The organism is Corynebacterium yonathiae (assembly GCF_027570195.1).
GTDB classification, from domain to species: domain Bacteria; phylum Actinomycetota; class Actinomycetes; order Mycobacteriales; family Mycobacteriaceae; genus Corynebacterium; species Corynebacterium yonathiae.
Genome location: NZ_JAKMUZ010000003.1, coordinates 56,435 through 143,010, shown reverse-complemented (window position 1 = coordinate 143,010; position 86,576 = coordinate 56,435). Strand labels below are relative to the sequence as shown.

The window sequence follows — 86,576 nt, the reverse complement described above, 5'->3', positions numbered from 1 at the left end:
CAATGATGATGTGACGGAGCCTGTTGAGGCTGCGGTTGCCTTCGAAGAGCTCACCTCCACCGAGGTCAATGACAAGGGCGAGGAGACTCCGGGTACTACTCCGGAGAATCCGAACCACATTGCGGAGCACAAGGACATCAATGATGACAACCAGACCGTGACCTCCCACGAGGTGCACGATCAGGACGCTCCTAAGGGCGGCAACTCTGACAATGGAAACGGCCGCGGCGTCGAAGGCCAGGGTCAGAAACCTGAAGAGATTGGTAACGCATTGCCATCCAACGCCGAGCGCGTTGAGATTAAGTCCGTACCTTCCGGCGCAACTAAGCTTGAGCCGGGTATGCAGGATTACATCAAGTAGTCCGGTAAGCATCGGTGAGGTGGCCTACAGGCCGCCCCGCCGGGGTTGAGACTTAAACACCAAAAATCCCCTCCAGGGTGTGACTGCACACGCTGGGGGGGATTTGCATATACCCTGCACAGCGTAGGCAAATTGAGGAAGTAAAGGAAGCTAGCTATGGGAATACACAAGGAAACAGAGCAGCCGGAAGACAATAGAGCTTCGCAGTATCCGGCGAGTGGGGAAGAAGGAGGCGTCGGCAAGCAAGGCATGGGTCGTGGCAAGCTGATCGCTATTGTCGCGGCGTTGGTCGTCGTCGCACTGGTCTTGTTGCAGGTAGTGCTGTACCTGGCACGCGATGATGAAGATGAGGCCGGCTCCGCGCCGGAGACGGTAGCTAGCGAGAGCGCGCAGGATTCTGCCCCGAAGTCCGATGCCTTCGTGGATGATTCGGGCGAGCAGGAGCACGAGTACGAGGCCGCGCCTGGTGAGTTCAAGGGCTTTGAGGGTATGTCCGTGGGGATCGATGGCGAGTATGCTGCTGTGGACCCCGTACAGGTCACTGACCAGGGCGTGCTGCTGCCGCCACACGACGTCACCCGCGTGGGCTGGTACTCCGCTTCTGCTGTGCCGGGCGAGCCGGGCAATGTGGGCTCGAGTGTGATTACCGGCCACATTAACTACCAGGGTCAGGGCACCGGCTATGCGGAGAAGTTCACCAAGCTAAAGAAGGACCAGGAATTTACCGTGGTCATCGACGGCCAGGAGCGTACTTTCCGCGTGACCGAGGCACCGTACCGCCTGCCTAAGGGCTCCGGATTCCCGGATGTGGTCAACGATAAGGAAGGCGAAAACCGCCTGGTTCTTATTACCTGCGGCGGCCAGTTCGTTGGCGGCGCGCTGGGTTATGAGGACAACATCATTACCGTAGCGGAGCCGGTAGGCGAGCCAGAGCAGCCCGCCGAGCAGCCGGCAGAGGAAGCTCCGGCTGAGGCGCCCGCGGCCTAGCTGAGTCTTTAGGCGCTCTGTGGAATTATCCCGCAGGGCGCCTTTTCTTATCCCTGGCACCTGGCATGTAGGTAGTGGGGTTGGGGCCCAAATATGAGATAATTTGGGGCAGTATCTGCCGCGGCCTGCGGCTTAGAAGGAGCATTTATCATGGATAATCCAGGCGAGATCGCCGGTCATATTGGCACGCCGCTGACCAGCAATGCCACCAAGGTATTGCTGCTGGGCTCGGGCGAGCTGGGCAAGCAGCTGGCCATGTCCTTCCAGAACCTGGGCCTTGAGGTCCACGCGGTGGACTCGTATGCGGGCGCGCCGGCGCACCAGGTGGCGCAGTATAGCTACGTTGCCGATATCAAGGATGCTGGGCGCATCCTGCAGCTAGCACAAGAGATTCAGCCGCATTTTGTGGTTCCAGAGGTAGAAACCGTTGCGGTAGAAGCGCTGGAGGAGATGGAAGCGCATAGCGACGCCATCGTCGTGCCTTCCGCGCGTGCCTGCGCCATGACGCAAGACCGCCAGTGCGTGCGCGAGGTGGCGGAGAATATTGGATTGCCGGTTTCCGCGTACCGCTTTGCTAGCTCCGTGGAGGAGCTGGAAGAAGCAGTCTCGGAGCTGGGCTTTCCGTGCATCATTAAGCCGGATGTCTCCACCTCCGGGAAGGGCCACATGATTGCCCGAGATGAGGACGATGTGCGCGTGGCGTGGGAGACCGTGCGGCGGGTGTCCTCGGACTCGCAGCGCGTGGTGGCCGAGCGTTTCGTGGACTTTGACCTCGAGGTCACCCTGCTGGCTATCCGTTCCATCGATCCGGCCACGGGCAAGTTGGCCACGTGGTTTAGCGAGCCCATCGGTCACCGCCATGAGCGCGGTGACCTCGTGGAGGAGTGGCAGCCTACCGGCATGAGCGAGATCGCGCTGGAAAACGCACGCTCGGTGGCCGCACGCATCTCTAATGAGTTGGGCGGGCGCGGTGTGTATTGCGTGGAGCTCTTCGTTGCGGGCGATGACGTGTACTTTTCCTCCGTATCCCCGCGACCCTCGGATACGGCGATGCTTACCTCTTATACGCAGCGTTTTTCCGCCTTTGACCTGCATGCGCGCGCGATTTTGGGCTACCCCATCGACGCCACCCTGGTCACCCCGGGCGCTAGCGTCGTAATCCACGCGGACGAGGAGTTGGGGGAGGTTGCCTATACCGGAATCGCCTCCGCCCTCAGCTACGCGGAGACGGACGTCAAGCTCTTTGGCAAGCCCGGGACTTACAAGGGCCGTCGCATGGGCTTGGTGTCTGCCACCGCGGAAAGCGCGGAGGAGGCGCGCGACCGCGCAGCACTAGCGGCGCACAAGATCGAGGTGACCTCCACGCCGGGCTTGCTGGCGCAAGGCGGCGCCCGCGGCATCGATCCAGAAACCGAGAATGTTCCCGATATTGAGGTCGTGGAATACGAGGGCGGCGTGGAGCTCGACCCTAAGCTCGCCTCCGGCGTGGACGACGCCGACTAGTAGCCGGCTGGCTGGCTATGCGGCTAGCTGGCGGGGCGCGACATCGGCTGGTGGGGGACTCCCTCGTCATCGAATGTCTCTCCAGTCGGCGTGAAACCGAAGGAGGCGTAGTAGTCCACTAGGCCGGCCTGCGCCTCCAGATAGAGTGGCTGGCCTGGGCGCATGCGCTCGCCGAGGTCTATGGCCGCCTGGAGTAGCTCGCGGCCGAGCCCCGTGCCGCGTGCGGCCGGCGCGAGCGCGAAGCGGCCGATTTGTGCGCCGGTGGTCGGGGCGTTGGTAGGCGTGGCGTCGGAAAGCGCGGTGTCGTCGGCAGGCGCAGCCGGAAAGACGCGGGCCGTGCCGAGCAGCTCGTGGGAGTCCGTATCCCAGGCCAGCAGGTGCACGGTCCGGGGGTCGGCGTCGGTGGCGTCAATCTCGGCGTACGGGCTGCGCTGCTCGTGCACAAAGACGTCCACCCGCAGTTTGTAGAGCTGGTGGACGTCCAAGGCCGCCAGTTGGCCCAAGGGCGCGGCGGAAATGAAATGCGGCATGGGCTAGGCCTGCGGACCGGCGTGCTTGACCATCTCGTCCCACTCGACGATCTTGATGCGCTCGCGGCCGTGCGGCTCGCCGGCGGCGCGCTCGGCAGCATCCAGGCGGTGCCAGCCTTCCCAGGTGGTCACGGCAATATCGCGGGAAGCCAGGAAGTCCAGGATGTCCTGCGGGTCCCGCTTGGTGGCAGGCTCCAAGTCACCAGCCTTGTAATCGGCGATGAGCATGGTGGTGGTGTCCTTGGCATCCGACTTGGTATTGCCAATCAGGCCCACCGGGCCGCGCTTAATCCAGCCAGTGGTGTAAAGGCCGGGGATCTTCTCGCCGTCGACATTGGCCAGCACATGGCCGCCGTCGTTCGGCATGGTGGCCTTGGTCTCGTCGAAAGGCACGCCGTCGACGGATTGTGGGTGGTAGCCCACCGCGCGGTAGACGGCCTGGACCGGCCACTCGGTGTACTTGCCGGTACCGGTTACGGTGCCATCGCCGTTGAGCTCAGTGCGCTCGGTCTTGATGGCGGTGACGTGGCCGTCCTCGCCCAGCACCTCCACCGGGGATTCAAAGAAGTGGATGTAGAGCTTGTGCGGGGCATCGCCTGGCTCGCGCATGGCATAGGACTCCAAGGTCTGGCACACCAGGTCGGTCGACTTGGCGGCACGGCGGGCCTCCACAGAAGCCTCGTCATACTCGATGTCCTCTGGGTCGACGATGACCTCGATGGTCGGGGATTCGTCCAGCTCCTTGAGCTCCTTTGGGGTGTACTTGGCCTGCGCTGGGCCGCGGCGACCGAAGACGTGGACCTCCTTGGCGCGATTCTTCTTCAGCGCGGCGTAGACGTTATCCGGGATCTCAGTAACGAGCAGCTCGTCCGCGGTCTTTGCCAGGATGCGGGAGACGTCGAGGGAGACATTGCCCACGCCCACCACGGCGACGGATTCTGCGGAAAGATCCCAATCGCGCTCGAAGTTGGGGTTGCCGTCATAAAAGCCTACGAATTCGCCTGCGCCGTGGTTGCCCTTAAGATCCTCTCCTGGAATGCCCATGCGCTTATCGGCGGTGGCGCCGGTGGCGAAGATGATGGCGTCGTAATACTCGCGCAGCTCCTCGACGGTAATATCCTTGCCCACCTCGATATTGCCCAGGAAGCGGATCTCTTCCTTTTCCATAACGTTATGCAGGGACTGCACAATGCCCTTAATGCGCGGATGATCCGGAGCCACGCCGTAGCGGATCAAACCGAACGGCGTCGGCATCTTTTCAAAAAGATCGATCTGCACATCAAGGTCGGATTTCACTAGGAGGTCAGAGGCGTAAATGCCTGCCGGGCCGGAGCCGACCACGGCAACGCGCACTGGGTTAGTCATGTGCTTAGGGTGTCCTTTCTTTCGTTGTGCTGCATATTCTACGCGGTCACTATGCGATAAAAACCACAGCATTACTAACCCCAGTTTAGGGAGGTCACGATAGGGCATAAGAGGGGGTAAATCGCGTACAGTGGAATAGTCACCGCGTGTTAATAACTGTGACGTATGACATGAAGTTATGACACGCGTTAATTGTGTTCAAGTGACCGTGAATGAAAGGTAATTTGCATGTCTGCATCCCATTCCGCAGTTATTAGCGCTATTGGCCGCGGCTTTGATGGCCTCGATATGTCCGCTCTAGCTCAAGACCTAGGCGCGGAGTTCATCCGCCTCGAAGACTTCGATGCCACCGTCGCCGCCGTCCTCGCTGAGGCTCCTGCTGCCGAGAACATCGTGGCGCAGGGTACCGGCGATATCGCCTTTGATGCTGAGGTAGCCGCCGCCCTCGGCCTGCCGCTTGCCATCATTTCCGGCGCCCCGCAGCGCACCGGCGAGCTGGCACAGCACAATGCGGAATCTTTGGGCGCCACCGTGGCTGGCATCTTCACCGATTTGGAAGCGGTTCCGGGGGCACTTGCCTCGCTTGGCGACGTCACCCCGGTCATGTCCGCAGACCTCTTCCAAAAGCAGCTCATTGACCAGGCCCGTGCCGCCGGCGCACACATCGTCCTGCCAGAAGGCGACGATGACCGCATCCTCGAAGCCGCTCACGTGCTGTTGCGCGATAAGGTTGCCAAGCTGACCATCTTGGGCAACGAGGCTGAAATCAAGGCCCGTGCCGAAGAGCTCAAGCTCGACTTGGCTGATGCCGAAATCATCAATCACCTCGAGTCCCCGCTGGCAGAGGAATTTGCCGCCGACTTTGCCGAGCTGCGCAAGAAGAAGGGCGTTACCCTCGAGCAGGCGCGCGAAACGATGCAGGATATCTCCTACTTCGCCACCATGATGGTCCACAAGGGCTTGGCCGATGGCATGGTCTCCGGCGCTGCTCACACCACCGCCCACACCATTAAGCCTTCCTTCCAGATCATTAAAACCAAGCCGAATGCTTCCGTGGTTTCTTCCATCTTCTTGATGGTCATGCGCGGCCGCCTGTGGGCGTTCGGTGACTGCGCCGTCAACCCGAACCCCACCGCCGAGCAGCTGGGCGAAATCGCCGTAGTCTCCGCGCAGACCGCTTCCCAGTTCGGTATCGACCCACGCGTGGCTATGCTGTCCTACTCCTCCGGTACGTCCGGTTCCGGCCCGGATGTTGAGCGCGCCGTAGCCGCCGTTGAGGCTGCCAAGAAGCTGGATTCTTCCGTCAAGGTGGATGGCCCGCTGCAGTTCGATGCCGCCTGCGACCCAGGCGTTGCTGCGAAGAAGATGCCGAATTCTGAGGTTGCCGGCCAGGCTAACGTCTTCGTCTTCCCGGATCTAGAGGCCGGCAATATCGGCTATAAGACGGCACAGCGCACCGGCGGTGCGCTCGCCGTGGGCCCGATCCTGCAGGGTCTGAACAAGCCGGTTAACGACTTGTCGCGTGGTGCGACCGTTCCGGACATCATCAACACCGTTGCAATCACCGCTATTCAGGCTGGAGAGAAATAAATGTCATACGTTCTGGTCCTTAACTCAGGTTCTTCCTCCGTTAAATTCCAGCTGGTCGATCCCGAGTCCAGCGCCACGGATACCCCGCTCGTCTCTGGCCTGGTCGAGCAGGTTGGCGAACCCCTCGGTGCAGTTACGGTAAAGACCGGTGGCGAGAAGTATAAGGAAGAGTTGGAGATCCCTACTCACTCCTTCGGCCTTGAGCGCGCCTTTGCCATCATGAGCGAGCACAACGTTGGCCCGACCGACGTGGATGTTATCGCAGTTGGACACCGTGTTGTCCACGGCGGCCGTCTCTTCTCCGAGCCGCAGCTCATCGTGGATCAGATCGAGTCCATGATTGAAGACCTCATCCCGCTGGCTCCGCTGCACAACCCGGCCAACCTGGACGGCATCCGCGTGGCCCGCAAGATGCTGCCGGATATTCCGCACGTTGCCGTCTTCGATACCGCGTTCTTCAACACCCTGCCGCCGGCAGCTGCGCTGTATGCCATCAACAATGAAGTGGCATCCAAGTACGATATCCGCCGCTACGGCTTCCACGGCACCTCTCACGAGTTCGTCTCCCAGCAGGTGCCGGCCCTCTTGGGCCGAGACCCGATGCACACCCACCAGATCACCCTCCACTTGGGCAACGGTGCCTCCGCCGCGGCTATCCGCAACGGCCGCGCCATCGATACCTCGATGGGCCTGACCCCGCTGGCCGGTCTGGCCATGGGTACCCGTTCCGGTGACATTGACCCGGGCATCATTTTCCACCTTGTCCGCCAAGCGGGCATGAGCGTGGATGAGATTGACAACCTGCTTAACAAGCAGTCTGGTGTCAAGGGTATTTCTGGTGTTAATGACTTCCGTACGCTGCGCGAGCGCATCGATAACGAGGACCAGGACGCTTGGCTGGCCTATAACATCTACATCCACCAGCTGCGCCGCTTCATCGGTTCTTACATGATTTCTCTCGGCCGTGTAGACGCCATCACCTTTACCGCTGGTGTGGGCGAGAACGATACCGAGGTTCGCCAGGACTCCCTGTACAACCTGGATATGTACGGCATCCACTTTGATAAGGAGCGCAACCTGGTCCGTTCCGACCAGCCGCGCATGATTTCCACCGAGGATTCTCCGGTCAAGGTCTTTGTCGTGCCGACTAATGAGGAGTTGGCTATCGCCCAGAAGTCCGCCGAGATCGCTGCTATGGCGCGTGAGGCTGGCCTGTACAAGTAGGCTTTCGCGACCAGCTACTAGCTGGAATGTGAACGAAGGGCGCGCGGTCCACAAGGGCTGCGCGTCCTTTTGTTTCGGCACCTCTGGGCTAGGTAGCAGGAAGGCGATTAGAAGGTGGTGACGGGGCGGACCTGGTTGGCCAGGTCCACGAGCGCATAGCGGTGGCGGTTAAACGGTGCTTGGCGCGCGAGGGCGCGGAGGGTCTCTGAGAGGCCGGTGCGCAGGCCGCGCTGGGTAAAGGCGTATTCGAAGAGATCGTTGGGGGAGGCGGCGCGGGAAAGGTCGGCGTTGCGCAGGAAATTTAGGCCGGCGGAGATGACAGCGATCTTGATCTGTAGGAAGCGCGGCTCGTTGGTGGGAACCTCTTCGAGGCGTCGGGCAGCGCGGCGAATGCGGGACTCGGAGAGGTCGTGGACGATGAGCTGAAGGATCGTCGTCAAGCGGGCCATGCGGTAGTGTCGCGAAGCATTGGGAACCTTGTCTAGGACCACGACGGCTACCTCCACCTGGCCCTCGGCGCGCAGCTGGCGGGCGAGGCCAAAAGAAGAGGAGACGGTGGTGGGGTTGGTGGACCACACAATGCCGTAGAGGCGCATGGAGTTAAAGCGTAAAGCGGCCGGGTCCTGGGTGACGTGGTTCCAGATTTCCGGCTGCCCTTCGAAGGCGGAGTTGGGGAGATCGGCCAGGGTGGAATGCATATTGGAGCAGGCGCGGGCCACGGTGGGGGCAATGAGCGAGGTATCGCTATAGTCCAGCTGCTGCAAGATGAGCTCGTTGATGGCAGCGATGGCAAGTTTGGGGGCGGCCTCACCCGGCAGGAGGTCGAGGACAGCGGAGAAGTATTTTTGGGCGTCGCGGTAGTCATCGTGGAGCAATTCAGTGATGCCGGCGTACCACTGGAAACGCCAGTCCCGGCCGAGGCGGTCTTCGATGGAGCTAAGCCACTGGCGGGCCTGGCCGGTATAGCCAAGGTCAATCATGGAGCGCACCACGCCTAGCGGGATTTCGGCCGAGTGCTCGTACTCGGGGGTCTGCATGGCTTGGCGGAGGGTTTCCAAGGCTTCTTGTGGTTCCGCATAGGATGCACCCTGCAGCAGGCCGGCGCCCACGTCATCGCGGTCCACCAGCGGCGTTGGGAGGGCGGAGACAACCTCGGGGGCGGTGATTTGGACGGTGCGATCGATGCCGTCAATAAGCTGGTCGGTGCGAAAGACCAGGTGCTTGGTGCCAAAGGTGGTACGTTGCGGCGAGAAGAGCGAATGCTGCGACGGGTATTGCAGGCCGTCGCGGATGGCGATGACCTCGCGCAGCACGCCGTAGAGCTGGGCGCGCAGCTCCTTGATAGAGGTAAAGCGGCGCTCCGGATCCGGGTCGGTGGCGCGCTGCAGGAGGCGGTATAGGGACAGGAAGCGGCGCAGTTCCGGCTCCTCGGTGGGGGTGGGGATACCCGGCAGGTAGACGCCGTCCTCGGTAGGAAGCTTGAGGCACAGCGAGGCTAAGGTGCGGCCGATGGTGTAGATATCGCTGGCGATGGAAGGCCCCTCGGTGGCAACTTCGGGGGCCTGGTAGCCTTTGGTGCCGTAGATATAGCCAAACGCGCCGATACCGGAAACTGCGCCCAGGTCAATGAGCTTGACCTGGTCCTCGGTGACGATGATGTTATCGGGCTTTAGGTCGTTATAGACCACCCCGCGGGAATGCAGGTATTCCAATGCGGGCAGGACTTCCAAGATATAGGCGATGGCAATATCGACGGGCAGGAGCTTATCCGGTTGCTTTTTGCGCCTGTTTTTAAGCGACGGCCCGCCTACGTACTCCATGACAATAAAGCCGCCGGGTACCCGGTCATCATCGATGAAGTTGAAGATTTTGACGATTCCAGGGTGGGTAATATCCGCAAGGAATTCGCGTTCTGCCACCGCAGCGGCAGTTTCATCGACTGATTTTTGGGCCTGCATACCTTTGAGAACCACCACTCTTCCGGAGACAAAGTGATCATTGGCCAGGTAAATCCAGCCCATTCCGCCGTGGGCAATAACGCCTAAGATTTCGTACTGGCCGGCCACCATGTCACCAGGCTGTAACTGCGGTGGCGGGATCTTTTTACCGGAGGATGCCTCGTGTGGGTCGATCAGGGCGTCGGTCGGTTCGGCTGGGGTGATAAACGGCAGGCGCACCATGCCATCGGCCACGCGGCGCTCGGTGCGGTGGGTGCCGCGGCGCTCGCGAAAGGTATCGAGTGCGCGCCGGCGGGAGCGCTGCGAGGAATCTTCCTGGGCCTTTTGGGCGCGCTGCTGTTCGCGCTGGGCACGGATATTGTCCAGGTCTGCCAGGAGCGTGGAGATATGGTCTGGGTCGATGGAGCCATCGCCGTCTTCGTCATCGTCTGCGAAAGGATCGAAGGCGACCGCGGAGGTGCCGGTGGGTTCGCCTGTCCCATCCTCGTCGGCAAAGGGGTCAAAGGCTACTGCGGCGGTGCCTTCCTCGTCTTCGTCCGCAAACGGGTCGAAGGCCACAGCGGCGGTGGCAGGGCCGTCATCAGAAGGGGCTTCGCCCAGCGCCTCCGGCTCCTGTGCCGAGTTGGCGGCATTGGTGGGCTGCCGGAAGGCACGCTGGGTATCGAGGTTCTCCGGCTCGATGTATTCGAGCTCGTCATCGCTAAAGTTCGGGTTATGGCTCATGGCTTAGCCTCCTCGATGTACTTGCCGGCCGGCAGCGTGGGCTCCTCCAGGTAGGCGCCCAGCCACTCATCGAAGATTTTGGACCAGGTGCCGTCGCGGCGGATGCGCTCGAGCGTGGAATTTACTTGGCGCAGCAGCGGGCGGGTGTCATGTTGCTTGCTGGGGCGGCGCACGGCCACGCCATAATGTTCGGTCTCCAGTGGCTCGCCCACGATGGAGGTATAGGAATCCTGGGCGGCCATCCCGGAGAGTAGGGCGTCATCGACGACGATGCCATCGGCTTGGTTGAGCTGCAGAGCCATAAGGCAATCGCCCCAGGAACGGGTGACCAAGATATCGGATTTGGGGGCGTGCTCGCGGATGGTTTCGAGCGCGGTGGATGCGCCCACACCACACAGCGTCTTACCGGCGGCGTCCTTGACGGACTTCATGCCGGAATTGCTAAGGACCAGCATGCGGGTTTGGGTGCGCATATAAGGAATGGAAAAGGCCACTTCCCGCTCGCGCTCCGGGCTAATGGTCATGGTGCGCACAATCATGTCTACCGCGCCCGAATTAAGGGCATCGACGCGGTTGGAGGATTCGACGAAGCGAAAGTCCACCTTATTGGGATCACCAAAAATATCGCGGGCAATCTCATGGGCGATATCAACCTCGAAGCCGCGCACGTCACCGGAAGCGGCGTCGCGGTAGCTCATCAAATTATTGGAACGGTCCACGCCCACGATGAGGCGGCCCCGCTTGACGATATCCGGTACTCGCTCCTTCGCCTTCTTATCATCTGGGCGGTAGCTGCCTTTGATGTCCTCCTCAGAGGCGCGGCGCGCTGCGGTAGATCCGGCCTTTTCAATTTCTGCTTCTTCCGGCAGCGGTGGGCCAGGCCTGGAGTCGAGGGCGTGCTCGGCGGGTGCCTCTAGCGGCGGGGTGGAGCGAACATCGCAGGAGACCAGCTGCAAAGCTAGGCAGACGCAGGCGAGATAGGCAACGGTGGCGTGTGAGCGGCGCATTAGAGGTACTCCTGCAGTCGGGGACGGATGCCTAGCCACACGGCGATAATGGCGCACAAGGTTAGCAGGAACACGGCTGAGGACACCGCGGTCATGGCGGTTAGGCCGCGCTCTAAGTAGCTGCGCATGGCGATGCGCGCTTGGCCGATGAGATCTGAAAGTTCGGCGTCGAGCTCGTCGAAGGAACGCGCCGCGGTCATTTCGCCATCTTTGGGCTCGGTGGCCGTGGCTTGGTAGATAGCCTCGTCATAGTCGCCATCCTTGAGCGCGCCCATGAGCTTGTCGTGGCTGTCGCGCCACTGCTCGGCGGCCGCCCGAGCGCTGTGGATGAGTTCCGGATCGGTGACCTCCACGTTTTCATCATTGAGCGCATCCTCATAGTCCTCTAAAGCCATTTCGATGGAGTTGATGGAGCTGGAAAAACGCACCATCGTATCCTTTTCGGAAGAGCGCAACACCAGTGCCAAGGTCTCTGAGGTGCGGGCCTGTTGGGCCTCGATCCGGGAGGCCGTCAATGAATCCCAGGGGCGCGAGGCCGTTTCAAAGCCCTGGTGGCCGGTGGACCAGGTGGCGAGGTTGGACAGCGCCACCCAGGAGATAGCCAAGAAAAGCAAAACGCTGGCCGTTAAGAAGCCGCGATTAAAACGGCGACGGGTCTGGCGCCACAGCCACCACTGGGCCACGGCGAGGAAGAAGAGCGCCGCCAAGAGTCCGGAGAGCGGCACCCACTGTGGGGAGGTGAGCTTTTGTTGTTGCTGGTTTACCTTGGCGGTGGTCAGCTGGAATAGCTCGGAGGCGGCCGGCAGAATATGCTCCCGCATCAGCGCCGAGGCATTGGACATATAGGAATTGGCCACCGCATTGCCCGCCCGGTGATTGGTGCGGGCTTTTTCCACCATCGAGGTATAGACAGGAAGCTCGCGTTGGATAAAGGTCACCAGCTCGCGCACGCGGCCATCTTCTTGGGTGGTACCAAGCACAGATTCGGTGGCCGCCACTGAGGCGGCATCGATAGCCTCGTTATAGCTATCGCGGTTTTGTTCCGATTCCACGCCGGCCTGCACGAAGCCAGTGGTGGCCACGGTATCGGCCACCGAGAGCGAACTATAAAGGTGGTGTGCCGCATTAGACATCGGCTCGGTGGTGCTCAGCAGCTCGTCCAGGTCAGAATGGCGGGCGGCGGAAGACTGGGACATCGATAAGCCTGCGGCGCCTAGGGCCACGGTGAGGATGAGCGTGACCGTAAAAAGCTTGCCTGGGGTGGTGGAGGCAAAGTAATAAAAGCGGCGCAACAGGCGCGCCGGGCCTGCGAACCATTCCATGGCGCGGCTGCTGAGCCCGCTGAAGGCCGGGCCGGTGGGCGCGGTGACCTCATCGAGCCAGTGATCGCTCGGGTGAGCGTGCTCGTCGTGCACGCTTTCTGCCCGGACTGCCTGCTCGGTCATTCACTTAGAATAGCGCCCCCAGTGTGCTGGGCGCCACCATATACCCGCGTGTGTGGCTAGGATAGGCAACATGCATAACCCTCACAGTGGAGACGGCTGGGCGGCAGGCCCCGGCGGCATTCGCGTCTGGGGAAAATTTGGTGCCGCCGGCCTCTTCCTTGTTGCCGGGCGCAAGGTGCTTCTCCAACACCGTGCCGCGTGGACCAATCACGGCGATACATGGGGGATTCCGGGTGGGGCCCGTGATTTTACGGAGTCGCCTACCCAAGCCGCGTTGCGCGAAACCGAGGAGGAATGCGCGATTGCGCCCCACGATGTAGAGGTACTTGATGCGCAAGTCACGGCTGGGCCTTATCCCGCAGCGGGGGATCTACCGGGGGAGTGGACCTACACCACCGTGCTTGCCCGCACGCGCACTGGTGCCCCACTGCCTACCACAGCCAATGAAGAGTCCTATGAGCTGCGCTGGGTGCCTTTTGACGAGGTAGAAGGCCTCCCATTATTGGCTGCCTTCCGCCGCTCCTTTCCCACCCTGCGGGAGCGCATGGAAGCATTGAACAGGTAAAGTTGCCAGATTTATGGCACTCTAGTGCCATGATCGAAGTAGAAGGACTGACTAAACAATATAAGTCTGTCCGCGCCGTTGATGATCTCACCTTTCAGGTAAAACCCGGCATGGTCACCGGGTTCCTAGGGCCCAATGGCGCGGGCAAATCCACCACCATGCGCATGATCCTCGGCTTGGATGCTCCCACGGCCGGCAAGGCGCGCATTAACGGCAAGCACTACCACGAGCTCAAACAGCCCCTGCGTGAGGTGGGTGCCTTGCTCGATGCCAAGGCAGTGCACCGCAACCGCAGCGCCGCCAATCACCTGAAATGGATCGCGCAGTCCAATGGCATTTCTACTTCCCGCGTGGACGAGGTCTTGGGGCTGGTAGGGCTTTCCGACGTCGCCGGTAAGAAAGTCGGCGGCTTCTCCCTCGGCATGGGCCAGCGCTTGGGTCTAGCCGGCGCGCTGCTCGGTGACCCAGGCATCCTAATCCTAGATGAGCCGGTCAATGGCCTCGACCCAGAGGGCATTCGCTGGGTCCGCCAGCTTGTGCGTGCCCTAGCCAAAGAGGGCCGCACCATTTTGATTTCTTCCCACCTACTGTCGGAGATGTCTCAAACCGCCGATCACCTCGTGGTCATTGGTAAGGGACGCTTGGTAGCGGACCAGCCCACCTATGACTTTGTGAAGGACCACTCGCAGTCTTCCGTGCTGGTGCGCTCCGATCACCTTGATGCGTTTGGCTCGGCTCTGCGCGACGAGGGAATCTCCTTTACCGAGTCCACCGACGAGGAGGGCCGCCCCCGCTTGGTGATTGCCAACCAGACCACGGATTTCGTGGGCCAGCTAGCCTACTCCACCGGTGTGCCGCTTAATGAACTCAGCCTCAAGAGCGCCTCCCTGGAGGATGCTTTCATGGAGCTTACTGGCGATGCCGTCCAGTACCACGGCTCTACCGGTAACCCCACCGCCGGCGGTGCCGCTGCCAGTGCCGGGGCCGGTGCTGCCACTCCGTTCGCTCGACCCACCCAGCAGGAGGTTTAATTCGCCATGCTGAATACCTTGAAGTCCGAATGGACCAAGCTGCACACCACCCGCTCCTTCTGGTGGACCACCTTCATCTTCCTCTTCTTTGCGTGGGGCTGGGCCATTTTGAATGCTCGCCTTACCCAGCCAGCGGAAACCCCCGAGGATGCAGCGTTGGGCATGGGTGTTATCACCCCAGATGGCGCAGTGTCTTTCCTTTTTTCCCTTGGCCTGCCTGTACTCATGATCCAAGCCATCATGATTGTCACCACTGAGTACCGCTTTGGTACGCAGACCATCACTTTCATGGCCACCCCACGCCGCTGGTCGGTCGCTGTGGTCAAGTTGCTCATGTACGCGGTTATCGCCGCAGCATTGACCTTTGTGGCCGTGGTGGGTGCCTACCTACTCACCGAGTTTTTTGCTCACGATGAGGTAGCCGCACAATTTCAACCTTGGGACGATGAGATGGGGCAGAAGCAGCTGTGGAAGTATCCTCTAGCCGCCGCACTGCTCGTCCTTTTCTCCCAAGGTCTCGGACTGTTATTGCGCTCGACGGCTGGTTCCGTGGCCATTGGTCTCATCCTCTTCCTCGGCGTGGATAATCTTGTGGCTGCCCTTCCCAAGTTTGGTAGCAAGCTGGTCAACTTTATGCCGTTCAAGTCTTTCCAGTCTTGGCTGTGGGAGATAGATCCGGTTGATGCTCCCTGGAAAGATAACTGGGTATTTTGCCTGGTATTTATTGCCTGGGCTCTCCTTTTGTGGGTCCTCGGCGTCATCGTCCTGCAAAAGCGCGACGCCTAAACACCTCTAACGCTTAAGCCCCCATTGCTTAGGCGCTTCACCGCCTCGGCCGGCAGCTCATTCGCTGCCCGCCGGGGCGGTTTCTTGTTCTCGGACTATCTTCGCTGCAACCGAGGTGGTCCGTGTTCGCTCTACTGCAGCGCAGAGGTAAGTCGCATGACATTATCCACGTAGCGGCGGATAAAGCCGCGCTTATTCCATTCCTCCAAAGTTAGCTCATGGCACACGGCGCGGTAATTGGCTACGAGCTGGTTGAACTGGTCAATGAGGTCTCCCTTGGCCACCAACATGGTGGACTCATAGTTCAGGCCAAAGGAACGCGGGTCCATATTGGAGGAGCCGAACATACACAGCGGATCGCGGCCTGGATCATCCGGGTCGGTGATAATGAACTTGGAATGAAGCACAAAAGGGTAGGGGAATTGGTAGATGTGTACACCTGCCTCTAGCAGTGCCTGATAGTAGGAGGACTGGGCATGGTTGACCATAATCTGGTCCGCCTTTGCTGACACGTAGAGCTCCACTTTCACGCCGCGGTAGCAGGCGGTGGTCACGGCCTCCAATAGGGACTCGTCCGGAACGAAGTAGGGCGAGCACAAAACCAGCCGGTCTTTGGCGTGGTGCACCAAGGAGTTGAACATCCGCAGGTTTGGTTCAGTGGTATAACCAGGGCCGGAGGGGATTATTTGGAGGTGGTTGGCGTCGGCAGTTTGGGCGTCGTCATAAGGCAGCTCATCGAGCGGAAGATTCTCGTCTGCCTCGAGGTACCAATCCACGGCGAAGACCGCGGACATGGAAGTCACAATCGGCCCGGAGAGCTCCACCATGTAGTCGATCCAGTAGCGGTCCTTGGTTTTGTACTGGCGCTTAATCATATTTAGCGAGCCGATAAAGCCCACCTTGCCATCGATGATTACCAGCTTGCGGTGATTGCGCAGGTCTGGACGGCGGAAACGGCCTTTGTGTAGTTGAATAGGCAGCATGAGATGCCAATCCACGCCTATCTCTGTCAGCTGCTTGCCTAGCTTGAAATAGCCCTTATATTTGAAGCTGCCGATCTGATCCAGCAGCAATCGTACCTTCACGCCGCGGGCGGTAGCCCTGCGCAGCGACTCGAAGAAGACGTCCGTGACCTCATCCCAGGACTGGATGTAGATCTCAATGGACACGTACTTCTCGGCGCGATCAATGGCGGCGGCGATAGTGCGGATAGATTCGTCATAATCTGCGTGCAGGCCAAGGTTATGGCCCACCAACGCTGGGAATCCGGTCAGCTCACGGTTGAGCCGGATGACCGATTCTATTTCCGGCGAAAGGAGCCCCTGGGGGTGGTCAGGGGTGCGGGCCGTGACGTTTTCAATCTTTTCATTGGCCTCTTGCTGGATGCGGTGGCGGCGCCGGTTGATATACGGCGAGCCCATGAGCAAAAACAGCGGCAGACCGATAAACGGTAGCACCAAAATAGCCAAGAGCCACGCGGTGGAACTGGAAGGACGGCGGCCCTCGGGTACGAAGCCGACGGCAATGATCTTGATTCCGTAATCCAGGATCAGGAATAGAAGTTGCCAGAAGCTGAGATCAAGCGACCAAGACATCTATCGCACGGAATCGAAATCGGGCAGATCAAAATCTGCGAGAAGCGGGCAATGATCAGAGGTCTTATCGCCTGCGCGCTCAACCATGTCTACCTGCGCGCCGGTCACGTGTTGGGCAAGCGGGGCAGAAGCCAATTGGAAGTCAATGCGCATGCCTTCGTTTTTCTGGAAACGCATGCTCTTGTAATCAAAGTAGGTATAGCGTTGGTCTTCCGTGAACCGACGGGTGACCTCCTCGAGCCCGGCTTCTTCCAGCATTTGGAATGCGGCGCGCTCTGGTTCGGTGACATGCGTCTTGCCCCGGAATGCCTCAATATCCCACACATCTTCATCGCGCGGAGCAATATTGAAATCACCGGTCAAAAGCAGCTTAGACTGTGCATTATTTTCCGCATAGCGTGCCAAGTGGTAGAGAAAGTCCAGCTTGTAGTCGTAGTGGCGGTCAGTAATCTCGCGGCCGTTGGGCACGTAGAGGGACCAAATTTCTACGCCACGGATGCGGACCCCTAGCGCTCGGGCCTCACGGTCCTGTGGCTTATCTGGATCTTTGGCAAAGCCGGGTTGGTCTGGGAAGCCTACCAAGACCTCCTCGGGCGCATCTGTAGACACGATGGCTACACCATTCCACTGGTTGAGCCCGTGGCAGGTGACATGCAGGCCCGCTTCCTCAAAGGTCTCGCGTGGAAATTTATCGTCATTTACCTTAGTTTCCTGCAGACATAAGACGTCGATGTCGTGCTTGGAGATAAGGTCCAGCGCCCGCTGTGTGCGGGTACGAACGGAGTTAATATTCCACGTGGCGATGCGCATGCCACATACAGTACCTGCCCGCTGCAGCGAGGTCAGCGGGCAGTCCCATAAGGCTCACCACCTAGCCCGAAAGGAACAGGCGCGGAAAGCTAGTCACGCAGGCGAGCGTAGATGCGGCGGTGTTGTTCAATGAAGCCGAGCTTTTCAGATAGCCGCACGCCGGCGGTATTGGAGGCTTGCACGGCGAGGTAGGCGTGCTCGGCGCCGTTGTCGTGACCCCACTGCAGCAGGGATTGAAGCAGCAGGGTGCCGAGTCCGCGGCGGCGGAAGTCTTCTGCTACCTCGACGGAAGACAGTCCCAGCCACTTCGTGCCATCGCCGGATTCGCTAATAGCGCCGCGGGCAATGGCGATGGTTTCGCCTTCTAATGTCAGGCGGCCAAAGCCAAGTGTGCCCTCGATTGAGGTGCTCAGGTGCTTCAGTGCCTTAGGCGGAAGGGTCTCCTTACGCGATTCGTACATCGCCAGCCACTCTTTATCGGGATGGTCTTCGATGTGAAAGGTAGGGGAGGCGGCGGCGCCGGCAAATGTCGGTAGATCACGCAGAACCATAGCGAGCGTTTCTGGCTCGGTCTCCCAAGCGGCGTCGGCAAGCAGGCGCTCGGCCGGTTTGCCAATGCGCTCTGGGACCAAAAGGCGCACCGGCAGGCCGTGTCTAGCGTAAAAAGCCTTAATCTCCTCCAGCGGCACCGGGGTAAAGCCAGCCGAAGGACCCACGGGTACGGCCGAGTTAGAGTGGCTGGTATCGCCCTCGCCGGCGCGCATGAGCCAAGAACCATCGCTGGTCCACGCGTGCTCCCCGCCAGGGAAAGCCGCGGCTGCGGCAACCTCCACGGCGCGGATATCGGAATTGCGGACCATGCGCGGGGAGAGCCGCTTGATGATCTTCAGCTGCTCCGGCGGGATTTCTACCGCATCTAAGTCGGAGGGGTAACCGCCTACCTCTTGCGGGCGGATGACCAGCGGATTGAGGCTAAGCACGTGCCCTATCACATCGCTGTGTACGCCGCCGAAGTCGCGCCGGGCTACCACGCGCTCGCCCACCTGGGCGGCATCGGAGCGGAAGATGCGTGGCATTAGTCGTCGTGTCCGAAGGGATCGGCATCCTCGCCCGGTATCCAGGAGTATCCCGGTTCGGTCCATCCATTGCGCTTGATGGCCTTTTTAGCTTGGCGCTTATAGCGGCCGATGAGAGTATCGGTGTACAAGAAGCCATCAAGGTGGCCGGTCTCATGCTGCAGGCAGCGGGCGAAGAAGCCATAGCCTTCGATGGAGACATCGTTGCCGTTTTCGTCCTTGCCGGTCACGCGCGCCCAGTCTGCGCGGCCGGTGGGAAACCCTTCACCCGGCACGGAGAGACAGCCCTCGTCATCGGAGCCGTCGTCGGCAGGCATGGTTTCCGGAATTTCGGAGGTTTCCAAGACCGGGTTAATAACGCAGCCCTTGCGCATGCCGGCTTTCTCGGACGGCAGCTCGGTGCCATTAGGTCCGTCCGTATCGGGGCAGTGGTAGACAAAGAGGCGTTTGCCAATTCCTACCTGGTTTGCGGCCAAGCCCACGCCATTGGCGGCGTCCATGGTTTCATACATGTCCGCGATGAGCTGCTGCATTTCCGGGGTGGAAATCTCAGATTCTTCCACTGGTTGGGTGGGTTCGTGTAACACGGGCTCGCCGTGGATAACGATGGGGCGAATAGTCATGCCTTACAGTTTAGGCATGAACCCCTTGTCTGACCTAGACGCCGCCATTTTGGACTTCGAGGAAACCGCGCCGCGCAGCATTGGCCGCAAGGAAGAGGCCATCCGTGCGCAACTGGATATCTCCCCAGTGCGCTACCACCAGCGCCTTAACCTGCTTCTCGACGCCCCCGTGGCCGCCCAATCCCATCCCCTCCTTGTCGCTCGGCTGCGCCGCCTGCGCGAGGAGCGAGAAAACACACGGCGCGCCGCGCGGGGAAATCCCCCATCCAGTTAATCCTGAGTACTAGTGTTGCGTATGTGACTAATGTGAATCCGGAAAATTCGACCGACAAGGTATCCGACGAAACCCGCGCCGGCTCTGCTGCCGGCACCTCCGCTTCCCGTGCTGGCAAGCAGCGCCCCGCTGGTGGCGGCGCCCACGCAAAGAAAGGCGGCCTCCCGCTGCGCGGTTTGGCAATGGTTCTCATCGCCGTGGCCGTCATGCTTGGGCTCTGGGCTTTGTACTCCATGACTTCGGGCGACGATGATTCCACCGTGGCGTCGGAGAGCAAGCAGGAAAACTCCACCGGTTCCACCATCGGTGCCGCTCCCGAAGGTTCCGCTGGTCCCGACGCTGCGGGTTCCCGTGCCCCTGGCGCCCCGGGTGCTTCCGAGGACGCAAGCGCGCCTGCACCGGCACCGGCCTCGGGTGAGGGCGATGCCCCACGCGACCCGGCTGCTTCCGGCGCTGCCGAGGAGAAAGCCGCAGCCGAGGGGAATGCCGACGCAGGCGAGGAGAACGCTCACTCCGCCGCACGCGACCGCAACGATATTAAGGTCAGCGTCCTTAATAACTCCGGTGAGGTAGACAAGGCCAAGAAGGAAGCCGATTCCCTCAAGAGCGGCGGCTTCAAGGTGGGCTATGTTGGCAACCTGCCTGGCGATGTCCTCACAGTTCCGAAGACCACCGTCTTCTTCCCAGAAGGCGATACCTCCGCTGAGGCACTGGCAAAGGAGGTAGCCGCCCGCTACCAGGCCGATGTCGCCCCAATGAACCGCGACCTGCCTAAGGAAGCAACCGATGATGGCGCCGTCGTCGTTGCTCTAGCAGTGCCGCAGGCCTAAGCCTGCTGCGCACCTGACTTAAAGTCCAAGGCCGTCCGGCCGAAGAGGAGCACCATTATTCTCCCGCCGGATGTCCTTGGACTTTGTTGATCTAAACCAGTGAATGCCTCTACCTTCGCCGAAGTAGATAGGGTAAATAAAATTCACGTGTTAATACCTGTCACCCGTTAAGCTGAATGGGTGAAGATCCCGGCAGAACAATTCGCCCGCTCTCCCGAACCAACGCTTGGCGTGGAATGGGAGGTGGCGCTCGTGGACCGCGCAACGCGAGACCTCGTTCCGCGCGGTGCGGAATTGATTGACCTCGCCACTGCAGCCCACCCTGAGATCCACCTAGAAAAGGAATTCCTCCAAAACACGGTGGAGCTGGTCACTGGAATCTGCCACACCGTGCCGGAAGCTATCGCTGACCTGAGCAATTCTCTGCAGGTGGTGGAAGAAGCTGCCGATAAGCTGGGCGTGGATATCTGGGCGTCCGGCGGTCATCCGTTTACGGATTTCCGTGAGAACCCGCTATCAGATAAACCCAGCTACCAAGAAATCATCGCGCGCACCCAGTACTGGGGCAAGCAGATGCTGCTCTGGGGCACGCACGTGCACGTCGGTATCAGCCATGAAGATCGCGTGTGGCCTATCATTAATGCGCTGATGACCAAGTACCCCCACCTGCTGGCCATTTCCGCGTGCTCGCCGGGGTGGGAGGGCTTAGATACCGGCTATGCCTCTAATCGCACCATGCTGTATCAGCAGCTGCCCACTGCAGGCATGCCGTATCAATTCCGCGATTGGGCCGAGTGGCAGTCCTATATGCGCGATCAGGCAATCTCCGGCGTTATTAATCACACCGGCTCCATGCACTTCGATATTCGGCCGGCGTCCAAGTGGGGCACGGTGGAGGTCCGAGTATCCGATGCGACATCGAATCTGCGCGAGCTTTCCGCCATCGTGGCGCTGACCCACTGCTTGGTGGTCTACTTCGACCGGCTTATCGACGCCGCGGAGCCCCTCCCCATCCTCCAGCCCTGGCATGTGGCAGAAAATAAATGGCGCGGCGCCCGCTACGGCATGGATGCGCTGGTAATTACCTCCCGCGAGACCGATGAGGCCTGGGTGAAGGATGAGCTGGCGGAGATGGTTGAGGAACTTACTCCCATCGCCCGCGAGCTGGGATGCGTCAATGAACTGCGCCTCATCTACGAGATTATTGAGGGCGGCGCCGGCTATGAGCGGCAGCGCCGGCTGTTTAGAGAAACCGGCAGCTGGCGCGAGGTGGTCGAGCAGACCTGCAGCGAGTTGCGTACTTTCCGCCCGCTTTAAATCGGCGGACAAGCTGCTGGCCCGGGGTTAGTCCTCGGGGCGAGAGTGACGCCCGTAGGCCGGGGTATCGGGGATGTCGGTGATGTCCTGGGACGCAGGAAAAGCACGCGTTTCGGGGCCCACCGCGGGCATTTCTGCTGTCTCATCGCTGATAGTGTGCGTTGCCTGTGAATGACCGCCCCGGGTCGTAGACTCGGTGCTCAAGGAGCGCGCTCGTCGGGCCGCGGTCGCGGCGGCAGCGGGTTGCGCGACAGAAGGTTGCGCGAGCTGCTGGGGGTTACCAGGGGCGGTCGTTTCCTCGGCCGGTTGGGTGCCAGGGATAAAGCCCCACACTGCGTAGAAGGCGATATACAGGACACCGGCGCCGGTAAAAGCCAGCATGCCCCACGGCTGCAAATCCCAGTGATTGAGCGAGCGGCTGGCCGCAGAAAGCCACACGGCTGCAGAAATAAACGGCATCGTTACGGCGCACATTGCGAGTACAGAAATTAGCCCTGAAAACTGCGCACCGAGGAAACCGGTCATGCGCTTGCCCAGCGCCTGGTTGACAGAGACCAACACGACGACGGCCAGCGGCACCGTCCACACCCAGTGGTGGTACCAGGAAAAGGGCGAGACCAAGCAAGAACTAATGCCGGCAAGCGCGAGTGCAGCGGAATTATTGCGGTGCTTCATTGCGGTGCGTAGCGCCAGGCAGGTCAGAATGAAGACCACGACTACGGCGACGAGCCAGAGCAAGCCGCCGTCGATTCCCCACGCGCGAACCATCACGGAGCGAATGGACTGCGCACCAGGATTGGTGTGCTCGCCCACGCGAGAGGAGTTGAAAATGGCATCGGTCCAGAAATTTGCGGCGTCTGGGATGGTTACAAAACCAATGGCCACGGTTACCGCGAAGGTGAGGATGGCGATGATTGCTTGCCACCAACGCTTCTGAAATAACAAGACCAACCCCATATAAGCCGGGGTGAGCTTCATGCCCGCGGCCAAACCGATACCGATGCCCGGCAAGGCGCGCTTGCGCGGCAGAATGTCTAGGGCCACCAGCAGCATCAAAAAGATGTTGATCTGGCCAAAGAATAAGGTGCCGTGCACCGGCTCATTCGCCGGGGTGCAGCACAGTAGCAGGATGCCTAGCAGCCAGATAGCAGGGGAGAGCTTGAGCCCGCGCTCGCGCAGGACCAGCATGATAACCGTAAACAAAGCGAGAGCAGTGCCACCCTGCCAGAGGAGGATCAGGGGGTCGTCGGCAAGCGGCGAGAGCCATTTGAAAAGGGTGCCGGAAAAGGGCGGATAGGTAAAAGGAAGGTCGCCAATATAGGCGTTATCGTAGAGGTCTGCGCCTTGGGCCACCTCACCGCCGGCGAGCCAATAAATCTTCAGATCCAAAGGAACGCGCCACACAAAGGCGCTATTGCCGTCATAGATGCTGAAGCGGTAGACGATGGCGCCGACGAGAGCGGCGAGCAAAGTCACCATAGTGGGAAGCCCATAAAGCTTTTTCACGGTGAAAAGCGTCTCCTACTTGCGGCGCAGCGACTTCGCGGCGGGTCGGTCGTTGCGGGACATGGTTTCCTCGGTGCCGTACAGGCCCTCACGGCGTGCAATACGTGAGGTGCGCTGCGCGGTTACCGGGCTAGTGAACATGGCAAACAGTACCAGCAAAATGAGCATACCTAAATCCCCGCGCTCGGCCACGCTGAAGGATTCCGCGCCCGTGATGCGGATGATCGCGCCAAGGATGGTGAGGATTAGGCCGGTGGTCTGTGGCTTGCTCACCGCGTGCACGCGCGACATGGTGTCTTTGAATCGGGCGATACCGATGGCCGCGGCCAAGGTCAGGACGCTGCCGCCAATGATGAGGATGAGCGAGAGTACATCTGCGATAAAGGACCAACTCATTGGTTATCCCTCTTCCTAAACCTAGTGACGGACACGGTGGAGATAAAGCCTAAGAGGGCGATGACCAGCATGGCCGAGACCACGGTGGTATTGAGGGACCAGCACATGTAGGTAGCCAGAGCGCATTGGAACATGGCGGTAAAGCCGTCCATGCCTATCAAGCGATCCAGCGAGTTGGGGCCGGTGACAATGCGCCAGAGGGTGATGAGGAAGGAGACCACCAGCAGCGCGGCGGCCACCAGCAAAATCGCGTTATAGATCTGCGGATCCATTTAGGGGTGGCTCCTTTCAAAGATGTCGATGAAGGAGGCCTCAAGGTGGGCCACGGCGCCGATTTCGCGCTGTATTTGGGCCTCATCGCGGGCATCCAAGATATGGACGGTAATCATGCGGTTAGCAATATCGATATCGGTTACCGTGCCGCCCGGCTGCAGGTTATACAGCGTCACGGCTAGTGAAAGCACGAACTCGTTATCCAGGCGCATGGGCAGCTCTAAGATGGCGGTCTTGGGCACTGGCTGTGGGCGCACGGCCAACCAGCCCACCTTGAGCGAGGCGTAGAACAACTCCCAGAACCAGCGGAGCATAAAAGCAATGAGCTTGCCCCAGGAAACGTCGATGCCGGTAATCGGCATGGCCGGCAGCGGCAGGGCAAAGACAATAACGACGCCGATGATGAGTCCCGCCACCAAGTTTCCCACGGTAACCTCGCCCATCAGCATGCACCACATGATGATGAGCCAGACGATGAACCACGGACGGAAGCGGTGGCGCAGGCCGGAAAAGCGCGTGTTAGTCATCGCTAATATCCTTCCTCTTGGCGGCGTCCGGAGATTTTACGGTGGTGGAATGCGAATCACGGCCACCGGCTTCCGGATCGGTGCGGGAATCCAGGCCCGGCGAGGCCGAGGACTCCGCGTCCGGGGAAAGGCTGCGGCGATTCTTATAGGAATCCGCGCCGCCGGTGTAGCGCTCCTTCTGGTTGAGGTGGCGAGTGGGAACATCCGCGCGGTCGCCCAGTACCGCGTACTGATAGATGGACGTATCCTGTGCGGATTCGGCAGCGCGCGAGGTTACACCAGATATTGGGCCGGCCAGGAAGGTAATGGAGGTCGACGCGGCTACCAGCAGGGTAGTAGAGGCGATCATGCCAAAGGGCACCCTGCCCACATCCTGGCGGGAGGAAAACTCCACCTCATCGGTGATATCAGAAAGCGGGGCCGGGCGGGCGAGCGCCACGTTGCCTTCAGGGGCATCAGCACGGTCGCGTTGAAAGCCCTTGGCCCATACCAACATCATGACGTAGAGCGTAAGCAGCGAGGTGACTACGGCACCGGCGATGAGTACCCACGCCATCCAGGAGCCTTTATTCGCACCCGCTTGCAGAAGGATGATCTTTCCCAAGAAACCGGAGAACGGCGGGATGCCGCCCAGGTTAATAGCAGGGATGAAGTACAAAATTCCGATCAGCGGAGCGGAATACATTAGCGAACCCAAGCGGCGCAGCGATGAGGTACCGGCCTGACGCTCGACCAGTCCAACCACCAGGAACAGCGCAGTTTGGACCAGAATGTGGTGCACGGCGTAGAAGATGGCGCCGGATAGGCCCTGTGCGGTGCCGAGGGAGACGCCGAAAATCATGTAGCCGATGTGGCTGACCAGGGTAAAGGACAATAGGCGCTTAACATCGGACTGCGCGATCGCGCCTAAAATACCCACCAGCATGGTGGCTAGAGCGACCCACATGAGCACGGTATCAAGCCCGCCCGCGGTAAAAACGGAGGTGCGGGCGCGAATGATGGCGTAAACGCCCACCTTGGTCAATAGGCCGGCGAAGACGGCCGTGACTAGCGACGGCGCCGTGGGGTACGAATCCGGCAGCCAGGCGTCCAGTGGGACCACGGCCGCCTTAATGCCAAATGCGACTAGCAATGTGGCGAAGATGGCGGTACGAGTTCCCTCCGGGATGTCCTGCATGCGCTGGCCAATCTGGGCCATGTTCATCGTGCCCACGGAGGAATACACAAATCCCAAAGCGAGCAAGAAGATCATGGATGAGGCCATAGACACCATCACGTAGCCCACGCCGGCCCGCACACGGCCAGCCGAGGCGCCCAAGGTCAACAGCACATAAGACGCTACGAGGAAGACCTCGAAGCCCACGTAAAGGTTGAAGAGGTCGCCGGCCAAAAAGGAGATATTAACGCCCATGGTCAGCAGCATGTAGGTGGGCAAGAATACGGCCACTGGCTCGTCCTTGGTGCCATCGCGTACGCCCTGGGAAATGGCGTACCAAATGACAGAAAACAGCACCACGGAGGAGGTAAAAAGCATCACCGCGGAGAGGCGGTCTGCCACCAGTGTGATGCCGACTGGGGCATCCCAGCCACCTATTTGCAGGGTTTGGATGCCCTCAAAATCCGCGATGAGGATGAGAAGGGCATTGACCACTGCGGTAATGAGCAGCGAGAAAAACACGATCTGGCGCTGCGCATTGGGAGTGCGGCAAAAGATCAATGCGAGGGCTGCGGCCACCGCGGGGATGATAATCGGCAGCGGAATGAGGTAGCCGATGTAGGGAAAGAGGACATCGACAAGCGGCTGTACGGTCTCACTCATCGTGGGCCCCCTTTACCGGTTCCTCGAAGGATGCGGGGCCGAAGTTATCGCCTTGCTTGGTGGCGCGGCCCGTAGTTGGATCATTGGAGGCATCGTGGTCCGGGCTAGCGGCCGCATTACCGGGGCGCGCAGCCTTGGCGGCAATAGCGGTATCTTCCGCGTCATCTTCAATGACATCGTCCGTACGGTAGCGGTACTGGCGGTAGGCCAGGGTAAGGATGAAGGCCGTTAGCGCCATGGAGATGACGATGGCGGTAAGGATCATCGCCTGTGCCAGTGGATCTGCAATTTCGGCGCCGAAAGGCTCCGACTCGCGGCCATCGATGGGAGGGGAACCGGCCGAGCCGCCGGACTGCAGCAGAAAGAGGTTGGCTCCATTGCCTAGAAGCAACAAGCCCAGCAGCATCTTGGTCATGGCGCGGTCGAGCAGCAGGTAGACGCCTGCTGCGACGAGCACGCCGGCGGCCAGAAGGAGGAAGAGGTTGGCTTCCATTTATTTCTCCTCTCCGGTCGTAGTAGCTGTGCTTGTGGTGGCGGCTTGTTTCTTTTCTTTGCGTTGGGCCCGTTGTGCCTTCTGTTTGGCGGTGCGTTGGCGTTGCTGCCGGGCCAGCGAGCGGGCGCGGTCGCGGGCGCGTTGCTTACGCATATCCTCTTCCTCGTCCAGCTTGGCACCCAAGGAATTCAGGATATAGAGCGTAAGCCCCACGACGATGAGGTAGACGCCGGCGTCAAAGACCAAAGCCGAAGGTAGGGATACCTTGCCGATGAGCGGTATCTCCGGCGAGGTGTATCCGCTGGTAAGCGGCGGGTGCCCAAAGAACATGGGGGTCACCGCGGCCAGAGCGGACAGGAAGAGGCCGGTACCCATGGTGCGGCCGGCGTCGATGGGCAGGGTCTCTTCCAGCTCCGCGCGCCCGCCGGCTAGGTAGCGCAGAATGAGCGCCAGCGCAGCGACGAGACCGCCGGCAAAGCCGCCACCCGGGGCGTTGTGGCCGGCGAAGAAAAAGTAGAAGGACAGCGCGACCATGGACGGGAAGAGCACGCGGGTGGAAACGTCAATCATCAGCGAGCGGTTGAGGGCCTTCTCAGATTCCACCCCGGCGGCCAGCCAGCGCCGGCCGGTAACCCGCAGGGTGGGGCGCCGGCTTTGGCGGCCGAAGGATTGGGTGCGGTAAATCAGCGAGACCACGCCCAGTGCGGCAACGATGATGACCGTAATTTCGCCGAAGGTATCCCACGCGCGCAGATCCACTAGCAAGACGTTGACGGTATTGGCGCCGTGTCCGATCTCCTTGGCCAGATCCGGCATGAACACGGAGATGGGTTTAGATTGGCGCGCGTTAATAGCAAACATCGCTACCACGGTGACTGTGAGGCCGGCGCCCACGGAAAGCCAGGCGCGCAGGCGCCCCATCTTGGGATCTTGCTTCCACTCGGTGGAGGCCGGCATGCGGCGCAAGACCAGCATGAAAAGAACCATCACGATGGTCTCAGTGAGCAGCTGGGTCAGTGCTAGGTCTGGTGCACCGTGTAGCGCAAAGATAAACGCGAGCGTATAGCCTGTTACACCAACGATGATGACGGCGGACAGGCGGTTATCGGTGACCGTGGCGGCCACCGCGGCCACCATGATGATGAAGGCGGCCACTATCTGCCAGGGATTTTCCGCCACAATCATCCGGATATCGGTGAGATCGCCCTTGATGAGCATAGCTAGCGGCAGCAGCATCAGCGTTGCAAAGATGACGGTCAAGTTCAGCTGCAGGGAGCCACGCTGCGTGCTTGCCGTCGTGCGCAGAGAGAGCTGGCGCAGATGAGCGATGACCGAATCATAGGCATCATCCGCATTGCCCAGCGCGGGATAGGCGAATTGCCACTTGACCAAGGTCTGGCGTTGCCAGTGCAGCACGATACCGCCCACAATGATGAGTACCGAGAGACCAAGTGCCACGGTAAGTCCATGCCACAGGGCTAGCTCGCTATGCTCCTTTGGGCCGAAAGTGGAGTTGAGGTGCTGGTCAATGGCCGCGGAGAGTGGCTTGGGGAACACGCCAAGTGCCACGGTTAGGGCGGTGAGCAGGGCAGGGGAGAGCCACAATCCTATCGTGACGGGATGCATCTTGGCGACGGCCTCTGCTGGCTCCGCACCATTAATTTCCTGCTTGGTGGCGAAGGCGCCCCACAAAAAGCGCAGGGTATAGGCCATGGTGAGGATGGAACCGAGGACATAGGCCACGAGCATCATATTGCGCGGCATTCCGGCCAGGAGCTCTTCGTGCATGGTGGCTTCCAGCACGGCTTCCTTGGCCACGAAGCCGAACAGCGGTGGGACGCCGGCCATAGATAGGCCGGAGATGATGGCAATACCAAAAAGGAAAGGCTCTTTGCGCCCCAAGCCGGAAAGCTTGCTGATGTCTCTTGTTCCCGAGCAGTGGTCGATAGCGCCGACGACCATAAACAGCGCCGCCTTAAACAGGGAGTGCGCAAAGGTTAGCGCGAGGCCGGCTTGCATGGCCTCTCGCGACCCCACGGCTGCAATGGAGGTGATAAAGCCCAATTGGGAGACGGTGCCATAGGCCAAAACCAGCTTGAGGTCGCGCTGCTTGAGCGCCATCCAACCGCCGAGCAGCATGGTAAATGCGCCGAGGGAGATAACCACCACGTGCCAGGTGGCGACTTCATACATGGACGGCGCCAGCCGCGCGACTAGATAAATACCTGCCTTAACCATCGCAGCGGAGTGCAGGTAGGCAGAGACCGGTGTCGGCGCCGCCATGGCACCAGGTAGCCAGAAGTGCGCCGGAGCGATTGCGGATTTAGTCAGCGCGCCCGCCAAAATGAGCACGATGGCTACCGTGACATAGGGGGTTTGCGCAAAATTCTCATAGGCTGCGATATCGCTAAAGGTCCACGCGCCGGTTTGGCGTCCCAGCAAAATAATGCCCATGAGCATAGAAAGCCCGCCCAAGACGGTGACCATAAGCGCCTGCTGCGCGGCGCGGCGAGAAGAGGCGCGCTCTGCGTAGTAGCTGACCAAGAGATAAGACAGCAGGGAGGTAATCTCCCAGAACACGTACATCAGCAGGAAATTATCCGCGGCCACCAAGCCAAACATGGCGGTGGCAAAGCCCACCATCTGCGCGGCGAACATGGCTAGGCGGCGCCGAGTGCCGTCGAAATAGCCCCAGCAATACACCAACACCAGCGCGCCCATGCCCAGGATGATGAGGCTAAACAGCGCGCCTAATCCGTCTAAGCGGAGATCAAAGCTGAGGTTGGCAGACGGCATCCATTCCACGGTGTGCTGGATCTCACCGTTGTCATTGAAAGTGCCGCGCAGGAAGTGAATGAGCGTCCACACAAACCCTGCGCCGGGGACCAGTGCCAAAATTCCAAAAGCCGGGCGCCCCATCCGCATGATTAGTAGCGGTGCGGTCACGGTCGCGGCGATGAGGGCACCCAAAAGTATTAGCACGTTGGTTACTGCGCTCCTTATGGTTGTGTCGCGTTCCCGTGCCCCGCTGCCGCGAATACCACGAGCGCCACAACTGATGAGAGGCGAGAACATTCACAGGCCGCGCGCCGCTGAGTACACCGCGGCGGCACAGTGCAAGCAACATGGCCGAGCGCGGGGCTAACTTTTTGCCACTTTACCGGTTTTTCCACGGCATCGAAAGGAATAATTTTATGCGCTGTATTATATGCCGCTAGTTTGCAGTATTTTAGGGCAGAAGGAAACCCCGCATCCCAGTGGCGTGGGATGCGGGGTTGGGGTGAGCCACTAGATCATAGTGGCCGCGGCAGCTAGCAGAAGCGAGCCTTTAGGCGTAGCGCTGCAAGAAGAGTGCTTCCGCGGCGGCGATGTTTTCAATCTCGGTGGGGTCGACGGACTCATTAGCAGAGTGGATGGTGCACTTTGGCTCCTCCACGCCATAAAGGGCGATCTCTGCGCTCGGGTGAGCTTCTTGTAGCTCGGTGGTCAGCGGGATAGAGCCACCCATACCCTGTGCGGCGGTTTCCGAGCCGTAGGCCTCGGAAAGGCACTCGCCCAGCAAGGCAGCGGCGGGCTTTTTCGGATCGGTGGCAAAGCCGGCATTGGACTCGAGCACTTCGGCCTTGACCTGGGCACCCCATGGGGTGTGGGAGCGGAGGTGCTCACACACGGCGTCGGCAATCGCAGCGGCATCGGCACCGGCCGGCACGCGCAGATTGAGCTGCGCTAAAGCTGTGGCGGGCACGGCGTTGACTGCTTCTGCAACCGGGGTAGAGGTAAAGCCGGTCACGGTAATGGCTGGGCGGGACCAGACCATATTGGCCACCGGGGTGGGGCCGGCTGGGTCATCCTCGCCCATGATCTTGGTGCCTTCCAGAAGCTGTGCATCGGCGCGGAAAGCCTCGGCCGAGTATTCCTGGCCGGACCACTCGGCGGTGGTCTCTACGCCGTCAATAACGGTGCGGCCATACTCATCGGACAGGGAGTCGATGGCGCGCATCAGGGCCTTGGCGGCGTCCGGGGCCGCGCCGCCGAACTGACCGGAGTGAACAGCGGAAGCCAAGGTATCAACCTGCACGCCAATCTGCGCGCCGCCGCGAAGAGAAGTGGTCAAGGTGGGCTGGCCCACGGCGGCGTTGCCGGCATCGGCGATGAGGATGGCGTCGGCAGCAAAAAGCTCCGGGCGGTCCTTGATCAGCTGGGACAGGCCCTCGCCGCCGCGCTCCTCAGAGCCCTCGATGAGGTACTTCAGATTGACCTTGGTGCCGCCGTTATGGTCCACTGCGCGCAGGGCGGCCAGGTGCATGGCCACATTGCCCTTGCAATCTGCGGCGCCGCGGCCATACCAGCGGGTGGAGCCATCGGCGGCCTCGCGCTCGGTAAGGGTAAATGGATCGGACTCCCAAGCCTCGCGGTTGCCGGCCGGCACCACGTCATAGTGGGAGTAAAGTAGAACCGTCTTGGCACCCTCATCACCCTTGCGCTCGCCCAAGATGGCGGTGGAGCCATCGGCGGTGGTGATGGTCTCGACGCTAACCCCGGCCTCTTCCAAAGCGGATTTAACCCACTGGCTTGCGCCTTTGGTCTGCTCCTCCAAGCTCTCCTCGTCGTGGACGGAGTTGAAGGCCACGAGCTCGCTGAGCTGGCGGAAAATGGTCTCGCGGTCGTTGCGGATGCTTTCAGTAAGTGCAGTCATGGTCTCTACGGTACCCGCCCGCCCCAAGCTATAGAGCAACCGGAATAGGAAAACGCTGGGGTGGTGAACTAAAATTTATTCATTCCACCCTGTGCGGATTCTGTCCGTTCGAACCCAATCCGGGAATGAAACCGGCGCCAAACAGGCAGAAACGGACCTGGCTGGCTGCGGCCCGCTGCGTGGGTGAAACAAGAAACTTTCATAGCCGAGAATAGAAAGGACCTGGCATGGCGAACGTAACTTCCGCCGCAGGTTCCAAGGCCTCCCTGCCCGAGCTGACTCTGCGCGGCATCCTCGTCGGTGGCCTGATTACCCTCATCTTCACCGCTGCCAACGTTTACCTAGGCCTGAAGGTGGGCTTGACCTTTGCTACCTCCATCCCGGCCGCCGTGATTTCCATGGCGGTGCTGCGCCGGTTCAAGGGCCACAACATTAAAGAAAACAACATTGTGCAGACTATTGCCTCTGCCGCGGGCACCTTATCCGCCATCATTTTCGTCTTTCCCGGTTTGGTTATGGTGGGGTACTGGCAGGGCTTTGGCTTCCTGCAGACGGCCGGCGTGTGCATCATCGGCGGCGTGCTGGGCGTGATGTATTCCATCCCGTTGCGTCGTGCCTTGGTCACCGGTTCCGATCTGCCCTACCCGGAGGGCGTGGCCGCGGCTGAGGTCCTCAAGGTCGGCGATGAAAATGCTTCCGATAACAGCCAGGAAGAAAATGCCAAGGGCTTGCGGGTTATCGTCGCCGGCGGCATTACCTCGGCCGTGATGGCGCTGCTGACCGCAATGAAGGCCGCAGCCTCCGAGGCCACCGCCTATTTCAAGCTCGGTGCCGGTGCGACCACCCTGGGCACGAGCCTGTCTACCGCCCTCATTGGCGTGGGCCACCTAGTAGGCCTGCCGGTGGGCATTGCCATGCTGGTTGGCGTTGTGATTTCCTACTTCATTTTGCTGCCTATTTTCACCGCCGGTGATGTCACGGGCGCCACCGCGCTTGCCGACGTCGTCGATACCACCTTCTCCGATGACATCCGCTTCATCGGCGTAGGCACCATGGCCATTGCCGCTATTTGGACCTTGCTGAAAATTGCCGGGCCCATTGCTGTGGGCATCCGCCAGTCCCTAGCTTCTTCCCGCGCCCGCAAGTCCGGCTCCGCAGTGGATGTCACCGAACGCGATATTCCTTTCCCCTATGTCGCCACCACCATCGTGGCGCTCATGGTGCCCATCGCGCTGCTTTTATGGGACTTCGTCCGCGGTACCGATATTCACGACCACATGGCCGCGCTCATTACCGTCTCCGTCCTCTTTACCCTCTTGGTGGGCCTCATTATCGCCTCCGTCTGCGGCTACATGGCCGGCCTGATTGGTGCATCTAACTCGCCGATTTCTTCCATCGGCATCATCGCCGTGCTTGCGGCCTCTTTGATCATTGCCGCCGTTACCCGCGGCACCAGCGCTGATCCTTTGTCCTTGGTGGCCTACACGCTCTTTACCGCGGCCATTGTCTTTGGCATCGCCACCATTTCCAATGACAACCTGCAGGATCTCAAGACCGGTCAGCTCGTCGGTGCAACTCCGTGGAAACAGCAGGTGGCGCTCATTATCGGCGTCGTTTTCGGCTCCCTAGTTATTCCGCCGATTCTGCAGGTCATGCTCCATGGCTTTGGTTTTCAAGGAATGGAAGGCGCCGGCGAAGATGCCTTGGCCGCCCCGCAGGCCGCCCTGATGTCTTCGGTTGCTTCCGGCATCTTTGACAGTTCGCTGGATTGGAACCTCATCTTTATCGGCATGGCGATTGGTGCTGTCCTTATTATTATTGACGAACTCCTGCGCAAGTTCACCAATAAGTACTCGTTGTCCCCGCTGGCCGCTGGCATGGGTATGTACCTACCGGCCGCACTGACCATCGTTATCCCCATCGGCGCTATCTTGGGAACCTTCTACGATAAGTGGGCCGCGAAGCAGGTCCGCCCCGAGTTTGCCAAGCGTATGGGCACCTTGCTGGCCACTGGCCTGATCGTGGGTGAGTCCCTCTTTGGCGTGGTCAACGCCGGTATTATCGCCGCCGCTGGCGGCGAGAGTCCACTCGAGATCTTTGAAGGTGGGGCCTCTGCCACCGTCGTTGGCCTGATTCTCTTTATTGTCGCGCTGACCTTTATCTACCGCTGGACCAAGCGCACAGTGAAGAGCTCCTAGCTTCTGATCCATTCCTTATCTAGTGGCGTCCCTTCGCGGGGGCGCCATTTTTTCTTGCAGTCGCGGTAGGAGAGTGCCAGAATGGTCGTTAGCACTCGCACAGTACGAGTGCCAGATATATCTACATCGTTGTGGTTGAGGTTGGTTCACACTCACCAGCCATGCCGTCGCGGGCGTCCGCAGCGAGAAAGACGTGAGTGTCGTCCTCAATAAACCAAGGAGCACAAACACAATGGCAAAGATTATCGCTTTTGATGAAGAGGCCCGCCGCGGCCTTGAGCGCGGCCTGAACACGCTTGCCGACGCCGTCAAGGTCACCCTCGGCCCCAAGGGCCGCAACGTCGTCCTAGAAAAGTCCTGGGGCGCTCCAACCATTACCAACGACGGTGTTTCCATCGCTCGCGAAATCGAGCTCGAGGATGCTTATGAAAAGATCGGTGCCGAGCTGGTTAAGGAGGTTGCCAAGAAGACTGATGACGTCGCAGGCGACGGCACCACCACCGCAACCGTGCTGGCACAGGCACTGGTACGCGAAGGTCTGCGCAACGTAGCCGCAGGCTCCAACCCCATGGGCATCAAGCGCGGCATCGAGACCGCGACCAAGAAGGTTGTAGACTCCCTGCTGTCTTCTGCTAAGGAAGTAGAAACCCAGGAGCAGATCGCTACCACCGCAGGCATCTCCGCTGCTGACCCCGCCATCGGCGAGAAGATCGCTGAGGCTATGTACACCGTGGGCAACGGCTCCGTAAACAAGGACTCCGTTATCACCGTTGAAGAGTCCAATACCTTCGGCGTTGACCTCGAGGTAACCGAGGGCATGCGCTTTGATAAGGGCTACATCTCCGGCTACTTCGCTACCGATATGGAGCGTCAGGAGGCAGTCCTCGAGGATCCGTACATCCTGCTGGTCTCTTCCAAGATCTCCAATATTAAGGATCTCGTACCGCTGCTGGAGAAGGTCATGCAGTCTGGCAAGCCGCTGCTGATCATCGCCGAGGACGTCGAGGGCGAGGCCCTGTCCACCCTCGTGGTGAACAAGATCCGCGGCACCTTCAAGTCTGTTGCCGTTAAGGCACCGGGCTTCGGCGACCGCCGCAAGGCTACTCTGCAGGATATGGCCATCCTTACCGGCGGCCAGGTTATCTCCGAAGAGGTCGGCCTCTCCCTTGAGACCGCTGAGCTCGAGTACCTGGGCCAGGCCCGCAAGGTTGTCGTCACCAAGGACGAGACCACCATTGTCCAGGGCGCAGGCTCTCAGGAGCAGATCGACGGCCGCATTAAGCAGATCCGTGCCGAGATTGAAAGCTCCGATTCCGACTACGACCGCGAGAAGCTGCAGGAGCGCCTGGCTAAGCTCTCCGGCGGCGTTGCTGTCCTTAAGGTTGGTGCCGCTACCGAGGTTGAACTCAAGGAGCGCAAGCACCGCATCGAGGACGCAGTCCGCAATGCCAAGGCTGCCGTGGAAGAAGGCATCGTCGCTGGCGGCGGTGTAGCCCTGCTGCAGGCCGCTTCCGTTCTGGACTCCCTGGATGACCTGAAGGGCGACGAGGCTACCGGCGTCAAGATTGTCCGCGAGGCCCTGTCCGCACCGCTGAAGCAGATTGCACACAATGCTGGCCTGGAGCCTGGCGTTGTTGCTGACAAGGTTGCCTCCCTGCCAGCAGGCGAAGGCCTGAACGCTGCTACCGGTGAGTACGTCAACCTCATGGAAGCAGGAATTAATGACCCAGTTAAGGTCACCCGCTCCGCCCTGCAGAACGCTGCCTCCATTGCAGCTCTGTTCCTGACCACCGAGGCTGTTGTTGCTGACAAGCCTGAGCCGGCTGGCGCCAACAATGCTATGCCGGATGCTGACGCTATGGGTGGCATGGGCTTCTAGGGAAAGACCCGATAAGATCTAGGACACGGCCCTCAGGGCCTCCTAGTCCCTTCTAAGCGCCCCGCTTGTGTGCTTTAGAGCGCATGATGCGGGGCGCTCCGGCGTGTCTGCACAATTTTGCTTGAGTGGTGCGATAAAGCGACGCCTCGTCCAGGCGAGAAAGCTGTCCGAAAATGCTTGTCATAGCTGGTTTCGATTTGGGCTGCAGGTTAATGGATGCCTTGGAACTTTACTGCGGTGGATGGCGTAATAATTACCGCCACAGCTTTTAATACCTAAATCATACGTCCCAGAGACCCCGTATAGGGGTAGCTGAAGAGTAGAGATTTGTAAAAATCTTCCGCTTCCGAGGTGGGTTTCAGGACTATCTATCGTTGGTTACACCGAAAAGTATTACAGTGTTAAGTTTTAATTCATCTAACTATTTGGTGTGTGGTGGAAAACCCAGTTCAGCAGGCCTTGATCTGGGGTAAAAGGTGTTTTTAATAGCTCCTATAGAATATGACCCACCCTTATCAAGTTGCCTGCGCGCCGTAATTTTTATGCGAATTTGACTTGCTTTCGTTCGAACTTGTGTCGAAATAATTCGTGTGACGTCCACTGAGGGTGTCTGTAAACTGCAAACCCCTCCGGGGCAAGATAGCTTCGGATCTATTTTAGGAGTTCAAGCATAGATCTCTCTGACGTTATCACCCACCTGGACAACTTCGTTGACACCTGGAATGGCTGGAACGACATCATCAACGGTGTTTCCAACTTCCTGAACTTGTTCCTGGGTGGCGATGATGCACAGTTCGGCAAGTCCATCGCTTCCTTTGAGGGTCTTTCCGACCTGTCCTCCAAGTAAAAACACCTTCCCTAAAAATTTAAGGTGACAAAATGTCTGACTTCATCACTGCTTCTTCCGAGGACTTCATTCAGCCGATCACCTTCGTGTTCAACGAGATTTTCAAGTTTATTGAGCCGCTGACTAAGGTTGCTGAGGGCGCTTCCGACCTGCTCGGCATGTTCGCATAAGAACTCCCTTCAGCTCTGAGCTTCAACGCTCACTGAAGCAAGAAGGCCTACCGAATCGGTAGGCCTTCTTTTGGTTTTGTGACTCATTCTGGGTAGGGGTAACTGCGAAAATTTAGCGCGCTTGATGTCTATATTCGGGTTACACTTAATGCATGGCTGATATTAAAGACGACGACCTTCCCGAGATCGACCTGGCAGAAACTGACGGCTACGTCGTCGACGGAACCGATGAGGATGATCCCTCTCTGATTATGCCGGACGGTTCCCCGGTTCAGACTTGGCGGGAAAATTATCCCTATGATGAGCGGATGACTCGCGATGAGTACGAGTCTGTGAAGCGCGCCCTGCAGATTGAGCTACTGAAGTGGCAGAACTGGACCAAGGAAACTGGCCAGCGCCACATTATCCTCTTTGAGGGCCGCGACGCGGCAGGCAAGGGCGGCACTATCAAGCGCTTTAACGAGCACCTGAACCCGCGTGGTGCTCGCACTGTGGCCTTGGAAAAGCCGTCGCCGCGTGAGTCCACCTCGTGGTATTTCCAGCGCTATATCGAACATTTCCCCGCCGGTGGTGAGATCGTCTTCTTTGATCGCTCTTGGTATAACCGCTCCGGTGTGGAACGCGTTATGGGCTTTTGTACCGAAAGTCAGCATGCGGAATTCCTCCGCGAGGTTCCGATGCTGGAAAATATGATCCTTGGCTCGGGTATCTCCCTGACTAAGCTGTGGTTCTCGGTTACTCGAAAGGAGCAGCGCACCCGCTTCGCCATTCGCCAGATTGACCCGGTGCGTCAGTGGAAGCTTTCGCCTATGGACTTGGCTTCGCTGGATAAGTGGGATGACTATACCCGTGCGAAGGAAGAGCAGTTCCGCTACACGGATACGGAAGAATCGCCGTGGATTACCATTAAGTCCAATGATAAGAAGCGTGCCCGTATCAATGCCATGCGCTATGTCCTTTCCAAGTTCGAGTACACGAACAAGGACCACGAGTTGGTGGGCGAGGTTGATGAGAATATCGTCAAGCGGGGTCGTGACCAGATTGGTGACTAGGTTGGTTTAGATTGGCCGCAATATAGGCGGGAAACTTGGTAACTCCGAGTTTCCCGCTTTTTGCTTTAGGGGTACTAAAAGGGGGTGAATGCGGGCAAAAGGTTTCGGGGAATTGTTGATTTCTAAAGGCTTCTTTCCGTGCGGTTATGTTACGCAATCGTAGGTGGCATTACTGAAAACTATTTGTACCCTTTGTTGTCCGACATTTAGTATCGATGTTATCTCAATCTCATATGGCAAACTGCTATGAGCTAACACACTTCAAGGAGACAGTGATGATGAAGAAGCACCTAACCGCTTGCCTAACGGCAGCGGCAGTATTGGCGGCACCAGTGGCAGTACCCGGCACACTTACAGCAGGAGCAATTGCACAGGAAACCCCAGCACCTGCGTCAGCGGCGGACCAAAAGCCAGATGTGTTGGGACGCCCGACTGTCTCAGAGAAGCAGGTATCTGATGAAGATGGTTACTTCGACAGCGCACACGGCCACGGCGTCAAGATTTACTACCGCACTCAAAAGGTGGCCAACCCGCGTGGTGCGGTGGTCTTGGCGCACGGTGTGTCTGAGCACTCGGGGCGTTACGACTACGTCGCCAAACGCCTGCTGGATGCTGGCTACAACGTCTACCGTGTAGACCACCGCGGGCACGGTAAGTCCGCTGGCGGCAGCGTACCGCTGGGACACATTGATAATTTCCAGTACATCTTGGATGACTTTGACCGTGTGGTGGACATGGCCAAGGAAGAAAACCAAGGCGGGAAGACCTTCCTGCTGGGCCACTCGATGGGCTCGCTGACAGTGGAGGCCTATGGAATTCGTGAGCCTGGCAAGGTAGATGGCATCATCACCAACGGTGGAGGCGCGCCGCTGAACCTTTCGGGCAAGAACGTGGCCGGAAAGAATATCACCCCGGATGATATTTCTCAGACCCAGAAGGAGCTGGATCCCACTATCTTCGAGCGTCTGCCGTTGGCCCAGCTCACCAGTTTCAATGCCCACTACGCGCAGAACCTAATTCCGCACCGTACTAAAATCGGCGCGCAATCCCCGGAGTGGAGTAAGGACATCATGTTCTCTAATCCATTTACCGATGGAATCTCTACCAGCCAGGCCGTAAAGGACGAGTATGCTTCGAGCCCGCTCATTGCGCAGAAGACCAGCGCAGGAACTGCCCTGCAGCTGGCGGCAATTGCGAACTACGACGCCGTCAATGCAGACCTCTTCACCGCTCCGACGCTAATCATGCACGGCACCAAGGATGGTATTGTGCCACCCTACTTCTCCCAGGATTGGTATAACTCCATCTCCTCCGAGGACGTGGAGTACGTGACCTGGGAGGGCCAGAAGCATGAGGTCTTTAATGAGCCGGCGGCCGACCAAGCCCTCGATACCGTCGTGGATTGGTTGGACCGCCACGCATAGGGTGCCTGGAACTTAAGGCTAGAACTCTTGGTAGGCATTTAGTGCTTGCCAAGAGTTTACGTATATGTAACCGCCGCGTTGCCCAGGGCAGATAGAAAGTGAATTATGAAAAATAAACTCTATGCTTTCTCTTCTGTCCTGGCGCTTACCGCAATAGTTGGCGCGCCTGGAGCTGCGGCCCAGTCCTCGCTTCCAGGTTCGTCCTTTGGTTCTTCATTGGGGTCGTCATTCGGCTCCTCTCACGGATCCTCCGCAGGAGACGATGCGGAAGCCACTGAGTCTCGGGTCCTGTGGCAGGAAAGCTTCGACGGGGTGGACACCCCAGCCTGGTTCACGCACCAAGCTCCGGAGGGGTGGAGCTCGAACGTACAAGGCGTAGATTCGGGCGAGGCCCGCTGGAAGGGCTGGACCTTTGGCGATATGCGCCACTGGACCTGGGCTGCCGGCACCGATATGCGTCACTATTTCACCCAAGCGCATGACACCTTCGCAATCATTGACAACAAACAACAGCGCCTGGCTGAGGGCGATTCTATGACCGCGGGACTGAAAAGTCCGGCTATTGCGGTGGCGGGGCAAAACCGCGTGAACGTGGAATTCGATCACCATTACCGCCAAGGCAAAAATGAGCAGAATGCCACGGTGACGGTGTCCTTTGATGGTGGGGAAGCACAGGAAATCGCCGCCTTTGATAAGGACGTGTTTTCCAAGCACGAGTCCATCGGCGTCGATGTGCCGGCTGGCGCGAGGAACATGCAGGTCAGTTTCAGCTACAACAACGGCAATGATGACTGGTGGTGGGCGGTGGATAACGTGGGCGTCGTCAAGCCGCTCGGTGAGCTTAAAGGCTCGCCGCAAGCCACAGTAGACGTGCTTTCCGACGTCCAGGGCGACCCCCAAGACTACAAAGACGCGGTGCGCCAGTTGAACGCCATGGATAATAAGGCTGGGGCGCTCGTGCTCAACGGCGACTTAGTAGACGATGGTTCGCAGCAACAGTGGGATGATTTCCTCGCCGCGCATGACGAGGTCCCGCACGATTCTGGTAAGGAATTGTGGACCATCGGCAACCACGAAATGTATGGCAAAGAGGGCTCCGAGACTTACCTGAGCCGCTTCCTCAAGTACTCCGGACAAGAAAAGCCGTGGAAGGAAGAAGTGGTGGATGGAGTACCGCTGATCTCGGTAAATACTGAGTTCTATTCCGATATCCTGCGCCACGGCAAGGAGCCATTCCAACGCCTCAGTAAGGAGCAACTCGATTGGCTAGATGAGCGCCTTGCATATTGGGATGCCAAAGGCACACCGGCACTGGTCTTTAGCCATCCGCTGCTCCCGCAGACTGTATCTATGTCCCATTCGGCGTGGTACCAGAATGACTTTGAGAACCTTGAGGCGCTCTCCAACGTGGTCAATAAGTACAACAATATCGTGTGGTTTAGCAGCCATAGCCACTCTTCACTGCGCCAAAATAATTGGTGGGGGACCCGCCGCTACGACGGTACCGGCGAAGCTGGGCGCACCGGCTTCCCCGTGGTCAACACCGGCGCCATCCTCAATGAGTACCTACCGGATGGCGATAATGACGAGACAATTGTCAAGGAAAAGGAAGAGGCCTCCACCGGATTGCGGGTCAAGGTTTATGCTGACCGCGTCCGGGTGGAGGCCTGGGACTTCAAGTCCGGCGAAATGATTAAGTATCAGGACTTCGCTCGATAGGTTGCAGGTACCTGCTGGGGACCTATCGCTGCCACGGCTCGATGGGGTTGCCCTGCCATACGGCGTTGGTGGGAACCCGGTCGCCACGCATGACCAGTGAGCCTGGACCCACGGTAGAGGCCTTGCCAATGAGCGAGGCCGGCAGTGCCACCGAATGCGCGGCCAGAGTAGAGCCATCCTGGATGGTAACGGTATCCAAGCTCATCACTCGGTCCTGGAAAAGGTGGGTTTGCACCACAGTGCCGGGGCCCACGGTAGCGGCCTTACCGACGCGGATGAGGTCCGTTTCCGGGAACCAATAGGAGTCGATCCACGCGCCGCGTCCGATTTCCACGCCGAGGGCTCGCAAGCCCAAGTTGATCTCACCGGAGCCATAAGTGTGCTGGAAGAACCACGGCGCGGCGACGACCTCTACGAAGGTGTCCTGCAGCTCGTTGAGCCAGACAAAGGCGGACCACAGCGGGTGGTCGGCCGCGCGGTGCTTGCCCACGCAGATCCACTTCACTGCGACGGTTACGGCCATGGCCACAGCACCCATGCCCATGAGGACGAGGCCGGAGAGCAGCCAGGTGAGGGGGAAACCGCAGGCGTCGAGAAGCGATGCATACACACCGAGAGTCGCCGCGAGCAGCATGGCAGAAAACATCGGTGCCAGAAGGCGCATGGTTTCCACCACGCCGCGGGCAGCCTTGACTGCAAAGCCCGGGTTATAGGTCAGTGCCTCACCCGAGTTTGCGGGAGAATCCACCTCTACGGTCACGCGGCGCATGCGCTCTGGCGGAGCACCCCACCAGTTGGCGCCGGTCTTCGTCTTTTTCGGAGTAGAAGAAAGCACAGCAACCAGCGAGTTCTTCGATAGCTTGCGGCCAGGCGCGGTGATGCCGGAGTTGCCGACGAAGGATCGCTTGCCCACCTTGGTCTCGCCGGTGCGCATCCAGCCGCCGCCGAGTTCATAGCCACCGATCATGGTGTCATCGGCCAAGAAGGCACCCTCTTTGACCTCGGTGAGCTTGGGAATCATCACTGCAGTAGAGATTTCCACATTGGCACCGATCTGCGCGCCGAGCGAACGCAGCCATGCTGGGGTCAGTTGTGAAGCATAGAGAGGGAAGAGCTTGGTGCGCGCCTCATCCATGAGTCGTTCAATGGCCCACAGGCGCCAACCTTTGGCTGAACGCACGGGCGCCACGCCCGGGCTAATGCCGAGCGAGAGTATTCGCACACCCAGCCAGGTCTGCAGCATATAGGTGGCAAAGGCTGCCAGCGCACCTACGGGCGCGAAGAAAATCGCGCCGACGAAGCTATCGCCGCCGGTGGAATGCACGAGGGCGAGGACGACGGCCGCGCCTACCGCTAGCGCCACGATGGGCTGGATGGCTAGCAGGACGGAGGTGGCATCATAAATGGCCACCCACCACGGCCGACGCTTCGGCGTATGGGACGGGAAGCGGTGCTTGGAGCGGCCCACCTTTTGGGCGGGTGAGCCGGACCAGCGCTGGCCGTCCTTGATCTTCTTTCGGCCGGTGACGGTGGAACCGGCCTCCACGTGGGCATATTTGCCCACCACGGCGCCGGGCAACAGTGTAGAGCGTGCGCCCACGCGGGCGCCTTCCTTGATGTCGATGGCTCCCACGTGCAGGATATCGCCATCCAACCAGTAACCGGATAAGTCCACCTCGGGCTCGATGGCGGCGTGTTTGCCCAAGGTGAGCAGGCCGGTAACCGGCGGCAGGGAGTGCAGGTCCACGCCGCGCTTGACCTTGACGCCCAGCGCGCGGGCGTAGTTATTCACGCGCGTGGCGCCCGCCAGGGAGCTTGCGCCGGAGGCATTAGCCCAGCGCTCAGCCGCCCAGATGCGTAGGTGCGTCGAACCGCCGCGTGGGTAATCGCCCGGCTGAATGCCGGCCGTAATAAGCCGCGCACCGTAGCCGCCGAGGGGGATGCGTCCCACTGGGGTGACAAAGACAATGAGCATGGCGATAACCAGCCACCACGGGAAAGCCGTGGCCCACTCGAAGCCTAGTGATGCCGCTACGGTGGAGCCCAACATGAGCCAAGCCAGCCAGCTGGATGCGGCCAGCGTCATGACCGGAACCTGAATCAAGGTCTGGGCGAGGCGGGTGCCAAAGCCGACCTTGGTGACCTCGCGCATGGGGACGTCGGCAGCCGCGGGGCGCGGCTCGGCACCGGCGATGAGCTCGGCCAGTGAGCCCAGGCGCGGGTGGTCGTAGAGGTCGCGCACGGCCACGGTGGGGTAGCGCTCCCTGATATGTCCCACCAGGGTTGCAGCCGCCAGCGACGTGCCTCCGAGAGAGAAGAAGTCAGCGTTCTCATCCTCCACAGACACACCAAGGGTTTCTACCCACAGCTCCGCGAGCCATTTTTCGGTCTCGGTCAGCGTGGTCGATTCCACGCCCACTCCAGGCAGCGGCCACGGCAGGGCCTTCTTATCTACCTTGCCGGAGGTGCGCACCGGTAGCTCCTCCATCACGCAGATGCGCGGGACGAGGGCGGCTGGCATGGTATCGGCCAGACGCGCGTGTGCGGCCTCGTGGTCGAAGCCTTTGGCCTCATCGTCGAGGGAGACATAACCCACCAGGACGGATTCGCCGCCCGGGGTCTTTTGCACGGCCACGGCTGAGTTGTAGACATTATCCAGGGCCGCGACATTAGCTTCGACCTCGCCGAGCTCAATGCGGCGTCCGCCAATTTTCACCTGGTCATCCACGCGGCCGACGAAGTACAGCCCGTCTTCTTCCAGACGCACATGGTCACCGGTACGATACGCGCGCTGCCAGCCCATGGACTCCAGCGGTGCGTATTTTTCCGCGTCCTTGGCCGGATCCAGGTAGGAGGCCAGCCCCACGCCGCCGATCACTAGCTCGCCGACGCCGCCCATTTCCACAGGCATGCCTTGCTTATCGACGACCACCAAATCCCAACCGTTAAGCGGCAGTCCAATAGACACCGGCCGGCCCGGCAGCATCTGCTGCGCACAGGCGACGACGGTGGCCTCGGTGGGCCCGTAGGTATTCCACATTTCGCGGTCCTCGGTGGCCAAGCGGTCCACCAGCTCCTGCGAGCAGGCTTCGCCGCCGACGATGAGCAGGCGGATATTATCCAGCGCCTCGGCCGGCCACAGACCCGCCAGGGTAGGCACGGTGGACACGACGGTGATATCGCGACGGATGAGCCATGGGCCGAGGTCCATGCCGGATCGCACCAGCGACCGCGGGGCTGGGACTAGACAGCCGCCGTGGCCCCAGGCCAGCCACATTTCCTCGCAGGAGGCGTCGAAGGCGACGGACAAGCCGGCAAGCACGCGATCCTCCGGGCCCAGCGGCCCGTGCGGGTGGTTGACCAAAAAGAGGCTCGCCTCCGCGTCCACGAAGGCGGCCGCAGAACGGTGGCTTACGGCCACGCCCTTGGGCTTGCCGGTAGAACCGGAGGTAAAGATGATCCACGCGGTGTCCTCTGGGCGCGGAGCGGCCGGCTCCTCGGCTGGGGCGTCAGGGCGCGCGGAATCGCGCAGGAAGCGGAAGCCGTCATCTGTGAAAACGCCATCGATATCCGCCTCGCCGAAGACCATCTCGGCGCGCTCGTCTGGATCATCGGCATCAACAGGCACGTAGGCCGCGCCCGCCGCCAAGGTCGCCAAGATAGCGAGGTAGAGCTCGCGCTTGCCAGAGGTCATCCGGATGCCGATGCGATCGCCTCGCCGCACGCCATTGGCGTGCAGCTCGGTGGCCCACAGCTCGACCTCGTGGATGAGCTCGGAGTAGGTGATGATTTCGCCGTCATCAAGCGCGGCGGCGTCTGGGTTTATCTCCGCGGTCGTGGTGATGATGTCCCACAGCGTGCGCGGCCGCGGAGCCGCGCTACCTAGGAGGTACTGCTGCGGGACGAGCGATTCGGGGCCCGCCATTTAAGCCTCGTCTTCGTCTGCGGCAATGATGGACTTAGCCAACTTGCGCAGGTGCTTGAGCTGCTTATTGGTGGACTCATCCAAGGCCTCGTCTTCGGCGGCGGAAACGAGCTCTGCTAAGTCCTTATGGACCTTCGCGCCCTTTTTGGTGGACGCGACGATCTGGCGGCGGCGATCCTTCGGATCGCGCTCGCGCTTGGCCCAGCCGCGGTCCTCGAGGGCGTCGATAAGACGCACCATGTCAGAGGCGTCGATGGCTAGGGTTTCGGAAAGGTAGGACTGGGAGGCGGCATCCGCGTCCACCAGGCAGGTGAGGACCCAGTACTCGCGCAGCGTTGTCTGCTTGGTCTGCAGGGCGCCCTCAACGCCATCGCGGGTGCGGCGACGGAGGCGCTCCAGCTGGAAAGACGGGGATTCGAGCAGGGCGGTTGGGATTACAGAATTATTCGTGGAAGACATACCATCATCATAATCCCAAAAGATTGGTTAAGGCCAATTAATCCGTCTCGAGGGGGAGTCCGGTCGCCTTCCAATTATCCGTGCCACCCTCGACGTTGATAGTGTCCCAGCCCAGCGCATGCTCTAGATACTGACATACCTGCATGCTGCGGCCGCCCGCGTGACAGATGACGTAAATATCCTTATCCGGGTCAATTTCCTGGATACGACCCGTAATCTCGCTCATCGGGATATGGGTTGCGCCCTTCGCGTGCTCTACCGCCCACTCATCGTTCTCGCGGACGTCAATGAGTTGTGCGCCTTCTGGTACTTCAGTTGGTTGAACGTTTTTCATGCCACTTACCTTAGTAACTCGCGTGATTTGGGTCAGCCGAGCGATGCCCCTGCGTCAGTGTTGGAAACGCCAATAGTGGTGCCACCGCCATGGAGGAGGAACAACGTCGCCCCTCCCGTGAGCTATTGCGAGTACCTGGCTTATGGCTACGTCGAGGTGGTGCTCGATTGTGGCAGCGGTGAAGTGGAGGGGCTTGTAGCCCCTTTGGACGGCGTCGTTAAGCTTCTGGCGGTCAATTTCGAAGCGTTGCCGGTTCTCGCCCTGGTGGTAGGAGTAGCCGTCGACCTCAATAGCCACCTTGTGCTCCTCCAAGAGTAAATCCCACCGGTACGGGCCTATGTACCGGTTATTGTGGACAGTGACATGGGGCCGGAGCCCGCGAGTGAGGCTTCGCTCCGGAACGCTATCGGCGCCGAGGATTGTGCTTTCAAGCACTCGCCGGGTGCGCTGCGGGAAGCGCTGGAAGTCGAGCATGTGGCCCTCCATCTGGGAAGCGCCGTACTGGCCGGCGAAGTAAGCCTCAAGGAAGGCGACGGCATCTTCTTCCGCCATTACCTCTGTGGCCTGCAGCGGATTGCATACGTTAATGCCGTTGAGCTGGCCAAGTGCCTTCGGCCGAGCGCGCCGGGTGCGAAAGTACGGACTGGAGGCCATTGTTCCCGCGCGCAGAAAATAGAGGGGAAATCCTAAAGCGTGGCCAAGGTAGTGACGGGCGCACGAGTAGCCGTCGAGCGCTGAATCGGGCCAACGGCGGGAGACGATTTCCGCGAGTTCCTGCGGCGAAGGCTTCCTATCGGTGTAGAGACCGTGGCAGATCTTCACGGCTTGATTGCAGGTAGCGCGGCGCGCGGCCGTGCGCGTGGCGAAAATTCTCATGTGCCCACCCCTAGGCATTCATTTCGATCATTTAAGTCCCCCGAGGCCGGTGGTTTCGGCCTGCTATGTGATCGAATTCTACTGCGGGGCGGGGTGATGTCGCGACGAGTGCCGAGTGGGCGGGAAAAGGGATAAAAAAGGGGCATTTCGATCAAATATGGCTTTGGAAACCGCCGCTTTCGCGGTGCTATTTGATCGAAACGCCCGGGGAGACGCCCTAGGAAACGCCCCAGGCCTAGCCCAGTGCCAGCGCCAAGCCCAGAAAGCTTACTTGAAGCGAGCCTTTGCCTCTTCGAGGATTTTCTCTGCCTCGGCCTTGTCGCCCCAGCCGGAGCCGGTAACCTCCTTGTTCGGCTCTAGGTCCTTGTAGTGGACGAAGAAGTGCTCGATTTCGTCCTTGATGTGCTGCTCCACATCGTTGATGTCCTGGTAGCGCTCCCAGCGCGGATCATCGATGACGGCGAGCAGCTTGTCATCGCCACCGGCCTCGTCGGTCATCTTGAAGACACCGACGATGCGGGCCTCGACGACAACGCCTGGAAAGACCGGCTCCGGGAGGATGACCAGAGCGTCGAGTGGATCGCCGTCTTCGCCCAGGGTGTGGTCGATGAAGCCGTAGTCAGCGGGGTAGGCCATCGGGGTGAACAGGTAACGGTCGAGGTAGACCTTGCCGGACTCGTGGTCAACCTCGTACTTGTTACGGGAGCCCTTCGGGATTTCAATGGTTACTTCAACGCTCACAGCGATGTCCTCCATGGGGGATTGGGTATCAATTACTGCCCATAGTCTAGCGCGTTGTGGATTCGCGCTAGGGTTAAAGGCAATGAAAGCAAAGCATGTTTGGTGGTCAGCGACTGCGCTCGTGGTAGCGGCAGCGGTCGGAGGTACGGCTGCGCTGGGCGTTACCCTCCAGCGCGAATACGGCGATCTCTCACACGGAGAAGCACAGACGGTGCAGGCTCCGGAGGAGCCGTTGCGCGCTGCTGAGCCGGGAGAGACGGACCTCGACGCGCTCCGTGCGAAGCTGGATGGGCTCTCTAAGAATAAGGACCTCGCCACATTCGGCGGTGAGGTAATCGATACCGAGACCGGGGACGTGGTGTGGCAGCGGGGCGCGGATAAGAGGCTGACCCCGGCCTCGTCCACGAAGGTGCTTACTACCGCGGCGGCGACGCTGGCGCTGGATGAGAACGAGAAAATCACCACTAAGGTCTACCGCGGTGCGAATAAGAAGAACGTGGTCATCAAGGCTGCGGGCGATGTTTGGATGACGCACGAACAGCTCGATGACTTAGCTGAGCAGATTTCTCAGAACATCGATCACGTCGATGGTGTGTTTATTGATACTTCTGCGTGGAAAGGCGAGCTGCAGGCCCCGGGCTGGGACCCGGAAAACGTGGATGGCGGCTTCGTCGCGCCGATGGAGCCGGCCATGCTCTACGGCGGGCGCTTGGGTGCGACGACGGGGGATGTGCCGCGTAGCCACACGCCGGCTTTGGACGTCGCTAAGCAACTGGGCGAGCGCCTTGGCGCAGGCAAGGTGGGCATGGGCTCCGTGGCCGAGAATGCGCAGGAAGTAGCGAGTGTGGACTCAGCGCCGCTGTCGGACCGCGCCCGAGAGATGGTGCGGCACTCGGATAATGTCATGGCCGAGGCCATTGCGCGCGAGTTGGCCGTGTCCCGCGGTAAGGAGGCGAGCTTTGAAGGTGCCACGCAGGCTACGCTCGCGGTTCTGCGGGAGCAGGGGTTCGATGTCGAGGGTGTGGATATTAAGGACAATTCCGGGCTCTCGGTGGACAATCGGCTCACGGCCGGGCTCTTGGCGCAGCTTATTGATGGGGCGGTTGAGGATCCGCGCCAGCGCCCGTTGGTCTCCTACCTCCCAGTGGCCGGCGGTGATGGCACCTTGTACGAGCGCTACGGGGATTCCGCGGCCAGGGGCTATGTGCGCGCCAAGACCGGCACGCTGACTGGGGTTTCGGCCCTGGCCGGCACCGCACAGGGCAATTCGGGTCGCGTTTATGCCTTTGCTTTCCTGGTCAATGACGGCGATATCTTGGCCGCCCGCAAGGCCCAGGACGCGTTGGCTTCTGTTCTGCATGAGTTCTAAAAAGCCCTTCTGGCCGCGGGTTTCTCCGCACTTTTTGGCTTGTCGACGCGGCGTGCGCACTGCAGCCCTCAACCCCGCCGTGGCGGTGGGGCTTTCTGGAGGCGCGGACTCGCTGGCGCTCACGGCGGCGCTCGTGGCGGAGGGACATGACGTGCTTGCGCTGTGTGTGGATCACGGACTGCAGGACGGATCGAGGGCGCAGGCCGAGCGCGCGGCCGAGCAGGCACGACAGCTAGGTGCGCGGGCGCAGGTGCTCAGCGTTAAGGCCGGCGCGGGGGCGGGCCCGGAGTCGATGGAGGCGGCCGCGCGGGTGGCGCGTTATCGGGCCCTAGCCGCCGCCTGTGCGGCCGAAGGGCTAGAGGTAGCCGTGGCGCACACGGCCGATGATCAGGCCGAAACGCTGCTGCTGGGCGCGCTGCGTGGGCGAGTGGCCGGCATGAGTGAGCGCAGCGAGGTGGAGGGCGTCCACGTGGTGCGGCCGCTGCTGAACGTGCGCCGCGCCGATACCGAGGGCGCCTGCGCAGAGCTGGGCCTTTCGGTATGGCAGGACCCACAGAATGCGGATACAAATTTCCGCCGGGTGGCGCTGCGCCGCGAGGTTATCCCGCAGCTGAGCCACATCATCGGCGGGGATGCGGTGCCAGCGCTGGCGCAAGCGGCAAGCGACGCCGCGCTTGACGACGCCGCCCTGCACACCCCACCCACCACGGACTGCGCGGCACTGGCTGCGATGGCGGAACCGCGGCGGCGGAGAGCGATCGCGGCATGGCTGGTCAGCGAGGGAGTAGAGGTTACGCGGAGGGGAGTGGGGGACGTCGCTAAGCTGTGTACCCACTGGCACGGGCAAGGGCCGGTGGCCGTGCGATCGGCGCAGCAGGTGGGGCAGAGGTTGGAAGTAGCCCGTATAGGTGGCAAACTGGCACTATTGTCTGGTCATTAAAGGAGCGCACACGTGCACGACAAGAAAGACTTCGCCGTTCCCGCAAACCGCTACGGTGACGATGTAGAAGCAATCCTCATTGGCGAAGAGGAACTACAAAGCCGCGTCCAAGAACTCGCGGATATGGTCTCTAAAAAGTATGCCGACTCTGAGCAAGACCTGCTTTTGGTCTGTGTGCTCAAAGGCGCAGCATTCTTCCTTACAGACTTTGCGCGCAAGCTTTCCATTCCCTCCGAGTTGGAGTTTATGGCCGTGTCCTCCTACGGAGCCTCCACCTCGTCATCCGGTGTGGTGCGCATTTTGAAGGATTTGGACCGCGATATTGCTGGGCGCAACGTGCTCATCGTGGAGGACATCATTGATTCCGGCCTCACCCTGTCATGGCTTATCCGGAACCTAAAGGGGCGAAACCCCGCTTCGCTGAATGTGGTTACCCTGCTGCGCAAGCCGGAAGTAGTCAAGGCCCAAATCGATTTGCTGGACGTGGGGTTTGATATCCCGAATGAATTCGTTATCGGCTATGGGCTGGACTATGCGGAACGCTACCGCGATCTCCCTTACGTGGGCACCCTCCATCCCGATGTCTATACCACCAACTAAAATCGCGCAGTAATGAAAAACAACAAGATTCTTCGCTACGGCGGGATTGCGGCTTTAATCCTTATCGCGCTGTATGCCTTCACCTTCTTTAGCAATGATGCCCGCGGTTACGTGCAAGCGGATACCTCCGTTGCGCTGACCCAGCTCAAAGACAAAAACGTCGATGAGGTGGAAATCGATGACCGCGAGCAACGCCTGCGCATCAAGCTCAAGGACGAAATCACGGTAGACGAGCGCGACGGCGTGCAGGAGATCGTGGCCAAGTACCCGGCTCGCGCCTCCGAGCAGGTCTTTAACGCCGTCAAGGATTCCGGTGCCGAGAAGTACCAGACCAATGTCACGCAGGAATCCTTCTTAGGCTCCATGCTGAGCATGCTGCTGCCGATGATCATTCTCTTCGGTGTGCTCTTCTGGCTCATGTCCCGCATGCAGCAAGGTGCCGGCGGCATGTTTGGTATCGGCGGTTCCAAGGCCAAGGAACTGACCAAGGATATGCCGACCAATACCTTTGAGGATGTGGCCGGCGCAGACGAGGCCGTGGACGAGCTGCAGGAGATCAAGGACTTCTTGGAAGACCCGACCCGCTACCACGAGCTGGGCGCTAAGATCCCGCGTGGCGTGCTGCTTTATGGTCCTCCGGGCACCGGTAAGACCTTGCTCGCCCGCGCCGTGGCAGGCGAGGCTGGTGTGCCCTTTTATTCCATCTCCGGTTCCGACTTCGTGGAGATGTTCGTCGGCGTAGGCGCCTCCCGCGTGCGCGACCTATTCAAACAGGCGAAGGAAAATAGCCCCTGCATCATTTTCGTGGACGAGATTGATGCCGTCGGCCGCCAGCGCGGTTCCGGCACCGGCGGCGGCCACGATGAGCGCGAACAGACGCTTAACCAGCTCCTAGTAGAAATGGACGGCTTTGGTGACCGCGAGGGCGTTATTCTTATCGCCGCTACCAACCGCCCGGACATCCTTGATCCGGCGTTGCTGCGACCGGGCCGCTTCGACCGCCAAATCCCGGTCACTAACCCGGACCTGGCCGGCCGCGAGCAGATCTTGCGCGTGCATGCGAAGAATAAGCCGCTGGCAGAAGAGGTGGACGTAGCGCAGCTGGCAAAGCGCACCGCCGGCATGTCTGGCGCGGACCTGGCCAATGTACTCAACGAGGCCGCGCTGCTTACCGCTCGCATCGGCGGCAACGTCATTACCTATGACGCCTTGGAAGAGGCTACCGACCGCGTGGTGGGCGGCCCGCGCCGCCAGGGCAAGATCATCTCCGAGCACGAGAAGAAGGTCACCGCTTATCACGAGGGTGGACACACCCTTTCTGCGTGGGCGCTCAAGGACATCGAGCGCGTCTACAAGGTCACCATTCTGGCCCGCGGTCGTACCGGCGGCCACGCCATGACCTCGCAGGAAGATGATAAGGGCATGTACACCCGCGACGAGCTCTTCTCCCGCTTGGTTTTTGCCATGGGCGGCCGTGCGGCCGAGGAGCTGGTCTTTGGCGCGCCGACTACCGGTGCGTCCTCCGATATCGAAAACGCCACCAAGATTGCTCGTTCCATGCTCACCGAGTACGGCTTCTCGCCGGAGCTCGGCACCGTGAAGTACGGCAAGGAGCAAGGCGATCCCTTCAGCCAGATGGGTGGCGGCGGCTCCATCGATTACTCAGATGAAGTTGCCTCCAAGATTGATGAGCAGATGCGCTACCTGCTCGAGCGCGCGCACGAGCAGGCCTATGACATCCTGCGCAATAACCGCTACTACCTGGATAAGCTGGCCGAGGCTCTGCTGGAGAAGGAAACCCTGCGCCGCCCCGACCTGGAGCGCATCTTCGATGGTATTGAGCCGCGCGAGGCCTTTGACGTCTTCCCAGGTGAAGATGATCGCTTCCCGCGCCAGATTGGTTATGCCCCAGTGAAGACGCCGGTCGAGTTGGCCAAGGAGCGCGGCGAGGAGCTGCCTAAGCGCATGACGCTTCTCGATGCCTCCCGGGCTGCCCGCGAGCGTCGCCTCGCCGGCGAAGAGCCGAAGGGCGAGGTGGGCTTCAACTTTGGCCAGCACGCCGGCGATTATGTCGATCCGGATACTGCCCGCGAGCTAGGCAGCCGCCCCACCAAGGAAAGCAAAGACACCAAGTCAAGCCAGCCCACCCAGCCCGACCAGCCGACACAGTCGGCCCGTGACACCCAGTCCGCTCAGGCTGCCGAAGCTGCCGACCGTCCGGCGGTGCGTCCGACGGCGCGTCCCGCCACCGGCGGGGGTAAGCACCACAAGCCGGATGCCGACCGAGATACTGAGGCTGAGACCCGCCAGTGGTTTACCCCTGGCTGGGATGAGAAGGATCGCCGCAAGAACCCCTATGCGCGCGAGGACGACAAGCAAGAAGAAAACTAATGCCTGATAATCACATTCCCGCCCGCGCCCCCTTCGACCAGGATCGGGCAGAGGCGGCGGTGCGCGAGCTCCTCCTTGCGGTGGGCGAAGACCCCGACCGGGAGGGCTTGCGCGAAACCCCGGCCCGCGTGGCCCGCGCCTACCGTGAGGTCTTCGCCGGCCTGCACGAAGACCCAACTGAGGTCTTGCACAAGACCTTTGCCGAGGATCACCAAGAACTGGTCCTAGTGCGCGATATTCCCATTTATTCCACCTGCGAGCATCATCTGGTGCCCTTTTACGGGGTGGCGCATATTGGCTACATTCCGGGTAAGGACGGCCATGTCACCGGGTTGAGCAAGCTCGCCCGCCTGGCAGATATGTACGCCAAGCGCCCGCAGGTGCAAGAGCGCCTGACCCAGCAGGTGGCCGATGCGCTCGTGGAGGTCCTTGGCGCGCAGTCCGTCATTGTGGTCATCGAGTGCGAACACTTGTGCATGGCCATGCGTGGCATCCGCAAGCCCGGCGCGACGACGACTACCTCCGCGGTGCGTGGCGGATTCAAAAATAACGCCGCCTCCCGCGCTGAGGTGCTCAGCCTGATTCGCAGCTAAACCCCCGGTTCACCACTTCCAGCGATAAGGAGCACGCCATGCAGCAGGCAACTTCGGTTTCGGATCTGAGCATCGCCAACCGCACGCTCGTGATGGGCATCGTCAACGTCACGGAGGATTCCTTCTCCGATGGCGGCCGGTGGTTGGACTTCGATGCCGCCATTAACCACGCCCGCGAGCTTGTGAACCACGGCGCGGACATGATCGACGTCGGCGGCGAGTCCACCCGCCCGGGTGCGGTCCGCGTGGAGGCGGACGTCGAGGAGCGCCGCGTAGTTCCCGTCATTAAGGCTCTGAGTGAGATGGGCATCCGCACCTCCGTGGATACGATGCGCGCTTCGGTAGCGCGTGCGGCGGCAACAGCCGGTGTAGACATGATTAATGATGTCTCCGGCGGCTTGGCCGATCCAGAGATGTATCGCGCCATGGCCGAGGCCGGTGTGCCCGTGTGCCTCATGCACTGGCGCACGCTGCAAGAAGGCGCGTTTGGCTCCGCAGCCGGCAAAGCCGACCACGGAGGTGATGTGGTGCGCGATGTGCACGAGACCCTCGAGCGCCTGGCGAATAACGCGCTCGAGGCTGGCGTGCGCCGCGATAATATTGTGCTCGATCCGGGCCTAGGCTTTGCCAAAACCCCGCAGGATAACTGGGCGCTGCTCAAGGCGCTGCCGGAATTCCTCGACGCTGAATTCCCCATGCTGGTAGGTGCTTCGCGAAAGCGCTTCCTCGCCGCCATTCGGGAGGATCGTGGCGTGGAATCCAGCCCGCTGCTGGCCGACCCTGCTACCGCGGCCGTAACCGCCATTTCTTCCCAAATGGGCGCGTGGGGCGTGCGCGTGCATGAGGTCGCCGTTTCCCGCGACGCCGTAGATGTAGCGGCAGCATGGAACGCCGGCGAGGGCTATACAGGCGGAGGCAATGCCAGTGGCAGTTATAACAATGGTGCCGATGGAAACGGCACCATGAAATCTACCGCCCTACCGCGCAACCCTGAGGAGTAAATCATGGCAGACCGCATCGAGCTCACCGGCCTGGAATGCTTTGGCTACCACGGCGTCTTCGAGGAAGAAAAGCGTACCGGCCAGCCGTTCATCGTGGATATCACCTGCTGGTCCGAGTTCGCCGAGGCCGCCGCAACCGATGATCTGACCAAGACCATCAATTACGCCGAGCTTGCCGACGTCGCCGCAAATATCATCGAGGGCCCCGCCCGCGATCTCATCGAGACCGTGGCCAGCGAGGTTGCCGAAACTGTCATGGATACCTTCGAAGGCCTGCACGCCGTTGAGGTCACGCTCCACAAGCCGAAGGCACCGATTCCGCGCACTTTTGCCGATGTCGCCGTGGTCGCCCGCCGCTCCCGCAAGCACGCGAGGACGCTCTAATGCGTGCGGTGCTGTCCATCGGATCCAATATGGATGACCGCGTGGAGCTATTGCGTACGGTATTCGAGGAATTCGCCGGCGACATTGTCGCCGCCTCGCCGGTCTATGCCACCCCGCCGTGGGGAGTAACGGACCAAGATGAATTCCTCAACGCCGTACTCATCGTGGATGTCGACGAGTCACCCAAAGAACTCCTGCGCCGCGGGCAGAAGCTCGAAGAGGCCGCCGAGCGGGTGCGCGTGCGCCACTGGGGACCGCGCACGCTGGACGTAGATATCGTCGATATCGAGGGATACACCTCCGACGACTCGGAGCTCACCGTCCCGCATCCTTATGCCCATGAGCGCGCCTTCGTACTGATTCCGTGGTTGGCGGCCGATGGCGGTGCTAGGTTGAGTGGGGAGGGCGTCGCCAAGCGGGTAGCAGCACTCGACCCGAAGGAGCGCGCAGATATTCGCCGGCTGGGCATGATGGAGGAGCTATGAAACGGACCTCGTTGGGTGCCCTCATTGGCACCGGGGTCTTCTTTGCCGCCGCAGCGGCAATCCTCACCACGCGGTTTTATGGCTCCATGGTGCAAATCCCGGTAACGGTGTCAGCCACGTTGTGGCTCATGGCCGTCATCTGCTTAGTGCTGACCTGGAAGGTGGACCAAGCCACCGCGGACGAACACGGCATTGGCCTGGATAATTCGCAGCTCAACCCCATGACCATCACGCAGTTCATGCTGGTGGGCAAAGCCTCGGCGTGGACCGGCGCAATAGTAGGTGGTATCTATGTCGGCATTGCCGTCTACGTCATCCCCAACGCCGGCACCCTCGCGGCTGCCTCCGATGACCTGGTGGGGGTCATCGCCTCTGCGCTCGGTGGCCTTGCGATGGCCGCTGCTGGCCTGCGTCTGGAGCGACACTGCGAGACCCCGCCCCCACCTGATGGGGTACAGGCGGTACATTAGTGAGCATGACTGAGCCGCGCTCTTCTTCTAGCAATACTCCCGCCAAGACGACCAAGCCGGATCTGGGCCAGATTGGGCTCATCGTCCTTGTGGTGCTGGCTGTACTCGCCAGCATCGTTATGCTGATTTCCGGTTCTGCCGCAGCGCTTAAGATCGCGCTCATTGCCGCCCTGTGGGCCGCCGTGCTCGGATTTTTCCTGGTGATGCGCTATCGCCGCCAGGCCCAGGAGTCTGTCACCAAGCTAGAACTGCAGGAGCGTGCCCACCGAGCCGAGCTGAAGCAAGCCCGCGCCGCCGATGGGCAGCCTCTGCCGGACCAGGAATTGCTCGATGAGATCCGTACCGAGCTCTCCTCCATCCGCAAGCAGATTGAGGACCTCTCCGGCCACGAGTTCACCTATGAACCAGCCGCCCTGCATGCTGAGGCCCGCCGCATCATGCAGCTGGAGGCCCAGACCGCAGCCGCCGCGCGTCCGAGTGCGGACGATGGCAATGTGGATTTCACCCAGTCCTCTTCCGGTGCTCCGTCTGCCGATGCTATCGCCGGCCGTCTAGGCAACCAGCCGTCCGCGGCGCATGCCGAGTCCAACCCGCTCAATGACATCATTAGCGAAAAGACCCGCGCGCAGAGCACCTCCGGCAAGGCTTCTGGCGCCTCCACCTTTGATACCGGCGGTTTCCAGGCGGTGCGCTGGGATACCGGCGGAGATGACTCCTTGAAGACCACCCACGCTTCCGCCTCCAGCGAACACCACGGTAGCCACCGCAAGCCGGAGGCTGCGACCACAGCCACTGATGAGACCCAGGACATCCCGCAGCAGCCGGCGTCGCAGCACGATGAGCGCGCGGAGTACCCGGGCTCTGGCCAGCACGTGGCCGCAGAGAAGTTCGAGCCGGTACGCCAGAAGGCGGCCCGATCGCACCATCGCGCGGCCACCGAAGAGCCCGATTCCCGCGGTCGCCGCCGCAGCGATGATAAGCGCGAGGGCGCGGTATCCGTGGCCGAGCTTTTAGCCCAGGCGAAGAAAAAGAAGGATAAATAAATGCGCCCGCCACGCATGCGGGTAGCTCTCTTCGGCCGCAGTCTGGCCGGCTTTACCTTGGCCAATGCCATGGAACGCGCCGGCCATGAAGTGCAGATGCTCTCGGACCCAGCCGAGCTTGCTTCCTTCGAGACTCTCATTATCGCCGTGGGCGATGCCCGCCTGGAAGCCACCGTGGAGCTGCTCGAACCCCATGTTCATCGTGGGCTAATCGTCTTCCACACCTGCCTTTCACGTGGGGTGCAGGTATTGGATCCGCTAGAAACTCACGGCTGTGTTGTCGCGGCGCTCGCCCCATTTACACTTAAGCGTTGGGCAGTGACCACCCTGGATGAGTTGGGCGAGACCGTGGTGGAACTTAATATCGCCGAGTTTCGCGCAGAGACCGTGGCACTTTCCGACGCCGAACGTGCCCCCTTTGCCGCCCGCGCCTACTACGCCGAAATGCTTCGGCACTTGCATATCTCTGCAGCGGTTGATGCCCATTTCCTCTCGCCTTCAGAAGAGCCGCCCCTGGTGGGGGAGGACATGGACACCGAAGAAATCATCGCCGCCTATCGCGGCGCCACCGATCCCGGCCTACGGCGCAGCTACGTGGAGGTTGCCCGCCGCTTAGGCGAGGTGGATGGCCGCGAAGAGCTAGAAATGTGGGCCCTACAAGAGGAGAGCCGATGAGCCTAGAGCTAGGAAACGCCACCGTCATAAGCGAGATTGAGCGCATCCGCATGGTCGGCAGCGCTTTTCATAAGACCGGCCGTCCAGTGGCGTTAGTGCCGCTGACTACGGGCGTGCACGCTGGCCATATTGCGCTGGTGCGCGCGGCCAAGCATATCCGCGGTGCGGTCACCGTCGTGGCCCTGCAGTCCCCGCGCGAGGAGGGCCTTGAGCTCCTGCGGGCTGAGGGCGTGGACATCGTGTGGGACTACTCGCCCGAATCCTTGTGGCCGCATGGCCGCCGCATTGCCGTGACCCCAGCCAACGCCGCGACCACCTTGGAGCCACATCTCAGCAAGGATCTCACGCTCTACCTTGCGCTCATTCTGACGCTTTCGCCTACCGACGTCCTGTTCGGCGAGAAAGACTACGAGCTCCTCCTTGCCCTCCACCACGCAGCCCAGGACTTCCACCTGGGGGTTCGCGTGCAAGGCGTTCCGGCCGTGCGTATGCCCGATGGCGTGGTAATGAGCCTGCGCAATACCAACGTGCCCGCCGAATCCCGCGATCAAGTAGCGGCCCTATCGGCAGCGCTGACCGCCGGCGCTCATGCAGCCGAGGCAGGGGCAGACAAGGTCCGTGAGGTCGCCGCGGAGGTGCTGCGCGCAGCGGGTGTTGAGCCCGAGTACCTCGAGGTGCGCGGCCGCGACTTAGGAACCCCTCCCGAGGAGGGCGATGCCCGCCTGCTTGTTGCGGCTACCATCGGCGGCGTCCGGCTCATCGATAATGTGGGCCTGCCGCTGGGCATCGGCTTTAATAATATTGAAGAACACGAAGCCAAGGCAGAGCTCGAGCGCGAACAGCAACGCGAGCAACAGCGCGCACAAGATGCCGCTTTTCAGCAGCTATCGGAGGACTAATGACCGATATCCAGATCCGCGACCTTGACCCGCGCGATGAACCCGCGGCCATTTCTTTTGCCATCGAAGGTATGCATCTGCATTGGTTTGTAAAAAGCCGGCGCTTCGAGCGGGCCTATGGCCGTTATTTTTGGGATTTAGAGTGCGCCAAGGCCACCGATATTCTGGCCGCTTATGATGGAGACCGCTTTCTTGGCGTGCTTTTGGCCTCCATGAAGGGCAAGCCCGCTCTGCCGTATCCATGGTGGCGAAAGGCTTATGTCCACGCGGTGGAAATTTTCAATAATCTGCGCCCCGGCGGGCACCGTGATGACTATGACTCTGCCAATAAGGACATGCTGCTCAAGTACTTGGGCGAGCATCCCATTGACGGCGAAATCGGCTTCCTGGTAGCTGACCCTAACTCCGGCGTGAGCGGCGTGGGCACCGCGCTGCTTGAGGCCTTCGAAGCCCGCCACGCGGGAAAGAATATCTACCTATTTACCGATGATGGCTGTACTTATCAGTTCTACGACAGCCGCGGTTTTACTCAGGTGGACGAGCGCACCATCGCGGTCAATGAGGACCGCGACTTGGTGTGCATGCTCTATGTGCGCCGCTTGGGTGCACCGCAGACCTAGCGCGCCAACGCCCCCATCGGGTCCCAGGCCGGCAGGGCGGTCACAGACTCGGACTGCAGCGCCGCTTGGTATTGCTCCGGCAGGCGGGAGGGGTGCACGGCGATTTCGAAGACGAATTCGTCGAACCAATCATCCGCCATGGTCCAAAATCCCTTATCGGCCTTCTTCGAGCCCCAGGAATTTTCCACGCGCCAGCGGTTAACGGTGCCGTCTTCAGCGATATCGGCGCCAGTTAAGACCATCGCATGCGTCATCAAGGACTCGTGCAGGCGTAGACGCTGCGCCTTGTCCACATCCATCTGCACGCCGTAGAAGGCCTCATAATCGTGCAGGTGCTTGGCCCATACGCCGTGCTCATCATCGGATTGCTGGTCGGTATCGCAGCCGAACCATACCGGCTGACCATCTTCGATGGAGGCACGGGCGGCATCGCGCAGCACCTCGATTGGGGCGTTGAGGTAGGTCACGCGTTTACCGGCCACATTGCCCAGATAATCCACGGTGTAGAGCTCACCATAGGCATTGCGCGGATCATTGACCACGCACACGTACTCGCTGAGATCCGCCGGCAGGTATTCCTTAGCAAACTCCTGCGGGGTATAGGTGCCTGCGCGGTGGAATTCATCGTCCTTATCGCGGTACTGCCACACGAAGTCCTCGGGCGGCAGGCCAAGGTTGGCGGTGAGGATACGGTAGACGTCGGCAAGCGCCTGCTCATGCGCGCCCTCTTCGCCGCTGCGGATACGATGTGCGGCGCGGCGCAGCACGGTCTGTAGGTTGCGGTTGAGCATCGCCGTGGCCTCGGAGGACGCAGTCTCCGGCATGGCGTACTGCGGTACCACGCCGTACTTTTCCACCAGGGCAACGAACATGGACCACTGGCCGCCGTCATCGATGGGGTCATCCATGAGCTTGGTCACCGTGCGGTCCGTAAGATCGCGGTCCTTCAGCTCAGCCATGGCAGTGAGGAACCAGTTGGCCTTCTCGAGCTTGTCAAAGAAGTAAATATAGGTCTGGGAAAGCTCAAAATCTTTAAGCTTGGCCTTGTCCATCAACCCACCGCGCAGGGAATTCAGGCCGGCAAAAATCCAGCAGCGGCCAGAAGCCTTCTGGTCGGCCACACCCCAGGAATCTAGCTTATGACTGGTTACCCGGTTAAGGGAGTGCAGTACCTCGCGGTCGAGGCTGAGCTTGTCGACGCCTTCTTGAGCCACCCCATTGCGCAGCATACGTAGCGTGGCATCGCCGGCGAGCTCAGTATTGGCGGCATGAACCTCGTTCGGTTTAATCTCGGTCATTTCTCGATTCTCCTTAGTTCATCCGGTCCCAAAGGGGAAGCTCAATCGGTTCGGTGGTTAGCGCCTGGGCGAGCTCCTCGCTCAGGTGCTCCTTGCGCACGGCGATATGGAAGATGTTCTGGTCAAACCAGGCATCGGCCATCGTGGCAAACCCTTTGCCCGGCACATCCTCGCCGTCTTCCTTGCGTGGTGGCTTGGAGCCCCAGGAGTTCTCGACGCGCCAAGCTCGGTCCCCATCAACACCGGTGAGCACCATCGCGTGGGTAGGTGCGGTCTCGCCGGAGGTAAAACGCTCCTCCTTAGTCATGGTGGAATCAATGCCGTAGAGGCCATCGGTATCCACTAAGCCTTCGTCCCATACGCCGTTAAGGAATGAGAATTGGCGGTTAACATCGCAGCTAAACCACACCGGCTCACCGGCGGCCAAGCTGCGCTGGGCGGTCTCTTTCAATTCGGCCGCGCTGACGTTGAGGTACTCCTGCGGTGCGCCGCCCAGTACATTGGTCTCTTCGGCGCTGCTAAATACGCGATGCTTGGGGTTGGCGGAGCGGGGGTCATCGGCCAGCACCACGTACTCGTCCAGCTTCGGCAGGTACTTATCTGCAAATTCGCGCGGAGTAGAGTGCAGGCGCACGAATTGCTCGTCCTTGGTGCGATACGCCCAGGTAAATTCTTCCGGCGGGGTGCCTAGGTGGATGGCGAGGATGCGGTGGAAATCCTTGCGCGCCTGAGCAAGGATGTCCTCGCGCGGGCCATCTAGCGCGGCGGCGCGACGCACCACCGTGGCAAGATCGCGGTTCATTTCCGCGGTATTGCCAGAAGAACGTACCTCCGGCATGACCTCGGCAGGCACCACGCCGTACTTGGACACTAGGTTGCTAAAGAAGCACCACCAGCCGCCATCGGCCCCGGCGTGGTCTAAGACTGCGGCGACGGTGCGGTCATCCCAGCCGGCGTCCTTTTTATCCAGTAACTGGTTAAGCACCAGGTTGGCGCGCTCCAGCTTGTCAAAGTATTGCAGGTAGGTAAAGGAAAACTCGAAGCTATCTACGTTGAGCGCCTTGGCTGCACGGTGGCGGAAAACGTTCAATGCCGCAAACATCCAGCAACGGCCCGAGCGTTTCTGGTCCGAGACATCCAAGCTATCCAGCTTGACCTCGGTGGTGGGGTACAGGGCGGTAATGCGGTCGCGGTCCAAGGCTGCCTTGGCAGCCCCGACATTGGTGATGGCGTTGCGCGCGATGCGCAGCCGTGAATCGGCCGCAGCCTCCGTGCGCAAGTGGGATAGAAATTCTGTGGTGAGCAAAGTCATAGTTTCGGTTTTAGCAGACCCGGGCCCACAGCAGCGCGGGCGGGTGGAGCTAGAGATGTGCCGCCAGCTTGCCGACGACCCCCGGAATCCCTACTTCCTCCGGCAGCCACGGAACCTCGCGCACCGGGGTATCTGGGAGCTTGGCGCGCAAAAGCGCGAGTGCCTCATCTTCAGCAGCGCGCCGGGCGGCAAGGAACTCTCCTTGGTTCGCAGGGGTGCGCCGGTTAACCAGCATGGAACCCACGTGCACGCCATTTTCGGTGAGGTCTGCGTGAAATTCCGCCGATTCCAGCACGGGCAGGCGTTCGGCGGTGAGCACGATATGGAAGACCGTGCGCGGGGAGGTGAGTGCGGCGCGCAGTTGAGCAAAGCGTTCGCGACGCTGGAATAAGGTCGCGCGAATTTCTTGGTTACGCCGGTCAACAGGATCATTCTCTGCGCCGCTGCCTTGTGACATCCCGCGCACCAGCGAGCCGAATTTATCGGATTTTTCGCGCCGAAAGAGTAACCCATCGGTGTAGGCCGCCATGATTTCTGGCAGGGCCATGAGCCGTGAAGTGTGCCCGGAAGGGGCGGTATCGAAGATGAGATAATCGAAGTCAGGTTCTTCCACGACGAGTGCTGCGATGCGCTCCAGCAGCGCCGCCTCTTGCGTGCCCGGCGACTGCCTGGCCAAGTCGAGGTGCTTGGTGACCTCGCCGTGTAAATGCTCGGGCATGAAGCGGCGCATTGATTTTCCCACCTGCGCTAGGTGCTGCTCCGTGGTGCGCGCCGGGTCAATTTCGATGGCGGAGAGGGTAGGGGTGAGGGAAGTAGGGGCGTCGCCAAGCGAAGTGCCAAAGATATGCCCCAGGTTATGCGCCGGATCCGTAGAGACCAGGCAGACGCGGTGGGCATGAGATAGGCGCAGTGCGGTAGCAGTAGCCAAGGTGGTTTTACCCACCCCGCCCTTGCCACCGAAGAACATGATGGGGGCGGTCTCTAGCAACATTGGAAATTCTCCAGCGGGGATCGATCCATTCCCATGCGGGTATGCCAGGCGTGGAAATCCTCATAGACCAGCGGTAAAAGCTCCAGAGTGTAGTAGCTGGCTGGGTTGGGGATGCCAAGTGCCTCCGAGGCAACCAGCATCAGGAAGAGATCGTCTTCCTGCTGCTGGGCCTTGGCGAAGCTGGCGCGGTACGGGGCCTGGTAGAACTCGTTGAGCCCAGTCGCGAGGGCTCTTAGCTTATCGAGCATGTTCAGGCAGCGGGGCGTCAACGTCTTCATCAGACCACTCCAGCGGGGCCTGCTTGCGGGCGCGGGAGATAGCGCCAACGGCTTCTACAATCACCCAGATGGCAGCTACTACGATGATGACGTCCATGCAGAATAGTAGCCAGTTCTGGTTGATGAACAGGGACTTTAGCTGCAGTAGCGCAGCCCAGAGGGACATGGCGGTAACGAAGATGAGCGGGATGATAACCGGCCACGTCGGCCGGCGCAGGTGGGTAAGGATGACTACCACGATGGCCAAAGCAAGACCCGCCATGAGCTGGTTGGTGGTGCCAAATAGTGGCCAAATGGTCATGCCGCCCGAGCCATCCGCACCGGCGGAGAAGGTTAGGCCGAAGGCTAGGCCCACCGCAATGATGGTGGACACTATGGCCTTGATGCGTACTCCCATGATTTCTCCAATTTCTTGCACCACGAGGCGCTGCAGGCGCACGCCCGAGTCCATGGTGGTCGCGGCAAAGAGAACGGCCATGGTGGCCAAGATGGTGCCGGAGAGGGAAGTGGGAATCCCCATGCCCTCATTCATGAGTGCGCCGCCGCCTTGCACAAAGGCCTCCACGCCGCCGGCATTCCATTCGGAATAGATCTCTTCCCACTGCGCGGCGGTCTTGAAGCCGGCGGTAGTAGCGATGATGGTGCCCAGCGCGAGCAAACCCTCGCCCACAGCGCCGAAGTAGCCGACAAAGCGTACATCGGTTTCCTTATCAATCTGCTTGGAGGAGGTACCGGAGGCCACCACACCGTGGAAGCCGGAGATAGCGCCGCAGGCGATGGTGACAAAGAGCAACGGGAAAATACCTGGGGTGCCCTCCGGCACGGTATCGCGCAGCGCCGGTGCCGCAATATCCGGCCGGGTAATGAGGAAGGAACAGTACAAGATGCCCAGGCCCACAAAAAGCTGTAGGCCGTTGATGTAATCGCGCGGCTGCAGTAGCACCCACACGGGCAGCATAGATGCGATAAAGGCGTAGATGAATAGCAAGATTATCCATACGCCATTTGCGGGGATGCCCAGGACGGTGTCCGGCAGGACGACAGGGACGCGATCGCCGAGGATCATTAGCGCGTAGAGCGCGACAACGCCGACGATGGAGACTAGCGGCAGGTTCCAGTTGAAGCGGTAGATGGCCTGACCGATGAGCAGTGCGACAACGATGGCTCCCCACGTGGGGATTACGGCCGTGGGAGTGGATACCAGCAGGTTTGAAATTACCACGGCGAAGGCGGTGTTTACCATCAAAAGCAGCAGGAAGATGACGATGAGAAAGAGGTTGCGGCCGCGCTTGCCTATGTAGCGCCCAGACAAGGTGCCGATGGATTGGCCCCTGTGACGCTGCGAGGCCCACAGTGCACCGAGATCGTGCATGCCAGCAAAGAAGACGGTGCCGATGGTTACCCAAAGGAAAGCCGGTACCCAACCCCAGATGACGGCTACAGCCGGACCAATGATGGGAGCGGCGCCCGCCACGGAGGTGAAGTGGTGTCCCCACAAGACGTATTTATTGGTGGGAACATAGTCCACGCCGTCTTCCATGGTGTGGGCCGGGGTGGAGTAGTTCGGAGATAGCCGGAAAATGCTCTTTCCCAGGAACTTGGAGTAGAGCAGGTAGCCGGCACCCATCATCGCAATGCCGATGATGGCGAGGGCAAGAGAGTTCATGGTGTGCGTCTCCTCGGAGGCGAGTGGGTGGCGTGTATCACAGGTGCGAATAGTATGCCATAACTCACATATGAATTTGCCCGCGGGGGAGAGCTGTGGGTGGATTTATATTTAAAGCTGCTTGCAGCACAGCTAATAGAGCAGCCCGCCGTGGAGAGACGAAAGCGCGACCCTTGCTCGAGTAGAAACAAGGGCCGCGCGTTAGGGGCTTAAACTCTGCAGTGCTTACTTCTTATCGACGCCGATATTGCCGTCCTTCTTCCACACCACAACCACTGCCGGGCGAGGGGTGGACTTGCCGCCCTCTGGCCAGTGGGAGGTTTGCTTTTCAAAGGTGGCGTCATCAGTTTCACCTGGGTGCTGGACGTTGACCATGACGCGCTCATCGGTGACGATGGGGCCACAGGTTTCGGCGCCTGCCGGAACGGTAAGGAAGCACTTGAGCTCACCGCGGGTATCGCCCTCAGTGGTCACGGCGTAGAGTCCATCGTTGGACTCAAGGGCGTTGCCGTCCGTGGAGATCCATAGGTTGCCGTGGTTATCGAAGGCCAGGTTATCCGGGCAGGAAATCGGGGATACCTTCTCCTTGTCAAAGCCACCGAAGTAGGTATTAGCCTCCTTCGGGTCACCACAGACCAGGAAGAGGTTCCAGGTGAACTTCTCGCCAGCGTGGTCATCTTCAATTTCCATGACCAGGCCGTTCTTGTTCTCCTTGATAGGAGCCCACTCCATCGGCTCTTCCTTGTTCTTCTTGGCGTTCTCTCCGGTAGCGCCGCGGTATTTATTGTTGGTCAGGGACACGTAGACCTTTTCGGAGTCTGGGTGAACCTGCATATCCTCAGGGCGGTCCATCTTGGTCGCGCCCACCTTATCGGCGGCCTCACGGGTGTAGACAGCAACCTCTTCCGCGGACATGCCATCGACATGGGACTCAAACTTATTGTTTTCCGTATCGGAGGTCAGCAGCTTGATCCATTCACCCTTGCCATCAAAAGCGCCATCTTCTGGCAGTACGCCGGAGCCGTCAATCTCGTCGGCTGGGGAGTTGCCCTCTACCTTGGCCACGTACAGGGTGCCGTGGTCCAAGATGGTGAGGTTGTGCTCGATATCTCCCTCTTTGTACTTCTTGGTGGAGATGAACTTGTAGATGTACTCGAAGCGGGAGTCATCACCGGAATAGCACACAACGGTGCCATCAGAAGCGATGTGAATATTGCCTGCTTCGTGCTTGAAGCGGCCCAGTGCGGTGTGCTTGACCGGAGTGGACTTCGGATCCAGCGGGTTGATTTCTACGATCCAGCCGAAGCGGTTCGGCTCGTTCGGCTCCTTGGAGACGTCGAAACGCTTATCAAAGCGCTCCCACTTGCGCTGGGACTCGCCGTCTTCCATGCCGAAGCGCTCCAGAGACTCCTGTGCCTTCTTGTCATCCAGCTTGGCGTGTGCAAAGTACTGGTCAAAGTTCTCTTCGCCAGAGAGCATGGTGTTCCACGGGGTGATACCGCCGGAGCAGTTATTCAGGGTGCCCTTGACCTTCTTGCCGGTCTTATCGGCGGAGGTCTTGACATAGTCGGAGCCGGCTGCGGGGCCGACCAGGGTGAATTCGGTGGTGGCAGTGATGCGACGATTGAGCGGACCGAACTCGCGCTTGAGCTCACCGGTGTTGCCAACCTTGGATACTTCCACGATGGAGTGACCGTGACCAGCCCAGCCAATCTTGGCCTGCTCTTCGGTCGGGTTATCCGCATCGTAGTTGGGGAACATCTGCGGCTCGGTGGTGTACTCGTGGGAGCAGACGTAGATAAGGCGGTTGTCATCGTCCGGGTGCTCGATAAGGCCCGCAAAGTCATTGTTGAAGCCGAACTGCTTCTCAGCCGCCTCGGCGGTCTGATTCTTGTCATCGAATTCCGGTGCGTCCTTAAACAGCGGGTCACCCCAAGCGATGAGCACGGACTGCTCGTAGCCATCCGGGATGACTACTTCGTCCTTTTCGTTTGGCTGCACTGGGTCGAACTTCATGCCCTCTGCAGAAGTAAGCTCAACGTTCGCCTCAGAGGTCTTGCCGCCCTTGCCCTCGGAAGAAGAAGCCTCGTTGGAGGCATCATCCGGGTTGGAGCAGGCCGCTAGGGCGGCGCCACCGCCGACGGTTACGACGGACAGGCTGCCCGCACGCAGGGCGGTACGGCGGGAGAGCTGGTCACCAAAGTACGGGTTATCGGACTTGTTCTCACACTCACCAAAGCAAGCATTACCGCACTTGTAGGTGCAGGTAAGGCTAGAACGGGAAGATGCAAAGAGACTAGAGAGAAGGTTGCGGCCTTTAAGCGCCATTAGTACTGCTCCAAAGATAGTCGAAGAAATTGTTTAGACACGGGGACAGCCATATATAAAAGACAATCTTTGTAACTGTGCGTTGACCCCGAGGTGACAGTGAAGTGAATTATGAGTAAAACTTTTCCCGGGTCAGGGTGGCGTGGGCTAAATCGCGTGCTGCGGTGGGGATCGACTACCCTAGGCTAACGTGAGCGAGCAGAAGAATAATGAAGTAAACGATGTCCCTGAGCAGCTGCGCATCCGTCGCGAGAAGCGCGATCGCCTGCTGGAATCCGGCGTAGAGGCCTACCCGGTAACCGTTGAGCGCACCATCTCCTTAAAGGATCTGCGCCATGATTTCCGCGTAGTGGCGGAAGGCGAAGAGCCAGGCAACGAAGAAGGCGTAACCTACCTGGCCGCTGGTGAGGAAACCGAGGTCACCCACGCCATTGCCGGTCGCCTTATTTTTATGCGCAATACCGGCAAGCTGTGCTTTGCCACCTTGCAGGATGGTGACGGAACCCAGGTGCAGGCCATGCTGTCCCTCGCGGAGGTGGGCAAGGAGCGCCTCGACGCCTGGAAGTCCGACGTTGACTTGGGCGATTTCATCTCCGTGCGCGGCCGCGTGATTTCCTCGCGCCGCGGCGAGCTGTCCATCATGGTCTCCGAGTGGACCATGGCCGCTAAGTCCCTGCGCCCTCTGCCGGTGTCCTTTGCCGATATGGCAGAAGATACTCGCGTGCGCCAGCGATATAACGACCTCATTATCCGCGAAGATGCCCGCAAGAACGCCATGGTCCGCGTCAAGGTCATGCGCGCGCTACGCAACTACCTGGAAAGCCAGGATTTCGTAGAGATTGAGACCCCGATGCTGCAAACCTTGCACGGTGGTGCAGCCGCTCGCCCGTTTATTACCCATTCCAATGCGCTGGATATTGACCTTTACCTGCGCATTGCTCCAGAGCTGTATTTGAAGCGCGCCGTCGTGGGCGGCATTGACCGTGTCTTTGAAATCAACCGCAACTTCCGCAATGAGGGTGTTGACCGCTCCCACTCGCCAGAGTTTGCCATGCTGGAGACCTACGCAGCGTGGGGCGACTACAATGATTGTGCCCGCATGACGCGCGAGTCCATCCAGGCTGTTGCCCGCGATGTCTTCGGCTCGACCACCGTCACCCTTGCCGATGGCACTGAGTTTGACTTCGGCGGCGAAGAATGGCCGGAGATCGAGATGTACCCCTCCCTGAATGAGGCCCTGCAGCGCAAGTTCCCGGGCCAGCCGGAGGTCACCATCGATACCGACGTCGAGACGCTCAAGGGCATTGCAGACGTCATCGGCCTTGATGTCCCGAAGGACGGTGGCTGGGGCCACGGCAAGCTGGTGGAGGAAATCTGGGAGGTCCTGTGCGAGGACCAGCTGGAAGGCCCTATCTTTGTCAAGAACTTCCCAGTTGAGACCTCCCCGTTGACCCGCCAGCACCGGTCCGAGCCGGGCGTGACTGAGAAGTGGGACCTCTACGTGCGCGGTTTCGAGCTGGCTACCGGTTATTCCGAGCTGGTGGACCCAGTTATTCAGCGCGAGCGTTTTGAGGACCAGGCTCGCCTAGCCGCCGGTGGCGATGACGAGGCCATGGTGCTGGATGAGGACTTCCTCGCCGCTATGGAGCAGGGCATGCCGCCTACAGCCGGTACGGGCATGGGCATGGACCGTCTGCTTATGGCCTTGACCGGCTTAGGCATCCGTGAGACCGTGCTCTTCCCGTTGGTCAAACCTGAGCAGAAGTAGCACCTAGCGTCCTCTCGCTTGGCCGTCAGCGCGCGAGGCTGGCGGCTTGCCGTTTTCTGTGCGGCTCAGCGGAGCAGTAGTTCAACGGCTCAGTGGGCCGGCGGATTTATCACCTCGCAGGCGCTTAATGATGTTCTCGGCCGAAATCAGGCACATTGGCACGCCGACGCCCGGCACGGTGGTAGCCCCCGCATAGTAGAGACCTGCTACCTTGCGCGAGGCATTGCGCCCGCGCAAAAACGCCGACTGCCGCAGCGTGTGCGCCGGGCCGATGGAGCCGGCCGACCAGGCATGGTAGCGCTCGGCAAAATCGGCCGGGCCGAGCGTGCGCTTGACGACGACCCTCTCTCGCAAATCCGGCACCCCGGCCGCGGCTGCGATGCGGTTGAGGGCGGCGTCGGCAATCGCAGCAACGCGATCGGACTCCTCTGCGTGATAGGCATTGCCAAACCCTGGTGCCTCCGCGGCCGGCACCGGCACCAGAATGAAGAGATTTTCGTGGCCCGCGGGGGCTACGTTCGGGTCGGTGGCGGAGGTCTTGGACACATAGATGGACTCGGAGGCTCCCAACGGCCGAGAGGACTCTGGGCCGGAATAAACGGCGCGGAAATCCGGATCCCAGTCCTTGCTAAAGAGCAACGTATGGTGTGCCAGCTCGGGCAGCTCGCCCTTCACCCCGGCCAAGATGAGCACGGTACCCAGGCCCGGATTGCGTCGGCCCCAGTAGCGCTCCGGGTAGGTGCGCAGCTGCGGCGGCAAAAGCTGGGTCTCGGTGTGGTGCAAGTCCGCCGCGGAGACCACGATATCGGCGTGGATGGCGCCTTTGCTCGTGCGCACGCCCGTTACCTGCCGATTAGAGACCTTGATGGAGGTAACCTCCTCGCCCAAACGGAAGGTGGCGCCAAATTTCTTCGCTTGCCGGTAAATGGCCTGGACCACGGCGGCGAAACCACCCTGCGGGTAGCGCACTCCCTCCACCAGGTCGGTGTGGCTCATCAGGGAATACAGCGCCGGAGCTGCGGCCGGCTCGGAGGATAAAAAGACCGCCGGGTAACTCAGAATCTGGCACAGGCGGGCATCGGAAAAGGTCCGGCCCACATGCTGCTTCAGGCTCGTCATAAGCAGTGCTACGAGGCGAGAAATCCGGGTGCGAATATCGCGGTGGACCAGGTTGAGCGGCGCGGAGAAGGTGGTGTAGAGGAAGTGCTTGAGCGCCATGTCATAGGTATCGCTGGCTTGCGCCAAGTATTGGCGAACCTTTTCTCCCGCGCCGGGCTCCACGGACTCGAATAGCGCGGTGACTTCCTCGATACCGGAGTGCACGTTTATTAGGGAGTCGCCGTGGAACACGCGGTAGGCGGGGGAGAGGTCCACTAGGTCCAACTCCACCTCAGTGGAGGTGCCGCACAGCGCAAAGAAATGGTCGAAAGCTTCGGGCATGAGGTACCAGGACGGGCCAGTATCCCAGCGGAAGCCGGCTTCCTCATAGCTGCCGGCGCGCCCGCCCACCTCATCCAGCGAGTCCACAACGGTGACCGAGTAACCCTCGCGGCCAAGCAAGGCGGCGGTGGCGAGACCGGCGATGCCGGCTCCAATGACAACGGCGTGCATGGGGTTCTCCTTAATCCCAGTTTGGGTGCGGGGTGCGGCCGCGGCGGCGCGCGGCGCGGGCCGCAAGCCAAGCCTTGGTGTGATTCGGTACGGATACCCGTGCGGTAGCTAGGTCCGTAGCTGGCGTCGCAGCGAGGCGATTGGTGAGCTCGGCAAAGATATCCGCCGCCGCGCTCACGCCCACCCGCGTGGAGGCCGGCAGCAAGTCGATGGTGAGCGCGGCGGTTGCGAGCTCCTGGCGGATCTCCGCAATGAGCGCGGATTTGGTGGCTTCATCAATCCGGCCGGATGGGGCCTGCTGAAAATAGGTGCGGCCTAAAATGGAGCTATCCTCGCCCAAGTCACGCAGGAAGTTTATCTTCTGGAATGCCGAACCCAGCGCGCGGGCACCGCGTTCCATGGCTGTGCGGTCGGTAGCGGAGACGTTTTCCTCAGCTAAGAAAATCTGTAGACACAAAAGCCCGATAACTTCCGCTGAGCCGTAGATATAGTCCTGCAGCTCCGACGGGGAATATGCGCGATGGTTAAGGTCCGCGCGCATAGAGTTAAAGAAAGCAGCAAGGTGCTCGCGCTGGAAGTCACAGCGACGAGCAGTGATGGCATAAGCATGTACCACAGGATCAGTGTGCAGGCGCTGCTGCGGTGCGGCCAGGATAGTTTGCTCGTAGGCATCCAGCGCGGTGGCGGGATTGGTGTGGGCTTGGGCGGCGGCGCCGTCGACAAGCTCATCAGCAATGCGCACCACCGCGTACAGGTGGCGGATATCGGCGCGCACCCGTCCGCGCAAAAGCCGCGTGGCCAGGGAGAAGCTGGTGGAGTACTGCCCCATAACCTGCGCGGCCGCGCGGGAGGCCGCTTGGTCATAGCGAGTCAACATATCTGTCAACGTAGCATGCAGCCTATTAACGATTCGTGGCGTGTGGCTGCCCCTCAGCAAAGCCCGCAGCGGACTGCACTCCTACGGTGGCGCGCTCGTGGAACGTCGCCAAGGAATCCGCGCCGGCGTAAGTACATGAGGAACGCACACCAGAGACAATCCGGTCTACCAAGTGCTCTACTCCGCCGTGCTCGGGGTCGAGGTAGATGCGAGAGGTAGAAATACCTTCTTCAAACATCTCGCGGCGGGCGCGCTCAAATGCCTCGGTATCGGAGTTGCGGCCGCGCACCGCCCGGCGCGAGGCCATACCGAACGATTCCTTATAAAACGCGCCATCGGCGCCCTTGTGCAGGTCACCTGGAGATTCAAACGTGCCGGCGAACCAGGAGCCGATCATGACATTGGAGGCACCTGCGGCCAGTGCAAGGGCGACATCGCGCGGGTCTCGCACGCCGCCATCGGCCCAGACGTGGGCGCCAACCTCGCGGGCTGCCGCAGCGCACTCCAGGACGGCTGAGAATTGCGGGCGGCCCACACCGGTTTGCATGCGGGTGGTGCACATAGCGCCTGGGCCCACACCGACTTTGATGATGTCCGCGCCGGCCGCCGCCAGCTCACGTACACCCTCGGCCGTGACGATATTGCCGGCAGCAATGGGAAGCCCCAGATCCAGTGCTTTTACCTTGCGCAGCGCGGTGAGCATGCTGGCTTGGTGGCCGTGCGCGGTATCGATGACCAGGACGTCAGCACCGGCTTCCGCCAGGGCGCGGGCGCGGCCTTCCACATCGCCGTTGATCCCCACCGCAGCACCAATGTGCAGCCGGCCCTGCTTGTCGACGCCCGGCTTATACATCTTCGCCCTTACCGCCCCCTTCCTGGTGAGGATTCCGGCCAGGGTGCCATCCGCGTTGACCACCGGGGCTAGTTTGCGGGAGGTCTTGCGCAGCTTGGTGAAGGCCTCCTGCGGGTCAATGCCCACCGGCAACGTCACCAGATCCGTGGTCATTAATTGTCCAACGGCGGTGAAATTATCCTGCCCGCGCAGATCCTTCGGCGTGATGATGCCGATGGGCATGTCCCCGTCGACCACGATGGCGGCGCCGTGGGCACGCTTATGCAAAAGGTTGTTGGTATAGCCCACGGTGTGGTGCGGCTTCACGGTAATTGGGGTGTCATAGACCAAGTCCGCTGCCTTCACAGAGGCAATGGTCTCTGCGGCCGCTTCCAGGGAGAGATCCTGTGGCAGGATGGTCAGCCCGCCGCGCCGGGCTATGGTTTCGGCCATGCGGCGACCGGCGACGGCGGTCATATTGGACACGATGATCGGGATGGTATTTCCAGTGCCGTCCTCAGTAGTGAGATCCACCGACTGGCGCGATCCCACCTCGGAGTGGCTGGGCACCATGAAAACATCGGAGTAGGTCAATTCGTACGGCGGGCGGGAATCATTGAGAAAACGCACTGGGGGTTTACCTCACTTCGTACTCGGGTAGCGCGGGCTCACCGCGCGGAAGAAGACACTAAGATTATACTCCTCGACTTTCTCCGTACCCGCGAACTCAGTATCCTGTCTGGGTGTCTCAGAACCCAGATTCCCGCATTTCCGCAGAGGTAAAGATCAACCTCACCATTCTCGTCCTTGGCGCGATGGTGATGATCTTGAACGAAACCGCCCTTTCGGTGGCGCTGCCTACCATCATGGCGGATTTTGGCATCCCCGCTACCTCTGCCCAGTGGCTGCTTACCGGTTTCTTGCTCACCATGGGCGTGGTCATCCCGACCACTGGCTTTCTCATGGATAAGTTCACCACCCGGCAGATCTTCCTGGCCTCTTCGGGCGTATTCCTTGCCGGCACGGTGCTAGCGGCACTCGCCCCTGCCTTCGGCGTGCTGCTGGCGGGACGCGTGTTCCAGGCTGCCGGCACCGCACTGATGATCCCCACCCTGATGACGGTGGCGATGACTCTCGTCCCGCCGCAGCGTCGCGGCAGTGTCATGGGAATTATCTCCGTGGTCATTTCCGTGGCCCCAGCGCTCGGCCCTACGGTGGGTGGTCTCGTTTTGAGCATGTCCAGCTGGCACGTCATCTTTTGGACTATGGTGCCGATGCTTGGCGGCATCTGCGCCGCCGGCTACTTCCGTCTGGTCAATGTGGGAGATAAGCGCGATACCCCGCTGGATTTCCCTTCCGTTATCTTGTCCGTCATCGCTTTCGGCGGGTTGGTCTATGCTGTATCGTCCCTAGAAAACATGCTGGAGGGCGATGGCCTCATAGACATCATCGTTCTCGTGGCAGGCCTCGTGGCTTTGGTCATCTTTACCCGCCGCCAGCTGCGCCTAGCCAAAGACAACCGCGCCCTATTGGATATGCGCCCGTTTACAGTTCCCAACTTCACCGTGGCGGTACTTGGCATGCTGCTCATGTTCGGGCTTTTGCTCGGCGTGGTCAATATCCTGCCCATCTACCTGCAGACCTCGCTGGCGGTAAGTTCCCTGGTTACCGGGCTCGTCGTCATGCCCGGCGGTTTGCTCCAAGGTGGCATTTCGCCGCTGGTCGGCCGCCTCTATGACATCCATGGGCCCCGTCCTCTCATGATCCCCGGTGCCCTGCTCCTTGCTGCAGGCACGTGGTTGATGACTCTCCTCAGTGAAGAGAGCGCGGTATGGATGGTCATTGGCATGCACATCCTCTTTGCCCTCGGCATTGCGCTCATGATGACGCCGCTGATGACGACGTCCCTAGCCTCCCTGCCAGACGAGCTCTACTCGCACGGCTCCGCCATCCTTAATACTTTGCAGCAGCTGGCGGGTGCGGCCGGTACCGCCATTTTGATGACCTTCCTAGCCCGCGGGACCAAGTCCGGTGTGACTCAAGGTATGAATGAAGCCACCGCTACCGCCCACGGTGCACATTGGGCCTTCCTTTTCGCCGGCGCGCTGTCGCTGGTGGTTGTCGTGCTTGCCCCATTCCTCAAGCGCGTGCCATCCGCGGACTAGATTCCGGAGCAGAAGAAAGGCCCGCAGCGCAAAGCCTGCGGGCCTTAGATTTTAGGGTGCGATTTAGGAGGCACACAGCGGCAGGTTCAGCCGCCCTTCTTCAGCCTTATCGCCCCACACCAAAAATGCCGATTGCGTTCCTTCTACGGCCATGACGTAGGTAGGAACATCCGCGGTGGTCTCATAGCTTTGGATGGTGCACTGGTCATTGGAAAGCTCGACCGGTTCGGCGTCGGGAAGCATGGCATCGCGCTCCTCCACGCTGGGGTAGTAGGTCACGATATAGCTGAACCCATCGCCCGCGCAGGTAATTTTGGCCTCCTGGCCAGACTCCGGCTCGCGCGAGGAACATTCCGCCCCATCGAAGCCGTCCTGGCCGCTGCGGGACCCCACTAAGTCCGGATACGCATCCGCGAGGTTTTGCTCCTTGTCATTCCAGCTGGGGTAAGACAGGAAGAACCACAGCGCGGCGGCAGCAGCAATCGCAACCACAGCCAGCACAGTGATCAGCGCAATGAGGCCGCCCTTGCCCTTCTTCTGCTCGGGCGCCATGGGCTGCTGCACCATCGGCTGGACCATCGCCTGTGGCTGTGGCGGGGCGAATTGCTGCTGGGGGCGCGGTTCTGGGGCTTGCACGCGCGGGATCTGCGCGGTATCAAACTCCCGCTGCGGGCGCAGCTGAGCCACCACATCCTTGGCGCTGTCCGCCGTGCCAGTGGCTTTATATTCCGGGCACTTGCGCGCGACAAGTTGCTCGAATGCCTCTACCGCATTGCCGTGCGACTCGGGGGGGCGGGCCGGCTGCGGTCAGCACCGAAAGCTGCCGGTGCTTGTCGACGCCTACCCGGGCCTCCCTCAGCCCATGGACCGCAAAGTCTGCCTGCTTGCGAGAGACCAAAAAGTCCACCGCACCGGCCAGGGGGCCGAAGATCTCCGCCGCGTCTGCGGGGCTGAGATTATTGGGTACTTGCGAAAGCTGGGTGCCGACAAACCCTTCGCGCACAATGAACTCTTGTCCGTCTGCGGTAGTGCCCGTGCCTACCAGCGGTGCGATAGCTGGGTGGTGCAATCCATGTAATGCGGTGGACTTTTCCACCATGCCGGTAATTCCTGGGGCGAAAATCTCCACGCTCAACGTCTGGTGCGTGGCTCCGTCTTCCACAGCGAAGAGCGTGGAGGAAGAAGCTTCCTCCACTACTGCCAATTCGTGCAGGTTGTGTTGGGTGGTAAAGAACTCAGGAAGTTGGGGCACGGTGGAGATTTCCTTAAACAGTGCAAACGAGGGGCAGGGAACAATAAAACGATTCTAGATTACATGCACATGCCCCTGTTCGCTACCGGCGTACACCCGTGTGAGCTGCGAATATGGCGAATTCTGGCGGTGTTGCGGGCTTCTGGGGTCAAAACCGGAAATTATCGGTTGATTGCCGCGTTAGAGTGGGTACCACATTAGAAGCGAAAGTATAGGGGAATCATGTTCGAGAGGTTTACCGATCGTGCTCGCCGCGTCATCGTCTTGGCGCAGGAAGAAGCACGCATGCTTAACCACAATTACATCGGCACCGAGCACATTCTGCTCGGCCTTATCCATGAAGGCGAAGGCGTGGCCGCCAAGGCGCTGGAATCCATGGGTATCTCCCTGGAGGATGTTCGCCGAGAGGTCGAGGAAATCATCGGCCAGGGCAGCCAGCCGCACACCGGCCACATCCCCTTTACCCCACGCGCCAAGAAGGTCTTGGAGCTCTCGCTGCGTGAGGGCCTGCAGATGGGACACAAGTACATCGGTACTGAGTTCTTGCTGCTGGGTCTCATTCGCGAGGGGGACGGCGTCGCTGCCCAGGTGCTGACCAAGCTCGGCGCCGATCTGCCACGCGTACGCCAGCAGGTTATCCAGCTGCTATCCGGCTATGAAGGTGGCCAGCAGGAGGGCGGTTCCTCCAATGGTCAGGGCTCCGGTCCGGTCGGTGCGGGCGCTGGTGCTGGCGCCGGCGCGGGTGGCCGCGGTGGCTCCGGCGGTTCCGGCGAGCGTTCCAATTCCCTGGTGCTTGACCAGTTTGGCCGCAACCTCACCCAGGCTGCCAAGGATGGCAAGCTGGATCCGGTCGTTGGCCGTGAGTCCGAGGTGGAGCGCATCATGCAGGTGCTGTCTCGCCGCACGAAGAATAACCCGGTCCTCATTGGTGAGCCGGGCGTTGGTAAGACCGCCGTGGTCGAGGGCCTGGCGCTCGATATCGTCAACGGTAAGGTTCCGGAGACCCTCAAGGATAAACAGCTTTACTCGCTGGACTTGGGCTCGTTGGTAGCCGGCTCTCGCTACCGCGGTGACTTTGAGGAGCGCCTGAAGAAGGTGCTCAAGGAGATTAACCAGCGGGGCGACATCATCTTGTTCATCGATGAGATCCATACCCTAGTCGGTGCTGGTGCGGCCGAAGGCGCCATTGACGCAGCCTCGCTGCTCAAGCCCAAGCTGGCCCGTGGCGAGCTGCAGACGATTGGTGCTACGACCCTTGAGGAATACCGCAAGCACATCGAGAAGGATGCCGCCTTGGAGCGCCGTTTCCAGCCGGTGAAGGTCGACGAACCTTCCCTGGATGACACCTTCCTCATTTTGAAGGGCCTACGCGATAAGTACGAAGCACACCACCGCGTGTCCTACACTGACGAAGCGCTGCACGCCGCAGCTTCCCTCTCGGATCGCTACATCAATGACCGCTTCTTGCCGGATAAGGCCGTCGACCTTCTTGATGAGGCCGGTGCCCGCATGCGTATCAAGCGCTTGACGGCTCCGAAGGGCCTGCGCGAGGTTGATGACCGCATCGCGGAAGTCCGCAAGGAAAAGGAAGCGGCCATCGATGCGCAAGACTTTGAAAAGGCAGCCGGCCTGCGCGATAAGGAACGCAAGCTGGGCGAGGAGCGCGCGGAAAAGGAAAAGCAGTGGCGCTCCGGTGACCTTGAGGAAATCGCCGAGGTAGGCGAAGACCAGATTGCAGAGGTTCTGGCGCACTGGACCGGTATTCCTGTGCTGAAGCTGACGGAGAAGGAATCCAACCGTCTGCTCAACATGGAAGAAGAACTGCACAAGCGCATCATTGGCCAGGACGAGGCGGTCAAGTCCGTCTCCCGCGCCATCCGTCGCACCCGTGCAGGTCTCAAGGACCCGCGCCGTCCATCCGGCTCCTTCATCTTCGCCGGCCCGTCCGGTGTGGGTAAGACCGAGCTATCGAAGTCTCTGGCTAACTTCCTCTTCGGTTCGGATGATGACCTCATCCAGATCGATATGGGTGAGTTCCACGACCGCTTCACCGCTTCTCGTCTCTTCGGCGCCCCTCCGGGATACGTGGGCTACGAAGAGGGCGGCCAGCTGACCGAGAAGGTCCGCCGTAAGCCGTTCTCCGTCGTGCTTTTCGATGAGATCGAGAAGGCCCACAAGGAGATTTACAACACCCTCCTGCAGGTGCTGGAAGACGGTCGACTGACTGACGGCCAGGGACGCGTCGTTGACTTCAAAAACACCGTCCTCATCTTCACTTCGAACTTGGGCACGCAGGATATCTCGAAGCCGGTGGGCTTGGGCTTTACCGGGGCCTCCGAAAACGACGCGGACGCCCAGTACGACCGGATGAAGCAGAAGGTCAACGACGAGCTGAAGAAGCACTTCCGCCCGGAGTTCTTGAACCGTATCGATGACATCGTTGTCTTCCACCAGCTCACCCAGGAGCAGATCGTGGAGATGGTCGAGCTGCTCATCGGCCGCGTGGCCAAGCAGCTGGACGAGCGGGACATGGGCATCGAGCTCACGCAGAAGGCCAAGGACCTGCTGGCAAAGCGGGGCTTTGACCCAGTCTTGGGTGCTCGCCCGCTGCGTCGCACCATTCAGCGCGAGATCGAGGACCAGCTCTCTGAGAAGATCCTCTACGGCGAGATTGGTGCCGGTGAGATCATCACCGTCGACGTCGAGGGCTGGGACGGCGAGTCTAAGGACAATACCGGTGCGAAGTTCACCTTCAGCCCACGCCCGAAGCCTCTGCCGGAGGATACCGAGGAGCCTCAGCTTGACGACGCCGAGGTACGCGACAACGACGTCGAGTCCACCGACTCCAGTGAGCCTGACCCCATCACCCCCGATGTCCCAGGCGACGGCGGTTCCACCGCCGCCGGTACTGACCTAGAGTCCAACTCCGATTCCGATGACGACGGCCACAACCCGCCACCAGCAGGCGCCGGCCAGCCGATGTAAACCGGAAAATTAAGACCACCCAGCTTCTCGCTTTCTGTGAAGCTGGGTGGTTTTCTTTGTGTGCAGTTTTCTTATGCTCGGGATCCTTAGCCCGCACAATTGGATGGTGCCGGTTTCCCGTCGAAGCGGTCAAAGAGATACTTCAAGCCCACCGGGATGTTGATATACAGCGGTAAAGCGTGGTCGGCGCCTGCGCCTGGAATCGTTGCGGTGCCGGGTGCGGCTATGAAGACCACTGTTCCTCCCATCTGGCAATACGCCCCAGCGGCTGCACGGATCTGCTCGTGTGGAATGAGGTCATCATGTGGCGAGCTAGCGATCATGGCCGGCCCCTTCAGCGGGTGCTTGCCTTGGTTCTGCCGCAGCAAGGTTTCTTTGAAGATGGGCTTGCGCTCTACCAGCTCGGATAGCGATTCCCCGGTGCGGGTGAGCTGGCGGGTACTGCTAAAACCACACATGAGGATGGATTCACCCGTACAACTGGTGGCCGCCGAACGCAAGAAGTCGATGCCGCGAGGATTGAATTCTTCTAGTACCGCATCGCGGAACTTAGGGTCGCGCTCAGCAAAGCCATTGATGGCGTATCCCAGCACGTGGACGATGGAAGACCCGCCGATAGCTTTCATTACCTTGGGTAGGTCAGCCGGCGGGGCGCCGGAGTAGGTGCCGACCACGTTGAGCTCAGGTGCATAGGAATCGGCAAACTCCGCCGCGGCAAGCGAGGCGCCGCCGCCTTGCGAGTAGCCCGCAAAGCCGATAGGGGCGTCCTTCGGAGCGTGGGCCAGCTCCAAGCCGGAGCGGGCGGCATCGAGCATGGCGTGCGCTTCCTCAATGTGATTGACATAGGTGTGGTGGCCGGGCATGCCCAAGCCGATGAGATCCGCGACGATCACCCGGGCGCCATGGTGGAGAGTACCCATGTAGAAGCCGTACTCGTAATTAGCATTGATGGTGGGGGAGCCGACCTTGCTGAGCCCCACCTAGCCTAGGCCCATGCCTGCCCGCGATGGTGCGCATTGCTCGCCAGCGCCGCGGGGGTCGGACGCAAAGATGATGGTGGGGCGTTCGCCTTTACCGCGCCACGGCGCATTGGGCTCGTACAACGTTGCCGAGGCCTGAATCGACTGGCCGCCATCCGTGGTGGTGTACTAGGTGAATACTTGTCCGCGGCCGGCCCCGTCGAGTACGTGCGGCGATGGACGGGTCGAAGTTACCGCAGCCTGCGCTGCAGGTGGAACTAGCAGGGAACCGAGGATGAGCGAACAAACGGCTAAAAGTCTGATGCAAATCTTTTCCATATCAAAAACCTACTGGGTAGTAGGAACGGTGGAGGCGGAATTGCTAAAATATATGCCTATGGGACTTCAGTATCGTTCTAGGAAAAAGACCGGCAAGAATAGCTGGATCAATGTTTCCGGCTCCGGCGCGTCGATGTCTACCAAGGTAGGACCGGTCACCTTCAATTCTCGCGGCGGCATGTGGGTGAATCTGCCCGGTGGTTTCAATTTCCGTGGACGTTGGCGTTAGACAGATCACACCCACAGGATCGCGACCTGCGAATATAGCCGGCCATTATTAGTCGCCTAAATGGGTAGGTGGAATAGGCCGGCGTTGTTTTGTTCGGCGAGGCCGTCGGCAAGCAGTGAAGCTAACGCGCGGGAGCGCTGTGCCGCATCGGGCCAGACCACATCAATCTCGGACTGCGGAACCGGCCCCTCCGCTGCGCGCAGCACATCCAAAATCTTGCCGCGCACCTGCCGGTCCGTGCCGACAAACTTCTGTACCCGCTTTTTCGCCCGCGCCTGCTCCTCCGCACTCGGCTGCGGCCGACCCGCCAACTGCCATGCACAGCTCTCGCGCAGCGGACACTGCTCGCAGGCGGGATTCTTCGCCGTGCATACCAGCGCGCCCAACTCCATGAGTGCGGCCGAGAAGCGCGGCCCATTCTCGGCCGGCAAAAGCTCTGCCACGGCCGCCAGCTCCCGCTTCGACGGCTGCGGCGCCAAGAATTTGCCATCCTCCGCCCGGGCATAAACCCGGCGCACATTGGTATCGACCACCGGTACGTTTACCCCGAAGTGAAAACAGGCCACAGCGCGCGCGGTGTAATCCCCAATGCCAGGCAGGCGCAACAATTCATCGACGTCCGCCGGTACCTCGCCTGCGCCAATGGCGGCCGCGCACTCCCACAGGCGCAGCGCGCGCCGTGGGTAGCCCAGCTTGCCCCAAGCACGCAGCACCTCCGCTCGAGTGGCCTGGGCAAAATCTGCCGGGGTGGGCCAGCGCCGCATCCATTCCTCCCACACCGGAGCCACGCGGGCGACTGGGGTCTGCTGGCTCATGACCTCACTGAGCAGCACGCCCCAAGCGCTCGTGCCAGGCCGGCGCCACGGCAGGTCTCGTTCATTGGCATCGAACCAGGAAAGAAGAGCTTGCGAATCCATCGTGGGAGATAGTCTAAGGCATTAGAATGTGGCCTATGCCTTTACGTAATATTGCCCACGAACCGCAGGCCGTATGGGAGGCCCTCCAGGCGGGAAATCAGCGCGTATTGGACGGCAAGACCGTCGACGTGCGCGAGATTTATAACCGCGAGGGCCTAACCCACGGCCAGGATCCCCGCGTGGTGGTCATTTCCTGCTCCGATTCCCGCGCCCCTATCGAGCACGTCTTCAATATCGGCTTCGGCGATGCCTTTGTCATCCGCACCGCAGGCCACATTCTTGACGACGCCGTCCTAGCCTCCCTCGACTATGCCCTCGCCGCCTTAAAGCCCAACCTGCTGGTGGTACTCGGCCACCAATCTTGCGGTGCGGTGGGCGCGGCTACCAGTTTTGTGTCGGGCGGCGAGCTGCCCACCGGCCTGCAGCGCCCCATCATCGAGAAGGTGGCCGCCTCTGCACTTGTGGCGGGCCGGACAGCCACGACTGACGACGTCGAACGGGAACACACTCGCCAGACCGTCGCCCAACTAGTCACCAGCGTGCCCAACGTACGCCGCCTGCTAGACGAGGGCGCTTTGGGTGTTATCGGCGCGCGCTACCTGCTGGAAGATTCCAGCGTAGAGACCCTGCAGGCCCTCGGGGTGAAATAACCCGGCCAGACACGCGGCACGGGCTTAGCGCACCGGCCCGTGCCCACCGCTTAAAATTGACAGCGTGACGCAGAAAAAGCCCCTACCTGAAGAGATCTACAAGCGCCGCCGCGTGGCGGCGCTCATCATCGTGCTCGTGTTGGCCGTGGTGCTGATCTGGGCGGCTGTGGCCGCCTTCGGGGGAAATAGTGATAAGTCGGCCGATACCGCCGCACCCGCGCCTACACCGGAGCAGACCTCATCTTCGGCCGCGCCGGAAACCTCCGAGGTCTCCTCGGAGTCGGAGGCGTCGGCCGAGGGGGCCTCGGAAAGCAAGTCTGCCGAAAGAGAGCCATCTAGCTCGCCGGCCGCAAGCTCCGAGGCGGCGAAGAAAACCTGTGATCTCGCGGACCTCCAGGTGCGCACCTCCATGTTGAACTACTCCGTGCCGGAGGGCGAGCTGCCGAAGTTCTTCATGACGGTTACCAACCCCACGGCCGCAGACTGCAAAATCGACCTAGACAAGAACCTGCTGCGCTTCGAGGTCTACAAGATGGCCGATAATGAGCGCGTGTGGTCCGATACGGATTGCTACGCTTCCGTGCAGACCGGCTCGCAGACCTTCCCGGCCGGCAAGGACATAAAATTCGAGGCCGAATGGTCCCGCCAAGCCTCTAAGCCAGGCGAATGCACCGACCGCCCCGCGGCCGAACCGGGTGCCTATTTCGCCCATACGGTCATCGGCGATAACTCCTCCCCGCCACAGGACTTCACGCTGCGCTAGGCGCTAACCCGCCACCGCGGCGATAGCCTGTCCCAGCGTCCCGGCTTGGTGCACGCGCATGCCGTCGACTGGCTCGATATCCCCGCGCGGGACAATGGCGTTCTTGTAGCCCAGCCGCGCGGCTTCCATTAAGCGCCGCTCCACATTTGGCACCGGCCGCAACTCGCCGGCCAGGCCCACCTCGCCAATGACTACCGTCTTGGCTGGCAGTGGCTGCTCATGCAACGAAGACCACGTCGCCAGCGCGACGGCCAGATCCGTCGCGGTTTCCGTAATTCGCATGCCGCCGACCGTGGCGACGTAGGCATCTTTATCATTGGTGCGCTGGCCGGCGCGCGCCTGCAGCACGGCGAGCACCATCGGTACGCGGTTGGAGTCTAGGCCAGTAACCACGCGCCGCGGGTTCTTTGCCACTGGGTCCACCGTCAGCGCCTGCACCTCCGCCAGGATCGGCCGCACGCCGTCCATTGCGACAGTGACCGCCGAACCATCCGGCGTCGTGCCTCGGTGCGAAAGGAAGAGCCCCGAGGGATCCGCCACCTCTCGAATGCCGCCGGCCGTCTGCTCAAAGCATCCCACCTCATCGGTGGCGCCAAAGCGGTTTTTGATGCCGCGCAGCATGCGGAGGCTGGATTGGCGGTCGCCTTCGAAGTTTAAAACGACATCGACAAGGTGCTCGAGCACGCGCGGCCCGGCCACGTTCCCGTCTTTCGTGACATGGCCCACCAGCAGCACCGGTATGCCGGTGGACTTCGCCAGCGAGGTCAGCGCGGCCGTCACCGCGCGTGATTGTGCCACGCCGCCCGATACGCCTTCCACGCCCACGGCGTGCATGGTTTGTACCGAATCGACGATAATGAGGCTGGGCTGGAGCTTATCTACATGGCCAAAGACCGCATCCAGGTTGGACTCGGCCGCCAAGTACAGCTTTTCCTGCAGCGCGCCGGTGCGCTCGGCGCGCGATCTTACTTGGCCGGCGGATTCCTCGGCCGTCGCATAGAGCACGGTGCGGCCGAGCTGTGCCCACCGCGAGGCTACTTCCAGCAGTAGCGTGGATTTACCCACGCCGGGTTCGCCGGCCATGAGCACCACTGAGCCGGGCACGATGCCGGTGCCCAGCACGCGATCTAGTTCGCCGATACCAGTGCGCACCGTCTTCGTCGCTTGCGCTCCAATCTTGGTAATTGGCTGCGCCGGGCTTGCCGGTGCTACGCCCTTGCTTGCCGACGCCCCCGGTCCCGCCACCACCGCCGGTGCCTTTTCCTCCAACGTGCCCCACGACCCGCAGTCTGGGCACCGTCCGAGCCACTTTGGCGAGACATAGCCGCATTCGGAACAGGTGTGGATGGGGCGAGATTTCTTGGCCATGGTTTCTAGCCTAAAACACACAGACGCTCCCAGTCCGAAACGGGCTGGGAGCGGGGCTGGAAAGTAGTGTGGCTTAGTTCTTCGGAGCCTCGGAGGTGTAGCCCTCGGAGGACTCGACGTCGCGGTCGAACTCGCCAGATTGCATCTGGGTGGCCGCGATGGTGGCGTCCACGTCGATGGAACCGTTGGAGAACTCGAAGGTAACCGGGCGGTCGCCGGCGTAGCCAAAGTCATCGTTTTTCAGGTTGGTGGCGATGTACTGGACGCTCTCGGAATCCTGCTGAGGATGGGCCTCCAGGTTCTTCTGAGAATCCGCAACGATGGATTGGTCGCGGTGCAGCGGCTGTGCCTTTTCCATCTCTACGCGCTGGCCGTCGACCTTGACGGACTCCAGGGAGATGACATCGGTGTCGTAGCCCTGGTTTACGGCGCTGAACTTCAAGGCAGCGGTGCCGTTCGGCTCTACCAAGATGGTGACATCGCGAACTGCAACCTTGTTGTCTTCCGTGCTTGCAGAAGCGCCATCGACCGCAGCCACCTTGTCAGCGGTCTGGGTTACCTGACCCGCCGAGCAAGAAGCCAGCGCCAAAGCAGAGACGGCGGTAACGGAAATAATGGCACCGCGGCGGGCGGCGGACTTCAGGGACTGCACGTTGAGCATCCTCCATCAATTGCGATCACAGGGCTTGTCAACGCTTTAGCCTAGTCCCTTTCGCATTAAAGTACACAGTTAATACCAAACCGGGCGGGTAGACCGTGGGGGTATACGGGGGTATCCGCAGGCGGGGCGTTCGCGCGTGATAAAATAGCGACCTTAGTCAACCGGGATAAATCGGGAACACAAGGAGTGGCAATGGAGTATAAGGTCGGCGAGGTCGTCGTCTACCCGCACCACGGTGCGGCCGTCATCGAGGATATCGAGACCCGCGAGATGGGCGGCGAGACGCTGGAATACCTGGTGCTGCACATCAACCAGTCCGACCTAGTCGTCCGCGTGCCCATTAAGAATGCCGATAACGTCGGCGTGCGCGACGTCGTGGGTAAGGAGGGCCTTGAAAAGGTCTTTTCCGTGCTGCGCGATGAGGACGTCGAAGAAGCCGGAAACTGGTCCCGCCGTTATAAGGCTAACCAGGAGCGTCTGGCGTCCGGAGATATTAATAAGGTTGCCGAGGTTGTGCGCGACCTGTGGCGCCGCGACCAGGACCGTGGTCTTTCGGCCGGTGAGAAGCGCATGCTGGGCAAGGCCCGCACCATCTTGGTGGGTGAGCTCGCACTGGCCAAGCCGGTCGATGAGAAGAAGGCCGATACCATGATGGAAGAAATCGATGCCACCATCGAGCGCCACCGCGCCGCCGGATTGGTAGACGATAAGTCCATTACCACCGATATCGACAACGACATCGATCTCGATGACCTCTCCTTCGACGACGAAGACTAACCCGCGCGTCATTGCGCTCATTGCGGCCGCCGGCCAAGGCACCCGCCTCGGCGCCGAGGTCCCTAAGGCCTATGTCGAGCTGCGCGGGCGCACTCTTTTGGAGCGCTCCGTGCGCGTGCTGCTGACTTCCGGTGTGGTCGATGAAGTCATAGTCCTGGTCAGCCCGGATATGGAGCCCGAGGCCCAGCGCATCATCGGCCGCATCGATGCCACTGGCGATACTGACGCTGCAAGCGCCGCCCCCATTCGCCTCGTTCACGGCGGCAGCGAGCGCGCCGATTCCGTCTGGGCCGGCCTGCAAGCAATCCCGGACGAAGACGCCGTGGTGCTTATCCATGATGCAGCTCGGGCGTTGACGCCGCCGGCGATGGTGCGGGGCGTCGCCAAAAGCGTGCTGGAAGGCGCCCCCGCGGCCGTGCCCGTGGTTCCCGTGGCCGATACCATCAAAGAAATCGCGGGGGATGCTGTCGTCGCTACGCCCGACCGCTCCCGCCTGCGCGCGGTGCAAACCCCGCAGGCCTTCCGCCTGTCTGCGCTGCGCCAGGCCAACCTGGACTATTGGGCCCAGCAGCCCGAATTTACGGCCACGGATGACGCCAGCCTCATGGAATGGCACGGCGAGCGCGTGGCAACCGTGCCGGGCGATACCCTGGCTTTCAAGATCACCACGCCCATCGATCTCACCCTGGCCCACGCCCTGACGGAGGAGAACCATGACTAACCCGATTATCCCGCGCGTTGGCATCGCTACCGACGCCCACCAAATCGAGGCCGGCAAGGACTGCTGGATCGCCGGCCTGCTCTTTGAGGACGTGGACGGCTGCGAGGGCCACTCTGATGGGGACGTTGTAGCGCACGCGCTTGTCGACGCCCTTTTGTCCGCCTCTCACCTCGGCGACCTCGGCTCCTTCGTGGGCGTCGGCCGCCCCGAATACGATGGCGTTTCCGGCGCGAAGCTGCTGCGCGAATGCCGCCAGCTGCTCGAATCCGAGGGCTTTATCATCGGCAACGCCGCCGCCCAGCTCATCGGCCAGACCCCAAAGATGGGGCCGCGCCGCGAAGAGGCCGAGGCCGTGCTGAGTGAAATCCTCGGTGCCCCCGTGTCCGTCTCTGCTACCACCACGGACCACCTGGGGTTCACCGGCCGTAAGGAGGGGCGTGCGGCGGTTGCTACGGCCGTCGTCTGGCGCGCCTAGCCCACCGCACTAACCCCGCGCACGCGTCAATTAGACTAAGTGGCGTGAGTACTTTGCGCATTTATGACACAGCCACCCGCAGCCAACGTGATTTTGAGCCGATCCGCCCCGGCCATGCCTCGATTTACCTGTGCGGTGCCACCCCGCAGGCCCAGCCGCACATCGGGCACCTGCGCTCCGGCGTCGCCTTCGACATCCTGCGCCGCTGGCTGCTCGCCCAGGGCTACGACGTGGCTTTGGTGCGCAATGTCACCGATATCGATGACAAAATTCTCACCAAGGCGGCCGAGAATAATCGCCCCTGGTGGGAGTGGGTGTCCACCTATGAGCGCGAGTTCACCAAGGCCTATAACACTCTGGGTGTGCTTCCGCCTTCGGTAGAGCCGCGTGCGACCGGCTTTGTCACCCAGATGGTCGACTATATGCAGCGGCTTATCGACGCCGGCTTTGCCTACCCCGCAAACGGCTCCGTCTACTTCGACGTCACCGCTTGGACCAAGGCCGAAGGCTCGGATTACGGTTCGTTATCTGGCAATAAGGTAGAGGAAATGGAACAGGGCGAGGGCGAGGATTCCGCAAAGCGCGGACCTCAGGATTTTGCGCTGTGGAAGGCCGCGAAGCCGGGTGAGCCCAGCTGGCCTACCCCGTGGGGCAACGGTCGTCCCGGCTGGCACCTGGAGTGCTCGGCCATGTCTACCTATTACCTGGGTTCTAATTTCGATATCCACTGTGGCGGGCTGGACCTGCAGTTCCCGCACCACGAAAACGAGATTGCACAGTCGCACGCGGCCGGCGATAAATTCGCTAATTACTGGATGCACAACCACTGGGTGACGATGTCGGGCGAGAAGATGTCGAAGTCGCTGGGCAACGTCCTTTCGATTCCGAATATGCTCGAGCTGGTGCGCCCGGTGGAGCTGCGTTACTACCTGGGCTCGGCGCACTACCGC

General features: G+C 60.7%; 78 protein-coding genes (1 of these 78 cut by a window edge). 40 read left to right on the top strand and 38 right to left on the bottom strand.

The window, feature by feature from the left end; translation table 11 throughout:
- The 3 genes from L8V22_RS02635 to purT all read left to right on the top strand — a co-directional run.
- Positions 1–361 (top strand): hypothetical protein (locus L8V22_RS02635; RefSeq protein WP_269966388.1); only part of this gene is annotated, 361 nt, incomplete at its 5' end.
- Between the two features lie 156 nt (positions 362–517).
- Positions 518–1,348, top strand: coding sequence for a class F sortase (locus L8V22_RS02630; protein ID WP_238801395.1), 831 nt, complete (start codon positions 518–520; stop codon positions 1,346–1,348).
- 150 nt (positions 1,349–1,498) lie between these two features.
- A complete protein-coding gene (purT, locus tag L8V22_RS02625) occupies positions 1,499–2,851 on the top strand; it encodes a formate-dependent phosphoribosylglycinamide formyltransferase (RefSeq protein ID WP_238801396.1) in 1,353 nt (450 codons plus the stop codon).
- A gap of 23 nt (positions 2,852–2,874) precedes the next feature.
- On the opposite strand, the gene L8V22_RS02620 is transcribed toward purT, so the two are convergent.
- Positions 2,875–3,381 (bottom strand): GNAT family N-acetyltransferase, encoded by a 507-nt coding sequence (locus L8V22_RS02620; protein WP_238801397.1) that lies wholly within the window; start codon positions 3,379–3,381, stop codon positions 2,875–2,877.
- Between the two features lie 3 nt (positions 3,382–3,384).
- Positions 3,385–4,746, bottom strand: coding sequence for an FAD-dependent oxidoreductase (locus L8V22_RS02615; protein WP_238801398.1), 1,362 nt, complete (start codon positions 4,744–4,746; stop codon positions 3,385–3,387).
- 228 nt (positions 4,747–4,974) lie between these two features.
- Here L8V22_RS02615 and pta point away from each other — a divergent pair, with 228 nt between their 5' ends.
- On the top strand, positions 4,975–6,336 hold the full coding sequence (gene pta / locus L8V22_RS02610; RefSeq protein ID WP_238801399.1) for a phosphate acetyltransferase: 1,362 nt from the start codon (positions 4,975–4,977) through the stop codon (positions 6,334–6,336).
- Positions 6,337–7,560 (top strand): acetate kinase, encoded by a 1,224-nt coding sequence (locus L8V22_RS02605; protein WP_238801400.1) that lies wholly within the window; start codon positions 6,337–6,339, stop codon positions 7,558–7,560.
- Positions 7,561–7,667: 107 nt separating this feature from the next.
- On the opposite strand, the gene L8V22_RS02600 is transcribed toward L8V22_RS02605, so the two are convergent.
- The 3 genes from L8V22_RS02600 to L8V22_RS02590 are packed head-to-tail and all read right to left on the bottom strand — an operon-like array spanning position 7,668 to position 12,693.
- Entirely contained in the window at positions 7,668–10,241 is a 2,574-nt protein-coding gene (locus tag L8V22_RS02600; RefSeq protein ID WP_238801401.1) for a serine/threonine protein kinase, read from the bottom strand.
- On the bottom strand, positions 10,238–11,248 hold the full coding sequence (locus tag L8V22_RS02595) for a glutamate ABC transporter substrate-binding protein (protein ID WP_238801402.1): 1,011 nt from the start codon (positions 11,246–11,248) through the stop codon (positions 10,238–10,240). The genes L8V22_RS02600 and L8V22_RS02595 overlap by 4 nt, the downstream gene beginning before the upstream one ends.
- Entirely contained in the window at positions 11,248–12,693 is a 1,446-nt protein-coding gene (locus L8V22_RS02590) for an MCP four helix bundle domain-containing protein (protein WP_238801403.1), read from the bottom strand. Before L8V22_RS02590 ends, L8V22_RS02595 begins: the two co-directional genes overlap by 1 nt.
- A 70-nt stretch (positions 12,694–12,763) precedes the next feature.
- Here L8V22_RS02590 and L8V22_RS02585 point away from each other — a divergent pair, with 70 nt between their 5' ends.
- The 3 genes from L8V22_RS02585 to L8V22_RS02575 are packed head-to-tail and all read left to right on the top strand — an operon-like array spanning position 12,764 to position 15,075.
- A complete protein-coding gene (locus tag L8V22_RS02585; RefSeq protein ID WP_238801404.1) occupies positions 12,764–13,258 on the top strand; it encodes an NUDIX domain-containing protein in 495 nt (164 codons plus the stop codon).
- Between the two features lie 29 nt (positions 13,259–13,287).
- Complete coding sequence (locus tag L8V22_RS02580; protein ID WP_238801405.1) at positions 13,288–14,289, top strand: ABC transporter ATP-binding protein; 1,002 nt, start codon at positions 13,288–13,290, stop codon at positions 14,287–14,289.
- A gap of 6 nt (positions 14,290–14,295) precedes the next feature.
- Complete coding sequence (locus tag L8V22_RS02575) at positions 14,296–15,075, top strand: ABC transporter permease (RefSeq protein ID WP_238801406.1); 780 nt, start codon at positions 14,296–14,298, stop codon at positions 15,073–15,075.
- A 131-nt stretch (positions 15,076–15,206) separates the two neighbouring features.
- Here the strand turns inward: L8V22_RS02575 and cls are convergent, their stop codons facing one another.
- From cls to L8V22_RS02555, 4 genes are all read right to left on the bottom strand, one after another.
- Positions 15,207–16,670 carry a cardiolipin synthase gene (cls, locus tag L8V22_RS02570; RefSeq protein WP_238801766.1) on the bottom strand — a complete coding sequence of 488 codons (1,464 nt, stop codon included), beginning with the start codon at positions 16,668–16,670 and terminating at the stop codon, positions 15,207–15,209.
- Positions 16,671–17,480: an exodeoxyribonuclease III gene (locus L8V22_RS02565; protein ID WP_238801765.1), complete on the bottom strand. Its 810-nt coding sequence runs from the start codon at positions 17,478–17,480 to the stop codon at positions 16,671–16,673. It lies immediately after the preceding gene.
- A gap of 89 nt (positions 17,481–17,569) precedes the next feature.
- Positions 17,570–18,556, bottom strand: a complete 987-nt coding sequence (locus L8V22_RS02560) for an N-acetylglutamate synthase, CG3035 family (protein ID WP_238801764.1) — start codon at positions 18,554–18,556, stop codon at positions 17,570–17,572.
- Positions 18,556–19,179, bottom strand: coding sequence for a peptide deformylase (locus L8V22_RS02555; RefSeq protein WP_238801763.1), 624 nt, complete (start codon positions 19,177–19,179; stop codon positions 18,556–18,558). Before L8V22_RS02555 ends, L8V22_RS02560 begins: the two co-directional genes overlap by 1 nt.
- Between L8V22_RS02555 and L8V22_RS02550 the strand changes: the two genes are divergently transcribed.
- The 3 genes from L8V22_RS02550 (at position 19,178) to L8V22_RS02540 (ending at position 21,600) form a co-directional block, all read left to right on the top strand.
- Positions 19,178–19,453 carry a DUF3263 domain-containing protein gene (locus tag L8V22_RS02550; RefSeq protein WP_238801762.1) on the top strand — a complete coding sequence of 92 codons (276 nt, stop codon included), beginning with the start codon at positions 19,178–19,180 and terminating at the stop codon, positions 19,451–19,453. The two genes, L8V22_RS02555 and L8V22_RS02550, sit on opposite strands and share 2 nt — an antisense overlap.
- A gap of 23 nt (positions 19,454–19,476) precedes the next feature.
- Complete coding sequence (locus tag L8V22_RS02545; protein ID WP_238801761.1) at positions 19,477–20,283, top strand: LytR C-terminal domain-containing protein; 807 nt, start codon at positions 19,477–19,479, stop codon at positions 20,281–20,283.
- Between the two features lie 180 nt (positions 20,284–20,463).
- On the top strand, positions 20,464–21,600 hold the full coding sequence (locus L8V22_RS02540; RefSeq protein WP_238801760.1) for a glutamate--cysteine ligase: 1,137 nt from the start codon (positions 20,464–20,466) through the stop codon (positions 21,598–21,600).
- A gap of 27 nt (positions 21,601–21,627) precedes the next feature.
- Here L8V22_RS02540 and L8V22_RS02535 read toward each other — a convergent pair whose 3' ends face one another.
- The 8 genes from L8V22_RS02535 to L8V22_RS02500 form a co-directional block, all read right to left on the bottom strand.
- Positions 21,628–23,106 carry a glycosyltransferase 87 family protein gene (locus L8V22_RS02535; RefSeq protein WP_238801759.1) on the bottom strand — a complete coding sequence of 493 codons (1,479 nt, stop codon included), beginning with the start codon at positions 23,104–23,106 and terminating at the stop codon, positions 21,628–21,630.
- Between the two features lie 15 nt (positions 23,107–23,121).
- Positions 23,122–23,502: a monovalent cation/H(+) antiporter subunit G gene (locus L8V22_RS02530; protein WP_238801758.1), complete on the bottom strand. Its 381-nt coding sequence runs from the start codon at positions 23,500–23,502 to the stop codon at positions 23,122–23,124.
- Positions 23,499–23,774, bottom strand: a complete 276-nt coding sequence (locus L8V22_RS02525; RefSeq protein WP_238801757.1) for a monovalent cation/H+ antiporter complex subunit F — start codon at positions 23,772–23,774, stop codon at positions 23,499–23,501. Before L8V22_RS02525 ends, L8V22_RS02530 begins: the two co-directional genes overlap by 4 nt.
- A complete protein-coding gene (locus L8V22_RS02520; RefSeq protein WP_238801756.1) occupies positions 23,775–24,302 on the bottom strand; it encodes a Na+/H+ antiporter subunit E in 528 nt (175 codons plus the stop codon).
- A complete protein-coding gene (locus L8V22_RS02515; protein WP_238801755.1) occupies positions 24,295–26,121 on the bottom strand; it encodes a Na+/H+ antiporter subunit D in 1,827 nt (608 codons plus the stop codon). The genes L8V22_RS02520 and L8V22_RS02515 overlap by 8 nt, the downstream gene beginning before the upstream one ends.
- Positions 26,114–26,614, bottom strand: coding sequence for a Na(+)/H(+) antiporter subunit C (locus tag L8V22_RS02510; protein ID WP_238801754.1), 501 nt, complete (start codon positions 26,612–26,614; stop codon positions 26,114–26,116). The genes L8V22_RS02515 and L8V22_RS02510 overlap by 8 nt, the downstream gene beginning before the upstream one ends.
- On the bottom strand, positions 26,615–29,596 hold the full coding sequence (locus L8V22_RS02505; protein ID WP_238801753.1) for a Na+/H+ antiporter subunit A: 2,982 nt from the start codon (positions 29,594–29,596) through the stop codon (positions 26,615–26,617).
- A 346-nt stretch (positions 29,597–29,942) separates the two neighbouring features.
- Positions 29,943–31,310 carry a M20/M25/M40 family metallo-hydrolase gene (locus tag L8V22_RS02500; RefSeq protein ID WP_238801752.1) on the bottom strand — a complete coding sequence of 456 codons (1,368 nt, stop codon included), beginning with the start codon at positions 31,308–31,310 and terminating at the stop codon, positions 29,943–29,945.
- A gap of 227 nt (positions 31,311–31,537) precedes the next feature.
- Between L8V22_RS02500 and L8V22_RS02495 the strand changes: the two genes are divergently transcribed.
- Positions 31,538–33,508 carry an OPT family oligopeptide transporter gene (locus L8V22_RS02495; protein ID WP_269966387.1) on the top strand — a complete coding sequence of 657 codons (1,971 nt, stop codon included), beginning with the start codon at positions 31,538–31,540 and terminating at the stop codon, positions 33,506–33,508.
- A gap of 232 nt (positions 33,509–33,740) precedes the next feature.
- On the top strand, positions 33,741–35,387 hold the full coding sequence (gene groL, locus L8V22_RS02490) for a chaperonin GroEL (protein ID WP_238801750.1): 1,647 nt from the start codon (positions 33,741–33,743) through the stop codon (positions 35,385–35,387).
- A 664-nt stretch (positions 35,388–36,051) separates the two neighbouring features.
- Here groL and L8V22_RS02485 read toward each other — a convergent pair.
- Positions 36,052–36,240: a hypothetical protein gene (locus L8V22_RS02485; RefSeq protein ID WP_238801749.1), complete on the bottom strand. Its 189-nt coding sequence runs from the start codon at positions 36,238–36,240 to the stop codon at positions 36,052–36,054.
- A gap of 26 nt (positions 36,241–36,266) precedes the next feature.
- Between L8V22_RS02485 and L8V22_RS02480 the strand changes: the two genes are divergently transcribed.
- The 4 genes from L8V22_RS02480 (at position 36,267) to L8V22_RS02465 (ending at position 40,599) form a co-directional block, all read left to right on the top strand.
- Complete coding sequence (locus tag L8V22_RS02480) at positions 36,267–36,404, top strand: hypothetical protein (protein ID WP_238801748.1); 138 nt, start codon at positions 36,267–36,269, stop codon at positions 36,402–36,404.
- Positions 36,405–36,556: 152 nt separating this feature from the next.
- Positions 36,557–37,456 (top strand): polyphosphate kinase 2, encoded by a 900-nt coding sequence (ppk2, locus tag L8V22_RS02475; protein WP_238801747.1) that lies wholly within the window; start codon positions 36,557–36,559, stop codon positions 37,454–37,456.
- A gap of 275 nt (positions 37,457–37,731) precedes the next feature.
- Positions 37,732–38,880 carry an alpha/beta hydrolase gene (locus tag L8V22_RS02470; RefSeq protein ID WP_238801746.1) on the top strand — a complete coding sequence of 383 codons (1,149 nt, stop codon included), beginning with the start codon at positions 37,732–37,734 and terminating at the stop codon, positions 38,878–38,880.
- Between the two features lie 105 nt (positions 38,881–38,985).
- Positions 38,986–40,599 carry a metallophosphoesterase family protein gene (locus L8V22_RS02465; RefSeq protein WP_238801745.1) on the top strand — a complete coding sequence of 538 codons (1,614 nt, stop codon included), beginning with the start codon at positions 38,986–38,988 and terminating at the stop codon, positions 40,597–40,599.
- 22 nt (positions 40,600–40,621) lie between these two features.
- Here the strand turns inward: L8V22_RS02465 and L8V22_RS02460 are convergent, their stop codons facing one another.
- The 5 genes from L8V22_RS02460 to L8V22_RS02440 form a co-directional block, all read right to left on the bottom strand.
- Positions 40,622–44,524: a Pls/PosA family non-ribosomal peptide synthetase gene (locus tag L8V22_RS02460; protein ID WP_238801744.1), complete on the bottom strand. Its 3,903-nt coding sequence runs from the start codon at positions 44,522–44,524 to the stop codon at positions 40,622–40,624.
- Entirely contained in the window at positions 44,525–44,983 is a 459-nt protein-coding gene (locus tag L8V22_RS02455) for a MarR family winged helix-turn-helix transcriptional regulator (RefSeq protein ID WP_238801743.1), read from the bottom strand. It abuts the gene before it with no gap.
- A gap of 37 nt (positions 44,984–45,020) precedes the next feature.
- On the bottom strand, positions 45,021–45,317 hold the full coding sequence (locus L8V22_RS02450; protein WP_238801742.1) for a rhodanese-like domain-containing protein: 297 nt from the start codon (positions 45,315–45,317) through the stop codon (positions 45,021–45,023).
- A 54-nt stretch (positions 45,318–45,371) separates the two neighbouring features.
- The gene (locus tag L8V22_RS02445) at positions 45,372–46,193 is read right to left on the bottom strand and encodes an endonuclease domain-containing protein (RefSeq protein WP_238801741.1); all 822 of its coding nucleotides are present in this window, start codon (positions 46,191–46,193) and stop codon (positions 45,372–45,374) included.
- Between the two features lie 267 nt (positions 46,194–46,460).
- Entirely contained in the window at positions 46,461–46,934 is a 474-nt protein-coding gene (locus tag L8V22_RS02440; RefSeq protein ID WP_200435783.1) for an inorganic diphosphatase, read from the bottom strand.
- A gap of 82 nt (positions 46,935–47,016) precedes the next feature.
- Here L8V22_RS02440 and dacB point away from each other — a divergent pair, with 82 nt between their 5' ends.
- From dacB to L8V22_RS02375, 13 genes are read left to right on the top strand one after another with little or no spacing between them, the layout of a single operon-like run.
- Positions 47,017–48,303 carry a D-alanyl-D-alanine carboxypeptidase/D-alanyl-D-alanine endopeptidase gene (dacB, locus tag L8V22_RS02435; protein ID WP_238801740.1) on the top strand — a complete coding sequence of 429 codons (1,287 nt, stop codon included), beginning with the start codon at positions 47,017–47,019 and terminating at the stop codon, positions 48,301–48,303.
- Positions 48,293–49,243 carry a tRNA lysidine(34) synthetase TilS gene (gene tilS / locus L8V22_RS02430; RefSeq protein ID WP_238801739.1) on the top strand — a complete coding sequence of 317 codons (951 nt, stop codon included), beginning with the start codon at positions 48,293–48,295 and terminating at the stop codon, positions 49,241–49,243. The genes dacB and tilS overlap by 11 nt, the downstream gene beginning before the upstream one ends.
- A 12-nt stretch (positions 49,244–49,255) precedes the next feature.
- Positions 49,256–49,843 (top strand): hypoxanthine phosphoribosyltransferase, encoded by a 588-nt coding sequence (hpt, locus tag L8V22_RS02425; RefSeq protein ID WP_238801738.1) that lies wholly within the window; start codon positions 49,256–49,258, stop codon positions 49,841–49,843.
- A gap of 12 nt (positions 49,844–49,855) precedes the next feature.
- Positions 49,856–52,234, top strand: a complete 2,379-nt coding sequence (gene ftsH / locus L8V22_RS02420) for an ATP-dependent zinc metalloprotease FtsH (protein WP_238801737.1) — start codon at positions 49,856–49,858, stop codon at positions 52,232–52,234.
- Positions 52,234–52,827, top strand: coding sequence for a GTP cyclohydrolase I FolE (folE, locus tag L8V22_RS02415; protein WP_023019934.1), 594 nt, complete (start codon positions 52,234–52,236; stop codon positions 52,825–52,827). The genes ftsH and folE overlap by 1 nt, the downstream gene beginning before the upstream one ends.
- Before the next feature lie 38 nt (positions 52,828–52,865).
- Positions 52,866–53,828: a dihydropteroate synthase gene (gene folP / locus L8V22_RS02410; RefSeq protein WP_238801736.1), complete on the top strand. Its 963-nt coding sequence runs from the start codon at positions 52,866–52,868 to the stop codon at positions 53,826–53,828.
- 3 nt (positions 53,829–53,831) lie between these two features.
- Entirely contained in the window at positions 53,832–54,212 is a 381-nt protein-coding gene (gene folB / locus L8V22_RS02405; RefSeq protein WP_238801735.1) for a dihydroneopterin aldolase, read from the top strand.
- Positions 54,212–54,697, top strand: a complete 486-nt coding sequence (gene folK / locus L8V22_RS02400) for a 2-amino-4-hydroxy-6-hydroxymethyldihydropteridine diphosphokinase (RefSeq protein WP_238801734.1) — start codon at positions 54,212–54,214, stop codon at positions 54,695–54,697. Before folB ends, folK begins: the two co-directional genes overlap by 1 nt.
- On the top strand, positions 54,694–55,167 hold the full coding sequence (locus L8V22_RS02395) for a DUF3180 domain-containing protein (RefSeq protein WP_238801733.1): 474 nt from the start codon (positions 54,694–54,696) through the stop codon (positions 55,165–55,167). Before folK ends, L8V22_RS02395 begins: the two co-directional genes overlap by 4 nt.
- Positions 55,168–55,172: 5 nt before the next feature.
- Positions 55,173–56,210: a cytochrome P450 gene (locus L8V22_RS02390; protein ID WP_238801732.1), complete on the top strand. Its 1,038-nt coding sequence runs from the start codon at positions 55,173–55,175 to the stop codon at positions 56,208–56,210.
- On the top strand, positions 56,211–56,885 hold the full coding sequence (locus L8V22_RS02385) for a 6PGD fold domain-containing protein (RefSeq protein WP_238801731.1): 675 nt from the start codon (positions 56,211–56,213) through the stop codon (positions 56,883–56,885).
- Positions 56,882–57,784 carry a pantoate--beta-alanine ligase gene (locus L8V22_RS02380; protein ID WP_238801730.1) on the top strand — a complete coding sequence of 301 codons (903 nt, stop codon included), beginning with the start codon at positions 56,882–56,884 and terminating at the stop codon, positions 57,782–57,784. The genes L8V22_RS02385 and L8V22_RS02380 overlap by 4 nt, the downstream gene beginning before the upstream one ends.
- Positions 57,784–58,404 carry a GNAT family N-acetyltransferase gene (locus L8V22_RS02375; protein ID WP_238801729.1) on the top strand — a complete coding sequence of 207 codons (621 nt, stop codon included), beginning with the start codon at positions 57,784–57,786 and terminating at the stop codon, positions 58,402–58,404. Before L8V22_RS02380 ends, L8V22_RS02375 begins: the two co-directional genes overlap by 1 nt.
- On the opposite strand, the gene L8V22_RS02370 is transcribed toward L8V22_RS02375, so the two are convergent.
- The 6 genes from L8V22_RS02370 to L8V22_RS02345 all read right to left on the bottom strand — a co-directional run bounded on the left by L8V22_RS02370 (position 58,401) and on the right by L8V22_RS02345 (position 66,277).
- Positions 58,401–59,702 carry a C1 family peptidase gene (locus tag L8V22_RS02370; protein WP_238801728.1) on the bottom strand — a complete coding sequence of 434 codons (1,302 nt, stop codon included), beginning with the start codon at positions 59,700–59,702 and terminating at the stop codon, positions 58,401–58,403. The genes L8V22_RS02375 and L8V22_RS02370 overlap by 4 nt on opposite strands.
- A 13-nt stretch (positions 59,703–59,715) precedes the next feature.
- The gene (locus L8V22_RS02365; RefSeq protein WP_238801727.1) at positions 59,716–61,014 is read right to left on the bottom strand and encodes a C1 family peptidase; all 1,299 of its coding nucleotides are present in this window, start codon (positions 61,012–61,014) and stop codon (positions 59,716–59,718) included.
- A gap of 49 nt (positions 61,015–61,063) precedes the next feature.
- Positions 61,064–62,005, bottom strand: coding sequence for an ArsA family ATPase (locus L8V22_RS02360; protein ID WP_238801726.1), 942 nt, complete (start codon positions 62,003–62,005; stop codon positions 61,064–61,066).
- Positions 61,996–62,253, bottom strand: a complete 258-nt coding sequence (locus L8V22_RS02355; RefSeq protein ID WP_238801725.1) for a cory-CC-star protein — start codon at positions 62,251–62,253, stop codon at positions 61,996–61,998. Before L8V22_RS02355 ends, L8V22_RS02360 begins: the two co-directional genes overlap by 10 nt.
- Positions 62,243–63,949 carry a carbon starvation CstA family protein gene (locus L8V22_RS02350; protein ID WP_238801724.1) on the bottom strand — a complete coding sequence of 569 codons (1,707 nt, stop codon included), beginning with the start codon at positions 63,947–63,949 and terminating at the stop codon, positions 62,243–62,245. The genes L8V22_RS02355 and L8V22_RS02350 overlap by 11 nt, the downstream gene beginning before the upstream one ends.
- 225 nt (positions 63,950–64,174) lie before the next feature.
- Complete coding sequence (locus L8V22_RS02345; RefSeq protein ID WP_238801723.1) at positions 64,175–66,277, bottom strand: PhoX family protein; 2,103 nt, start codon at positions 66,275–66,277, stop codon at positions 64,175–64,177.
- Between the two features lie 190 nt (positions 66,278–66,467).
- Here L8V22_RS02345 and lysS point away from each other — a divergent pair, with 190 nt between their 5' ends.
- A complete protein-coding gene (lysS, locus tag L8V22_RS02340) occupies positions 66,468–68,045 on the top strand; it encodes a lysine--tRNA ligase (protein ID WP_238801722.1) in 1,578 nt (525 codons plus the stop codon).
- Positions 68,046–68,126: 81 nt separating this feature from the next.
- On the opposite strand, the gene crtI is transcribed toward lysS, so the two are convergent.
- The 3 genes from crtI to L8V22_RS02325 are packed head-to-tail and all read right to left on the bottom strand — an operon-like array spanning position 68,127 to position 71,995.
- Positions 68,127–69,656, bottom strand: coding sequence for a phytoene desaturase family protein (crtI, locus tag L8V22_RS02335; protein WP_238801721.1), 1,530 nt, complete (start codon positions 69,654–69,656; stop codon positions 68,127–68,129).
- 10 nt (positions 69,657–69,666) lie between these two features.
- Complete coding sequence (locus L8V22_RS02330) at positions 69,667–70,533, bottom strand: phytoene/squalene synthase family protein (protein WP_238801720.1); 867 nt, start codon at positions 70,531–70,533, stop codon at positions 69,667–69,669.
- 25 nt (positions 70,534–70,558) lie between these two features.
- Positions 70,559–71,995 (bottom strand): GuaB1 family IMP dehydrogenase-related protein, encoded by a 1,437-nt coding sequence (locus L8V22_RS02325; protein WP_238801719.1) that lies wholly within the window; start codon positions 71,993–71,995, stop codon positions 70,559–70,561.
- Positions 71,996–72,108: 113 nt separating this feature from the next.
- Between L8V22_RS02325 and L8V22_RS02320 the strand changes: the two genes are divergently transcribed.
- Entirely contained in the window at positions 72,109–73,530 is a 1,422-nt protein-coding gene (locus L8V22_RS02320; protein ID WP_238801718.1) for an MDR family MFS transporter, read from the top strand.
- 63 nt (positions 73,531–73,593) lie between these two features.
- Here L8V22_RS02320 and L8V22_RS02315 read toward each other — a convergent pair whose 3' ends face one another.
- On the bottom strand, positions 73,594–74,217 hold the full coding sequence (locus L8V22_RS02315) for a hypothetical protein (protein ID WP_269966386.1): 624 nt from the start codon (positions 74,215–74,217) through the stop codon (positions 73,594–73,596).
- A 34-nt stretch (positions 74,218–74,251) separates the two neighbouring features.
- Positions 74,252–74,782 carry a hypothetical protein gene (locus tag L8V22_RS02310; protein ID WP_269966385.1) on the bottom strand — a complete coding sequence of 177 codons (531 nt, stop codon included), beginning with the start codon at positions 74,780–74,782 and terminating at the stop codon, positions 74,252–74,254.
- 222 nt (positions 74,783–75,004) lie between these two features.
- On the opposite strand from L8V22_RS02310, the gene L8V22_RS02305 reads away from it, so the two are divergent.
- Positions 75,005–77,767 carry an ATP-dependent Clp protease ATP-binding subunit gene (locus tag L8V22_RS02305; RefSeq protein WP_238801716.1) on the top strand — a complete coding sequence of 921 codons (2,763 nt, stop codon included), beginning with the start codon at positions 75,005–75,007 and terminating at the stop codon, positions 77,765–77,767.
- Between the two features lie 86 nt (positions 77,768–77,853).
- Here L8V22_RS02305 and L8V22_RS02300 read toward each other — a convergent pair whose 3' ends face one another.
- Positions 77,854–78,747 (bottom strand): lipase family protein, encoded by an 894-nt coding sequence (locus tag L8V22_RS02300; RefSeq protein WP_238802016.1) that lies wholly within the window; start codon positions 78,745–78,747, stop codon positions 77,854–77,856.
- 376 nt (positions 78,748–79,123) lie between these two features.
- On the opposite strand from L8V22_RS02300, the gene L8V22_RS02295 reads away from it, so the two are divergent.
- Positions 79,124–79,294: a DUF4236 domain-containing protein gene (locus tag L8V22_RS02295; RefSeq protein ID WP_080970400.1), complete on the top strand. Its 171-nt coding sequence runs from the start codon at positions 79,124–79,126 to the stop codon at positions 79,292–79,294.
- A 56-nt stretch (positions 79,295–79,350) separates the two neighbouring features.
- On the opposite strand, the gene L8V22_RS02290 is transcribed toward L8V22_RS02295, so the two are convergent.
- Positions 79,351–80,211 carry an HhH-GPD family protein gene (locus L8V22_RS02290; RefSeq protein ID WP_238802015.1) on the bottom strand — a complete coding sequence of 287 codons (861 nt, stop codon included), beginning with the start codon at positions 80,209–80,211 and terminating at the stop codon, positions 79,351–79,353.
- A 35-nt stretch (positions 80,212–80,246) separates the two neighbouring features.
- Between L8V22_RS02290 and L8V22_RS02285 the strand changes: the two genes are divergently transcribed.
- Both L8V22_RS02285 and L8V22_RS02280 read left to right on the top strand, forming a co-directional pair.
- On the top strand, positions 80,247–80,861 hold the full coding sequence (locus L8V22_RS02285; RefSeq protein WP_238802014.1) for a carbonic anhydrase: 615 nt from the start codon (positions 80,247–80,249) through the stop codon (positions 80,859–80,861).
- Between the two features lie 64 nt (positions 80,862–80,925).
- Positions 80,926–81,624: a hypothetical protein gene (locus L8V22_RS02280; RefSeq protein WP_238802013.1), complete on the top strand. Its 699-nt coding sequence runs from the start codon at positions 80,926–80,928 to the stop codon at positions 81,622–81,624.
- Between the two features lie 3 nt (positions 81,625–81,627).
- Here the strand turns inward: L8V22_RS02280 and radA are convergent, their stop codons facing one another.
- Both radA and L8V22_RS02270 read right to left on the bottom strand, forming a co-directional pair.
- The gene (gene radA / locus L8V22_RS02275; protein ID WP_238802012.1) at positions 81,628–82,992 is read right to left on the bottom strand and encodes a DNA repair protein RadA; all 1,365 of its coding nucleotides are present in this window, start codon (positions 82,990–82,992) and stop codon (positions 81,628–81,630) included.
- A gap of 73 nt (positions 82,993–83,065) precedes the next feature.
- Positions 83,066–83,653 carry a hypothetical protein gene (locus L8V22_RS02270; RefSeq protein WP_238802011.1) on the bottom strand — a complete coding sequence of 196 codons (588 nt, stop codon included), beginning with the start codon at positions 83,651–83,653 and terminating at the stop codon, positions 83,066–83,068.
- A gap of 192 nt (positions 83,654–83,845) precedes the next feature.
- On the opposite strand from L8V22_RS02270, the gene L8V22_RS02265 reads away from it, so the two are divergent.
- The 4 genes in view from L8V22_RS02265 to cysS are tightly spaced (at most 44 nt apart) and all read left to right on the top strand, a layout consistent with a single transcriptional unit that may run on beyond the window.
- The gene (locus tag L8V22_RS02265; RefSeq protein ID WP_005325718.1) at positions 83,846–84,430 is read left to right on the top strand and encodes a CarD family transcriptional regulator; all 585 of its coding nucleotides are present in this window, start codon (positions 83,846–83,848) and stop codon (positions 84,428–84,430) included.
- Complete coding sequence (gene ispD, locus L8V22_RS02260; protein ID WP_238802010.1) at positions 84,402–85,151, top strand: 2-C-methyl-D-erythritol 4-phosphate cytidylyltransferase; 750 nt, start codon at positions 84,402–84,404, stop codon at positions 85,149–85,151. The genes L8V22_RS02265 and ispD overlap by 29 nt, the downstream gene beginning before the upstream one ends.
- Complete coding sequence (gene ispF, locus L8V22_RS02255) at positions 85,144–85,626, top strand: 2-C-methyl-D-erythritol 2,4-cyclodiphosphate synthase (RefSeq protein WP_238802009.1); 483 nt, start codon at positions 85,144–85,146, stop codon at positions 85,624–85,626. Before ispD ends, ispF begins: the two co-directional genes overlap by 8 nt.
- 44 nt (positions 85,627–85,670) lie before the next feature.
- Positions 85,671–86,576, top strand: partial view of a cysteine--tRNA ligase gene (cysS, locus tag L8V22_RS02250; RefSeq protein WP_238802008.1) — the 5' portion only. Its footprint extends 483 nt past the window's final position; only the first 906 of its 1,389 coding nucleotides appear in the window; it begins with the start codon at positions 85,671–85,673; its stop codon lies beyond the right edge, outside the window.

Coding starts and splice junctions, on each gene's coding strand:
- L8V22_RS02630 (WP_238801395.1), top strand. CDS start 518: ATGGGAATACACAAGGAAACAGAGCAGCCGGAAGACAATAGAGCTTCG.
- purT (WP_238801396.1), top strand. CDS start 1,499: ATGGATAATCCAGGCGAGATCGCCGGTCATATTGGCACGCCGCTGACC.
- L8V22_RS02620 (WP_238801397.1), bottom strand. CDS start 3,381: ATGCCGCATTTCATTTCCGCCGCGCCCTTGGGCCAACTGGCGGCCTTG.
- L8V22_RS02615 (WP_238801398.1), bottom strand. CDS start 4,746: ATGACTAACCCAGTGCGCGTTGCCGTGGTCGGCTCCGGCCCGGCAGGC.
- pta (WP_238801399.1), top strand. CDS start 4,975: ATGTCTGCATCCCATTCCGCAGTTATTAGCGCTATTGGCCGCGGCTTT.
- L8V22_RS02605 (WP_238801400.1), top strand. CDS start 6,337: ATGTCATACGTTCTGGTCCTTAACTCAGGTTCTTCCTCCGTTAAATTC.
- L8V22_RS02600 (WP_238801401.1), bottom strand. CDS start 10,241: ATGAGCCATAACCCGAACTTTAGCGATGACGAGCTCGAATACATCGAG.
- L8V22_RS02595 (WP_238801402.1), bottom strand. CDS start 11,248: ATGCGCCGCTCACACGCCACCGTTGCCTATCTCGCCTGCGTCTGCCTA.
- L8V22_RS02590 (WP_238801403.1), bottom strand. CDS start 12,693: ATGACCGAGCAGGCAGTCCGGGCAGAAAGCGTGCACGACGAGCACGCT.
- L8V22_RS02585 (WP_238801404.1), top strand. CDS start 12,764: ATGCATAACCCTCACAGTGGAGACGGCTGGGCGGCAGGCCCCGGCGGC.
- L8V22_RS02580 (WP_238801405.1), top strand. CDS start 13,288: ATGATCGAAGTAGAAGGACTGACTAAACAATATAAGTCTGTCCGCGCC.
- L8V22_RS02575 (WP_238801406.1), top strand. CDS start 14,296: ATGCTGAATACCTTGAAGTCCGAATGGACCAAGCTGCACACCACCCGC.
- cls (WP_238801766.1), bottom strand. CDS start 16,670: ATGTCTTGGTCGCTTGATCTCAGCTTCTGGCAACTTCTATTCCTGATC.
- L8V22_RS02565 (WP_238801765.1), bottom strand. CDS start 17,480: ATGCGCATCGCCACGTGGAATATTAACTCCGTTCGTACCCGCACACAG.
- L8V22_RS02560 (WP_238801764.1), bottom strand. CDS start 18,556: ATGCCACGCATCTTCCGCTCCGATGCCGCCCAGGTGGGCGAGCGCGTG.
- L8V22_RS02550 (WP_238801762.1), top strand. CDS start 19,178: ATGCCTTACAGTTTAGGCATGAACCCCTTGTCTGACCTAGACGCCGCC.
- L8V22_RS02555 (WP_238801763.1), bottom strand. CDS start 19,179: ATGACTATTCGCCCCATCGTTATCCACGGCGAGCCCGTGTTACACGAA.
- L8V22_RS02530 (WP_238801758.1), bottom strand. CDS start 23,502: ATGAGTTGGTCCTTTATCGCAGATGTACTCTCGCTCATCCTCATCATT.
- L8V22_RS02525 (WP_238801757.1), bottom strand. CDS start 23,774: ATGGATCCGCAGATCTATAACGCGATTTTGCTGGTGGCCGCCGCGCTG.
- L8V22_RS02520 (WP_238801756.1), bottom strand. CDS start 24,302: ATGACTAACACGCGCTTTTCCGGCCTGCGCCACCGCTTCCGTCCGTGG.
- L8V22_RS02515 (WP_238801755.1), bottom strand. CDS start 26,121: ATGAGTGAGACCGTACAGCCGCTTGTCGATGTCCTCTTTCCCTACATC.
- L8V22_RS02510 (WP_238801754.1), bottom strand. CDS start 26,614: ATGGAAGCCAACCTCTTCCTCCTTCTGGCCGCCGGCGTGCTCGTCGCA.
- L8V22_RS02500 (WP_238801752.1), bottom strand. CDS start 31,310: ATGACTGCACTTACTGAAAGCATCCGCAACGACCGCGAGACCATTTTC.
- L8V22_RS02495 (WP_269966387.1), top strand. CDS start 31,538: ATGGCGAACGTAACTTCCGCCGCAGGTTCCAAGGCCTCCCTGCCCGAG.
- groL (WP_238801750.1), top strand. CDS start 33,741: ATGGCAAAGATTATCGCTTTTGATGAAGAGGCCCGCCGCGGCCTTGAG.
- L8V22_RS02480 (WP_238801748.1), top strand. CDS start 36,267: ATGTCTGACTTCATCACTGCTTCTTCCGAGGACTTCATTCAGCCGATC.
- ppk2 (WP_238801747.1), top strand. CDS start 36,557: ATGGCTGATATTAAAGACGACGACCTTCCCGAGATCGACCTGGCAGAA.
- L8V22_RS02470 (WP_238801746.1), top strand. CDS start 37,732: ATGATGAAGAAGCACCTAACCGCTTGCCTAACGGCAGCGGCAGTATTG.
- L8V22_RS02465 (WP_238801745.1), top strand. CDS start 38,986: ATGAAAAATAAACTCTATGCTTTCTCTTCTGTCCTGGCGCTTACCGCA.
- L8V22_RS02460 (WP_238801744.1), bottom strand. CDS start 44,524: ATGGCGGGCCCCGAATCGCTCGTCCCGCAGCAGTACCTCCTAGGTAGC.
- L8V22_RS02455 (WP_238801743.1), bottom strand. CDS start 44,983: ATGTCTTCCACGAATAATTCTGTAATCCCAACCGCCCTGCTCGAATCC.
- L8V22_RS02450 (WP_238801742.1), bottom strand. CDS start 45,317: ATGAAAAACGTTCAACCAACTGAAGTACCAGAAGGCGCACAACTCATT.
- L8V22_RS02445 (WP_238801741.1), bottom strand. CDS start 46,193: ATGAGAATTTTCGCCACGCGCACGGCCGCGCGCCGCGCTACCTGCAAT.
- dacB (WP_238801740.1), top strand. CDS start 47,017: ATGAAAGCAAAGCATGTTTGGTGGTCAGCGACTGCGCTCGTGGTAGCG.
- tilS (WP_238801739.1), top strand. CDS start 48,293: ATGAGTTCTAAAAAGCCCTTCTGGCCGCGGGTTTCTCCGCACTTTTTG.
- ftsH (WP_238801737.1), top strand. CDS start 49,856: ATGAAAAACAACAAGATTCTTCGCTACGGCGGGATTGCGGCTTTAATC.
- folE (WP_023019934.1), top strand. CDS start 52,234: ATGCCTGATAATCACATTCCCGCCCGCGCCCCCTTCGACCAGGATCGG.
- folP (WP_238801736.1), top strand. CDS start 52,866: ATGCAGCAGGCAACTTCGGTTTCGGATCTGAGCATCGCCAACCGCACG.
- folB (WP_238801735.1), top strand. CDS start 53,832: ATGGCAGACCGCATCGAGCTCACCGGCCTGGAATGCTTTGGCTACCAC.
- folK (WP_238801734.1), top strand. CDS start 54,212: ATGCGTGCGGTGCTGTCCATCGGATCCAATATGGATGACCGCGTGGAG.
- L8V22_RS02395 (WP_238801733.1), top strand. CDS start 54,694: ATGAAACGGACCTCGTTGGGTGCCCTCATTGGCACCGGGGTCTTCTTT.
- L8V22_RS02390 (WP_238801732.1), top strand. CDS start 55,173: ATGACTGAGCCGCGCTCTTCTTCTAGCAATACTCCCGCCAAGACGACC.
- L8V22_RS02385 (WP_238801731.1), top strand. CDS start 56,211: ATGCGCCCGCCACGCATGCGGGTAGCTCTCTTCGGCCGCAGTCTGGCC.
- L8V22_RS02380 (WP_238801730.1), top strand. CDS start 56,882: ATGAGCCTAGAGCTAGGAAACGCCACCGTCATAAGCGAGATTGAGCGC.
- L8V22_RS02375 (WP_238801729.1), top strand. CDS start 57,784: ATGACCGATATCCAGATCCGCGACCTTGACCCGCGCGATGAACCCGCG.
- L8V22_RS02370 (WP_238801728.1), bottom strand. CDS start 59,702: ATGACCGAGATTAAACCGAACGAGGTTCATGCCGCCAATACTGAGCTC.
- L8V22_RS02365 (WP_238801727.1), bottom strand. CDS start 61,014: ATGACTTTGCTCACCACAGAATTTCTATCCCACTTGCGCACGGAGGCT.
- L8V22_RS02360 (WP_238801726.1), bottom strand. CDS start 62,005: ATGTTGCTAGAGACCGCCCCCATCATGTTCTTCGGTGGCAAGGGCGGG.
- L8V22_RS02355 (WP_238801725.1), bottom strand. CDS start 62,253: ATGCTCGATAAGCTAAGAGCCCTCGCGACTGGGCTCAACGAGTTCTAC.
- L8V22_RS02350 (WP_238801724.1), bottom strand. CDS start 63,949: ATGAACTCTCTTGCCCTCGCCATCATCGGCATTGCGATGATGGGTGCC.
- L8V22_RS02345 (WP_238801723.1), bottom strand. CDS start 66,277: ATGGCGCTTAAAGGCCGCAACCTTCTCTCTAGTCTCTTTGCATCTTCC.
- crtI (WP_238801721.1), bottom strand. CDS start 69,656: ATGCACGCCGTTGTCATTGGAGCCGGCATCGCCGGTCTCGCCACCGCC.
- L8V22_RS02330 (WP_238801720.1), bottom strand. CDS start 70,533: ATGTTGACTCGCTATGACCAAGCGGCCTCCCGCGCGGCCGCGCAGGTT.
- L8V22_RS02305 (WP_238801716.1), top strand. CDS start 75,005: ATGTTCGAGAGGTTTACCGATCGTGCTCGCCGCGTCATCGTCTTGGCG.
- L8V22_RS02295 (WP_080970400.1), top strand. CDS start 79,124: ATGGGACTTCAGTATCGTTCTAGGAAAAAGACCGGCAAGAATAGCTGG.
- L8V22_RS02290 (WP_238802015.1), bottom strand. CDS start 80,211: ATGGATTCGCAAGCTCTTCTTTCCTGGTTCGATGCCAATGAACGAGAC.
- L8V22_RS02285 (WP_238802014.1), top strand. CDS start 80,247: ATGCCTTTACGTAATATTGCCCACGAACCGCAGGCCGTATGGGAGGCC.
- radA (WP_238802012.1), bottom strand. CDS start 82,992: ATGGCCAAGAAATCTCGCCCCATCCACACCTGTTCCGAATGCGGCTAT.
- L8V22_RS02270 (WP_238802011.1), bottom strand. CDS start 83,653: ATGCTCAACGTGCAGTCCCTGAAGTCCGCCGCCCGCCGCGGTGCCATT.
- L8V22_RS02265 (WP_005325718.1), top strand. CDS start 83,846: ATGGAGTATAAGGTCGGCGAGGTCGTCGTCTACCCGCACCACGGTGCG.
- ispD (WP_238802010.1), top strand. CDS start 84,402: ATGACCTCTCCTTCGACGACGAAGACTAACCCGCGCGTCATTGCGCTC.
- ispF (WP_238802009.1), top strand. CDS start 85,144: ATGACTAACCCGATTATCCCGCGCGTTGGCATCGCTACCGACGCCCAC.